This is a genomic window from Halovibrio sp. HP20-59 (assembly GCF_033052795.2).
GTDB lineage: Bacteria > Pseudomonadota > Gammaproteobacteria > Pseudomonadales > Halomonadaceae > Vreelandella.
Genome location: NZ_JAWJUW020000016.1, coordinates 1 through 85211, shown reverse-complemented (window position 1 = coordinate 85211; position 85211 = coordinate 1). Strand labels below are relative to the sequence as shown.

The window sequence follows — 85211 nt, the reverse complement described above, 5'->3', positions numbered from 1 at the left end:
GTCTCCCCATGCGAGAGTAGGTCATCGTCAGGCACTTATTAAGAAAAACCCCGAGCATTCTGTGCGCGGGGTTTTTTTGTTGCGCGGAAGAAAATAAAAAGTGCTGGATAAGTGCTATGATGCGGCCCAATTAATGAGGCAGCTGTCACCGTTTATGATAGCTGGAGGAACTGAGGTGAAGTGGTGAGTGAAATAGTACCCACATCGTGGCTGGTTTATTGCCGTCCAGGGTTTGAAAATGATGCGCTGGCAGAGATGCAGTACCATGCAGCACTCCATGACGTCAGTTGTGAGGCGTCTTCCGGCGAAGGGTGGGTAAGCTTAACGCGTGTCGATGGCGAAGCGGTGAATGATTTACACCGACAGGCAGCATTTGAAAAGCTGATTTTCGCGCGCCAAAGCCTAGCTGCCTTGCCTGCACTTAGCCTCTCCCGTGACGATCGCCTTACTGCGATTTTGCAGCAGGTCAAAGCCAGCCATTGGAATTTTGAAGAAATTTGGCATGAAACGCCGGATACCAATGACGGCAAAGCCCTGGCAGGTCTGATTAAAGCGCTTACTAAACCGCTTGAAAGTATGCTCAAAAAGCGGGGAGCGCTAAGGCGTAAGGCGGGAGCGCGGCGCTTACATATTTTTTGGACAGACGGCGATCAAGTGCGGCTGGCGATGAGCTTTCCAGGCAATCGTAGCGATTTGATAAACGGTATTCGTCGGCTGCGTTTTCCCTCCCGTGCACCTAGCCGCTCAACGCTGAAGTTGGAAGAGGCGTGGCATGAGTTTATTCCTCGGGATGAATGGGGTGTGAGGCTAGCACCGCATATGCAAGCAGCTGACTTAGGTGCTGCCCCAGGTGGCTGGACATGGCAATTAGTTCAGCGAGGCATGTACGTGTATGCCATCGACAACGGCCCGATGGAATCGCAATTGATGAAGACCGGGCAAATAGATCATTTGAAAGAGGATGGTTTTACTTGGGAGCCACCGCAGCGATTAGACTGGCTAGTTTGCGATATTGTTGATAAACCGATGCGGGTATTAGCGATGGTTGAGCGGTGGCTGATCCGAAAATGGTGTCGAGAAGCTATTTTTAACCTCAAATTGCCCATGAAAAAACGCTGGGATGAAGTGACGCGTTGCCTAGCGACATTGGAAGAGTCGCTAGAAAAAGCCAGTGTCCAGGCTAACGTAACGTGCCGTCACCTCTACCATGACCGTGAAGAGGTAACGGTACATGTACGACTTAAAAATTGAAGTTTCGACAGTGAAAGAGTAGCCACTGTAGGATTAATAGCCGGGTTCGTAGATCCGGATGGTTTCGTCTTCGGTTAATAGCGGTAAAATACGTTGCATGACCATCGCGCGGGCTTCGCTGGAATGCCATTCTTTCCAAGCGCGCATGTCGCGCCATTTGGTGATCATCAGTCGGCGATCGGTATGGCCAAGTTCCACGAGGGTTTCGCCACTGATGAAGCCCCTTACACCGAGGGAGGCTTGCATTGCTCCCCGCGCTGCTTGCTCAAATTCATCTTCAAGACCGGGCATGATTCGCCGTTCGATGATAACTTTAATCATACGTTCTGCTTCCTACATCGAGGATATTAATGGCTGATAATACGGGTACGTTACCCAGCTTTGATGCGGTATTAGACACGACAGGGCTATATTGCCCAGAGCCGATTATGCTGATGCATAACAAAGTGCGTGATATGTCTTCAGGCCAAGTGCTAAAAGTGATCGCAACCGACCCCGCCACCACCCGTGACGTGCCCAAGTTTTGTCAGTTTTTAGGGCACGAACTGCTTGAGCAGGACACCGCCTCTGAGAGTAACTACCTCTACTTTATTCGTTTAGCATAACCTTTTGGGATAGCCTAAAAACCATAGCCCAAAAACAATGCGAGGCTCAAATCAGCTCGTTGCTGTTGGCCTCGCTCGCAAAGCGACATTAAGACACTCGGTTAGTCACTTGCCACGACCATCATGGCTAACGCATCAAGCGTGGCTGGGTCTTCTTCCAATATGCGATTGGCAATATGGCGTTGGAAAAAATACGCGGTTTTATGACGAGTGCGAGCGCCATAGAGGCATTTATCACCTAACAATATAGGCGTCATTGTCGCCTTCTGTTCATCGGCTAACAATGCGTCAACGCTACCATCGCTGTAAAGGCGCCACCCATAGATTGGCTTCATGTGCCATGGTGCGTTTGGGTGAGTCATGCACAACGCGTGAGTGCCAAGCGTATCGGGAATTTGCTGGATGAGGGTGACTTCGCCGGATGCCTCGTAATCAAAGTACTCAGCGGCTGCGACTAGTTCATGGTATTTGTGGTCAGGCGGCGTGTCGAAAATTTCGTCAGTCTCTGGGTCTCGATAACCCACGAAATGACCGTTTTCTTGACTGTTTAGATCGCCACAGGCTGCCAGTGTTTCCATCCACGGTACTAAACCAATCACATTGCCGTCTTCTCTTAACCCCCAGGCTAAAATGGGCATGCCGTAGTAAGCATCGGGACTTTCAGCAAGCTGATATACCATTTCTAGGCCATCTAGCTCGGGGGCTAAACGGACTAGGCACTTTTGCGCCTGCTGACGCTGACGCACAGTTTCCAGATCAATGACCTGGGCAGAGCGGGGTGACAGGGATGCGCCCATTGTGTCCCTCCTTGTGCTGCGTGGTCATGACATTGGCGAAGCAGACTTTTGGCTTGCCGCATTATTTACCGCTACGTTTCACCAATAGCACAAGTTGCTCATAAGGTTAAGGGGTGTGCGATTTTTTATTGCTTCAACAAGTATCAAAGTGCGCTCTTAGTGACTCATGTTGGGATTTTGCTTGTTGAAATTGAGCCCACGGGGCTTGTGGGTTGTGGAGTGATAGCCACCGCGTTTGATAGCGTTGGACCGCGCTAGGTTTCTCTACCGGCTGCGTATCAATTAAGCGGTTAATGGCCATTAGCCATTGATTAGCGGCCTCTGCTAAGCGCTCAAGCGATGCTGCATCCCACTGCCGTAAGCAGTGCGAAGGCTCGTCGCTTTGTTGGCGAAGCAGGTTATTTGCTTCGCGTAAGCGTTGGTTGGCGAGCAGCAGCATGCGCAAAACCTCGGCGGTTAATGGCCGCTCCTGCAGAGTTTTTAAATGGCTTTCAAGCGTTGAAGAATCTTGCTGCCACTCGGGGTCGAATTGGTGCTCGGTCATCTGCTGTAAGTAATCAATCGCTTCAAGGTGTTGAGGGACATCCATTAAGTCTGCCTGAGTTAATGGCTGACTAGCGCGAGAAAAGCTTTGCTCCCACTCGCTTGAGTCAAAGATAGCGTTCCAGCTTACTGCCGGTAACTGTGCTGTTTTGGTGGCCGTCAAATGCTCTAAGCGGTCTCTATTTTCGTCGCTTAGTTGTTCGGGAATATTGCTATTCCAGCAACTATTTAAGCGTTGCCATAGCTTGCGTTCATACAGCCACTGCTGGCTGGGAGGGGCTACGCGGCCGAGCTGGTTATTGCGTGCTGCGACCAACGAGGTGATTTGGCATTCGCGCAAGGCGTACACATTGAGAATACTATCACGCGTTTCGGGGACCTCAATGAGCCTGGCTTTGCGTTCAGGGAAAGCGCCGATATTCTCGGGTTCCGCTTGTTCAATATTGCCCACCGACAGATCGTTAGCTAGCTGTTGATGGTAGGCTACCCAAGGCTGGTCCGCGAGGTCGTTACCACCGCAACCACCGAGCAGGATGATACTCAACAAGAAGGCAGCCTTTCGTCTTTTCCATCGCACCATATAATTACTCCTGAGCACTAATACGCTTTAAACGCCAAGCGAGCAACAGAGCGGCGGTAGTCAGGCCGGCAATCAAGCCTATCCAATAGCCATGCACCCCCAGCGGGCTAACTAAGTCACCCACGCCTCTTGATCCCAGCCAATGGCCGCCACCCAAACCTACAATCCAGTAGGAGAGCACTGTGATCACCATCACGATGCGAGTGTCCTTATAGCCGCGTAACGCGCCCGCCAAATTAACTTGCAACGCGTCAGACAATTGAAATAAGACGGCCAAGGCAATGATAGAAAGCGCCAGCGCCTGCACTTCAGCATTTGAGGTGTAAAGCGAAATCACCGGTACAGCCGTTTCCCACAGAAGAATACTGTTAATGGCGGCGACGATCACGCTAATCACAATGCCATTCCAAGCGACTTTACGGGCGAGTGCCAGGCGCTGCTGACCCAAGGTATTACCCACTCGTACGGTCAGGGCCATGCTCAGTGACATGGGCAGCATAAACAGAATAGTGGTGAAACTTAGCGCTATTTGGTGGGCGCCCACGGTGACTTCACCATAACTGGCGATAAACAGCGCAATCAGGGTAAATAAGGTGACTTCGACAAAAATAGCCACCCCAATAGGGACGCCCACTACGATTAGCTCACGAATGCCAATCCATTGAGGAGGGGTGAGATGTTGCCAAATAGCGACGCTCTTATAAGTACGCCCCCGGCTTGTGTAGTAGGCCATTGCCAAGGCCATCGTCCACATAGAAAGCGCCGTTGCAATACCACAGCCAAATGCCCCTAAGGCCGGTAATTGCTGCAGGCTGCTAGGGATCCATGAACCGAAGAGTTCAACTAAGCCATCGCCGCCGTAGATCAATACATAGTTGGCCGGAATATTGACGGTCAAGCCCACCAAGCTGATCCATAGCGCTGGGCGGGTATGGTTCATGCCATCTGAGAAGGCCCTCAGTGCCTGAAAAAGCGCAATTCCCGGCATGCCAAAAGCAGCGGCAGAAAGGTAGGCAGCGGACTCTTTTGCGACCGCTTGAGGCACGTCCATTAATTCAAATACAGGTATAACGGCTAACCACAGCAGCAATGCTGCCATAACGCCAAGCGCTAAAGCGACCCAAAGTGCTTGGTGTACAGCTGGGCGTATGGCCGCGTGACGCTGGCCCCCTAACAAATGCGCAACAATGGGGGTAAGCCCCATTAAAGTACCGGTCATAAACAGCATCAGTGGCATCCATAAGCTAGAGCCTACCGAAACCGCCGCGAGCGAGGTGGCGTTATAGCGGCCCGTCATCATCACATCAACAACGCTCATCCCTGCCTGAGCCAGCTGTGCCCCACAAATTGGCAGCGCCAAGTACACTAACGTCCGTGTCTCTGGCCAGTAAACTGATTTAACCTGTTGAATAAAAACGCCCAATTGATGGCTCCTAATGGGTAACATGATGTCCAAAATGGCTATGTTAGCAGCTGCAGTAACGCCTTTGTGTGTCGTCGTTAGCTAGCCGCGGCGGGGCAGGTATAATGCACCAAAACCCATGAATATTGAGGTTAATGTGAGTCATACGCAGGATCGATGGACGCTTGACGATATTACCGCGCTTTTTGACGGTCTTTTTTCAGAACACTATCAAACCCGGTTAATTCGGGGGGGCGATGAGCCGCTCTATCGGCCGGCGACTAATGAAACAGCCTACCACCAAGTCATTTTCGCACGGGGCTATTACGCCAGTGCATTACACGAAATCAGCCATTGGTGTATTGCCGGGAAAAAACGTCGACAGTTGGAAGATTACGGTTATTGGTATTCGCCGGATGGCCGTGATGCGCAACAACAAGCCGCTTTTGAAAATGCCGAGATAGCGCCGCAAGCGCTGGAGTATATTTTTACGCATGCCTGTGGTCGTAAATTTCATGTCAGTGTCGATAATCTGGCGGGTGATGCGTCAGTCGATCGTGAAGCTTTTCAAAAGAAAGTCATGGCTCGGGTTGAGCGCTATGAATGTGAAGGCTTGCCTTTACGCGCCAAATCATTTCGCCATGCACTAAATGCTTACTATCAACAAGGGCTAGCACGAGAGGTTAGCATTGCCCAAGGTCTTGATATGTTGCTGTAAAGGCGGAAAGACGACTATGTTGAGACTATCGTATCGCTTGAGCTAAGCGTTATTTGAAACGAATAACTCTCACTGGAGGCAATTTCGATGGAAGCGTTTTTCACCTCATGGAACGAAGCGGCCATGACCAGTATTGGTTTCTTCTGGATGGCGCTATGGGCTTTTGTTCTCGGTTACATTGTCAGTAGTCTTATTCAGGTACTAGTAACTAAAGAGCGCATGCAGAGAGTTATGGGGAAAGATGGCCCGCGCAGCGTCGCGTTGGGTACTTTTTTTGGGTTTGTTTCCAGCTCCTGCAGTTTCGCCGCGCTAGCGACCACTCGTAGTATCTTTCAGAAAGGGGCGGGGCTCGCGCCAGCCATGGCGTTTATGTTGGCCTCTACCAACTTGGTGATTGAGTTGGGGATGGTGATTGCCGTTTTCCTCGGCTGGCAGTTCGTTGTCGGGGAGTATGTGGGGGGAATGATACTGATCCTTATTACCTGGGGGCTGATTAGGATTACGCGTCCCCGCCGCCTCGAAGCTCAGGCGCGCAGAAAGCTCGGGGACCCGGATGAAGAGGGTGACCAGGAAAACAAAAACTGGAAGGAGAAAATCACCAGCCTTCAGGGCTGGAAGAATATTGGCCAAACCTACGTCATGGAGTGGCAGATGGTTTGGAAGGATGTGCTGATTGGCTTTACGGTAGCAGGGGTCATTTCCGCCTTTGTACCCGATGTTTTTTTTCAGACGTTGTTTATTGGTTCAGGTGGCGAGAATAGTGCCAATCCCGGTTTCCTGGCGGTACTGGCGCAAACGATTGTCGGCCCTGTAGCCGCCTTTTTCACTTTTATCGGCTCCATGGGCAATATTCCTCTGGCGGCGGTTTTGTTCGGGCAGGGCGTCACTTTTGCTGGTGTGATGGCATTCATCTTTTCCGATCTGGTTGTATTACCTGTTCTACGCATTAACGCAACCTATTACGGTTGGCGTATGGCCCTCTATCTGCTGGGACTAATGCTAATAGGTATAGTGTCGGCCTCCCTGATAATGCATTACACACTGGCCTTTTTGGGGTTATTGCCGGATTTCGCAAGCGTTACCGCGCCGGGGGATCGGGAGTTCTTTAAGGTTAATTATCAGCTTGTCCTTAATATCATTTTCCTGGTCTTGACGGGTGTTATGTTTTGGTTCTGGAAGCTCGCTCAGCAGGAGCACCACGGGCATGAACATCATCACGACCATGGTGGTGCTTCACTGACAGATAAGGTGCTAAAAGTACTGGTGGTAATCGCTGCCTTCTGGCTGCTTGGCGGGCTTGCGGCTCCGTTGCTGTAACAAAGCGCGCCACCTTGTTGCGCCTTCAGCCGACTTTATTCAACTCCTGAGTCACGTCGGCCATGCTTTGATAGCGGTGGTCGCCAAATTGCTTCAGGGTCTGCATTTCCTGCTTACTGGCATTCGGGTAGGCATGATGTATGAGCTGCTCGCGGTTGGCAGGAAAACTTATGCCTTCGAACAGGCTAGCAAAGCGCGCTGCAGACGGCGCTTGCAAGGCATGGTCGCCACCAGCTTTGCTGGGCTGGTTTTTGGGGGCCTTCTCATGAGTGCGCAATTCACCAAAAGCACGCGCGACCTCAGCGGCATCACGATACTCCTGGTCGGATAACCGTTGAATAATGTTGCGAACCTGTTGCTTATCTTCGCTCAACGCATCGACAAGCTCGCTGCGTGTTTTGGGAAACTCGACCCCTTTTAGCGCTTTCTCAATATCAGCGGCAGAGATCGCCTGCTTAGGGTGGGAGGTAAGCATGTGTCGCTCGTAGCGGGACAGTTGCTCAAACTCGGCACCACAGATATCGCAAGTGAACTGTGCCATTAGCGTATCTCCCCAACGGCTTTTTGGATATCTGCCATTGTTTGGTACTTTTGGTCGGGAAAGTCGTTCAATACGTCGACAATTTCATCGGCAGCATGGTTGGCCTTAGCCTGTTTGATCAGCTCTGACTTGCCGCAAGGAAAATCGATCCCCTTAAGCGCTTTAGCAATGCCAGCGGCTGAGGCCGTGTTGGTGGCTGTCTTACCGCCACGCTCTCCTCCCTTGCTACGATCACCTTCGGGCGATTTAGTCTCTGGCTGCATCTCGGGTTCTGTGAGCGTGCCGCCTTTAAGTGCTTCGGCTGGCCAGTCGCGCTTCTTTAGACCCAGTGTGTTAAACAGGGCTGCTTTGCCAGTAATGGAGATTTGCTCTTCGTTGAGGTCGTCATGCGCCCCGATGAGTAGAAACTGGGCGTTCGGATAGTCGAGTAGCTTACTATCGTCGATCTCTAGCCAACGCTTGTCGGCGAACTTATTCGCTAGATGTTTGGGGTATTTCGGTTTGGCGTCAGGAAAGCCGGGGACGTCAATGGATGGATTACGTACTGAGATGATGTAGCTTGCCTCGGCAAGAATCCCCAGCGTTGACTGTGCTTTTCCTGGACTGTCTGGCTTAGAAAGCCGATACGCTAAGCGAGAACTATTGTCACGCAAGAAGAGTGCATAGCGACCCTCCCCGGCGGGAATAGCTTCCCCCTGCTCCTGCTCGCCTTGGGTCTTGGTGTCGTACTCAAGCGGAGCCATTGCCGCGCCAATTTTTTTCGGCTTTGCGGTCATATCGTTTATCATCCACTCACGAGCCGTGGCCGTGGGCTTGCCCTTGTTGATCTCTGGCAGTCGCTTCTTACCTACCAGAAACAGACGAGCGGAATCTATATCGTCTGGAGCTAGTACGACGTATAGGCGCTGAATATCATCAAGGTTTTGAATGCTTTGTGTATCGACCTTGGGTCGGTAAAAGAAATAGATATCGCCTTCCTCAACATAATCCGTCATCTGTCACCTCCTGTGTAAGAGTGGCTATGCCGTCAAGGGGAGTATCCTCAAGGTTGTGCTTAAGCTTAAAAAGACTAGCTTAACTGTTAGTTAGCAGAGTATTTTCTAACGTGCAAATGTACGTTAGCCATTGCTCTCTTCGGTTAGGCGCTGATGCATCGACAGCATAACTTCCAGCTCATGTTCGGGGCGCATCGGCTCCAGGCCTAGCTCGCTAAAGGTTTCGCGCCGTTGGCGGTGCCATTCACCAGCGCTAACAGAAGGATAAAGTTCACAGGCGGGGGCTAGCTCCACGAAAGGGTCGAGTCCATAGGTGTCAAATAGCCGCGCCAGCGCTGCTTCATCATCATTATTGTCGCTGGTGTAAAGCGTGGCAGAGAAGTGATCGTTCTCAAGCTCGCGAATCACTTCGAGGGGACTAACCCCCAGGCTCTCCAGCTCTTCCATACTGTAGGCGCCCATGGCATTGGTATCTTCTTTGATCCAGCTGTCGTCGGGCTGGATCAATGTTTGTTTCACTCTGCCATCGGGCAGCGACCAGGCAATGGCGAGCGGTAGGCCATCATCTTTGCCTGTTTCAATGGCTATAAACCCTGGATAATCGTCCACGCTATGACTCCTCTAAAGATTCCGCTGGAAGGCGGAAAAAACGCTGGGCGGTCTGTGTGGTTGCCGCACCTAGCTCAGTTTCGCTGACGCCATGCCACTGGGCGATCTCGCGGACAATCCATGGCAGCAACGCGGGTTCGTGTCGGCGGCCCTTTAACTTTGCCGGTAAGTTGCGGGGCAATAGATAAGGGCAGTCGGTTTCTACCATTAAACGCTCTAAGGGTATATCGCTTACTAGCGGGCGCAGGTGATGACCGCGCCGCTCGTCACAAATCCAGCCGGTCAGGCCTATATGTAAGTCTAGGTCGAGATAACCAAATAGCGTATCGCGGTCGGCGGTAAAACAGTGGACCACTGCGTGGCTGATATCGTCTCGCCACGCATGCAGTATTTCACGCATCCGTTGGCCCGCATCTCGCTCATGCAAAAAGAGTGGCAAACCGCTCTCCGCCGCCAGGGCCAGCTGGGCTTCAAACGCACGCTCCTGTTCACTGGGCGTCGAGAGGTTGCGATTAAAATCCAGGCCACATTCACCTACGGCCACTACTTCCGGCATGGCATGCAGGGCCGCCATGGCGCGCTGAAGGTCGGCGTTCCAGTGACTGGCGTCATGGGGATGTACCCCGGCGGTCGTGTATAAGCCTGAGTGCTGCTTGGCTAGTTCAACGGCTTGCTCAGCGTGGGCAAGGTCGGTGCCGGTAACGATCATGGTAGTTACCTGCGCCGCCTGGGCACGCTGAATAACCGCCTCAAGGTCGCGCCCGAAACTTTCATGGGTCAGGTTCGCGCCAATATCGACCAACGGAACGTTGGGGCGAAACTGTAACGCCTCGGGTAAGAAATCATCTGCGAAAGGCGTAGCCAAGCGTCACTCTCCATTGAATTATCAAACTCTCATTGTAACGGTAAGCGCTGACATCGACTAATCAGATCGCTCATGCGTTACACTGTGCGCCTTACGACTAAGGAGGACTCCGCGTGACCCTGCTACGACTCGAACAGCTGCAACTCGCCTACGGTAACCATGTACTACTCAATCGCGCCGACCTGACGGTTGAAAAAGGCGAGCGGCTGGCGCTGGTCGGGCGCAACGGCACCGGCAAGTCCACCCTGCTTAAATTGGTGGCGGGGGAGATTCTGCCCGACGATGGCTCGATTTGGCGTGCGCCCGGCCTCAAAATTGGTGTGTTGGCCCAGGAGTTACCTGAGTCATCGGGCCTGACCATCTTTGATATGGTGGCCCAAGGGTTGCCGGAAGCGGGGGCGCTGCTTTCCGAATACGATCATTTAATTAATGATCCTGACCCCGATATGGATCGTATGGCGACGCTGCAAACGCGCTTGGAAGCTATCGATGGCTGGTCGTATCACCAGCGTATCGACACCGTGCTGACCCGCTTAGGCTTACCGCCCGAGGCCGAGATGAGCTCGCTCTCCGGTGGTTGGCGTCGGCGCGTCGCCTTGGCTCGCGCCCTGGTCGCCGAGCCCGATCTACTGCTGCTCGATGAGCCGACCAACCACTTGGATTTAGACACCATTGCCTGGTTGGAAGAGCAACTGCTGGCGTTTAACGGCGCGGTGCTGCTGATTACCCACGATAGGGCGTTCCTTTCCAAGCTGGCGACCAATATTTTAGAGCTAGACCGTGGCCAGCTAGGGCGCTATCCCGGCAAGTACGAAGAGTACCAGGCACGCAAACAGCACGAGCTTGAAGTGGAAGCCCGTGAAAACGCCGAGTTCGATAAAAAGCTCGCCCAAGAAGAAGTCTGGATTCGTCAGGGTGTTAAAGCGCGGCGTACCCGTAACGAAGGCCGAGTTCGGGAGCTTGCAGCGATGCGCAATGAACGCAGCCAGCGCCGTGAGCGTCAAGGTAATGCCAACTTGACGGTGGATCGTGGTGAACGCACCGGCAAGCGCGTTGTTGAGTTGCAAGGCGTGACCCAGCGGTTCGGTGATGAGGTGATACTGCGCGATATTAACCTTGAAGTACTGCGCGGCGATCGAATCGGTTTCTTGGGCCGCAATGGCGCGGGCAAGACAACACTACTGAAGATATTGTTGGGTGAGTTGGAACCCACTGAAGGCAAGGTGCAGATGGGCACTAATTTGAAAGTGGCCTATTTTGATCAGCTGCGCGCCGGGCTTGAGCTGGAAAAAACCGTCTACGACAACGTTGCTCAAGGCAGTGACCGGGTCAGCGTGGGCGGTAAAGATCGTCATGTGATGAGCTACTTGCAGGATTTCCTGTTTACACCCGAGCGGGTACGCCAGCCGGTGAAAGCACTTTCAGGTGGTGAGTCCAACCGCCTGCTGCTGGCCAAGTTGTTCACTCAGCCAGCTAATGTGCTGGTGCTCGATGAGCCGACCAACGACCTCGACATGGAAACCCTTGAACTGCTTGAAGAGCTACTGCTCGATTTCGACGGCACGTTGCTGCTGGTATCCCACGACCGTACCTTTATGGATAACGTGGTGACCAGCATGTTGGCCTTTGAAGGCGATGGCGTTGTGCGCGAATACGTGGGCGGCTATACCGACTGGATTCGTCAGGGTGGCAAACTGCCCCCGGCGCCCTGGGAAGGGGCGGCGCGTCAGCGCACCGAACCCACCTCAGGAGCGCCCAAAAAAGTGGCTGAAGCACCTGTTGCAACGGCCAAGAAAAGCGTCAAACTCTCGTATAATCTGCAGCGTGAATTAGATGCGCTGCCCGCCGAAATCGAACGCCTTGAGGGGCAGGTGGAGGCATTGGAGAGTGAAATCGGTGACCCGGCGTTTTATCAGCAGGATGCCGACGCTGTCACGGCTAAACTGCAATCGCTTGAAAAAGTGCAGAAGGCGCTAGAAGTCGCGATGGAACGCTGGATGGAGCTGGAAGCGATGGCGGCTGGCGAGTAAACTTTAGAACGTTAAAAGGCGCCGCATGGGCGCCTTTTTTTATAAGCAGTAAAGCGCAGGAAATTACTCGACGCTTTTTTCACCGTTTTTACCGACTCGCACCGCGAGGACATCGCACTGGGCGCCGTGTAGCACGCCGGTGGAGGTGGAGCCGAGCAGCAGAGCGAAACCGTGTCGGCCGTGGGACCCAACCACTATTAGGTCTACGCCGTGCTCTTCAGCAAAACGGTGAATTTCAGTGTCGGGCATGCCCACCACAACGTGCTGGTCAGCCTCGGCAATATGCGGGGCGGCAATTTCGGCTAAACGTTTTTTGGCATGTTCATCCAACTGGTCTTGGATGCTGGTCAAATCCATGGGGATATCGCCACCGTAAGCAAACCCAAGCGGTTCCAGGGTATGCATAATGGAGATTTTGGCTTGATCGTTGCGTTCAGCAATCGCAACGGCGCGTTCAAGGATTTTGTGGGAATCTTTGGTTAAGTCAACGGCAACTAAAATGTGGTGATAGCTCATGGCGTATCTCCTTGGCATTGGGTAACAAAGAGGCTCTTTGTACGATGTCCCTTACTTTAGATGGAGTGACTTGTTTTAACAACGGATTAAGCCTTAACAACGACCCAGGTCATGGTTTTATCGGTTAGCTTATTGAGTGCGGCTTATGTTGAGGGAAATGTAGAGATGGACTGGTTAATTATTGTCGTAATTCTGATGTTTGTCATCGCGCCGGTAATGTGGCTGAAACCTAGCCCGCGGCAAAAGCGTCAGCAAACGCTGCGCGCCCATATCGCCGAAAAGGGCGTTAAGATCAAGCTGGAAAAACCGCCGCTTCACTATTTTAGGGGTACGATGCCTGCGTATCGTTGGCACTATCCGCAGGAAAGGCCCGGGCCGGATTTTCTGCTGGTGAGAGATAGCGATGCCAGTGACGCTTTGGCGCCTTATCATGCCGGTTGGCGTTGGCGGGTTGCGCCCTTGCGCCCACTACCTGAGGCGGCGACGGTGCCTTTGAAAATACTCCTGGAACGCTTGCCTCAGGATGCGCTGGTGGTGCAGTCAACCCGTTACACACTGACGTTATGGTGGTGGGAATCGCAAACCGCTGAGCGGTTTGCGTCCTATTTGCCCGAGTTCCAGCAATTGCGAGATGCCCTTGAGGGCCATGCTGATCGGCCTATCAACAAACCGCTTGATGTTGGCGCACTGTCAGGAAGCCAAGCAACAGGTGATCAGGAAACGGGGCCATCTTGATCGCGGGCCTGAATTGCCAGTCCGTTTGATTCAATGATGGCTAGCCAATCGTTGAGTTGTTCCAGATTTTCCTCGCTTAATCCCGCAAACATCTCCTTGCGTGCCTGTTGAGCAACGTTATCGATTTGTTCCAACAACGGCATGGCGGCGGGCGTCAAATAGATCCGCTTGCTGCGGCGGTCATTATCGCAGGCGCGCCGCTCCACCAAGCCCTGTTCTTCTAACTGGCCTAGCGTGCGTACTAGCGAGGGTGCCTCAACGCCGATGGCGCGGGCCAAGTCGCATTGGGGGTGCCCTTCACCTAAACGCCACAGATGATAGAGCGTGACCCAACGCGTCTGCGTTAAGCCTAGGGGCGCCAGTCGTCGATCCAGAATTGAACGCCATAGGTGCGGCAAACGTGCGATGCGAAAACCAATCGTTGAAGCCATAGTTAACGAGCTACCAATAAGTGTGAGTAGGCGAATTGTCATAAGCTGCGCCAATGAATGCAAGGCTCAGAGCCATTCAATCCGCCGTTTGAGCGTCATCGTCAGTGCTGCCTGGCACAAAACGCCCTAAATTCATACCGCTTAGACCGCTAGCATGAATGTCGGCATTGGCCTGGGAAGCCTTCTCGACATCCTCTGATACTTCAAAGCGTATTAAACCTAAGCGCTGGCCGCTGGCGGTCATAATATCGACTCGCCAGTTGCCTGCAGGGTCAGCAGGAAAATTTTGTTTATGACTCCAGGCGCGGTAACCCTGTTCGCGCCCACCGTCAATATTTAGCGCCACTACGTCAAGGGCTTCCCCATTATGATGCCAAGCGTGGGTAATGGTTTCACTTAATCCTCGTGGCGCGCGGATCGCAGTGTAGACATAGAGGCCATTTTCGCTAATCGCCTGCGGGGTCAGTGTCATTGAGCCTTGGGGTAGGCGCTGTTCAACATCAAAGCCGGGGGATAGCGCGCTGTTGGTCATCCACATGCTAGCTGGCGGCACCCAGATGCGTCCGACCCACGCGGCGTAAGCGAGTACCAGCGTGAGCGCAAAGAAAGCACACCAGCGTTGTATGGAACTCTGCTTTAGTAGGTGCCAAAAGCTGGGGAGGGCGACCAGAATAGTAATGCCCAGGGCCAGCAACAAACTCTGCCCGGTGGTGAGATGCAGCATAATCGGCAACGTGACCAGCAATACTAGAAAAACGCACTGGGCGTGAAACACAAAGTAGAGGCTGCGCCAGCGTTCCGCGATTTTGAAATAGAACGGATCAATGATAGAGAGTAGCGCCATGCCCCCAACCAATAGGGCAAACAGCGTTTGTCCGCTGTTCCAGACCGTGGTCACCAAAATAAACGGCAGAGTGAAAAAAAGCGTTTCCTGGTGAATCATCTGGGCAATAAAGGTTGCCACACCACGCGGTGGGGTGGGGTGCCCTCGCTTGGAGAGCCAGCGGCTGATTAAGCTTTCTGAAAGTAGTAATGCCCACGCAAAAAGCAAACCCAGCGCCAAGGCCGCACCTAACCACTGCTGGCGGTCGACTAGGAAGAAGCTACCTAAACCCGCCGCAAAGGCCATAGGCGGCCAAAGCCAAGTCCAGGGTTTAAGTCGCTCGACAATATTTTCGATGCCATTCTGGACGAAGGCAATTCGCGCTGGCGTGAGCAGTGTACTCATACAAGGTAGCCTGCAGAATAAAAGGAAGCGCGATTCTAACAGGCTGCCAGACTTAACGCTGATCTACCTCGCATCCGCTTTATTCATTATGGTCGGTCTAAACCCAGCAGGCTTTGCCAAATGAACGTATGCAGGGAAGAGCGGGTCCGAGTAGATTGGTAAATTAGCCAAAAGTCTGGGCTTGACGTTGGCATTCAACTCAACCAAGCTAACGTAATCAAACGACCGTATGAAAATCGTCTAAATAGTGTGGCGGGCTTTTTTAGAGCCAGCCCGTAACGTGGAGAGAGCACGGATGATCTACCAAGGCAACGCCATCACGGTGACACGTCGTGACACCCCGAGTGGCAATGACATCGCAATGCTCACTTTCGATTTGAAAGATGAGTCTGTCAATAAACTCTCAAGCGCCGTGGTTGCAGAGCTAGGCGAGGCAGTAAAAGCCCTTCAAGCTGAAAATAGTTTAAAGGGCCTGATCATTGCCAGCGGTAAAGACGCGTTTATCGTCGGCGCCGATATTACCGAATTTCACACGCTATTCGATAAAGGCGAAGAGTACCTCGTTGAGATGAACCTCAAGGTACACGCTATTTTTAACGCTATCGAAGACCTACCCTTCCCGACTGTCACGGCGATCAATGGGCTGGCCCTAGGCGGCGGTTGCGAAGTGTTGCTGACCACCGATTTCCGGGTAATGAGTGAAAAAGCCAAGATCGGCTTGCCGGAAACCAAACTTGGCATCCTGCCTGGTTGGGGTGGCTGTGTTCGGTTGCCACGGCTAATCGGTGCGGACAACGCCATTGAGTGGATTGCCGGTGGTACCGAAAACCGTGCCGATGCAGCGTTAAAAATGGGCGCCGTTGATGCGGTGGTAACAGCGGAGCAGCTAGATGCTGCCGCGCTGGATATACTTGACCGTGCCAATGCCGGTGAGCTTGATTACCAAGCGCGCCGTGCTGAAAAGACCAGCCCGCTGAAGCTCAACCCGATTGAGCAGATGATGGCGTTTGAAACTGCCAAAGGCTATGTAGCTGGCAAGGCTGGCCCGCACTACCCGGCACCCATCGAAGCGATCAAAGTGATTCAAAAAGGCGCCGGCGAAGCGCGTGACCGTGCCCAAGCGATTGAAGCCAAAGCCTTTGCCAAATTGGCGCTGAGCAGCGTAGCGTTTAACTTGGTTGGCCTGTTCCTGAATGATCAGTTGGTTAAGAAGAAAGCTGGCCGCTACGAAAAACAGGCCCAGCCGGTGAAACAAACCGCTGTATTGGGCGCGGGTATTATGGGCGGTGGCATCGCCTACCAGAGTGCTTCCAAAGGCACCCCGATCCTGATGAAGGATATTAAGGACGAAGCACTAGAATTAGGCTTGAAAGAAGCGCGTAAGTTATTTGCCAAGCAGGTAGAGCGCAATAAGCTTACCAACGAGCAGATGGCTGAAAAGCTGACCAATATTCGCCCAACGCTCTCCTACGGTGATTTCGGTAACGTCGATCTCGTCGTCGAAGCGGTGGTTGAAAACCCCAAGGTCAAAGACGCAGTGCTATCCGAAGTCGAAGGGTTGGTGGGCGAAAACACCATTTTAACTTCCAATACCTCGACGATTTCGATCAACCGTTTGGCGCAGAACCTCAAGCGTCCCGAGAATTTCTGCGGCATGCACTTCTTTAACCCGGTGCATCGCATGCCGCTGGTGGAAGTCATTCGCGGCGAGAAAACCTCTGACGCCGCCGTTGGCGCTACCGTGGCCTACGCGCGGGCAATGGGCAAAACGCCGATTGTGGTGAATGACTGCCCCGGTTTCTTAGTCAACCGCGTGCTGTTCCCCTACTTTGGTGGCTTTAGTCTCCTGGTTGAGCAAGGCGCTGATTTCCAGCGTGTTGATAAAGTGATGGAAAAATTTGGCTGGCCCATGGGTCCCGCCTACTTACTGGACGTGGTCGGCTTGGATACGGCGGTTCACGCCAACGAGGTCATGGCTGAAGGCTTCCCTGACCGTATGGCACGTGAGGGTAAAACCGCCATTCAGGTTATGTACGACAATGACCGCTTAGGCCAGAAGAACGATAAGGGCTTTTATGCCTACGAAGAAGATAAAAAAGGTAAGCCGAAGAAAGTTACCGATGAAGCGGCTTATGCCTTAGTTAAAGAAGTGGTCAAAGAGCAAAAAGAGTTCTCTGACGAAGATATTATCGCCCGCATGATGGTGCCGCTGTGCCTGGAAACCGTGCGCTGCTTGGAAGATGACATCGTGGCGACGCCTGCCGAAGCCGATATGGCACTGATTTACGGCATTGGCTTCCCGCCGTTCCGCGGCGGTGCGCTACGGTATATTGATGCCATGGGCGTTGCTGAGTTTGTGAAACTAGCGGAAGGGCTTGCTGAAGAATTGGGCCCGCTTTACGCCCCCACCGACAAGCTGCGTCAAATGGCTCAAAACAATGAGCTTTTCTATTCTAATGATCAGTCCGGCGCCGTTTCTGACAACCAGGCCTAACCACCACCCATAGGAGAAATAAGATGAGTTTGAGTCCGAGAGATATTGTGGTGGTTGACGGTGTCCGTACCGCCATGGCGAAAGCCAAGAATGGCGCATTTCGCAACGTTCGCGCTGAAAATCTATCAGCTGCGGTGATGCAGGCGCTATTTGCCCGTAATCCCAACCTAGACCCGTCCGAAGTGGACGATGTAATCTGGGGCTGCGTCAACCAAACGTTAGAGCAGTCCATGAACATTGCCCGTAACGCGGCGATCATGACCGGTATTCCGCGTTCTGTGCCGGCCCAAACGGTCAACCGTTTGTGTGGGTCTTCGATGACCGCGCTGCATATCGCCGCGGCCAATATTAAAGCCGGTATGGGCGACTTCTTTATCATCGGCGGCGTTGAGCACATGGAGCACGTCCCCATGGCTCACGGCGTTGACGTTAACCCGGCGGCCAGCAAGTACGCAGCGAAAGCCGCGATGATGATGGGTTTGACTGCCGAACTGCTGGGTAAAATGCACGGCGTTTCCCGGGAAGAGCAGGATAAGTTTGGCGTGCGCTCTCACCAGCGTGCCCAGGCAGCTATGGAAAAGGGCTACTTTGACAACGAAGTCATCGGTGTTGAAGGCCACGACCAGCGCGGTTTTAGGTTTATGGTTCAGCGCGATGAAGTGATTCGTGAAGACGCCAGCCTGGAATCAATGGCCAATTTGAAGCCAGTGTTCGATCCGCGTAACGGCACGGTGACCGCAGGTACCTCCTCCGCGCTTTCCGTGGGCGCCTCGGCGATGGCGGTAATGAGCTATGAGCGTGCTCAAGCACTGGGCTTAGAGCCTATTGCTCGGGTGCTTTCGACCGGTGTAGCAGGTTGCGATGCCTCAATCATGGGCTATGGCCCGGTGCCCGCGTCAAAGAAAGCACTGAAAATCGCTGGCCTTTCCGCGGCGGATATTCAAACCGTTGAGCTTAACGAAGCCTTCGCCGCTCAGGGGATTCCGGTGCTGAAAGACCTCGGCTTCCTGGAGGCGATGGACGATAAGGTCAACCTGCACGGGGGCGCCATTGCGCTGGGTCACCCACTAGGTTGTTCCGGCTCGCGTATCTGCACCACGCTGTTGAACGTTATGCAGCAGCGCGATACCACCCTGGGCCTAGCCACCATGTGTATTGGCATGGGGCAAGGTGTCGCGACGGTGTTTGAACGGCTGAAATAACCACCTAGCTTTTTACGGTTTAAATCGGCACTACAAAACGGCACCCTGGGTGCCGTTTTTGCATATATTAGGGCCTAAAATATGCCGTTATCTAGCCCCGCTGCCACATAAAGCCCCAGTTCTTCCACCTGATCAATAAAGGCTTCCTGCCATTCACCGCGCAAAATCAGCGGCGGCTGTACCCACCGCCAGCGTAAGCCGGTAACAATGCTTTCCACCGCCCGCTGGGTGCCGGTGCCATCGTGCCCCGCGCGAATATACAGCGCGCAGGGTAATCCCTGTTTCTTTTCAATGACTGAATAGTAGCTGCGATCAAAAAAATCCTTGAGCGCGCCGTTCATGTAGCCCAGGTTTTCCGTGGTACCGAGCAGAATCGCATCGCAGGCGAGAACATCTTCAGGGCCTGCTTCCAGGGGCGCTTTCACCACACAGTTCACTTGGTCGAGATCAGGATGGCAAGCGCCAAGGTAGGCTGCCTCTCGCAAAAGGCGCGTGTTGGTGGAAGGAGCATGGGCAATCACTAATAGCTGTTTCATGCAGATATTCTCAAATAGAGTATGGCTTCGATTCATTGGCTTGCGCTAGGTGTCGAAAATGCCACACTGGTTAGATCATCTTGTTTAGAGAGCCTATATGCCGAGTCAAAGCGCTATCAATGTCTTTTATGATGCAGAGTGTCCGCTGTGTCGCAAAGAGCGGCGCCGCTATGAACGCTGGGCGGGCAAAAACGTTGGTGATATCGCATGGCTTGACGTCACTGAGCATCAACAGATGCTGCGCGACAAAGGGGTTGAGCCAGAGACGGCGTTACGTTCGCTGCATGTCGAAACCGCCAACGGGCAGCTCATTGAAGGTATTGATGCTTACCGTTTATTAATGGCGCGCATACCCTTACTGATGCCGATCGCCTGGATCATTGGTCTACCGGGCATTAAAACAGGGTTGCGCAAGCTTTATGATGTTTGGGTTAAGCGCCGCTTGCAGGCGCAGGGGCGGTGGCCCACTTAAAGCCAGCCAACGACACATCAGATAAACCAAGGAGATAGAGATGGCATTTGCACTTTCATCAATGAAGGTTACCAGTCCGGCGTTTGCTGATCACCAAGCGATTCCTTCCAAACACACTGGGGAAAGTGAAGATGTATCGCCAGCGCTGGCCTGGCAGGATGCCCCCGATGGTACCCAGGGCTTTGCCGTCATCTGCCACGACCCGGATGCGCCGTTGGTTAAAGAGGGAAGCTACGGTTTTGTACACTGGGTGCTCTACAACTTGCCCGGCGATATTCAGGAGTTAACCGAAAAGACGGCGTTGGGTGACGCTGGAATGAACGACAGTGGCAAGGTTGGCTATGCGGGCCCAATGCCGCCAGAAGGGCATGGAAAGCATCTTTACTACTTCTGGGTGCTGGCGCTGGATCATCAAACGTCGCTACCTGAAGGCTTGACGCTGAGTGAGCTGTTGAAAGAAGTAGAGCCTCATCTGCTCGGTATGAATCGCTTGGTGGGGACTTATCAGCGCGGCTGAGGTAACCGTAAGCTGGACATTCTGGCTAACCCGTGTAGGCTCCATCGCTTTCTTAGTCCTTGTATTAGTTCTTTGTGCGAGTCCTTTGTATTAGCCCCGCGATGGAGCCTTCTAATGAGCGATCTACCCAACTGTCCTGCCTGTGCCTCTGAGTTTAGCTACGACGATGGGCTTCAATACGTGTGCCCCGAGTGTGGTCACGAGTGGTCAAAGGTGGCACAGGAAGAGGGTGCTGATGACATGCCAGGCGTGCGGGATGCCAACGGCAATAGGCTGGTCGATGGCGATAGCGTTACGGTGATCAAGGACTTAAAGGTTAAAGGGAGTTCCTTGGTGGTAAAAGTAGGCACTAAAGTGAAAAGCATTCGCCTAGTGGATGGCGATCACGATATTGACTGTAAAGTTGATGGCATCGGCCCGATGAAGCTTAAATCCGAGTTTGTTAAAAAAGCGTAACCTCGAGATTGCTTCGCTTTTAACAAAAAATAGCCCCTGGCCTCGGTCAGTGGGCTATTTGTCTGTTATTTGCCTATACCAAAACCATCACATTGATTAGGCAGTCGTATTAATCTGTGTGCCGACGCTGCCGCTGGTCGCCAGCTGTGGGCCCAGCGCAACACTATCCATTAGCGCGTTGATATGCGCTGCCTGCCCGTCTAACGCCTCTTTAAAAACGCTAATCTGCGCCTCTTGAGCCACTTGAGACTGCTGAAGCGCCACGGTTGCATTGACCACGTTGCTGACCGCTGAATCCATCTTTGTCTCCTTAAATTGAGCATTGCCATACGCAAACAATGGCTTTGACTGCGATATAGACGCTAACAGAGCCCGCCAAGACGTGCAAAGCAAGCGCTTGCCATACGTGCGGTGATAGCTTTTTTAAATGATAATGATTGTCGTTTTTGATGCTAATTGCACCGAACGTGCCGTTATTTTCCACAAATTGATAACCATTTTGCTCAAGGGCTTCACATCAAATTTATACAGGACTAAAATGGTCCTCAATACACGCTGCGGCGAATCAAAATGCCGCGTACCAAAAACGCTCAAGGGGGTCGACATGCTCAAGCTTTCTCGGCTGACAGACTACGCCGCGGTGGTGATGGCGCAAATTGCCCGTCATTCCCAAGCATCGCATGCAGCGGCTGATCTGGCTGATGCCGTGCAGTTGCCGCACCCCACTGTGAGTAAGACGCTCAAAATGCTGGTGCGCGCAGGGCTGCTGGTGTCTCAGCGTGGCGTCCAAGGCGGCTATCGGCTTGCGCGCCCAGCGTCGCAAATTACCGCCGCCGATATTATCGCGGCGATTGAGGGCCCCGTGGCTATGACCGAGTGCAGTCAAGCAGAAGGTGATTGTGAGCTGGTAGCGACCTGCAGCGTGGCCGACAACTGGCAACGGGTTTCATTGGCAATGCGCACCCTGCTTGAAAGCGTGACACTCGCGCACCTGGCGGATAACGCGCCGATTAAACTGCCGGTGCAAATGCCGATTCAAACGATCAGCCTGTCGACAGCGACTGCCTAACAGCACCGTAGAAACAGGCCTTATTAATTATTTAAGGCGATGACCTCGCCACCCAACTGCCCGGAGGGTATCACCATGGCAAGCGAAGAAATGGAACAGTTGGTTCGTCGCGAATACAAAGATGGCTTTGTAACCGATATTGAAAGCGACACCCTGCCACCTGGCCTGGATGAAAACACCATCGCCTTTATCTCTAATAAGAAAGGCGAACCCGAGTGGATGCTTGAGTGGCGTCTTGATGCCTACCGTCAGTGGTTGAAGATGGAGGCTCCTTCTTGGGCGCATCTCGATTATCCACCGATTGATTACCAGTCCATCTCTTACTTTAGTGCACCCAAACGCCCGGAAGACCGCCCGCAGAGCCTGGATGAAGTGGATCCCAAGCTATTGGAAACCTACGAAAAACTAGGTATTCCTCTGCACGAGCGTGCTGCGCTAGCGGGGGTGGCGGTAGATGCCGTGTTCGACTCGGTGTCGGTCGCCACTACCTTTAAAAAGCAGCTTGGTGAAGCAGGGGTGATTTTCTGCTCGATCTCTGAAGCCATCCGCGATTACCCGGAGCTGATCAAACAGTATTTGGGCACCGTCGTCCCGCAAAACGACAACTACTTTGCGGCGCTAAACTCTGCCGTATTTACCGATGGCTCCTTTGTGTTTGTGCCGGAAGGCGTGACCTGCCCGATGGAGCTGTCGACTTACTTCCGTATTAACGCTGCCAATACCGGCCAGTTTGAGCGCACGCTGATCATTTGCGAAAGCCGTGCACAGGTTTCTTACCTGGAAGGTTGCACGGCGCCGATGCGCGATGAAAACCAGCTTCACGCCGCGGTGGTCGAGCTCGTCGCGCTAGACGACGCCTATATCAAATACTCTACCGTTCAGAACTGGTACCCCGGTGATGAAAATGGCGTTGGCGGTATCTACAACTTTGTTACCAAACGCGGTGACTGCCGTGGCGACCGCTCACGGATTAGCTGGACCCAGGTGGAAACCGGTTCGGCCATCACCTGGAAATACCCGTCCTGTGTACTGCGCGGTAAAGACAGCATCGGCGAGTTCTACTCCGTCGCGGTTACCAATGGTCGTCAGCAGGCGGATACCGGCACCAAGATGATTCATATTGGTGAGGGCACCCGCTCGTATATCGTCGCCAAGGGCATCTCAGCGGGCAGAAGCGACCAGTCCTATCGTGGGCTGGTGAAAATCGGCCCACGGGCCAAAGGGGCGCGCAATTTTACCCAATGCGATTCGCTGCTGATCGGCGATAAGAGCGGTGCGCATACCTTCCCTTATCAAGAAATTGGCAACAGCACAGCGACCATTGAGCATGAGGCGACTACCTCCAAAATCGGGGAAGATCAGCTGTTCTACTGCCAGAGCCGCGGTATCTCGGAAGAGGACGCCGTCAGCATGATCGTTAACGGTTTCTGTAAAGACGTTTTCCAAGAGCTGCCGATGGAGTTCGCGGTCGAAGCCGAAGCGCTGCTCAACGTCACGTTGGAAGGCGCGGTAGGTTAACCGTTGGCCCTTTATTTTACTTAATTATACCCGTGTCGCCCTGGCGACACGCAAGAATCAGAAAGGTAATCAATATGTTGCAAGTGAATGATTTACACGTCACCGTCGAAGGTAATGAGATTCTTAAAGGCCTCAACCTGACCATCAACGCCGGTGAAGTACACGCCATCATGGGGCCTAACGGCGCGGGTAAATCGACGCTATCGGCGGTCATCGCTGGTAAAGATGGCTACGAAGTCACACAGGGCACGGTTACCTTTGAAGGCAAAGACGTGCTCGAGATGGAAATTGAAGAGCGCGCCCAGGCCGGTTTGCTGTTGGGCTTTCAATACCCGGTGGAAATCCCAGGGGTTAAAAACATCTACCTGTTGAAATCAGCGCTTAACGCCCAGCGTGTGGCCCGTGGCGAAGGCGAGATGCCCGCACCAGAGTTTATGAAGCTGGTCAAAGAGAAGCTCGGTTACATGAAAATGGACGCCAGTTTCCTGCAACGTGCAGTGAACGAAGGCTTTTCTGGCGGTGAGAAAAAACGCAACGAGATTCTGCAAATGCTGGTACTCCAGCCCAAGCTTGCCATGCTCGATGAAATCGATTCGGGTCTGGATATCGACGCCATGAAGGTCGTTGCCGACGGTGTTAACAGCCTGCGCGCTCAAGACCGCGCCATTCTGCTGGTGACTCACTATCAGCGCCTGCTGGATTACATTGTGCCGGATCAAGTCCACGTGCTGGTTGATGGCCGTATTGTTAAAACCGGTGACGCTGAGCTTGCCAAACAGCTGGAAGCCAACGGGTACGAAGGTATCGAGGAGTCTGTGGCATGAGCGATACGCAAACCTTTTTAGACACGCTGCAAGCACGTAGCCAAGGCTATCAAGCGGAGCCCACCTGGATTGCCGCGCGCCGCCAGGCGGGCGCTGCACGGTTTGAAGCCTTGGGCTTTCCGACGCGTCGCGATGAAGAGTGGAAGTACACCGACGTGCGCTCAATTGCCCGGGGCAATTTTGCCCTGGCCGATGACGCCGAGTTCTCCCCAGCCAGCGCTGCGGCGCTAACGCTGCCCATCGACGCTTATCGTCTGACATTTGTAGACGGCGTTTTCTCGTCAGCGCTTTCAGATGTGGACTCGCTGCCGTCAAGCGTTCAGGTATTACCGCTTTCCAAGGCACTGGCGGAGAATCACGAAGCCGTTGGTGGCCCGCTGGGGCGCTTAACCGGGGTCGATTTCTCACCTTTTGCGGCGCTGAATACAGCCTTTATGGAAGAGGGTGCTGTGGTGCGCATCGCACCGGGAACAGTGGTTGAGAAACCTATCCTACTGCAGTTTCTGTCCCGCGCTGGTCAGCCGGTAATGTGTCACCCGCGCGTGCTAGTGGAAGCAGGTAGCCGCAGCGAAGCCACGCTGATTGAACATTACGCCGGTGAAAGCGAAGCGACAAACTTCACCAACGTGGTGGGCGAGCTGATGCTTGATCGTGGCGCTATATTGGCCCACTACAAGCTGCAAGAAGCGCCGCTGGGCGATATGCACGTTGCGAGTATCCACGTGGAGCAGGGTCGCGATACGCGCTATACCTCTTATAACCTGAGCCTGGGCGGTGCGCTGGTGCGCAACGACCTGATCAGTGATTTAAATGGTCAGGGCGCGGAAACCAACTTTCTGGGTCTGTTCTTTGGTCAGGGTCGCCAGCACGTCGACAACCACACCAAGGTGAATCACAATGCGCCGTTGACGTTCTCCAACGAGAACTATAAGGGTATTCTGGATGACCGCGCCCACGGCGTGTTTAACGGCAAAGTCTACGTCAAACGCGACAGCCAAAAGATCGAAGGTTATCAAAGCAACCAAAACCTGCTGCTTTCGGATCGGGCCCACATCGACGCCAAGCCCGAGCTTGAAATCTATGCCGACGATGTTAAGTGTTCCCACGGCACCACCACCGGCCAGTTGGACGAAGACGCTATCTATGTGCTGCGTACCCGTGGCATTGATGAAGCCACTGCACGTGGACTACTGACGCTGGCCTTTGCCGGTGAGGTGTTGGATAAGGTCAGTCTGGACGCGATTGCCGAGCGCGTTGAACTAGCGGTCGCTGGCAAGCTGCCAGAGCGCTTTAATTTGGCGGGGCTGGTAGAAACCGCGGTTGCTCTCAACGACTAACCAGGAGTGTTCGATGCCACATACCGTTATTGAGTCAGCGCCAACCCGCGCGCAAGCGCCTTTAGATGTCGCGCGGCTGCGCCAGGATTTCCCGATTTTGGCCCGTGAGGTGCACGGCAAGCCGCTGATCTATTTGGATAACGCAGCGACTAGCCAGACGCCTCAGCAGGTGATTGACGTGTTTAGCGACTACTACTCGCGCTATAACGCCAATATTCACCGTGGGCTGCACACGCTCGCCGATGAGGCGACAGCAGCATTTGAAGGCACGCGACATCGGGTTCGGGCGTTTCTCAACGCGGAAGATGCGCGTCAGATCATCTTTACTCGTGGCACCACAGAAGCGATTAACTTGGTGGCGCAAAGTTGGGGGCGGAAAAACCTTTCCCCTGGTGATGAAGTGCTTATTTCGATGCTTGAGCACCACTCCAATATTGTGCCCTGGCAGCTGTTAGCCGCTGAAATTGGCTTCACTATCAAGGTGATTCCCGTCGAGGCCAACGGCGCATTGAATATGGCCGCCTACCGTGAGCTGCTCAGTGAACGCACTAAGCTGGTGGCGGTGAACCATGTCTCTAATGCGTTTGGCACGGTTAATCCAGTCCAGGAGATGGCCGTACTTGCTCATCAGCAGGGCGCGTTGATTTTGGTCGATGGGGCTCAGGCTACGCCTCACCAGCTTGTCGATGTGCAAGCCATTGATGCCGACTTCTATGCTTTCTCGGGCCATAAAGTGTATGGGCCGACAGGTGTTGGCGTGCTTTACGGTAAGCAGGCATTGCTTGAAGCGATGCCTCCTTGGCAGGGCGGCGGTGAGATGATCGACACCGTCTCCTTTGACGTGGGCACGACCTTCGCGGCGATTCCGCATAAGTTTGAAGCGGGTACGCCGGCGGTGGCTGAAGTGATCGCCCTGGGGCGGGCGTTGGAGTGGATGGAGAGCGTCGGTGTGAGTGCGATAGGTGCCTGGGAAGGGCAGCTACTTGAGCATGCGACGCAAGCGGCGAGCCGTATTGACGGCCTGCGAATTTTAGGCACAGCGCCCGATAAAGCTGCCGTTCTTTCCTTTATTGTGGACGGCGCGCATTCCCAGGATATTGGTCTGCTGATTGACCAGCTGGGTGTCGCTATTCGTACCGGGCATCACTGCGCTCAGCCGTTGTTACATCATTTCGGGGTAGACGCGACGTGCCGTGCTTCTTTTGCGGCGTATAATACGCTGGAAGAAGTAGACCGCTTTATCGAAGCACTTCAGCGTGTCATTAATATGGTGCGTTAAGGGCGGTTATTTAAGGCCCGTTCTTTAGAACAGCTATTTAAGGACAGCTATGGATCTTGAGCAAGTCGCTAGCCTCGAACGAGGACAGCAGTTGCCCCTCCAGCGTGATGTGGAGGCTATTGCGATTCCGTTTGGCAGTACGGAAACGTTGGCCGAAGATAGCACGGTGAGCGTCATGCAAGCGAAAGGTAGCTCGGTGAGCGTAGGATTTGAGGGGCGTCTTTTTCTGGTTGAGGGCAGCAATTTAGATGCCTTAGGTCTTGAGCCGTTACCGCGCCCTACGTTGCCCGATACGGCAACGGAAGAGGAGATAGAGCAGTTTGTGTGGGATCAGCTACGCACCTGCTTTGACCCGGAAATTCCCGTCAACATTGTTGATTTAGGGCTGGTCTATGGCTGCCGCATTGAGCGCTTAATCAACGGTGAACGCATGGTGACTATCCGTATGACGCTGACCGCCCCTGGCTGTGGGATGGGCGATGTGATCGCTGCGGATGCGCGCAATAAGATTCTCGGTGCGCCGCAAATCAGCAAAGTGCACACCGAAATCGTCTTCAGTCCGCCCTGGAGCCGTGACATGATGAGTGACGAGGCTAAGCTTGAACTCGGCATGTTTTGAGCCAGATGCATAACGTTTTGCTGATATGGCTAAAGCGTTTGTTAATGTCGCTAGGAGCACTATTGCTGCTGGCGATATTGTTGTTTATAGCGGGTAATTTTTGGGTGGTGGCCACTACGGCTGCCTATATCGAAAAGCAACCCCAGCAATGTCGCCCCGATAAAGTGGGGGTTGTTTTCGGTACGTCTCATTGGACGCGTAGCGGTGTACGCAACCCGCATTTTCATGCTCGCATGCGTACAGCGGCAACATTAATTGATCAAGCGAGTGTCGAGCACCTGCTGCTCTCAGGGGATAACCGTACTCAGGCGTATAACGAGCCAAGGGCGATGTGGCGGGAACTGTATCGGCGCGGTGTCGCGTCTGGGCAGATGACCATGGATTTTGCTGGCTTTAGTACCTACGACACGCTGGCGCGTGCCAAGGATGTTTTTCAGCTCGAGAGGGCGTTATTGATCACGCAGAGCTGGCACCTGCCGCGCGCGGTATATATTGGTCGGGCGTTAGGGATAGATGTCACTGGCTGTGTGGCGGATGACTCAACGGTAAAAGTGGGGTGGCGCTTAAAACTGCGCGAGTGGGCGGCGCGGGTGGCCACCCTAGGCGATCTATATATTTGGAAACGGGAACCCTATTTTCTAGGCACACCAGAACCCATTGAGCTGCCGTCGCAGCCCCCCATTGAGCTTATTCTGCCAGCGTTAAATAAGCGTTTTATCGCCCCTTAAGAACATTTGCCTACTCAGGCTTCGCCACATATCAGCGATGCGTTTTGCGCTTTTGCAGCGTATACAGCTCGCGTATCAGCTTACGACAGCCCCGCATGCACTCTTCTACCACTGGCTCGATCGGGTCGGGCAAGGGGTGAGTAAACAGTGAAGAAAGGGCCTGCATTAATACTCGTTCTTGCTCCAATAGCTCATTGATCAGCACTTGACTGTCGTTGCCGACAAAGCTTTTCAGGCGGCTCCATAGCCAGAGAAAATCATCACGCTCAACGTCGGCATCGCGAGGCAGCATTTTCAAATGCGCACGGGCGAGTTCCTGCAGCTTGCGCATCTGTTTAAGCCGTTCGGTGTAATGAGGCTTTAGAGCATCGCGCAGCGAGGGCCGCAAGCGTTCGATATTGTCTTGGAAATAATCAATGCTATCGGCCAGCGCTTCCAATACGCTGTCCATCGCCACTTGGCGATTATCGAGAAACATGAGCGTCTACCTCCTTCGGTGACGCAGATTGTGAGTGGGGCAGCGTCAATTTGCCACCCCTGTAACAGATATATTTTTTGTCCTAACCTTTAGGCTTAGGCGGAGCCTTGCGTGTGGGCACGGCGTTTTTTTCAATATGTTCAATAATCATGCCTGCAATATCCTTGCCGGTGGCGTTTTCAATGCCAAATAAACCCGGAGAAGAGTTAACCTCCATAATTACCGGCCCGTGATTAGAGCGCAACAAGTCGACACCCGCTACGCGCAGGCCCATGGCTTTTGCCGCTCGAATAGCCGTAGAGCGTTCTTCGGGGGTAATCCGAATCACGCTGGCGGTGCCGCCGCGGTGCAGGTTAGAGCGAAACTCTCCATCTGCCGCCTGGCGCTTCATGGAAGCCACCACCTTATCGCCGATTACTAAGCAGCGGATATCGGCGCCACGCGCTTCTTTAATGTACTCCTGCACCATGATGTTGGCTTTCATGCCCATGAACGCTTGAATCACCGATTCTGCTGCCTGGTTGGTTTCCGCCAGTACGACGCCAATCCCCTGGGTGCCTTCGAGTAGCTTAATGACCAGTGGTGCGCCTTTTACCATGGTAATTAAGTCAGGAATATCGTCGGGAGAGTGGGCAAACCCCGTGATCGGTAAGCCGAGGCCTTTACGCGATAATAGCTGTAGCGAACGCAGCTTGTCTCGCGAGCGAGTGATCGAGACGTTATCGTTGATGACGTAGGTGCCCATCATCTCAAACTGACGCAACACCGCACAGCCATAAAAGGTCACCGATGACCCAATGCGCGGGATCACTGCATCGAAAGGCTCAATCTCTTCGCCTTTATAGTGAATCGAGGGGTGGTGAGAGGTAATACTCATATAGCAGCGTAGCGTGTCCACCACGCGGGCGGTATGCCCGCGCTGCTCTGCAGCTTCCACCAAGCGGCGGGTAGAGTACAAATTGCGATTGCGCGAAAGCAGAGCGATATGCATGTAGAAGACTCCGGGCCTAAATTAAGGCGATTAAATAAGGGGTTAAGGCTCACCGTGCAAAAAAGCGGCGCCGGGTGCAACAAGCAGACGTCGCAATGCGCGGCGTCCTAGTAACATCGGATGGCGCATATTGCTGCGGTCAGTCAGGGTCAGTTCAACGGTAAAATTTAATTCGCCCATTTGCATTGGGGTGCGGATCACATAGCGCCACTCGCTATGGCCATTGGAACTGGTGACCCGGCGTCTATCATGCAAGTGCAGACTATAACGGTGAGCCGGTGTTTCCGGTCCTCCGCTGTGGGTAATAAAACTCACCCACAATTGCCCATGTTCATCTTCATGAGTGTCTATTTCTTCCGCATGCAGGGCAGATGTGCGTGCACCGGTGTCGGCTTTGCAGCAAAGGTGGAGCCCAAGCTCAGGTAACGTCACCATCTCACGACGACCAATAACCGCTTTAGCCTGATAGGGTAATTCCTTCAAAGCTCGCTCCTTGCAAATAAAAGTGACAACATCGAATCAAGCATTGCTGTGTTGCATCATAAAGGCTAATCGGCGTTGGACCGGGGAGCCCTCTGGTGCATCCCGTAGCGCCATCATGACCGGTAAACGTAGCCGTGGTATTAGTGCAAGGTCACGCACCACCGCGGCGAAATCGGTCCGCTTGTCTTCGGCTAAACGCTGCAGAAATAGCGGCAATCGCCGGGCATCTTCAAGGTGGCGCCAACCGCGGCCTGCCATGGCGGCGAGAACATCAGGCCCGCAAGCCGCCGTGTCAGTTAATAACAGGCCATACCACTGTCCAATTGCTGCGCTATCGGTATTGCCCACAGCACGAAGACAGGCACACAGTGTTTCAACGTCGCCTGCTTGGGCGGCAATCTCGCCTCGCCGCTGAAGCGCCGACACTAGCGCCGCAGACAAAGCATGATGTTCTAAACAGTAGCACAATGAGTGAATAACGGCGGTAGGCAGTGAGCCAATTTGCTGAGCCAGCGTTTCATCGTCAGGCGTTTCCAAGCGGGCGACGTAGTCGGCGATCCCTTGTAACCCCAAGGCTTGCCAGTCAATGCTGAGTTGGCCGCTAAAGTAGGCTTCAACGGGCTCTAAATGCTGACTGGCGGGCAAGCCCATGGCCTGTGTAGCGCGGGCATTTAACGTTGCTTGAAAAGTAACGTTAGGCGTGAAAGCGAGCGGATTATCCTTCATTAAATGATCCACGTCCGCTGTTTCTTCGCGACCGACTTGCGAAACGTTGCGGCCGAGCGTTTCTAGCAGCCGATTTAAAAACGCATCGCGCTGGGCAGGCACCAGTAGCCCTTGTTCATCCAGTGGTAAGGCTAAAAACCAAATCGCAGGCTCGGGCATATCGCCGAGGCGAAACACAATGGCTAATCGCGCTTGGCTTTGCCATGGCTCTGGCCATGCTATCTCGCCATGTTCAAACGCGGCGAGGGAGGCCCGAGGGCAGGCGACCACATGGCGGCCCATATGGTAAAGCGAGACTTCTGCGCCGCTGCGGGTAAAAAACTCATCAAGGGTTTGAATCGGTTGCATGACATCCTTCCGCGTTGCAAGCCTGCACTCTACCTTGATGATGCGGCACTGTCAGCCGCAGAAGCTGATAAATATTGTTCAAATGGCAGGCCATTTATGACAGTGCGGTTAAAAATTAAACAACTGAGGGAAAGCCCCATGAGAGCAGGCGCTGCGATACCTTTCCATAGTTTATCCACAGGCTCATGCAGGTTTTCTGTGGGTCTATGGATAACTATTATCAAGCGATCCTGATTGGCAAGCTGCCCGCGCAATAGGGATAATGATAAGAGGATTTATTTATTCACTTTCCAAGGTAGTGACAAACCTATTTATGAGTACTTATCAGCCGCTGCAGACCGCGCTTTTAGAGCTTGAAGCTTCGATGAAAGCCGCCGATTTGTGGCGTATGCCAACACCGGACGCAGACGCATTTGCTAGCCAACAGCCGTTTTGTATCGACACGATGTCGCTTCCCCAGTGGATCCGCTTTGTGTTTATTGCCCGTATAAACGCTTTGATTGATGCGAACGCAGCAATGCCCGCCAAGTGTGAGGTGGCGCCCGCGGTGGCGGCCTATTTGCAGCAGGAAAAAACACCTGCCCACCACCAACTACTCGTTGTACGCGCGGTGGAGAAGGTCGACAAGATTGTGACCGAGAGCTAAACGCAAAATGTGTCAACAAAAAGCCTGCCGAGAGAGGGCAGGCTTTTGTGTTGACGTTGTCGTCCGCGCTTGGCCGATGGCTTACTTAGAAGCGGTAGCTAAGGCCCGCCATTACCACGACAGGATCGATCTCAACGGTGCCAGCGTCTGCGCCACCCACTTTGGCATCGGAATCGATATCGATGTACCACGCCGCAGCGTTTAACGCCCAGTTGTCATCAATTAGCAGGTCCACACCCACCTGACCCGCTGCGCCCCAGGAGTCGTCAAGCTCCAATGACGCGCCGATATCGGTTTTTTCGTCAGAGAAACGGGTGTAATTAATGCCAGCGCCAATATAAGGCTGAACGCGGGCCTCGGTACCCCCTAGCGGGTAGTACTGCAGTGTGAGGGTCGGCGGCAGATGTTTGGTAGAGCCATCGGTCACACCTTCTACCTGCAGGTCGTGCTTGAAGGGTAGCGCGGCCAGCAGTTCGACGCCCATTTTATCGTGGAAGCGATAGCCCAGGGTGAAGGCAAAATTCGACTCCGCATCGACATTCACATCGGCGCCTAGTACTTCGCCGTTATCGCTTTTTGGGTCCACTTTCGCAATACCCACGCGGGTAAAAAAGTCACCTGCGCCATAGGCGAACGCCTGGCTGCTGGTCATCATTGCCGCTGCGGCAATACTGGAAACGAGTAAGGTGGAAAGGGCGGCTTTACGCATGAGTTGACTCCTGGTTGCATTACTAAGCGGCTATTGATGAGCCACTTGATGATGTTTAAGAGTCTAATAAAAAGGTGGAAACTGGTTATTGATCTAGGGCAAGAGTTATTAGACAAGAGCTATTAGAGGTAGGCGGCGCGCCCAAGGGCGAAGCGTTCTAGGGCTAAAATGTACAAGTCCTAAAACGGAAGAGGCCCTCCCATGAAAAGATGCCTGACAGGGCACCTTACACGGGAAGGCCTAATACCAACTTATTGATGACGTCGCGAAATAGGACGCCAGCTTTTTGGTGAACCTATTCGGCGGTTGCCAGCAGGCTGGCGTTACCGCCCGCCGCGGTGGTGTCGATGCACAAATGGCGTTCCACCACGTAGCGATCCGGCGAGATGGTCTGGGTCTCTAGCGGCACGATGGCGCCGTCGCGTTTTGCCAGCGCAATTCGCAGTTCACGTGTCCAGTCGCTGCTGCCCGCAGCGGCGACCGCCGCAATGCCTTTGACCTCGCTTACTGCCTCAGCCGAGACGTTTCCATCAAGCCCGGCCACTGGTGCTCCAGCGTCGACCAGGGACTTCACAGCTTGCTCAGCACCTGGTGCCACTACGACGGCGGCACAGCCCGTGCCTAGGGCCTGTGCTGCCTGAGCAATGGCGATATCCAGCGTCGGCCCGAGACACAGAACAGAGCCCTTCGGATACATTGCCAGGCGGTTGCTTTCACCCGTCGGTCCCGGCAGCGTCTGCGATGTCATATCCAGGGCCGCTGTCTCATTGAGCGCCTTGCGGATGACGCCGCCTTTGCCCGAGAGCGCCTTGCGCAGCACCTCGACCCGATTGGTGCGTGCCGCCCAGTTGCGCGCATCCAGCCCGTCGAAGGCAGCTTGAAGATCGCCCAGTGACACGGCTTTACCCTCTTTCACCTCATGGCGTTCAGCGGCAGCGGTGCGGCGGAAACGATTGACGTAGAGCGGGCCGCCAGCCTTGGGCCCGGTACCTGAAAGGCCCTCGCCGCCGAACGGCTGAGAGCCAACGATGGCGCCGATCTGGTTACGGTTGACGTAGACGTTGCCGACATGGATGCGCTCGACGATCTGCTGCACGCGGTCATCGATGCGGGTATGCAGGCCGAAGGTCAGCCCGTAGCCCTTGCCATTGATGTCATCGACGACCTTATCGATATCCCGCGCCTTGAAGGTGGCCACGTGCAGCACTGGGCCGAAGATTTCTCGTTCGAGATCTTCAATGCCCCCAACTTCAATTACCGCTGGGGTAACAAAGGTGCCGGTGTCCGGCGCAGACAGCTTCTTCAGCAGTTTTCCAGCTTTCTCATTCGACGCCACGTAGTCGTTGATTTCCTGTTGGGCATCGACATCGATCACTGGCGAGACGTCGGTATCGGTATTCCAGGGGTCGCCAATGGTGAGCGCGTCCATGGCACCGTAGAGCATGTTGAGCAACCGCTCGCGGGCCTCTTCCTGGACATACAGCATGCGCAGCGCAGAACAGCGCTGGCCAGCCGACTGGAAGGATGAGATCAGAATATCGCGCACCGCCTGTTCGGTCAGCGCCGTGGAGTCGACGATCATGGAGTTCAGGCCGCCTGTCTCGGCGATCAGCACGGCGTCGGGACCTGCGTTGTCCGCCAGGGCCTTGTGGATGATCTGTGCCACCGGGGTTGAGCCGGTGAAGCAAACACCCGCGATACGTGGATCGCTGGTTAGCGGGCCGCCTACTGTCGGGCCGTCGCCCGGCAGCAACTGCAGTGCCGCTTCCGGTAGGCCAGCCTCACGCATCAGCTCGACGGCGCGGGCGGCGATTAGTGGTGTCTGCTCGGCGGGCTTGGCGATGACCGCATTGCCAGCCACTAACGCTGCAGCGATCTGGCCGGTGGTGATGGCCAGAGGGAAGTTCCAGGGGCTGATACACACGAAGATGCCGCGGGCGTTGCCGGGCTCTTCCGCTTCCAGCCGCTCGCCTTCGTTGGCGTAGTAGCGCAGGAAATCCACCGCCTCACGCACTTCGGCGATGCCATCGAACATCATCTTGCCCGCTTCGCGAGTGGTGATCACTGTCAGCTCGGCGATGTGTTCTTCGTAGAGATCAGCGGTGCGGCGTAGCACTGCAGCGCGTTCGGCCGCCGGACGAGCGGACCATTCGCGGAAGCCTTCCTCCGCGGCGTCGAGGGCAGCCGTTACCTCGGCTGGGGTGGCTTCGTGTACCTTGCCGATCACCCGTGATCCGTCGGCGGGGGAGACGGCATCGCGAGCAGGCCCCTGGGGAGCCGGGTTTCCTACCAGCATGGGGCCTGCTGTCCAGGTGGCATCGGCAAACGCTTCGCGGGCGTTGAGCAACGGCAGAATCGAGGCCGGTTCGTTGATGCGGTAGCCCCTGGAGTTCTTGCGGTCGGGCTCGAACAGCTCGCCGGGCTGGCGAATCAACGGGCTTGAGACGTCGCTGCCGAGCTGCTTAAACCCTTCAATGGGATCTCTTGAGACTTCGCTTGGCGGAATCGAGCTATCCACTACCTGGTTGACGAACGAGGAGTTGGCGCCATTCTCCAGCAGGCGGCGTACCAGGTAGGCGAGTAGGTCGCGGTGCGCGCCAACCGGGGCGTAGATGCGACAGTGAGTACCTTCTGACTCTTTGACGATATGGTGCAGCGATTCGCCCATGCCATGCAGGCGCTGGAACTCGTAACTGTCCTTATCGCTGCCCGCCATCTCTACAACGGCGGCGCAGGTGTGGGCGTTATGGGTTGCGAACTGCGGGTAGATGCGGTCACGCCGGTCGAGCAGCATTTGCGCGCAGGCCATGTAGCTGACATCGGTGTTGACCTTGCGAGTGAAGACCGGGAAGGTCTTGACCCCCATCTCCTGGGAGAGCTTGATCTCGGTATCCCAGTAGGCGCCCTTAACCAGCCGCACCATAATCTTGCGGTCATACCGCTCGGAGAGTTCGTAGAGCGTCTCGATCATCGGCGCGGCACGGCGCCCGTAGGCTTGCACGACGACCCCGAGGCCATCCCACCCGTCCAGGCTGGGGTCGGCCATTAGCGCCTCAATCACATCGAGGGAGAGATCCAACCGATCCTGCTCTTCGGCGTCGATATTGAAACCGATATTGGCTTTGGCGGCCTGCTGTACCAGCTCTTTAGCGCGGGGTAATAGCTCTGCCATCACCGTGTCGCGGTGGGTGTATTCATAGCGAGGGTGCAGCGCCGAGAGTTTCACCGAAATGCCGGGGCTACCGCGGACATCGCCCTTGGCCTGCTCGGCGATGGCGGAGATCGCCTTGGCATAAGCCTGGTGATAGCGGACGGCATCTTCGTCGGTGCGCGCTGCTTCGCCTAGCATGTCGTAGGAGTAGGTGTAGCCCTGCTTCTCGAGTTCGCGGGCATTCTTTATACCTTCATCGATAGTCTGGCCGAGCACGAACTGGCGGCCAAGAATCTTCATCGACTGACCAACTGCCTTACGTACCACCGGCTCGCCCATGCGGCGAACCAGGCCGCGCAGCGCTCGGGTTGGGCCCTTGGGGTCTTCTTCCAGCACCTTACCGGTCAGCAGCAGCGCCCAGGTAGAGGCATTGACCATTGAAGATGAAGACTTGCCCAGGTGGGCGCCCCAGTCGGAGGGCTCGATCTTGTCGTGGATCAGGTCGTCGATGGTTTCCGCATCGGGCACGCGCAGTAGCGCTTCTGCCAGACACATCAGGCCAACGCCCTCGGTGGTCGAGAGCCCGTACTCGGCCAGGAACGCCTCCATCATCGAGGGCGACCTTTCCTTACGCACACGCTCCACGTAGTTGGCGCCAACGGCGGCGACTTTATTGCGGTCGTCTTCCGAAAGCTTGATGCGCTCGATAAGCCTGTGCAGCACATCCGCCTCATTGGCATCATAGTGGGTGCGAATGCGTGAGCGTAGATCGCTCACGTCGCTATGCAGATGTTGATTGGCTTCGTTCATGCTGGGTCTCTCCTTGCTACACGAAAGGGCTCCCGCGGGAGCCCTCCTCGATACTCTGAATGCATCCTACGTGCTAGTTTAGCGCTCGATATGCTGATATTCACCCGAGTCGTCTGTCATGTTGCTCACCACTAGGATGGCAATGAAGGACGCGATGAAGCCAGGAATAATCTCGTAGACACCTGGGCCACCCAGGAATTCACCGTTCCAGCCCAGCGAGATCCAGATCATAACCGTGAGAGCACCCACTACCATACCGGCGATGGCGCCATTACCGTTCGTGCGTGGCCACATCAGCGACAGAATAATCAACGGCCCAAACGCTGCACCGAAGCCTGCCCAAGCGTTACTGACCAGCCCTAGAACCTGAGAGTTTTCGTCAGAGGCAATAACGGCGGCTACAATGCCCACCAGTACCACGCAGACACGGCCTACGGCGACACACTGCGCCTCACTTGCGTTTTTGTGTAGGAATAGACGATAGAAATCTTCAGTCAGTGATGAAGATGCCACTAGAAGCTGGCTGGAAACGGTACTCATCACCGCCGCAAGCAGGGCCGCATAGAGGAAGCCAGTAATCAGCGGATGGAACAGCAGATTCGCCAGGACAATGAAGATCGTTTCCGGATCCTGAATATCCAGGCCATTGCGAATCGCATAGGCACGGCCGAAAATACCCAGTGAAACGGCACCGATCAGAGAGATCAGCATCCAGCCCATGCCAATGTTGCGGGCAATCGGCACATCCTTGAGTGTGCGGATCGCCATGAAGCGTACGATGATGTGCGGCTGTCCGAAATAACCGAGCCCCCAGGTCACCGCAGAGAGCCAGCCGATAAAGGTCAGTCCCGATGTCCAGGAGAGCAGAGTGGGGTCGACTTCGTTCAGCGTCTGCGAGGCTTGAGAGAAGCCGCCGCCGCCTTCACCAAACAGCACCACCACTGGCATGATCACCAGGGCCAGCATCATGATGCAACCTTGTACAAAGTCGGTCATGCTCACTGCCAGAAAGCCACCAACAACGGTGTAAATCAGCACCACGCCCAGCGTAATCATAACGCCCATGCCGTAGTTGCTCATATCACCGAAGTTATAAATGCCGGAAAATGCGCTTTCGAACAGCTTGCCGCCGGCCACTAAGCCGGATGCGGTGTAAACCGCGAAAAAGATCACAATGACGATAGCGGAGACTGTCCGCAGTGACATTGACCGAGTTGGGAAGCGATTTGCCAGGAAAGCCGGAATGGTAATCGCATTGCCATAGTGAACGGTCTGTTCACGCAGTCTCGGAGCCACCAGAATCCAGTTGAATAACGCCCCCACGAGCAAACCAATGCCGATCCACGCCGAGCCCAAGCCAGACACGAACATTGCACCCGGTAAACCTAACAGCAACCAACCGCTCATGTCTGAAGCACCCGCCGAAAGAGCTGCCACTTTCGGGCTGAGGGTACGGCCACCCAGCATGTAATCCTCGGATGAAGAGGTGGATTTGCGCATCGCATAAATACCGATGGCGATCATTAGCGCAAAGTAAGCAATGAGACTGATCCAAACACCTATAGCCATGTAACTTCTCCAGTTCGTCAGGAAGGAACTAGGTCCGACCTATTAGTGCGGTCACCGGGTAGAGCCCGGTAGTAAACCGCGTTATTTTTATTGACCCTGTTGTTTATTCACGTCAGAAGGCTTAACGAGCATCCGCCAATAATCAAGTCAGAGAGCTTGTTGGTACCTTTGTCAGCAGTGATCCCTATATTATTGTCGACCATAAGTTAGTTTCCTGTTCAGGAGTTCAGGTTAATGATGTTGATGAGTGACTCACTCATCGCCCAGCGCCAACAAGGACGCGTTCCCGCCTAACGCAGCGGTGTTATTAGTAATCGTTTTCTCGGTGACAAAGCGCTGCAGATAGTGAGGACCACCTGCTTTGGGGCCCGTGCCAGACAGCCCCTGGCCACCAAACGGCTGAACGCCAACGACCGCGCCAATGATATTACGGTTGATGTACACATTGCCTACGCGCATTTTCTGAGCTATTTCAGCGGCAAACGACTCGTTGCGGCTGTGTACGCCAAACGTCAGGCCATAGTTGCGCCCGTTGATATCGTGAATGACCTTATCCAGCTCTTTGGCTTTGTAGCGCACGATATGTAACACCGGCCCGAACTGCTCGCGGGTAAGCGCATCAATACTGTCGATAGTGAAAGCCACAGGCGCCACGAACGTGCCGTCCTGGGTATATTCAGCGGCCATCGGCGTTTCTGCGACCAGGCGATTTTCGGCTTTGAGTTTTTCTATGTGTTCAAGCAGACCTTTACGGGCGTCTTCATCAATGACTGGCCCGACATCGGTACCCAAATCGCGAGGGTCACCAATGCGTAGCTCGTTCATAGCCCCCTTGAGGATCTCGATTACCCGGTCGGCAACGTCGTCTTGCAGATACAATACCCGCAGCGCCGAGCAGCGCTGCCCGGCACTTTGGAAGGCTGACTGAATCACATCGACCACTACCTGCTCGGGCAGGGCGGTGGAGTCGACAATCATGGCATTCATGCCGCCTGTTTCGGCGATTAACGTGGGCAGCGGGGCGTTTTCGCGTGCCGCCAGGGCGCGGTTGATAATTTGCGCGGTGTCGGTGCCACCCGTAAAGACCACGCCGGTAATCCGCGGGTCGGAGGTCAACACGCGGCCTACCGTCGGGCCATCGCCGGGCAGTAGCTGAACCACATCGCGGGGCATACCGGCTTCGTAGAGCAGCTCGATGACCCGGTGGGCGACAATGGAGGTCTGCTCAGCCGGTTTGGCCAGTACGGTGTTACCCGCCACCGCCGCCGCCACTACCTGACCACAGAAGATCGCCACCGGGAAGTTCCAGGGGCTAATCGCCGCGAATACGCCTTTGCCGCCCATTATCAGGCGGTTGGATTCGCCGGTGGGGCCGGGAAGCACAATCGCTTCGCCGAAGTCTTCTTCTGCACGCATGGCGTAGAAATGGCAGAAATCGACGGCTTCTCTAATTTCGTCTACCCCATCTGTGAGCAGTTTGCCGCCTTCGCGTGAGCATAGCGTCATCAGTTCCGGCATATGCTCTTCCATCAACTCGCCCAGGCGGCGCACAATGGCCGCTCGTTCGGTCACCGGTGTCGCATCCCAGCGGGGAAACGCGGCCCAGGCAGCATCCAGCGCTTTAGTGGCCTGCTCTTTGCTGGTCCACTGCACGCTACCCACGGTTTGACGGCGGTCATAAGGGCTGGTGACGCTATGGGTGTTGGCGGCATCGTCGGGAACATCAAAGGCGAGTAGCGGCTTGGCCGGATACTGCTTATCCATAAACGCGCCCATTTTGTCCATCAGCGGATAGTAATGGCTACGAATGTTGAGATTCACACCACGGGAATTACGGCGTTTTGGGCCGTAAATATCCTTGGGCAGCGGAATATTCACATTGGCTAAATTCTTCTGCTGACGCAGCGTTTCAATCGGGTGCTGACACAGCGACTCGACGGGTACATCGGGGTCAACCAGCTGATGAACAAAAGAAGAGTTGGCACCGTTCTCAAGCAGGCGGCGTACCAAGTAGGGCAGTAGGTCTTTATGCGCGCCGACAGGGGCATAGATACGGCAATACGTGCCTTTAGGCGCGCGCTTCAAGGCGGCATCATAAAGCGCTTCACCCATGCCGTGTAAGCGTTGAAATTCAAACGGACGGCTGTCGTTGTTAGCGAGCTCTAAAATAGTCGTCACGGTGTGCGCATTGTGGGTAGCAAACTGCGGGAAAATCCGCCCACGAGTATCGTTAGACAGCAGGAATTGCGCGCAGGCTAGGTAAGCAACATCGGTGCCCGCTTTACGGGTAAATACCGGGTAACCGTCGACCCCAAGCTGCTGAGACTCTTTAATTTCGGTATCCCAGTAGGCGCCTTTGACCAAGCGCAGCGGAATCTCGTCACCCTGCTGATCGGCCAAGCTGTTGATGTAGTGCAGCACCGGCAGGGCGCGCTTGGAGTAGGCTTGCACGACTAAGCCGAAGTGGCCCCAGCCTTTAGCGGCTTCGCTTTCGTAAACCGCGCGGAAGACTTCCAGGGAAATCTCCAGGCGATCAATCTCCTCGGCATCGATAGTCACCGCCACATTTAATGCGCGGGCTTGGGTGACGAGCTTAATGACCGTATCCACCAGCTCGGAAAGCACCTGCTCGCGACGGCCAAATTCATAGCGGGGATGTAGCGCAGACAGTTTGATGGAAACCGACGGTGCCGGCGTTTTATCGCTTAAGGTTTTACACGTTTTACCGACTTGTTCGATGGCGCGAGAGTAGTCGTCAAAATAACGCTTGGCGTCATCACGGGTGCGCGCAGCTTCACCCAGCATGTCGTAGGAGTAAGTATAACCTTTATTGAACAATGGCTTGGAGCGCTTGAGGGCTTCGTTAATGTCGCGACCCAACACGAACTGCTTGCCCATGATCTTCATCGCCTCGTACATCGCTCGACGAATGACCGGCTCACCCATACGATTGACCATGCGATTGATGAAGTTGGCGGGCTGCCCCTCTTTGGGGTAATCCAGCTTGAGTACGTGGCCGGTCATTAACAGACCCCACGTAGACGCATTCACCATCCATGATTCGCTTTTACCTACATGGGCTTGCCAATCGGCAGGGCCAAGTTTGTCTTCGATTAAGGCATCGGCGGTCGCTTTGTCGGGAATCCGCAGCATGGCTTCCGCCAGGCACATCAACATCAAGCCTTCGTGGGTGTCTAAACTGTATTGCTGCAGCAACTCGTCAATGGTGTCGACAGCGGTATCCATTTTACGCACATCTTCTACCAGTGCTGCCGTGTTGGCTCCAATGCGCTCAAAGTCATCTTGTTCGGTATTAAGGACCTTGATCAGCTCGCTGACGTAGGCGTTTTCGTCCACTAAGTAGTGGTTGCTAACGCGCGCCATGAGAGTGTCGAGGTCGGCTTGCCAGATGGCAGGGTCACGCATTTTATTGGCATTGAGCATTGAAGCCCCCGAGAGTCTGAACAGAACGATTGGGTAATAGGGCGCTATGCCCAAGCTAATAAGCGAATGTAGAGTGCCCTTACCTCAGGTGTATGCCGGTTCCAAGGTAAAACATGTCAATTCCATGGCAAGAACAATCGTTACACGACTTTAGTAGAGTTTTGCTGGCCAGCTACTGGTCCTAAAGCCGCGTTTGATGGGGTAATTGCTACCGGTGGTACATCTGCTTGGCGTAAGTTGCGCGGTGACAACCCGTAACTGCGCCGAAACGCATGGGACAGGGCGCTTTGATTGGCAAAGCCGGTTTGAATAGCGATATCGGTAAGTGGTAGGCGACTTTGCAGAATCAACTGGCGCGCCGCGTGCAGGCGCTGGCGTTTGACATACTGCCAGGGCGATAGCCCGGTTTGGGCGCGAAAGCACTCGGAAAAATGTGCTTCGCTGAGGCAGGCCAGCCGGGCAAGGTCGGCTACCCGGAGGTCATCGGCGAGACGTTGACGGATAAAGTGGTCAATGCGGCTTAGGTCTAAGCGTCGCTGAGAGGGATTATTGGCCGTGCCTAACCGGGCTTTAAGTGAGCCCAGCAGGGTGGCTGCCAGACGATCTTGCTGAAAGGAGTCGCAGGTAGTGCCAAGCCCTTGAGCAAGCTCGCTTTGCATAAAGGTCAAATAGTGGCGCAAGGGGCTATCCAGCCCAAAAAAACGTGGTGCATCAAACAGTGCCACCAGCTCGCGATTTTCACCGGTTAGCGCAGGAGCATCTTCAGGAAGGTCAAAAATCAACTGCCGGTTGTGACCGTAGCCTGAATAGTAGTGTTCGTGGTTGGCGGGCACGATACAGCCCGAAAACGCATTGACTCGACCACCTAAGCCTTCGATTTCAAATTCCGATGAACCGTACAGCGTAATCACTATTTGATGGAAATCGTGCGAGTGATGATGCGTAGCGCTGGCTAGAGGAATTTGCCGGATAGTGCTGGGCATCGTCAGTCTCCTAAACCGCAATAACGCTCCTGAGCCGCAATCACTATTGCTGGCGGAGGTTGGTATGGGCGGACAAATGATCACGAAGGGCCTTCAGCTCTTCTTGCCCCTCTTGCGTAAGCAACGGCTTACCTTGGGCAATTAGCCAGCGACGACCGTGCTGCTCCATTAAGTGCGCAGCGCGGCGCCTAATGCCGTCCAAATATTCATTGTGGCGAATGGGGTAACCAATGATAGCGTTCCATTCGGTTTCGCTCACTTCGCTGTTAAGCGCCTTATCGAACAGGGCGAGTAGATCGTTGGGTTCGGTGCGGTATCGCGGGGTACTTGACGTCATTAATACCAACATAACCGCGCCAATCACCAGCAGACACACACCAAACACTAAAAGATACAGCGCCATTCGCAATGCTCCTAGGCGTCATCTGTTAATAAATGGTTGTTTAATTATACGCTGGAAGCGGCCAATGACGAAAATTTTACCTTTTTGCGAACTTTTCCTTCACAGCGTGTCTGAGTTAGTAGAGGCAACACGGCGATAGCAGTCGCTAAAACTGTTGTCTTAGCTCTATATGTTTTGATCCCTTGCTTCCGCTACTTTCTGAGTAGCGGTTTTTTTTGCCTGTCACCTGACAATTCTCCACGCCTGGGTTGGTAGTCAGAGCTCTACACCGTTAATGACGGCGGATAGTCAGCAGTGCAATGAGAATATCACGTCGAGTAACGATGCCTACCAAACGCTGCTGTTCGACCACCGGGTAGATTTTGGGTTTAGGCCCGAGCATTTCCTGGGCCAGGTCGGTAATGCTTTTATTGGGCGTTACGCTAAGCACCTCATGACGCATCATTTCTTTGACCAGCGGTGCTTCATCGTCATGATAAATACTATCTAATACGCGGCCCATAACATCCTGCTCGGAGATAAAGCCAATGAGCCGATCAGCGGCGTCCACAACCGGCGCCCCAGGTAAACGGTGCAATGCTAACCCTTTGGCTAGGGTGGTAACGGATGCGTCGGGAGAGACGCGGTAGCAGTCACGGGACATGATGTCGCGCACGATGTTAGGGGTTGCTTTATTCATTATGGATACTCCTTGCTCATCGTATTCATCGCTATGGCAGGCAAGCATCGCAAGCAAAGCGATCTGTTCAGTTCAGGATGCTACAGTAGCGACGATCCTTTCAATGTAGGTGATTTAAAACGCAGCGCTCAGCCTGCAAAGCGTCTTTATTCAACGCTGTAAGTACTGAATTTTCCAAGCCGTTAATTTTCTAACCATCAAAATGAAGCGTAAATTAACGCATTGAGGAGCCAACCATGGATGCTCGTGAGTACTTGAACCGCAAAGGAGTGGGCGTTGACCGAGAGCCTGATCGTCCCAATACGCTGGAAGAAAAGGCTTGGGAACGTGCACGGGGCTCCGGCCATCAACGGCCTAAATCAGGCACTCCCCATGACTGGGAAGAATGGGAGCGCTACCACGGTGATCTTGCTGAAGGGGCCGAGACGCTAGACCAAAAAATCGATAAAGAAGCCCATCGGACGCAGGCGCGAGGGGAAAAGGCAGCGCCGCAAGCAGACCCTGTGGAGCACTTCACGCCGCCGCCAACTACGCCGTCGGAAACGCCATCAGCGGGCGTGGAAATCAAGCCGCCTGAGCCGCCAGCAGGGTTGAAAATAGCCTACTTTACGCTGGCGATTTTATTGCCCCCGCTTGCCGTGGCATTGACGGATGGCGGCACCCGACGGGTGATTATCAGCGCTGTATTAACGCTACTGGGTTGGCTGCCCGGCATTGTGTACGCCGTTTGGTGGTTGCAGCGGCGTTAACGGAATAGTTTTTGCCGACGTTTAACTTTTTTACTGCTTGGCAGCCTCACCCAGGTGCGTATAATCCGCGTAAACTAATTTAAATAATGGGGTTTACAATGGGTTATCTGATCGGCGTCACCGCCCTATGGGCCTTCTCCTTTTCGCTGATTGGGGTGTATTTGGCTGGGCAGGTCGATAGTTACTTTGCGGTACTTTTGCGGGTAACACTTGCCACGTTGGTGTTCTTGCCGTTTTTACGCCCCAGCCTTCTGCGCGGTAAGCAGCGCTTAGCGTTGATGGGGTTGGGCGCCGTGCAGCTGGGGGTGATGTACACTTTTTTCTACCAATCCTTTTTGCTGCTATCGGTGCCTGAAGTCCTGCTATTTACCATCTTTACGCCTATCTATATTGCGTTGCTGGACGACCTGCTTTTTGGTCGCTTCACGCCGATCTATTTAATCACTGCGTTGCTCGCTGTAGTCGGTGCCGGGATTATTCGCTACGACGGCGTTGATAGCGGGTTTTGGGCAGGCTTTCTAGTGGTGCAAGGGGCCAACCTTTGTTTCGCTCTCGGCCAAGTGGGCTACCGCCGGTTAGCTTCCGGTTTGTCGCCCTCGCTGGCATGGCATAACGTCTTTGGTTGGTTCTTTATTGGCGCAATGGTTGTCGCCTTGCCGGCGTATTTACTCTTCGGCAACAGCGCAGCGCTGCCCACGACGTCGCTGCAGTGGGGGGTATTGGCATGGTTAGGGTTAGTGGCGTCAGGCGTGGGCTATTTTGCCTGGAACCAGGGGGCGACTAAAGTAGACGCTGGCACCTTGGCCATTATGAACAATGCGCTGGTGCCCGCTGGCTTAATGGTCAATTTGCTGATTTGGAACCGTGATGCAGACATCCCGCGTTTGCTGTTAGGTGCACTGATAATGGCAGCCTCGCTATGGCTAAATCATTGGTGGTGCCAGCGCCGTCAAGTGGCCGTTAGTTAAGTCTATTTGCCCGATACTATCGGTGACGCCATAATGGCGACCTATGCAAGCGAGACTCAGCCCATGAGCAACACGTTAATATCGGCATCTGATGCTGTGTCGCCTACCCATAACGGCGCGGGCAGGCCCTTTAAAACCATTGGGCTGATCGGCCGTCTGGGTAGCGATAAAGTTATCGACTCTCTGCAGCGTCTCGTCACCTATCTGGTCGCCAACGACTACCATGTGCTGATGGAAGACCGCACGGCTACCGCTTTGCCACAGCATGGCCAACCGGAAACCAGCCGTCGCATGTTGGGTGAGCTGTGCGATTTGGTGATTGTGGTAGGCGGCGACGGTAGTTTGCTAGGCGCGGCGCGCACTCTTTGCCGTAGCGGCACGCTGATTTTAGGTGTTAACCGTGGTCGGCTGGGATTTCTCACCGATATTTCCCCAGATGAGCTGGAAACCCGCGTAGGCGAAGTGCTGGCGGGAGAGTTTGAAGTTGAACAGCGTTTCTTGCTCGATGCGGTGCTGTACCGTAATGGGGTTGCGGTAGGCAATGGCGATGCCCTTAACGAAGTAGTGGTGCATCCCGGTAAAGCGGTCCGCATGATTGAGTTTGAGCTGTTTATTGACGGCCAGTTTGTGTATAGCCAGCGTAGCGACGGCTTAATTATTGCCACGCCCACCGGCTCCACGGCCTACGCGTTGTCGGGCGGAGGGCCGATTATGCACCCTAAGCTGGATGTCGTGACGCTGGTCCCGATGTTTCCCCATACGCTGTCGAGTCGGCCGATTGTGATTGATGCCGATAGTGAAATACGCATTCACATTGGCGAAACGAACCAGTCTTATCCGCATATAAGCTGCGACGGTCAAACGCGAGCGGTGGCCAAACCCAACGATGTGCTGGTGATTAAACGTAAACCCGAGCCTATTCAGCTGGTGCACCCAATTGGCCACAATTTTTATGAAGTGCTACGCAGCAAATTAGGCTGGAGCAATCGGTTGGGGGATTAAGCATGCAGCGTCAAACGCAAGGCAAGCCCCCGCTGGAAGGATATGACCTGATTGGTGATATCCATGGCTGTGGTGCTACGCTGGCGCTACTGCTGGAAAAGCTGGGATACCACCAGCGTGCCGGTGTGTATCGCCATCCCCGGCGCAAAGTTATCTTTCTGGGCGATTTAATTGATCGCGGGCCGCGTATCCGCCTAGCGGTGACGATTGCCCGGCGGATGGTCGAGCAAGGCGAAGCGTATATCGTCATGGGGAATCACGAGTATAACGCCCTGGCGTATACCCATCCTGGTCCCCCAGGTAGCCATAAACGCTGGTTGCGCGAGCATACGCCACGGCACAACCGTATTATTCAGGACACCCTAGAGCAGTATCGCGACTATACCAACGAGTGGGACGACACCTTGGCGTGGTTTAAAACCATCCCGCTGTGTTTGGAAATCGATGGTATCCGCGTGGTGCACGCCTGCTGGGATGAGGTGCTGATTGAAGAGCTGAAACAGCGCCACCCTGATTGCTGCATGGACACACAGTTTTTGATTGAGTCCACCGACCCCAAAACCCAGGCGTTTCGAATTTTAGACCGCCTCACCCGAGGTCCGCATGTCTCACTACCCAAAGGTATTGCGATACACTCAGGCGATGGCTTTACGAGGCAAAGTTTCCGCGCCCACTTCTGGGCCCAGGCGCCTCAGCAGTGGGGGGACGTCGTCTTTCAACCGGATAACTTGCCCGGCAATCTTGAAACCCGCGCATTGACCCACGAAGAGCGCCAGAAACTTAGCTACTACGGGCCAGAGCAGCCGCCGCTGTTTATTGGTCATTACTGGTGTGAAGGCATACCAGCACTGCCGACCCAGAATATTGCCTGCCTGGACTATAGTGCTGTCAAATATGGGCGCTTAGTGGCCTATCGATGGAGTGGTGAGGCAGTATTAAATGCCGACCATTTTGTGTGGATTAAGGTACCAAAAGACGAGCGTGCGCTGCCCAAACCCTGGGAAATCGACTTTGATTAACAAATGCTTCTTTTTGTTACACAAAATTACATATTTTTTTCAAAACGGCTGAACTAACCCTGCCGTCGGCTATCAGAGTAAGTGTTCCCTTGAATGATCCCTTGCTTTTATTCTCCGGCGGTTCCCACCGCCGGTTTTTTTTGCTTGTCTTTTGGCAGCCGGGTGGTTCATTCAGTAGTTGTCTACAATAACTGTCTTCAATAGCCACCCGCTGCGGACAGCGTGCCGCAAGCGCTTTGATTAGAGGGATTTCATGCATCCAGTGATGCTTCTGCCCGATCACGCGGATACCAGTGAACTTCGCCAGGCACTCTGGCGCCACCGCATTGGTCACCGCATTACCGATGAAGCGGACGGCCAACTGCTATGGATCGCCGACCCACGCCAGCTTGGCGAACTTAAAGCACTGCTAGAGCGCTGGCAGCGGGGCGAACCCCTGGTGCTTCAGCAGGCTGCTCAGCGCCCGCGCACCATGACCCACTCCTTGGCATCGCTAAAGCAAGTGCCGGTAACGGCGCTGATGATTGTCATTAGTCTGGTGATATTTGCCCTGATTGGTGTTTTTGGTGACCAGTTGATTGTCACTCTCACCATCGTGCCAATAGGTATTTCAGGTGGTGAGCTGGTGTTTGGTAATCTGACGCAAACGCTTACCTCTGGGCAGGTATGGCGCTTGTTATCACCTGCTTTTCTGCACTTTGGCTGGATGCATTTGATATTTAATCTGATGTGGGTGTGGTACTTCGGGCGACAAGTTGAAGCACTACAGGGCAGCCGAATCATGCTACTGCTGCTTATTGTGGCGGGTATAGGCGCGAATGTGGCGCAGTACGCGACCGGCACCGTGCTTTTCGGCGGCATGTCCGGGGTGGTATATGCCTTACTGGCCCACGTTTGGTTGATGTCACGCCGGGTTCCCCAAAGTGGCTTCTTTGTACCGCAAATGCTGGTGGTCTTTATGCTCGGCTGGATGGTGTTCACCATGACCGATATGGCGGGCAGCGTTGGTTTTGGCAATGTCGCTAATGAAGCACATTTGGGCGGTCTACTCGTGGGGCTGGTCACAGGCTGGTATTATTCATCCCGCCGTTTGAAAAACCGTTAAGAGGCCTGCAATGAGCGAAATGACATTCGAAAAAATGATCAACCAGATGACTCCAGCGATTTACGAAAGCCTTAAACAGGCGGTATCGCTGCGCAAATGGCCCGACGGTCGCCGCTTAACGCCGGAACAGACCGAACTCTGCTTGGAAGCCGTCATGCGCTTTGAGGTGGAGAACAACGTGCCGGAAGAGAACCGCGTAGGCTATTTAGAGCAGCGTACCTGCGGTGCAGCGGCTAGCGGCGCTGGCGTATCGCCGGAACTGGCCGGCTTGGCACGGGATGCCACGCGTGATTGAAGCGGCAGTACCGGGCTTTTCAGTAGAGGGCTGTTTAAGCAAAATGGCGGCAGCGCTACCTGGCCGCCAAGACCAGCCGGTGGTTTACCACTTGCGCGCGGGTGAGCACCGTGTTGCGCTTAACGAGCGTATCGGTGAGCCGCTTAGTTTGCGGTGGACGGGAGCCATTGCCTGTACCCACTGCGGGCGAGCAACCAAGAAGAGCTTTGCCCAAGGCCACTGTTACCCCTGCTTCAAGCGGCTAGCCCAGTGCGATACCTGCATTATGAAGCCTGAAACCTGTCACTTTTTCCAAGGCACCTGCCGTGAGCCGGAGTGGGGCGAGCGACACTGTTTCCAGCCCCATATCGTCTATTTGGCTAACTCATCGGGGCTTAAAGTAGGCATCACCCGCAAAACCCAAATGCCTACCCGCTGGTTGGATCAAGGCGCGATTCAGGCGCTGCCGATTCTTGAAGTGGATACGCGTCAGCAGTCCGGTTTTGTCGAAATGCTGTTTAAAGAACAGGTTGCCGACCGCACCAACTGGCGGGCGATGCTCAAAGGCGACGTCGAAACCATGGATTTAAGTGCCGAGCGGGATCGTTTGTTGACCCTGCTAGCCGATGGATTGAACCAACTGCGCGAGACTCATGGTTCGGATGCTATCCGTTTGTTGGAACAGCCTGCGCAACATTTTCACTACCCCGTCAGCGTTTTTCCCAAAAAAGTGGTGTCGCATAACTTTGATAAGCAGCCACTGGTAGAAGGCGTGCTGCAAGGCGTCAAAGGGCAGTATTTGATCCTCGATAGCGGGGTCATTAATCTCCGCAAATTCACCGGTTACGAGATCCAGGTGAGTTAAGCGGCTAGCCATAAGAGGGCGTTTTGACTAAGGTTAGGGGGTGATCTGACCCGCCTTACGCAACGCAAGGAAGCCCCGATGCCTTGGCTTAAACTGCTTCACATTGCCGCGCTAGTGATCTGGTGCGGCTCACTTCTTTATCTGCCCGCCTTGCTTAGCCAGGCGCTGCAGCTTCGCAAAGACGCGGGCTTCGCCCAGGGCACACCGCCCATGCCGCGGTTCTTTTATAACTCCGTCGCTACCCCGGCCGCCTTAGTGGCTATTGCCTCGGGCACGCTGCTGTTTCTCATCCATGGTGTGCTGGGCGGCTGGCTGATCTTAAAACTGGGTGCTGTTGTGGCCATGGTCGCCGCCCACGGCTGCTTTGGCTGGTTAATCTTGCGCCTTGAGATGGGCCACTACCGCTGGGTAAAACCCACCAACTGGACGGCGCTATGCGTTGCGTTGGCGGGCATTATAGGCGTGCTGGGGCTTGTGTTAGCTAAGCCACTGGATTGGAGCTAACGCTATGGCGCTAATCCTTAACCTCGACACCCACCGCGTGTTCATACACCAGTTGACCGCCCAGCCAGCCCGCCAAAGCGATCAACGCTGCGGTGAGCAGCGATACGGCCAGCCCCCAGGGCAAAATCGCACTCGGGTCGTTAAAGCGCAGCAGCCAGTTCAACGACGCCAACGAGAGCATCACCACCGCGACGATAGCGTGGCTCCAGCCGGTTATCAGACGGCGAATGCGCGGTACAGTGACCAGATCGATAATCCCAGCCGTACTGGCAATCCAGCCGCCGAAAGCACCGACGCCTGCCAGCCACAAGCTAGCGCGCAACCAGAACGGATCGCCGCTCAGCAGGAAACCGATATCGCTTGCCACCAGCGCCATCAGGGCCGCGACGGGAAAGTGAATCATCACGGGATGAAGTGGATGGCCGGCGAGAGATGCGCGGCTTTTAATCGAGCGCTGGCGAGGCTTTGCCATAGTCACTTCCTGTGGGCAGAAAAAGGAATTCAAGGGATGAGGTTGATTATTCAACGCTTAACCCAGCAGCGGGTCAACTCACTTGGCACACCGCTAGCGCTGTCAGTCGGCCTGCTATTAGCCGGTTGCGCCGGGGATAAGTCTATTCTAGACCCGGCAGGCCAAGCCGCGCGAGACGTGGTGATGATCTGGTGGGTAATGCTAGGGTTTGGCACTGTGGTATTGGTGCTGGTGACTGCTTTTTGGCTGTATACCTTCAAGCGCAAAGAGGTAATACGAACGCCCGCTGAGGAGCGAACAATAGCGCGTCGCTGGATTATTGGCGGCGGCATTGTGCTGCCCGTGGCCAGCATTACCGCGCTACTGGCTTTTGGTGTGCCCACCGGTCAGCGGCTTTTACCGTTGCCCCTGGCAGAGCCACCGGAGGTAATTGAAGTCATTGGCCACCAGTGGTGGTGGGAAGTGCGCTACCCCGGCGCAGAAGGGGGTGAGGTGGTGACTTCTAATCAGCTCATCATGCCGGCAGGGGAACCGATCGACTTTCACGTTACCGGTGCTGACGTTATTCACGCTTTCTGGGTGCCGCGACTGGGCGGCAAGATCGATATGATCCCAGGGCGAGTGAACAAAATACGCTTGGAAGCAGACGAGCCGGCGGTATTTGGCGCCCAGTGCGCCGAGTTCTGCGGCGCCCAGCATGCCCAAATGCAGCTCTATGTGGAAGCCGTCGAGCGGGACGAGTACGACGCCTGGCTGGCCGCTCGCCAAACGGAGGCATTATCGTCGCTTGCGGCAAACGATCAGCAGCATGAAACTGCCAGGGAGGCATTTATGACCCATTGTGCCAGCTGCCACCGGGTAGCAGGACTCTCCTCTGGGGAAGAGGGGCCGGATCTTTCTGATCTTGGCAGCCGGACGAGCCTCGGGGCGGGAATAATGGCCATGGAGGAGGGCGCAGTCACCCACTGGCTTAAGCATCACCAACGCTTAAAACCGGGCAACAAAATGCCGCCCCATGATGATATCGAGACGGCCACCTTGGAGTCTCTGGGTGCTTGGCTGGAGACGCTAACCCCATGACCACTATTAACCGTGAAGCGACCCCAGAAGGCGATAACATTAAAGGCCCTAACCAACTGCACAATGACTTGCACGATATTTGGGGCAATCCGCGTGGTTTGAAAGCACTCACCATTGTTAACCATACCACTCTCGGCCTACGTTTTATGGTTACCGGGATGGTGTTCTTCTTGATTGGTGGCCTATTGGCCATGCTGGTGCGCACCCAGCTGGCGCTACCCGATCAAGACTTTATGTCGCCGGATATCTATAGCCAAGTCACCACCATGCATGGCACGGTGATGATGTTTCTGTTCGCCATCCCAATGCTGGAAGGGTTGGCGATTTATATGATTCCCAAGATGATCGGTGCCCGTGATCTGGTTTGCCCACGGCTAACATCCCTGGGTTACTGGTGCTATCTGTTTGGCGGCATCATCCTGTCGTTTAGCTTGGTGTTAGAGATGGCACCAGACAGCGGCTGGTTTATGTATACCCCGCTCAGTAGCAGCGAGTACTCACCGGGATTGGGCTCAGATTTTTGGCTGCTGGGGATCACCTTCGTTGAGATCTCCGCGCTCTCTGCCGGGGTCGAATTGGTGGTTTCGATACTGCGTACTCGCACCCAGGGCATGGCGCTGCACAAAATGCCGCTGTTTGCCTGGTATATCCTCGCCATGGCGCTGATGATCGTGGTCGGTTTCCCGCCGCTGATTCTGGGCAGTATTCTACTGGAGCTTGAACGCGCAGTGGGGATGCCCTTTTTTGAAGTGGCCGGTGGCGGTGACCCGATTCTTTGGCAGCACCTCTTTTGGCTATTCGGCCATCCTGAGGTTTACATCATTTTCCTGCCTGCGGCGGGCATTGTCTCCACGCTGATACCAGTGTTTGCTGGTCGTCCGATCGTTGGTTACGGCTGGGTGGTCTTCGCCATTACCGTGACAGGCTTTATCAGTTTCGGGCTCTGGGTTCACCACATGTTTACCGTGGGCATTCCTCAACTGGCCCAAGCCTTCTTCTCCGCCGCCAGTATGTTGGTGGCGGTGCCTACGGCGATTCAGGTGTTTGTGTGGCTGGCCACGCTATGGCTGGGCAAGCCCAAGATGAAGCTGCCGATGTTATGGATCGTGGGCTTCCTGATTATCTTCGTGTGTGGTGGCTTGACCGGGGTAATGCTGGCGCTGGTGCCCTTTAACTGGCAGGTGCACGACACCCACTTTGTGGTGGCGCATATGCACTATGTGCTGGTTGGCGGGATGTTCTTTCCGCTGATTGCCGGGCTCTACTACTGGTTGCCGCTTTTTTCAGGACGGATGCCTTCAGAAACTCTCGGCAAATGGGGCTTTTGGCTCACCTTTTCGGGCTTTAATGGCACCTTTTTGATCATGCACTGGACTGGCCTGCTGGGTATGCCGCGGCGGGTTTACTCCTATGAAACGGGCATGGGCTGGGATATTTTCAACCTGCTGTCATCCATGAGTAGCTTTATTATGTCGGCGGGGATTGCCATGGTGTTGCTCGATTTTGCGCTGCACTTCCGTTTCGGCAAACCCGCTAAGCACAATCCCTGGAACGCGGATACCCTGGAGTGGGCCAACAGTATGCCACCCAGCGCCTATAACTTTGTCAGCCTGCCAAAGATCGAGACGCGCCACCCACTATGGGATGACCCGGATCTGCCGCGCACCATGGCAGAAGGGCAACATAGCCTGGCGGTGGCTACCCATGGCCGACGGGAGATGTGGGGCACTGACCCTTTGACCGGCAAAGTGCGGGAAATCATTCATCTGCCGGGTAACTCCTGGTGGCCGCTGTTTGCTGCCATGGCGCTGGCCGTGGTGTGTGTAAGCCTGCTGACGCGGCTATATCCGCTAGCCGGTATCGCCGTTGTCGTGGCTGGCCTATTTCTACTGCGCTGGTCTTGGGAGAATGGTGCCCATCCAAAAGCAGCGCCGGATGCCGAGGTAGCTCCCGGCGACCCTCCGCTCCACTCGCGCACCATGGATGGTCCAGGCCTATGGGCCATGTCGATCACGCTGCTCGCCAATGGTTCGTTCTTTCTCTCTTACCTATTTGGCTGGTTCTATCTATGGACAGTGTCCCCTGAGTGGCGGATGCCCGAGACCTCACCGCTCTCCTTGGTGGGGCTGATCCTTGCCGGGGTGGCGCTAACCGCTGGCGTGGTAATTCTCGAAAAACTGGTGCGCGGTTTGCGCCAGGGTAAGGATGCGGGACTGGCAGTGGGCATGTATAGCATCAGTGCCCTAGGCTTTGTGCAGGTAGCGGTAACGCTGTGGGTGCTGCTGAGTGCAGACTTGGCGGTTACCGAAACCTCCCATGATGCGATCATTATGGTCGGGCTGGCCTATGCGCTGTTACACGGCGGTTTAGGTGCGGTGCTTACCTTGCTTCAGGGCCTGCGGGTAGGTTATGGCTATGTGGGTGCCCATGCGCCTTTCGAACCCGCCGTGGTTGCCCAGTGGTGGCGCTATAATCTGGTGACGTTTTGGATACTCGTGGGCGCGCTTGCGGTGTTGCCTCGCGTGATAGGGAGCTAAGCTAATGTCCATCACGATGCAGCGTTTAAATCTCACCCATCCCTTACATTTCGTCATTGGCTTAACGCTATGGTGTATCTGGTTCGTGGCCGTTTACGGCGGGCACGCAGTCGCCTGCTCAGTGGCGCCACCTGCTCCCGAGCAGGGCATCTTCACCCTGGTGAACGCTATGCTGCTTGTGGTCAGTATCGCGGCGATTGCGTTACTGGCAGCGTTAACGGTGGGCTGTTGCCGCATGGCCAAACGTCATGAAGGGCGACTGCGCTTTAATGCCACGGTTTCTGCCGGGCTGTATCTTTTCTCTACCTTAGGCGTTGTGTTTGCGGCAATGCCGATTATGGGCATTCCGCCTTGCCTGTAAGCGATGCCTTTAGCAAAGAGGATGAGCAGCTCTATACCCTACACGGTATGTGGTGCACCAGCTGTGCCCTGGCCGTGGAAGGCTCTCTAAAGCGGCTTGAAGGCGTGCGTGAGGTTAGCGTCCACTACCCAAGCGCGACGCTCTGCATCAGTGGCATGCCTTCCTTAATTCAGCTCTCTACTCTTGCCCCCAAGATTAGACGCCTGGGCTATCGGTTGACAGAACTTGAGCCGGTGGCGGATGCCCATGGGCGTTTAGAAGAGGAGAGCCGCTACCTGACGCTGAGGCTGATGGTCGGTTCGCTGTTAGGCATGTGGACGATGCTCGCTTCACTATTGATATATGCGGGTGCATTGCCTTCGGAGCGGGTTGAGTTGGTGGTTGCGTGGGTGTCGGGGGCATTTTCCCTGCCTGTGGTGCTGTTCGCAGGGGTACCGTTTTACCGGGCCGGATGGCGCACGCTGCTCGCCAAGCGCCCCGGTATGGATGTGCTGGTTAGCCTTGGCGTTATTGGTGCTGTGATGGTTTCGGCTTGGCTGTTATGGCGCGGCTCTAGCGAGGTCTATTTCGACACGGCGGTGATGCTTATTGTGCTTTTACTCGTTGGTCGACTGGTGGAAACGCTGTGCCGTCACCGCGGGCTAAAAGCGCTTGATGCTCTGGCGCTGCCAAATGATGACATTACGGTTTGGCAGAACGGGCGCTGGGGATCGGTTCCTGTGGATGAAGTGACGAAGGGTACGCGCGTCAAGCTAGCGCCCGGTAAGTTGATAGCCCTTGATGGGATTCTGGAAATCCCCGGTTGGATCGATACTGCCTCGCTGACCGGCGAAAGCCTGCCGCGCCACTTTTATGCCGGACAGAAGGTCTACGCGGGCTACCGCTACTTGGGGACAACGCCGCTGGTCATGCAGGTGAGTGCAGGCGTAGGCAAGCGGCGACTGGATCAGCTATGTGACGAAATGCGCCGCTATCAGGCCAAAAAAGGTGAATTACAGAAGCTGGCTGACCGTTTTGCCGCTTGGCTAAGCCCGCTAGCCCTAGTGCTAGCGATGATAACGCTGCCCGTTGCGCTGCTATTTGGGCTGGGCTGGGAGGAAGCCTTTGTGCGCGCACTTTCGGTGTTAGTGGTTGCTTGCCCCTGCGCCGTGGGGCTTGCGGTGCCGCTGGCAAGTCTTGCCGGTAGCGGCCAGGCCATGCAGCAGGGTGTTGCGCTACGCGACCCGGCAGCGCTCGAAACCCTGGCACACATTCGCTCGGTAGCGTTGGATAAAACCGGCACCTTAACCACTGGCAGCCATACGGTGCTGCACTGGCAGGCACGGGAAGGCGTTGATGAGTACACCTTGCAGCGCAAGCTCAGGGCCGCTGTTGCTGGCAGCGAACACCCTTTGGCACAAGCGTTAGCGCGTTGGTCGAACCGTCAAGACAATCATCACCCTGAGAAATGCCTGCAGGTTAACGACACCCCAGGGGAAGGCCGCCGCGTGCAACTTAACAGCGGTGAGTGGCTGATAGTCGGTAGCGCTAGTTGGCTAACCAAACAGCAGGTTGTGCTGCCAGACCAAGAGGAAGACACAACGCTGGCCTTTGCTTCTCAAGTGATGGTGGCTGATGGTACAGGCTGGTTAGCCACGCTCTACCTTACTGATCAACCGGTGGAAGACGCTGAAAAAAGTGTGAAACATCTGCTAGATGCAGGGTATGTGGTGGCAATGATCAGCGGTGATCGGCAGGGGGCAGTTAGTTGGTTAGGTGAGCAGATAGGCCTTGCCCGTGAAGCTTGCTATGCTCAGCGCTCGCCTGAATCCAAAGCGCGGCTTTTGCAAGGGTTGCCATCGCCAACGCTCTACGTGGGGGATGGCTTAAACGATACCTTGAGTTTGGCCGCGGCCGATGTGGGCATCGCACCACTGAGTGCCAGCGAAGCTGCCCGGGAGGGTGCTTCCGCACAGCTAATGACGCCGGGGATCGGTGGTGTCGTGAAACTGCTCAGCATTGCTAAACGTGCGCGGCGCATCATGGTTCAGAATCTGCTCTTTTCGGCGCTCTACAACACCCTGGCTCTCGGGCTTGTGGTGCTGATGGCGATCCCCCCGCTAGTGGCGGTGCTCGCCATGGCGGCAAGCTCGCTGACGGTAACCCTTAACGCTGCACGGCTGGCATGGGCAGAACCGGATGAAAATGACTAAATAGTATAGCCGAGCGCCTGTTTAAGCTGCTCGGCGTGTGTAGCCACCCAGCGCGGGTCAATCGCTCCCCAATCTCGTATCTGGTAGCGGCCAATGTTGTGGCGCTCGCCGTCATCTTTCGTAAAGACACACTCAATATCCAGCTCGGCAAGGGAGGCGATCGTATCCTGGGCGGTGCGCCGCGGCATGCCGGTGGCCTCGATGAGTGCGGGCACGCTGGCAACGCCTTGTTCGATCAAATGGGCGACGTATAAACGGCGGTAAAAACTCGATTTGGTTTTGCTTATAGCAGGCATTCGGCTTCCTTTGCAGCTGATTTATGCGCGTGCTGCTTAGCTTAAATGAATAAATCCTGCTGCGCTCGTGGTGGGCGAAAATCCCGGGTGTTCAAACCCTGCTCGGTACGCTCCTGCATGTTCCACTGGCGGCTTGCGCGGGCAAAGCGTTGGGCAATTAAATCGGCAAATACCCCTTCACCGCGAAAGCGCTTACCAAACTTGGCATCGTACGCTTTACCGCCACGGCACTGACGCATTAGGCTCATTACTTTCGCAGCGCGCTCCGGGTAGTGGGCTTCTAACCACGCTTCAAACAGCGGCGCCACTTCATAGGGCAAACGCAGCAGCATCCAGGCGGCGGTTCTCGCCCCTGCACGGCTGGCGGCTTCCAAGAGTTTTTCGATTTCATGATCAGTTAACCCCGGAATAACCGGCGAAATCAGTGCACCCACTGGAATACCCGCGGTATTCAGTTCACGAATCGCCCGCAAGCGCGCCTGAGGCGATGCCGCCCGTGGCTCTAAGGTACGTTTCAAATTGGCATCCAGGCTGGTCAAACTGACAAACACGCGCACCAGCCGGTGTTCGGCCATCTCCGCCAGGAGTTCCAAATCGCGCAGCACTAAGGTGCTTTTAGTCACCAGCGTTACCGGATGGCGACACTCCAGGAGCAGCTCCAGCAAGCGGCGGGTGGTCTGGTAGGTGGCCTCTAGCGGCTGATAGCAGTCGGTGTTGCCGGAAAGGTTGATCGGGCGGCACACGTAATTAGGGTGGCACAGCTCTTCGGTTAACCGCTCTACCAATCCACTGCGGGCAATCAGTTTGGTTTCAAAATCCAGCCCTGGCGATAAGTCCCAGTAGGCATGTGAGGGTCGGGCATAGCAGTAGACGCAGCCATGCTCACAGCCACGATAAGGGTTCAGCGAGCGATCAAAAGGTAAGTCCGGCGAGCGATTCCACGACAAAGCACTTTTGCTTACCTCCTCACGCACTTCGGTGGCGATGGTCGTCTTCGCCTCCTCCCGCCACCAGCCGTCATCTTCCGCCACACTACGGGTAGGCGCAAAACGGTTGTGAGGGTCGTAAGTTGCCCCGCGACCCTTGCGCACGGCTGAAACACTAGACGTTTGATCGGGCGTCGCCATTTGCCACCTCTGACTTGTATAAAAATAAATGGTTATATATACAGTATATGGCGTTTGTTTAAAGGCGCAAGGCAGGCCCGCTTAAGCAAGCCTTTGTGAATATCGTCGTTACCGATTTGCTGGCGCTTATTATGGATGAGGTGGGAGGATGATGATTATTTTGTCTCTTTTAAGATACGGTGCTATTCTGTCTTCAGGGTGTAATTCAAGAGGTGCTCATGCCAGAGATTGATGCTCTGCTAGGGCTTTCATTTTGTATGTATTTTTTTGATAACAAGCAGCACAAGCTTCCCCATGTACACGTGAAATATGGTGGCTATGAATTGATAATCGCTATTGAGTCAAGTAAGTGCTTAGAGGGATATTTGCCCAGTAAGCAACGTAAGCGGGCTGAAAACCACATTGCCGAGCATCGTGAGCAGCTAATGCATATGTGGCAGAAAGCAGTAAATGGTGAAAATCCAGGCAAGTTAGGTGACGTATGTTAAAGATCATTGATGTGGATTTGGTTGGGCCATATAAGCTTGAACTGGTTTTTAGCGATGGTTTTCATGGCGTTGCTGATCTATCAGACTATTTTAGCAAGGCACCCTTTTCAGCAATTAAAGACTTCCAAAAGTTCTCACTAACCGCGGATGGGGCGCTCAACTGGCGTGGCAACGAGCTTTCTGCGAGCACCCTACGTGCAGTGACAAAAGGCGTGCAAAAAACAGCAGCTCTTAGCTTCAACGTGCAGGAAATGGAGGATGTCATTAAGCAAGCTTCTTGGGACTCTATGCAGGAAGGGCGCCCCGACATTCTGCAGGCTGCCATTCGCTCTTATGTGGAGCAGTTTGGGCATAGCCAAGTCATTGCCAAAGCAGGTATCAAAAGCCGTACCAGCGCCTATCGTTCCCTAAAGCCACAAACGACACCCAATTTCGCCACTTTAGTTCAGTTGGGACATGCGGTTATTGAGCTAGCGAAAGAAAGTGCAAATGAGCGTTCTGAAATCCCCTGTAAAGCGGTGATAATTCGATGATCAAGCTAGAAAAACTGAATACTTCGGATACCGCTGAGGTGGGCAATATCACAGTGCGCGATGATCAAGAAAAGTTTGTGGGAACCGCTAAGGGGTTTCTCGCTGATAAAAATGAGGCTACCCATCTATATTTGATTAAACACAATGATCAGCTGATAGGGTGCTTCAAAATCGATATAGCCTACGCTGATGAATATGATTTTTGCACTGAAGGTAGCATAGGCCTACGCACGTTTCTCATTGACGCCAAGCAACAGGGCAGAGGACTCGGGACGTCGGCGGTAAAAGCGCTGTTTCCCTATCTAAAAGAAAACTATGCGAACTACCCTCGACTCTATCTAACCGTGAACTGTAAGAACCCAGCGGCATACACCTGTTACCAGAAGGCGGGCTTTCATGAGACAGGTGAGCACTACTTGGGTGGGGCTGCGGGGCCTCAACATATTATGTATTGGGACATCCAATGATATGACCGTTCATCCCGGCGGTAGTGAATCTGTTCTGGCTATTTGGCAGGCTTTAACAATCGGTTGCACTATGACTATTTTTCCTCCGCTTTGGGGCTCCAACCTGACGGATGAGTCGGGCGTAAGCTATCGAAAAGGACAGTATGAGCGCTGTGAATAAGGCGGATCACCTGAGGATGAGCTATGGAGATTGATGAAGAGAAAATAGACGAGGCCGTACTAGCTTTGCTGTATCTGACTTTGCATGATGGCGGTCGGGCTTGGAAATCCTTTGACTGGGATGCCATGAATAGGCTTCACGAAAAAGGGTTCATTGAGAACCCCGTTGGAAAGGCAAAGTCTATCCTGTTCACTGAGGATGGCCTGAAAGAGTCAGAGCGTCTATTTCAAAAACTATTCAGTAAGGGCGCTTGAAATTATGTGCTGGCCTTTGTTTGCTGAGGCAGCAATAAACAGGCTATGCCTCAGATGAAAAGCAGGCGCTTAGCGAAGCAGCTGCACTGGCAGTGATGTTATGAGTCGTTAATCCGTTTCTACTAATTAAATGCCAATCGACATTCAATGCATTTAAGCCCATTACCCTATAGCCATTGCCTGGGGTATTGTTGCCCAGAAATAAATCGATGATACACGTAGCCGAAACCCACCGTCAGTATGGCCCCGGACGCTACAGGTGTGATTAAGAAGTGCCAGCTCTCACCCGCCAGCATAATCAATAAAGGGTTAGCTCCAGCAGGCGGATGGATGGTATTGGTAAGCATCATAGCTACTATCGATAACCCAACCGCCAGACCTAGCGTCCATTCATGCACACCAAAAAAATGCGCCACAATAAGGCCTAAAGATGCTGTTATTAAGTGACCCGCAACAACATTGCGTGGTTGTGCTAATGGGCTGGTGGGTAATCCAAACAGTATTACCATGGTTGCGCCGAATGGCGCCATTAACCATAAAGCTTCGCTGTGTGAACTTATAAAGCTAAGTGCCGTTATGCAGCCGGTAGCACCTATGCCTGCTAGAAGAGCTGTCTTTTGTTGAACAGGGAAAATCTGCGCAATCTTCATGAAGCAACCTCATGGTAAAAGCTGGAGTAGTGGAGACCGATCTGTCTACCCTGATCATGGTAGACAGATCGGTCTCCAGGCGTCAATATGTTCTAGACAAAATCAATGTGAGGTTTCAGCGTGGAGAGAAGAGAGCAGTTGGTCTCGGTCGCCTTTGGACTATTTTACCGTTATGGGGTGCATGCTATTGGCATCAACCGAGTCATCGCTGACTCAGGCGTGGCAAAGAAAACGCTCTACACTTATTTTTCCAGTAAAGAAGCCTTGGTTGCTGCGACGGTGGATTATCGTGATTCTCAGTTTTTTTCTTGGATCGAAGGACGAACCCAGCGTGCATCTGATGGTCAGGGCGCGATTTATGCTTTGTTCGATGCGCTTGATGATTGGTTTAATGAGAGGGAAAAGCTGATACATGCTTTCCATGGTTGTTATTTCATCAATGTGAGTGCTGAATTCAGCGATTTAAGCCATCCCATTCACCAACAATGCGCTAGCCACAAAAGAGCAATGCTTGGTTTGATAAGACTATATGTTTCGCGGTTATTCTCGGATGACAAAACGGTGACTATGCTGTCGGAAGCCATAGCAGTTTTAAAAGAAGGAGCGACCATCCAGGCCCATGTTATGGGAGATTTGAAAGCAGCTGTAAAAGCTAAGGTCATCGTTACAGAGTTGTTGACAACTAGACTAGGGCATTAGTCCGGACTAGTGATAGATAGTTGACTCACAACGTCTACTCCATTCCATAGCGATATACTTACTGATTTTGCTGAATAAGAAACGCAATCCCATGACAACGGCACAGGATGAACAGAGGAGCATGAAGCCTAACGTCCCCTTAGCTAGGCTTGGCTATGCGGGATGTGCCTGCTTGCTGCCCGAGGTGCAGACCATTTTGGCTGGCATCGCAGTCTGCGGCCAGGAATCTAAAAACGCCTTGGCTTCATAAAGCCAAAGCGTTCCTTTTCTATTGATTTACCAACCTATCCGTTCAACGCTTCTTGCGTGATGGCTTTTTCTCGGCATTGGCCGGCGTGCTTTCCTCTTCGCCGTTGCCACCGTTGGGGAAGTGAGCACGCACCAGCTCCAGCAGGCCTTGAGTGGAGGTGTCGAAGTCAGCGGCGTTGGTGTCGATGCGTTCGCTGATCTCACCGGCGATGCGCTTGCCGAGCTGTACGCCCCACTGGTCAAAGGAGTTGATGTTCCAGATTACCCCTTGCACGAATACCTTGTGCTCGTAGAGCGCAATCAGCGCGCCCAGGTTTTTTGGCGTTAGCTCATCCAGCAGTAGGGTGCTTGAAGGGCGGTTGCCGGGGCAACTGTAGGGGTCGTGCTGGCTTAGCTCTTTGCTATCGCCTTGGCTGCCTTCCATAAAGGCGTTGGCTTGGGCGAGCATATTGGTCAGTAGGGCGAAGTGGTGGTCTTCCACGCCGGGCTCGGGCTTGAGCGAGGCGATAAAGTCGATGGGCACGTAGCGGGTGCCCTGGTGCAGTAGCTGGAAGAAGGCGTGCTGGCCATTGGAGCCGGTTTGCCCCCATACAATCGGGCCGGTTTTGTAGTTCACCGGGTGGCCGAAAATATCCACCGACTTACCGTTTGACTCCATATCCAGCTGCTGCAAAAACGAAGGCAGTTGGTTCAGCGCCTGGTCGTAAGGCACGATGGCTTGGGTCTCAGCGCCAATAAAGTTGATGTACCAAATACCAATCAGTGCCATCAGCACGGGCATGTTTTGCGAGAAGGGCGCGTTGATGAAATGGTTATCCATCTCATGAGCGCCTTCCAGCAGCTCAATAAAGCCTTCGAAGCCAATCGAAAGCGCAATCGGCAGCCCGATGGACGACCACATGGAGTAGCGTCCACCCACCCAGGCCCAGAACTCGAATACGTTCTCTTCACGAATGCCGAACTCCATGGCCGCTTTGCGGTTGGTAGAGGCGGCAATAAAGTGCGCGCCCACATCGGCGTCTTCGCCAGCGTTCTCCAGGAACCAGCGCCGCGCGGTTTTGGCGTTTAGCAGTGTCTCCTGTGTAGAGAAGGTCTTGGTAGAGACGATAAACAGCGTAGTGGCTGGGTCAAGGCGCGAGAGCACCTTCTGAATATGAGTGCCGTCCACGTTGGAGACGAAGTGGAAGTGCAGCTCCGGGTGGCGGTATTTGAGCAGCGCACGCACCGCCATGTTGGGGCCAAGATCCGAGCCGCCAATGCCGATATTGACCACATCTTTAATGCGTTTGCCGCTGTAGCCTTTCCATTCACCGCTGCGCACCGCTTCCGAGAACAGCTTGATCTGCTCGCGGGTGCGGGTGATCTCCGGCATGACATCTTCGCCGTCCACATAGACTGGCTCATCGCCTAAGTGGCGCAGCGCCGTGTGCAGCACCGGGCGGTTTTCCGTCACGTTGATAATATCGCCGGAGAACATCTGTGCCCGGCGCTGTACAAGTGCGGAGTGGTCGGCTAGCTCAATCAGCTTGGTAAGCACTTCATCGGAGACGTGGTGCTTGGAGTAGTCAAGAAACAGACCGCCCACCCGTAAGCTCATTTTCTCAAAGCGCTGCGGGTCATTGGTGAAGTAGTCACGAATGCGGTCGTTGGCGGTTTTGTCGCGCAGGCGGTCAAGCGCCTGCCAAGTAACACTACGCGTGAGCTGAAACATAGGGCGATCCGTTTGTTATAAATGAGTTGGATGATCAAAAAGTAGGCTATGTAAAAATACTACATAAATAATGACAAAGAGTAGAGGGTACCGATGATGTGAAAAGGGATTAATTGCGGAAAGCGACGTATTTAAAAACGATATGTTTAAAAAACGACCCATTTAAAAGGGCAGGCTTGTTCACCTGCCCTAGTTCTTGCGAAAAGTCTTCTTGCGAAAAGCCTTCTTGCGAAAAGCCGTTAAGCAGCAACGGCTACCTGGGCTGCACCACGCTTGATAAACGCATAGCCTAAACCCGTCACCAATGAGCCAGCGACAATAGCGCCAAGGTAGAGTAGCGCCGGAGTAATGGCGTTGGGAATCAGCAGGACAAAGATGCCGCCGTGAGGCGCCATGAGCTGCGCACCGACCAGCATTGATAGGGCACCAGTGAGTGCGCCGCCCACCATACAGACTGGGATCACGCGAAGCGGGTCTTTGGCGGCGAAAGGTATTGCGCCTTCACTGATAAAGCAAAAGCCCAGTACAAAAGAGGCTTTGCCCGCTTCGCGCTCCGGTGCCGAGAACTTGTTGCTGGCGACAAAGCTGGCAATGCCCATACCAATGGCAGGCACCATCCCCGCTGCCATAATCGCCGCCATAGGGCCGTAGGTTTCTGAAGCCAGCAGTCCCACGCCGAAGGTGTAGGCGGCTTTGTTGACCGGGCCACCCAGATCGAAGCACATCATCGCCCCCAGCAGAATGCCTAGCAGCACCGCGTTGGTGGAGCCCATGGATTCCAAAAAGCTGGTCAGCGCATTAAGCAGCGCTGCGACCGGTTCGCCAATCACGTAGATCATGGTCAGGCCGGTAACCAAGCTGGCAACCAGTGGAATGATCAGGATTGGTTTGAGCGACTCAATGCTAGAGGGCAGTTTGACATAGCGGGTCACCGCTAGGGCCACGTAACCGGCTAAGAAGCCCGCCAAAATACCGCCGATAAAGCCGGAGCCGATATTGGCCGCCAGCATGCCGCCAATCATACCCGGTGCGATGCCGGGACGGTCGGCGATGGAATAGGCGATATAGCCTGCCAGCACTGGAATCATCAGCGCAAAGGCGGTGCCGCCACCGATCTGCATTAACGCCGCGGCCAGTGTGCCTTCCTGCTCAAAAGCTTCAATGCCAAACACAAAGGAGAGCGCAATCAGCAGGCCGCCCGCCACGACCATCGGCAGCATAAAGGAAACGCCGGTGAGCAGGTGCTTGTAAACGCCTTTCTCTTTAACGCTCTTATTCGCGGTACCTGCATTGCTACTGCCGCTCTCAATGGCGGCCTCGCTGAGTGCGGCTTCAAGTGTGGGGCGCGGCTTTTTCAGCGCGTTGCCGGTAGAGGTGCGGTAGATGCGTTTGCCTGCAAACCGCGACGGATCAACATCGATATCGCAGGCCAGTACGACGACGTCGGCCTCGGCAATCTCTTCTTCAGTTAGCTGAGACTGGGCACCTACCGAGCCTTGGGTTTCCACGCGAATGGCGTGGCCCATGGCTTTGCCCGCTTCCGCTAGCGCTTCAGCGGCCATAAAAGTGTGGGCCACGCCGGTGGGGCAGGCGGTGACGGCGACAATTTTCTTACCACCCGGCTTGCTGGCGGGGACGTCGGTGGGCGTGGCAGTAGGCGGAGTGTAGATAGGTGCTTCACGCTTGGCCTGAGCCAGAAAGCCGCTTGGATCCGGAAGAGCGCTGGCGATGGGCGCCTGGAAGAGCCGTTTGCCCTCAAAGCGTTCTGGGGCAGGTACGTGATCAGCGGCAACCACAATCAAATCGGCGTTGTCGATCTGCTCGGCAGTCGCGGCTTGCAGCGGCGCTATTTCAGCGTGCATTTCCACATGCACGGACCAGCCTTGGCGCTGGGCGGCTTGCTCTAGCCGCTTAGCCGCGAGGAAGGTTGTCGCCATGCCGCTGGGGCAGGCGGTAATCAGAATAATGTTCATAGCGTGGCTCCCTCGGTGATGGTGTCGTCAAGACGCCGTATCCGGGTGTGTTGTTGGAGTGAGTCGAAATCGGCAGCGTGGGGGTTGCCCACGCCAACGTGGCGCACGGCCTCGGCCGAGAGTGCAGTGGCAAAGCGCAGGGTTTGTTCGGCTTCTTGCTGGCCGTTCTGGTGAGTCAGCAGCCCGTGGAGCATGCCCGCAACAAAGGTATCGCCGGCGCAAACGGTATTCGTCGCGGTAACCTTGGGGGGAGTGGCGTGCCAGGCACCTTGAGCGTTAACCCATAGCACCCCTTCGGCACCGGCTGAAATAAGCGCATGGGCGATGCCGCTTTTATGCAGCCGTTTGGCCGCATTCAAACGCGCATCAGAAGAAGACATCTCCTCGCCCGCCCACTCCGCCAGTTCGTTTTCATTAGGCTTAACACCGGCAGGGTGAGCCGCTATCGCGGCATTGAGCGCTGGGCCGCTGGTATCTACCCAAAGCGGCACGCCGCTAGCGTTTAAATGGCTTAACAGCGCGCTGAAATCAATCAGTGACAACCCAGGGGGCAGGCTGCCCGCCACGACGACCGCTTCGGGTGGCGTCGCGCTGGAAAGCTCGGTATTTAGCGTGTCGATCAGCGCCTGCAAATGCGTGGCGTCAATGGGCATGCCGGGGCCATTAATATCGGTAACGCGGCCGCTCTGTTCCGCAATTTTGGCATTAATACGGGTTTCTCCCGGCACACGCACAAAGGCGTCGGTCAGGGAGTACTGAGTAAATGCCAATTGAAAGGGAGCGTCGTTATCGGCACCTAAAAAGCCGCTGACGGTGACGTCGTGACCAAGGCCTGCCAATACGCGGGCAACGTTAACGCCTTTGCCCGCTGCTTCTAATTGGGCGCTAGTGGGGCGGTTGACGCTGCCCAGCACCAAGGCGTCAAGGTTAAACGCCAAATCCAGTGCCGGGTTCAATGTAATGCATAGCACGCGGGCCATTAGCGCGCCTCCAGTGCATCGCGCACTTCATCGCTAGTCGCCTGATTCAGCGCTAACTGAGCGCTGGCTTGGGCATCAGCGAAGTCAAACTCGCGCAGGCGGGCTTTGACCAGCGGAATCTGCCGAGCGCTGACGGAGAGCTCGTCAACGCCAAGGCCTACCAGCACCGGAATAGCCACGGCGTCTGAGGCTAATTCGCCGCACACGCCGACCCATTTACCTTGGGTGTGGGCAGCCGCCACGGTCATTTGAATCAAACGTAGCACAGCAGGGTGCAAACCATCGGCTTGGGCAGAGAGCTCTGGGTGGCCGCGGTCGATAGCCAGGGTGTACTGAGTCAAGTCGTTAGTGCCTACCGAAAAGAAGTCGACTTCGGCGGCGAGGCTGGGCGCGAGCAGCGCGCTAGAGGGTATTTCAATCATCACCCCCAACTGCACATCAGTGGCGCGCTGGGAAGTAGGGATCTCTAGAAGCAAACGGTCATAAATGACTTTGACAGCGCGGAACTCGGCGATATCTTTGACCATCGGCAGCATAATACGTAGCGGCTGATGGGTACTGGCCATCAGTAGGGCCCGTAGCTGTGTTTCCAGTACCTCGGGCTGGGTCAGCGCTAAGCGAATGCCACGCAAGCCCAAGAAAGGGTTGTCTTCCTGGGGCACTGGCCAGTAGGGCAGCGGTTTGTCGCCGCCTACATCTAGAGTGCGAGCCACCAGCGGGCGTCCATCCAAGGCGTCAATCGCCTGGCGGTACTCGCCAATTTGGGTGGCTAAGTCCGGGGCGCTGGCGTGGGCCATAAACAGAAATTCAGTGCGCAGCAGGCCAACGCCTTCGGCACCGCGTTCCACCGCATCGGCGGCGTGGGCAGTGTTGCCTAAATTCGCCGCGACTTCGACACGATGACCGTCGCGAGTTTGGGCGATCTCAAAGCGTGTTTCCCAGGCGTCGGCTTCACGCTGCTGATGTTCTTGCAGCTGCTTCTCAGCACGCTGTAAGCGTTCCTCTGAGGGCTGCGGAGTCACACGACCTCGCTCGCCGTCCAGAATCATCATGCTGCCGTTATGCAAATTCATTACTGCTTGGCCTGCGCCGACGACGGCAGGGATGCCCAATGCCCGAGCCAAAATGGCGCTGTGCGCAGTGGCGCCACCGCGTACGGTAAGCAAGCCATGCACCCGCGATGTATCCAGGCGAGCGACATCAGAAGGGCCGATATCGTCCATGACCAGAATGTAGGGATGATCCGGCGGTTCGGGTAGCGTCACATCGCAGAGCACACCGAGTACCCGGCGGCCTACATCACGAAGGTCGGCGGCGCGTTGGGCCAGCAGGCGGTCGGCGAGCATCTCCTGGGCGTGAGCTGCGGTTTCAATCGCCTCCCACCAGGCGGCCTGGGCCGATAAGCCATCGCGAATGCCTTCTGCCGTCGCTTGGTAAAGCTCGGGGTCGTCGAGCATTTCCTCGTGCATCGAGAGAATATCGGCAACCTCAGCGCCAGGGGCATCGCGCACTAGGGTCTGCAACTGGGTGCCCGCCACTTTTAATGCCTCGCGCAGGCGGACCAGCTCATGCTCTGGATCGTCGCTGTGCTGAGGATAGTCAAACGTCAAGGGACGAATCACAAACACCGGTGCTATCGCCAAACCAGGGGAAGCAGCTACCCCAGTGTGGGGCGTGTCGCTGGCTAATGGCGTCACGCTGGGTGCTTGCGTATCAACGGCGGCGTTGTCTTCGCGCCCACCGTCAAACGGCGATACTTTTTCCCCCAGGCCGTCTTCAACCGCGGCGGCGACGGCTTCTAAGGCTTCGCTTGCTTGCTCCCCTTCGGCTGACAGCACCAGCCACTGGCCACGTCGTGCGCCCAAACCAATTACTTTGGTTAGGCTAGCCGCGGAAACCGGCGTCGCGCTGCCTTCTTCCAGGCGTACATTAATTGGCATGTGCTGTGAGCGAGCCACCTGCACCAGCTGTTTCGCCGGGCGGGCGTGCAGGCCGTGCGTATTAAGAACTCTAACGCGATGGGTGTGTGTATTGGCAGTCTCTCCTGCCAGGGAGGCTAGCAGTTGCGCGCTGGTTTTGCCCACTAGGCTCTGACTTTCACCGTTTTCTATCACTGCCATCAGTTGCTCTAGCAGCGGGCGGTGGGCATCGCCGTGAGCAGCTAAACAAAACAACGCATGTATTGGATGGTCAGCGCTTTCCAGGTTTTGTTCAGCAGGTGTGGCCACTCCTAGCGCGGGCTGATTAACGCCCTGGGCACTGCTGGCCAGCCACAGCCCTTTGCCCAGCCAGGTCGGCTGCGCTGCGGCGACGGCGGAAATAAAGCTGTTATCGACACAGCCGCTTTGGCGTAAGCGGGCGGCTGCAGCTAGGGCGAGTTCCTGTGGGTCTCGGGCGGGAAAATTGACGCACAGAGTATCGGCATCCAAGCGCGGTTCTAAGGCTGGTTTGGAAAGCAGCCGCGCTACATCTGCCGCGGAGGTGGCATTGGCCAACTGCTCGGAAACGCCCTCGCGATCCAGCACGTGAGTGAGCTGGCGCAGGATATCCAGGTGTTCATCGTTCTGGGCAGCGATGGTGACCAGTACATGCACCTGCTGGCCGTCGTGCCACTCGATCCCCTGGGGAAACTGCAACACCCTCACCCCAGTTTGTTTCACATACTGGCGGCTTTCTGGCGTACCGTGGGGGATTGCAATGGCGTTGCCTAGAAACGTTGAGGATTGCGCCTCACGGGCGTGTAGGCCGTCGCGGTACTCGGCCTCAACCAATCCGGCGTCAACCAGCGCCTCAGCGGCACTGTCCAGCGCGGTTTGCCAGCTGTCAGCGTGGCTGTCTAGCAAGATGTCATCGGAGCCGAGTGTCAACATAGTATTCTCCTGTAAACGCGCACTGCCGATTTTAGTAGGTCAACGTCGAAGCAGAGCCGAGTACATAAAGTGATCGTCGTTACATGATCATGGTAATGGCGTTGATGCCAGTGAGATGAACCGTGCCGTTTCAGTCGGTTTATCCTTGCCATTAAATCTGGGTATGGTGCTATGCTGAATCGATTCACTGAATGACACAAGGCTTGGGCGTTTAGACTTTGGTCTGGTGGGCGCTAACTTGCTGATAAACTGCTTGGTTACATTAAGGGAGACCCGAATGACTCTTGCCGATATTGCCCGGCTAGCCGGCGTCTCGCGCACGACCGCTAGCTATGTGATTAATGGTCAGGCCGAGCAGCGGCGCATAAGCGCAGCGACGATTGAAAAAGTGATGACGGTGGTTCGCCAGCACCGCTATCACATTGACCCCCAGGCGGCTGCGCTGCGCCGGGGTGCAAGTCGGTTGCTGGGGCTTATCGTGCCGGATCTGGAGAACATCAGTTATGCCCGCCTAGCTAAACGCTTGGAGCGTGGCGCACGGGAACAGGGCTATCAGCTGTTGATCGTAAGCTCTGATGACTGCGCCGAGAGTGAACGAACACTGGCGTTGGCGCTGCGTGCCCAGCGCTGTGAGGTGTTGATCACCGCTAGCTGTTTGCCCAGCGACGACACTTTTTATGCCGACCTGGTAGACGAAGGCTGGTGCGTGGTGGGAATGGATCGGGGCCTCAATCCGGCGCGCTTCGCCAGTGTCGTAAGTAACGATCAGGAGGCGGCAAAGACGTTGACCCGCTCGGTGATCGGCGCGGCAACCAAACGTGTTGCCTGGTTGGAAGCGATGCCGGATCTGTCGGTTAGCTGCGAACGGCGGGCGGGGTTTCAGGCAGCCCTTGAAGGCAGCATGATAGCGCCGCTTTATCTAACCGGATCCCACTATGAGCGCAGCGAAGGGGCGCGTTTAGCGATTCAACTGCTGGACGAGCAAGGCGGTGCCGACGCCCTGGTGACGGCGTCCTATACACTGATGGAAGGGGTGTTTGATGTGTTCCTAGAGCGTGGCGGCCTGCCGGGAAATATGCGGTTGGCCACCTTTGGCGACCACCGGCTGCTGGATTTTCTTCCTCAGCCCGTGAACTCGGCGCTACAGGATTATGACCGTATCGCCGAGTTAACGTTGAGCTGCGCCCTAGCCGCCATGAACGGCCAGTATGAGAGCGGGCTGCAGGTAGTGGCGCGCCATCTGCACCGGCGTTAAACCGTGCGCGCCTGGGCCCAAGCGGCTGCATCGGGTATCGACATGTCGTAGCTCTCGCTCAAGTAGGGCGAGGAGAGTAGAAAGTCGGCGCTCGCCGCATTGCAGGCGACCGGTACATTCCACAGTGCCGCTAAACGCAGCAGCGCTTTGACATCCGGGTCGTGGGGCTGGGGCGAGAAGGGATCCCAAAAGAAGATCAACACATCCAGCCGCTGCTCCGCAATCCGTGCGCCAATCTGCTGGTCTCCGCCTAGGGGGCCGCTCATTAAACCCTCGACATCTAATCCTAACGCGGTTTTAAGCCGCTTAGATGTTGTGCCTGTCCCGATCAGTTCGTGCTGGCTCAGCGTATCCTTCCAGCGGGTTGCCCATTCCAGCATTTCGCTCTTCTTGCCATCGTGGGCAATCAGCGCAATACGCTTGCGCGGTTGCAGGGTGCGGATGGCCTGGCGGGGCGGTTGCGCGTCACTCATTTGGTTACTTCCCTCATGGTTCTATTGTCTTTCGGTCTTATGGCCGAATGGCTTTTTTCTTGTTAAAGGTCGCAAAAGCTAAAAGCTCGCTATAGAGGTTAGACCGTTACTCACTATCAAAGGCAAGGATTTTCATCGTATTGGTGCCCCCATGGGCATTCATATGGTCGCCGCGAGTGAGAATGACATGCTCGCCCGGGTGGATAAATCCCTGCGCCTGCAAGCATTTCAAAGCCTCTTGGTTAAGGTTGGCCGGATCCATATCGGTGGTGTCGAAAGGTATTGAAACCACGCCACGATAGAGCGCCATGCGTCGTTGGGTGATAGGGCTGTGAGCCAACCCCACGATAGGCAGACCGGAACGAATGCGCGATGCAATCAGCGGTGTATAGCCGGTGGAGGTCATGCAGGCGATGGCGCTGACGCCGGATAAGTGATTCGCTGCATACATCGCCGATAGCGCAATGGTTTCATCGATGCGCTCGAACCCTTCATGAATGCGGTGGCCTGACTCTTGAGCGAGCCGCTCACGCTCGGCACCCAGACAAACGCGGTTCATCGCTTCGATGGTTTCTACCGGGTAATCACCCGCCGCGGTTTCCGCAGAGAGCATGACTGCATCGGTGGCGTCGAGCACCGCGTTAGCCACGTCGAAGACCTCGGCGCGGGTGGGCAGCGGCGACTCGATCATCGACTCCATCATCTGGGTGGCGGTAATGACGGCACGGTTGAGCGTACGTGCGTGCTTGATAATGCGCTTCTGAGTACCAATCAGCGCGGCGTCGCCAATCTCAACGCCCAGGTCGCCCCTGGCCACCATGACCGCCTCAGAGGCTTCAATGATGCCATCCAGCGTAGCATCGTCAGCAACCGCTTCGGCACGTTCAAGCTTAGCCACTAAGCCTATTTCTTTGCCGGCTTCGCCAAGCAGCTCGCGGGCTTCTTGCATATCCGCGGCGCTGCGCGGGAAGGAGACAGCTAAGTAGTCAACGCCGATCTCAATGGCGGTTTTTAGGTCAGCCTTGTCTTTTTCAGTGAGAGCGGGCGCTGAGAGTCCGCCGCCTTGTTTGTTAATGCCTTTATTGTTGGAGAGCTTGCCGCCCACGTGAACGCGGGTATGGACTTCTTGTCCAACTACTTGTGTGACATCGAGTACCAAGCGGCCATCGTCGAGCAGCAGGCGGTCGCCCTCAACAACATCATCGGCCAGGGTTTGATAGTCGCATCCGACGCGGTCTGCGGTGCCACTGTTGGCGTCCAGTGCCATATCCAAGACAAACGGCTGGCCGACCTCGAGTTTGACGGCGCCCTCGATGAAACGAGCAATACGAATTTTTGGCCCCTGCAGGTCGCCCAGGGCAGCAACGCTGCGGCCAAGGCCCTCGGCGATCTCGCGCACTTCGCTTAAGCGACGGCGGTGATCATCCGCCGAGCCGTGGGAGAAGTTAAGCCGTACCACATCCACACCGGCTTTTAGCATCGCTTCCAGCACGCCGGGGCGATCACTAGCGGGGCCAAGGGTGGCGACGATTTTGGTGCGCCGCAATGGAGTATGAGGGCTGGTCTGCGTGTGGGTAAGATGACTAGTAGACGCCGGAGCTTGTGTATTTGAGGTGGCTTTTGTCACGTGGGCGCTCTCCTTTTTAAGGGTATTGTTGGCGATTTAGTATTGGACTACGATAGCGTTTATATAGTAATTTTACTACATATTGGATTTTTACTAGCCTTTTGGGGCGGTTAAGACGCTATTTATCGGCCTCATGACGCTTAAATACGTATTTTTAGTAATTTTTTTACTAAAGGTACCACTTATTATTATTGGTCAATTGAGGAGCTAACATGACAATAAAAGTTGCAATTAACGGATTTGGTCGTATCGGCCGCAATGTGCTGCGCGCCCTTTATGAAAATAGCTACCGTGACCGTATTCAGGTCGTTGCTATTAACGATCTCGGCGACCCCTCGCTAAATTCCCACCTGCTGCGTCACGACACTGTGCATGGCCATTTTCCTTTTAAGGTAGAACACGACGCCGAAAGCATCACGGTGGATGGTGATCGTATCGCCATCTCTTCGGAGCGCGATCCAGCGCAGCTGCCATGGGCATCGATGAATATCGATCTAGTGATGGAGTGCACCGGGTTGTTTACCAAGCGCGAAGCGGCGGCCAAACATATCGAAGCGGGTGCCAAGCGCGTGCTGATTTCTGCACCCAGCCCGGATGCCGATGCGACGATTGTGTATGGCGTGAATGACCAGGTGTTGACCGCTGAGCACACCGTTGTCTCTAACGCTTCCTGCACCACCAACTGTTTAGCGCCGGTGGCAAAAGCGTTGAACGATGCGGTCGGTATCGAAAACGGTTTGATGACCACGGTGCACGCTTACACCAACGATCAGAATCTGTCGGATGTTTACCATACCGACCCTTACCGTGCGCGCAGTGCCACGCACTCGATGATCCCGACTAAAACCGGCGCTGCTGCTGCGGTGGGCTTGGTGCTACCAGAGCTGGCGGGTAAGTTTGACGGCCTGGCCGTTCGAGTACCGGTAATCAACGTCTCGCTGGTTGATCTGACCTTTACTGCCAGTCGCGATACCACTAAAGAAGAGATTAATGCCATCGTTGAGAAGGCCGCGGCTAACTCGCCGGTATTGGCCGTTAACGCTGAGCCGTTGGTGTCTATTGACTTTAACCACGATGCCAACTCTTCGACCTTCGATGCTAATCACACCCGTGTGAATGGGCGTCTGGTTAAAATTATGGCCTGGTACGACAACGAGTGGGGCTTCTCTAACCGCATGCTGGATACCGCGCTGGCCATGCAGGCGACTGCCAAGTAATGCACTGCTAATTATTGCAATGCTAAGCACTGCAATCTAAGGGCAGGTATCGCCCAGCAGCAGTTCAGTTTGCAGCAGCTGCTGGGCGAGGGGGACGCGGCCAAGAATCATCTGCGCCGCGACCCGCCCTTTACCCACGCTATCCTGGCGCACTGTGGTTAAACGCGGTGCCCGGTACTGCCCTTCTGCAATGCCGTCAAACCCGGTAATGCGTAACTCTTCCGGCACCCGAATACCGCGCTGCTCGGCGAGCGTTAGCGCCGTGAGCGCAATGCGGTCAGACATGCACAGCAGCAGGTCTGGCCGTTTTTCTATGGGCTGGTCGAGAATCTCGGCAATCACCGGCGAGCACACCTCAAAGGTATTCTCCTCGATATTCCAGAGCGGCACTTGCGCCACATCCACACCTTGCTCACCCAGTGCGGTATGAAAGCCCTCAAGGCGGGCGCGGCTGATGGTGCTGGTGTTAGGCAGCAGCGTGTGCTCGGCCGTCACGCGGCCGTTACAGACCTCTTTGGTCAAGCGCAGGTTGATAATTGCCGGGCGTTTGGGCAATTGGCTAAGCGCATGCTGGGCGATTTTATAGCTAGCAGCGGTGTCATCGATATGCACCGTCGGGCAGCCTTCAATATCAAAATCAACGGCCACCAGGGTGCGCTGGGCGGGCAGTTCATCCAGCAGTTTATTGTTGGGCATTAACCCGTAAACGATAAAGCCATCGGCGATATTGGCGGAGCCCGGCGGCTGTGAGGCGTGGCCGCGACCCGGCAATAACAGCAGCGTGTGGCCGTGGGCATCGAGAACCTCGGCGACCCCTGATAAAAACTCGCTGGCCACGGCGTCGTTCAAACTGTAGGTAAGGCTTTCTGCAAGAATCACCGCGATAATCCGCGAGCGGCCGGTGCGCAAGCTGCGCGCTTTGGCGTCAGGGCCGCTGTACCCCAGCCGTTTGGCCTCTTTGAGTATGCGTTCGCGCAGGGCTGGCGAGAGCTGATCCGGCCGGTTAAAGGCGTTGGAAATCGTCGCAGTGGAGACGTTGAGTTCCTGCGCAAGATCCTTGAGTGTCATACGGCGCTGATCAGTCACGGTACTTCCTTTACAGGCTTTTTTAATAATTGAAAATTTAGCTATTCAAAAGGTATGGATAATAAAATCGACCCGCTGAATGTTGCCACTCCCCATGATAAGCGAAAGGGAAGTTAGGCACACACAGAGGGTCGTTAATGCGGGTATCTTGGTTGTCTCTCGTGCTTAAGCCGCTGCTTGTTGAGTGGATAGCATTAGTGCTGCACCGTTCTCATCGAATAAGTGTACTTTTTCCCAATCTGCTGCGAGTGATACCTGCTGGCCTTCCCGCCACTGACTGGGGGCTTCGCTGCGATGGATCAGCAGCGTGTCGCCCTCTTTGGGTTCAAGGTAGACGTAAACCTCGTTACCTAAATACTCGACGTTGACGATATCGAAACAGTTGTCATCGGTGGGCGCCGCTAAGCATAGGTGCTCTGGGCGAATGCCGAGGGTCAACGCTTCGCCGCTTTGCCGCTGCTGGGCGTTCTGGGGCAGGGCGAGTTCGCCAATTCCCGCAGCTCGCACACGGCAGCCGTTAGCGTCACCAACGAGTAATTCAGCAGGCATGAAGTTCATGGTAGGGGAACCGATAAACCCGGCAACGAATTTCGTCGCGGGGCGCTGGTACAGCTCGTGGGGGCTGCCTACCTGCTCAACGTGGCCGCCATTGAGTACTACAATTTTGTCGGCCAGGGTCATGGCTTCGACCTGGTCGTGGGTGACGTAAATCATGGTTGAACCCAGGCGGTTATGCAGCCGGGCGATCTCGTTACGCATTTGTACCCGCAGCGAGGCATCCAGGTTGGAGAGCGGCTCGTCAAATAGCAGAATGCGCGGTTCACGCGCCATGGCTCGGCCCATGGCCACCCGCTGGCGCTGACCGCCAGAGAGCGCCTTGGGTTTGCGGTGGAGCAGCTCTTCTAGCTGCAGAATCCTGGCGGTAGCCATTACCCGCTCATGAACTGTTTCCTTGGTCGCTTTAGCCAGCTTTAAGCCAAACGCCATGTTGTCGTAAACGGTCATATGCGGATAGAGCGCGTAGGACTGAAACACCATGCCGACGCCGCGCTCCCGGGGCGGTAGGTCGTTGACGACCGTCTCGTCTATGCAGAGATCGCCATCGCTGATCGATTCCAAACCGGCGATCAGGCGTAAAAGCGTTGACTTGCCGCAGCCGGAGGGACCGACGAAGACCACAAACTCACCGTCGCCAATGTGTAGGTCAATATCGTTAATAATATGATCGCGGCCAAACACCTTGTTGACCTTATTAAGCGTAACACTTGCCATGGGTGACTCCTTGCCGACCTCAACGCTTGAGTCGCGTCAGGTCGGCTTGTTGTTGTGGGTTAAGGCTTTAACATTAAGCGACGCGCATAAAAGCCGCTTGATAGCCTGGTAGCGTCAGCCTGTTACCGTCACGCTGGGTGTTAAAGCCGTGGCCCTGCAAATCGCTTTCAATTGTTAATGGCAGGCTAACCGTCTGCGCCTCGTTGGTGAGATTGAAAACGCACAGCACTGTTTCATCACCTTTTTGTCGGCTAAAACCGAGCAGCGTTTCGCCCACATCGACCAGCGTTAAGTCACCATCGAATAGTGCGGGGTGCTGGCGGCGGAAGGCCAGCATGTTGCGCAGTGCATTCAAAGTGGAGTTGGCATCACCCTGTTGGCGGCTAACCGCCATATCCCGATGACTGGCCTCCATGGGTAGCCAAGGTTCAACGCTGGAAAAACCGCCATGTTCGCTGTCGTTCCAGGGCATGGGCGTGCGGCAACCGTCGCGGCCTTTAAATTCCGGCCACAGCACTTTGCCGTAAGGATCCTGAATGCGTTCAAACGGCACGTCGGCTTCCGGCAGACCGAGCTCTTCGCCTTGATAAAGGCAGACGCTACCGCGCAGCGAGCAGAGCATGGCCAGCATTACCTTGGGATAAGCGCGTGGATCCTCATCGGCTCCCCAGCGGGTGGCACTGCGCACCACATCATGATTGGAGGTTGCCCAGCAGGGCCAGGCGTCGCCCGCCAGGCGCTGAAAGCGCTCCAGTACTTCATGAATATAGCGCGCCGAGTGGGGCGTGTTGAGCAGGTCGAAGGTGTAGGCCATATGCAGCTTGTCGCCACCGGCGGTGTACTCGGCCATGCGCTCAAGCGGGTTATCGTCGCCAATTTCGCCCACGGTCGTGGTACCGGGATACTCGTCCATCAGCGCCCGTAGATCTTTCAAGAAGTCGAGGTTTTCGGGGCGGCTCAGGTCGTAGACGTGGCGCTGCCAAGTGTAGGGATTGCTATCCGGTGCGCCCAGGGTTTTAGCTTCGCCCTTGGGGACCGGCGGATTGTCGCGCAGCTCGGCATCGTGGAAGTAGAAGTTGACGGTATCCAAGCGGAAACCGTCCACGCCCAGCTCCAGCCAGAAACGCATATTGTCCAACTGCGCCTGACGTGCTTCCGGGTTATGAAAGTTAACGTCCGGCTGGCTGGTCAGGAAGTTATGCATATAGTACTGCTGGCGACGGGAATCAAACGTCCACGCCGGGCCGCCGAAAATTGATAGCCAGTTGTTGGGTGGCGTACCGTCGGGCTTGGGGTCGGCCCAGACAAACCAGTTGGCTTTAGGATTGCTGCGGTTTTGGCGACTCTCCTGAAACCAGGCGTGTTGATCCGAGGTGTGGCTTATGACCTGGTCGATCACTACCTTTAAGCCCAGCGAGTGAGCTTTTGCCAGCAGCGCTTTAAAATCTTCCAAGGTGCCGAACATGGGATCGACATCGCAATAATCGCTAATATCGTAGCCAAAATCGAGCATCGGCGAGGTAAAAAACGGCGATAGCCAAATGCCGTCCACATTGAGGGAGGCAACGTAATCGAGTTTTTCGGTAATACCGTTAAGATCGCCAATACCGTCGCCGTGGCTATCCATAAAGCTGCGCGGGTAGATCTGGTAAATAACCCCGCCGCGCCACCAGAGTGTGTTGTCTTGCCCAGTTGTGGCGTCTTGCCCCGTTGTAGCGACTTGCATCGTAGAGTCCATCGTTGACATAAAAAAATTCCTTATCCTTTAACGGCGCCTGCAGTAAGGCCTGACACAATGCGGCGCTGGAAGATAATCACCAATACGACCAGTGGCACCGTGACCACCACAGAAGCGGCCATAATCGGCCCCCAGGGCAGTTCGTAGGCACTGCCGCCTGACAGCAGCGCAATAGCAACGGGGACCGTGCGCTGGTCATCGGTCAGCGTGAAGGTGAGGGCAAACAGAAACTCGTTCCAAGCGGCGATAAATGCCAGCAGGCCGGTGGTCGCCATGGCGGGCCACATCAGCGGCAAAAATACTTTCGTGATGGTTATCCAGGGCGTGGCGCCGTCCATGATGGCGGCCTCTTCCAGCTCCATGGGCAGCTGCTTCATAAAGGTGGTCAATACCCATACGGTGAAGGGCAGGGTGAAGATGGTGTAGCTTAAAATCAGCCCGGCGGGATTGTTATAGAGATTGAGCGCACGGATCACCTCAAAAAGCCCCGAAAGCACCGCCACCTGGGGAAACATTGACACCCCAAGAATTACCAGTAGTACCGTGGAGCGGCCCCGAAAGCGCACCCGGCCCAGGGCGTAAGAGGCGGTAATGCCGAGTAGCAGGGCGATAAACACCACGCTAAACGCCACCACAATGGAGTTGAAAATAGCGCGCAGAAAGCTGGTCTGGCTAAAAATGCTGATGTAGTTATCGAAGTTCCAGTTCGACGGCCAAAGCTCGACGCGGAACAGGTCGCTCGACGGTTTTAACGAGGTAACCACCGCGTAGTAGAAGGGGAAAACGGCGTACACCATGATCAGCACAATCAGCGCCCAAAAACCGATGCGCTTGGCTATTTTGGCCAACTGACGCGTATTCATTAGTCGCCTCCCAATTGGATTTGTTTACGCCCCACGTAGAGGTAAGCCACGGTAGCCAGGGCAATGATTAAGAACAGCAGGGTAGAGGCGGCGCTGCCGTAACCGACATCCTGAAACTCGACCAGCTGTTGGCGGGCATAGACCGACATCGACATGGTGCTGGTAGAGTTGGAGGTGAGTACGTAAATAACATCGAAGACGCGCAGTGCATCCAGCAGGCGGAAGATCACCGCAACCATTAACGCCGGGGTAATCAACGGTAGGGTCACCTTGAAGAACACCCGTACCGGGTGAATGCCGTCTACCTCGGCGGCCTCGTAGCAATCCTTGGGCAGCATCTGCAGAGCCGCAAGCACCAGCAGCGCCACGAAGGGAATGGTTTTCCACACATCGACCATAATCACCGCCCACATGGAGTAGGCGGCGTTCGCCGTCCACGCGATGGGGGCATCGATAATGCCCACGTTCATCAGCAGGTGATTGATGATGCCGAATTGGTCGTTGAGCATCCACGCCCACATTTGCGCAGAAACGATGGTGGGGATTGCCCAGGGAATCAGCACCGCAGCGCGCACAATTACCCGCCCCTTAAACTCGGCGTTCAAAATCAGCGCCACAATCACCCCGAAAACCACTTCCAGCGATACCGACACCACCGAGAAGTAGACGGTGTTCCATACCGACTGCCACCATACCGAATCGGCCAGTACCCCATACCAGCGGCCATTGTCATAGACGAGGTAATTCTCAAAGCCAATCAGATTGGCAGCGCCTAAATCTGACAGTGATGCATCGGTGAAGCTGAGAAAAAAGGTGCGCACCAGTGGCCAACCGGCGACCAGGGTTAGCACAATCAGCATGGGGGCTAAAAAGAGCCAGGCGGCTTTAACCCGCTGGCGGCGAACCTTGGTGCCCCGGCGCGGTTTGGTAGTGAAAGAACGCACCCCGGCGGGCGCGTCATCGTGCTTGATGGAGGTCGACATGGAAGGGCTCCAGGGTTACCAGTTGCGACGCTTCAGGCGAGCCAATTCGTCTTCAAGGTCGGCGACCGCTTGAGTGCCATCTTTAGTGCCGGAAAGCACCTCATGGGAAGTGCTGAAGAAGGCGTTACTCACCCGCCCATAGGCATCGCCGGTGGGGGCAGAGGGGCGAGCGACCGCATTGACGAAGGTGTCGTAAAGGGTGCCAAAGAAGGGCACCGCCTCAAGCACTTCGTCATCTTTATAGAGGGCGTCGATAGTGGGGTTGTAAGAGGCCTGTATGGCGCGACGCTTCTGCTCCTCTTCACCGGTCAGGAAGGCGACCAGCTCGGCGGCCAGCTCGGGGTGTTCGCTGTAGCGCGATACGGCCAGATTCCAACCGCCTAGGCCAGCGGCACTTTGGCCGTTTTCGCCACCTGCGGGCAGTTGGGTAACGCCCACATTGCCGCGAACGTCACTGTCTTCGCTTTGGGCCAGCGCCCAGGCGTAGGGCCAGTTGCGCATAAACACCGCATTGCCGCCCTGGAAGACACCGCGTGCTTCCTCTTCGGTGTAATTGAGCACGCCGTTAGGCGAGATATCGCCAATCCAAGAAGCGGCTAAGTCGAGCGCTTCGGCGGCGTGTTCGTTGTTAATGCTTATCTCGCCATCGGCTTCCACAACGGTTCCGCCGCCAAAGCTGGCGACCCACTCAAGGGCGTTAACGGTCAAGCCCTCATAAGCACGGCCTTGAAACACATACCCCTGCATGCGGTCGTTGCCCTCGGCGCGTTCGGCTTCTTTAATTTCGCGGGCAATCTCGGTGAGTTCCTGCCAGGTGGTCGGGGCTTCATGCCCATATTTTTCTAACAAATCTTCGCGGTAGTAGAGCACGCCCGCATCGGTGAACCACGGCATGGCGACTAAGCGGTCATCGATGGTGTTGTTGGTAACGATGGTGTCAAAGTGCCCGGCCGCAGCGTCATCGCCAAGCACTTCGTTGAGATCGAGTAGGTGATTGGCGAGCAGGCCGGGCCACACCACGTCAATTTGCATCACATCGATATCGCTGGAGTTAGCCGAAAGTATCTGTTGGTAGAGCGAAAGGCGCTCAGTGGAGGAGTTGGGCGTTGAAACTACATCAACGCTATGGCCGGTTTTCTCCTCCCAGGCGGCGACGCCTTCCTGGCACAGGGTCAGCTCTGCGCCTACCGCACCACAGGAAATGGTGAGTTCTTCAGCCTGAGCCTGGCTTGTTGCGCTCAGCGTGCTAGCTACTGCGATGGCGGTAGTGATTAAAGTCTTTTTCATAACGGCGTACCTCGATGATTATTGTTGTGGATGGTGTGGCATCTAAATTAGCGTTAATTCACGAACTCAACGTTGGCTCAATCGCTCTCTTAATCTTTATCTTAATCGATTAAGATTGTGCTGCTCAGTTAGCCGCTTTGATCGAGGAAGTTCAATAGCGACTTTTGTCTAACGGAGTTATTCAGTTTTCACTAAATAAAATCGTTCCTTAGACATTAGTCGTTAATTAGCAACTAGCCGTTGGTAAAAAGAGACTTAATCGATTAAGTTTTGTCTGTCTTTCCTAAGGCATTGAGGTGTTTCATGACAGTCGCTCTCCCCTGGGCGAACCGTGCAAGGGAAGTATTATCGATTTGATCTTAATCGATTTAGATAAAAGCGCTTATAAATAGCGGCTTACCAATAACAAAAGGGTACTCAAAACAATGCATAAAATGACATTTAAAACGCCGTTAGCCATTGCTATTGCCGCCGCCAGCTTAGGGATGAGTGGTGTTGCTTCGGCACAAATGACCATGGAACAACGCTTTGCCGAGCTTGAAGCCCGCATTGAAGCCGCCGAACAGCGCGCTGATGCCGCCGAGCGCCGTGCTGAGATTGCCGAGCAATCACAGTCGACTGCCGTGGCGACAGAGAGCGATGCGGAGATCGAAGAGCGTCTGGCCCGGGTGGAACGTTACGCCGATGGCGAAGAGGGCTTATCATTTAACGTTTATGCGCGTTCAGGCTTGTTGATTGGTGAAGATGGTAAAAGCGAGAATGCGGGCCCTTACCTGACACCTGCGGGTGGAGAGGGCGGCGCCGTTGGCCGTTTAGGCAATGAGCCGGATACTTACGCCGAAGCGATTTTCAACTACCGCATGCAGTTCGATAACGGCGCCAAAGCGCTTTACCGCACCATGATTGCTGACGGCACGACCTCCAGCAATGACTGGACCGGTGGTGAGTCTAATCTTAATGTGCGCCAAGTTTTTGCTGAATTCAGCGATCTTCCCAGCTTTACCGGCGCCTTTGAAAACGCCTCTATTTGGGCTGGTAAGCGCTTTGACCGCGATAACTTCGATATCCATTGGCTAGACAGTGATGTAATTTTCCTGGCCGGTACCGGTGGCGGTATCTACGATATGCAGTTGGCAGAGAACTGGAAGTCTAACCTGTCGATTTATGGCCGTAGCTTTGCTGACTATCCGATTGTTGACCGCGAGAATCCCGGTCTTGAAGGCGATACCGACAACCTGATCCTGACCTCCAACAACTACTTCGGTAACTGGCAGTGGATGGTCAACGGTATGTCCGCGGCGGACAACGACGAGCGCGACATTGATGTCGGCCAAACCGCAGCCGATACCGGTTTCCATACCATGATTGCCTATCACGGCGACAGCTTCTTCGGCATGGGCGAGGGTAATTTCAAAGCGGCGGTGCTGCATGGACAAGGGCTGGGTGCCGAAACCAAAAGCCTAGGTTCACGAGGTGATCTCACCGATGACGCTACCTCTACGCGCTTAGCGCTCTACGGCACTACTTATATTGCCCCACAGTGGCGCGTTGCCCCCTCAATTCTGGCTGAAACCAGCGAAGACCGTTATGTCCAAGGTGATAAGTACAACTGGGCGGGCCTTAACGTGCGCCTAGCCAACGAGTTAACGCAAAACTTTGAGATGCAGTACGAAGCGGGCTATCAGTGGATGGATCTAGATCCCCAGGGTTACAGCGGTCGCAACGCGGTCGATGGTGGCTTCAGCAAGTTCACCATTGCGCCCACCTTCAAGCCTGAAGTCGGCGGTTTCTGGCAGCGTCCTGAGATTCGCCTGTTCACCACCTTCAGCGATTGGGATGACGACCTCAACAATTATGGTGCTAGCGCACTGGGCAACGAAGGCTTTACCGGTGGACAGTGGACCTTCGGTGTACAAAGCGAAGTGTGGTTCTAAACGATACGAATTAGTTCGCTTTTAACTGTTTCTTCCGACTGTTTCTTCTCCAATGCACTTTGCCCGCGCCATGTCGCGGGCTTTTTGTTTGCTCGGCGAAGCCAGCAAACCCGGACACCTGAAAGAAGGTGTCGTCACCCCGACTGAGGGGAAGACAATCCGACTGGCAAGGGCGTCACTGGCCAACGGTGGGGTCTCCGGGGCGCCGGCCGGAAGTAAGCCATAGGAGGTTAACGGTACACAACGCAAGTGAACCTGCTTCGGCAGTACAGGTGGGTAAGCGTGCAAAATAGCGCGACGCCCGAGACTCAGTCAGACCTGTACTGTGTTTGAGGGTGGCATCGTTGACAGGGAGCCGGTGCAGTAACCGGGGAAGCCTGGCACCGAGTCCGGCAAAGCCGGAGGTTGTGGTTCAAGGTGAAAGCCAAGGCGACAACAGGTGTGAGGTGGCAGCGGTCCGACGCATCGAATCGTCCGCTACGCGGACGACATCCTGATCCTTTGCGGTTCACAGGCTGGAGCGGAGAATGCGTTGAGGGTGGCCCAACATTATCTGGAGGTTGAGCTGAAGCTGACAGTCAACGCCACCAAGACCCACATCGTGCACAGCGACGAGGGGGTCAAGTTCCTGGGCGTGGTGATCCACACCAAGTACACCCGTATCCAGGAAAAGAAGGTGGTGACACTTAAGCAGAAGGTGAAAGCGTTGACGAAGCGCAATCGAGGTGCGGGACTTGCGGTGATCATCCGCGAGTTGAACCTTGTGCTGCGAGGCTTTGCCAACTACTTCCGGGTAGCGAACTGTGCACGGGTGCTAAAACAGGTGATGAGCTGGATCAGGCGACGACTTCGCTGTCTCCAGCTCAAACAGTGGAAGAAGCCGAGTCGGTTGCATCGAAGGCTTAAACAGCTGGGCTACCGCCCGCCGTTTAAGTTTATCAAGATGCAAAGCTGGCGAAACGCGTCGTCGCCGCTGGCTCATCTGGCGATACCCAATGCCTACCTGCATGACGATCTGAGGTTGCTGGACTTAACCCAGGTCAAAACGGGCATCACTGCCCCCGAGTTCGGGGGTAAGTTAATGGCATGAGCCGTATACGTGGTCCGTATGTACGGTTCTGTGAGTGGGATGAGGCGGTAACGCCTCACCCTACTCGATATTGCGGGCCAATTGAGTATATTAGCCGTGCGGTAGAGATTTAGCCTCTCAAAGCGTCTATCAAAAGAACGTCAAGCCGACTTGGAACAGGCGCTCCACATCGCGGATGCGGCGCTTGTCGATCACGAATAGAATCACGTGGTCGCCGCTCTCCACCATCACATCGCCGTGGGCGATGATGACCTCTTTGCCGCGCACAATCGCACCGATGGTCGTGCCGTCGGGTAGGCCGATATCGCGGATGGTACGGCCCACCACTTTTGATGACTGCTTATCGCCGTGGGCGATGGCTTCAATGGCCTCGGCGGCGCCCCGGCGCAGCGAGTGGACGTTGACGATATCGCCCCGGCGCACGTGGGTCAGCAGGCTGCCAATGGTCGCCTGTTGGGGAGAAATAGCGATATCGATCTCGCCCCCCTGCACCAAGTCCACATAGGCGGCGTTGTTGATCAGCGTCAGCACCTTCTTCGCCCCTAAGCGTTTAGCCAGCAGCGACGACATGATATTGACCTCGTCGTCGTTGGTCAGCGCGCAGAAGATATCGCACTCTTCGATATTCTCCTCTTCCAGCAAGCGCTTGCTGGTGGCGCTACCGTGGAGCACCACGGTGCGATCCAAACGCTCAGACAGCGTGGTGCAGCGCTCCAGGCTATGCTCAATGATCTTGACCTGGTGGCTATGCTCCAGGTGCTCCGCCAGCCGCTCGCCGATGTTGCCACCCCCGGCGATCACCACGCGACGGAAATCCCGCTCGACCCGGCGCAGCTCGCTCATCACCGCGCGAATATCCCGGCGAGCAGCAAGGAAGAACACCTCGTCGTCGGCTTCGATGACCGTATCACCACGGGGGATAATCGGTCGGTTACGGCGGTAAATCGCCGCCACCCGGGTATCCACGTTGGGCATATGGCGGCGCAAAAAGGCCAAGTCCTGACCTACCAGCGGGCCGCCGTAGAAGGCTTTCACCGCCACCAGCTGTACCAAGCCGCCGGCAAACTCCAATACCTGTAGGGCACCAGGATGCTCAATCAGGCGGCGTACGTGGTCGGTGACCACCTGCTCGGGGCTGATCAGTACATCAATAGGGATCGCTTCGTG

The 85211-nt window shown here is 55.1% G+C and carries 81 protein-coding genes; 40 read left to right on the top strand and 41 right to left on the bottom strand.

Annotated features, from left to right (window positions below; all coding sequences use genetic code 11):
* Positions 1 to 180: 180 nt before the first annotated feature.
* Positions 181 to 1251 (top strand): 23S rRNA (cytidine(2498)-2'-O)-methyltransferase RlmM, encoded by a 1071-nt coding sequence (rlmM, locus tag RZA33_RS15970; RefSeq protein ID WP_317508698.1) that lies wholly within the window; start codon positions 181 to 183, stop codon positions 1249 to 1251.
* 33 nt (positions 1252 to 1284) lie between these two features.
* On the opposite strand, the gene RZA33_RS15965 is transcribed toward rlmM, so the two are convergent.
* Positions 1285 to 1572: an antibiotic biosynthesis monooxygenase family protein gene (locus tag RZA33_RS15965; RefSeq protein ID WP_317508697.1), complete on the bottom strand. Its 288-nt coding sequence runs from the start codon at positions 1570 to 1572 to the stop codon at positions 1285 to 1287.
* Positions 1573 to 1601: 29 nt separating this feature from the next.
* Between RZA33_RS15965 and tusA the strand changes: the two genes are divergently transcribed.
* Entirely contained in the window at positions 1602 to 1856 is a 255-nt protein-coding gene (gene tusA, locus RZA33_RS15960; RefSeq protein WP_317508696.1) for a sulfurtransferase TusA, read from the top strand.
* A gap of 101 nt (positions 1857 to 1957) precedes the next feature.
* Here tusA and RZA33_RS15955 read toward each other — a convergent pair whose 3' ends face one another.
* The 3 genes from RZA33_RS15955 to RZA33_RS15945 form a co-directional block, all read right to left on the bottom strand.
* On the bottom strand, positions 1958 to 2653 hold the full coding sequence (locus tag RZA33_RS15955) for a hypothetical protein (RefSeq protein WP_317508695.1): 696 nt from the start codon (positions 2651 to 2653) through the stop codon (positions 1958 to 1960).
* Between the two features lie 133 nt (positions 2654 to 2786).
* On the bottom strand, positions 2787 to 3776 hold the full coding sequence (locus RZA33_RS15950; RefSeq protein ID WP_317508694.1) for a DUF3080 family protein: 990 nt from the start codon (positions 3774 to 3776) through the stop codon (positions 2787 to 2789).
* A 4-nt stretch (positions 3777 to 3780) separates the two neighbouring features.
* On the bottom strand, positions 3781 to 5199 hold the full coding sequence (locus tag RZA33_RS15945; protein WP_317508693.1) for an MATE family efflux transporter: 1419 nt from the start codon (positions 5197 to 5199) through the stop codon (positions 3781 to 3783).
* A gap of 118 nt (positions 5200 to 5317) precedes the next feature.
* Here RZA33_RS15945 and RZA33_RS15940 point away from each other — a divergent pair, with 118 nt between their 5' ends.
* Positions 5318 to 5896 carry an elongation factor P hydroxylase gene (locus tag RZA33_RS15940; protein ID WP_317508692.1) on the top strand — a complete coding sequence of 193 codons (579 nt, stop codon included), beginning with the start codon at positions 5318 to 5320 and terminating at the stop codon, positions 5894 to 5896.
* A gap of 87 nt (positions 5897 to 5983) precedes the next feature.
* Positions 5984 to 7213, top strand: a complete 1230-nt coding sequence (locus RZA33_RS15935; RefSeq protein WP_317508691.1) for a permease — start codon at positions 5984 to 5986, stop codon at positions 7211 to 7213.
* Between the two features lie 25 nt (positions 7214 to 7238).
* Here the strand turns inward: RZA33_RS15935 and RZA33_RS15930 are convergent, their stop codons facing one another.
* The 4 genes from RZA33_RS15930 to RZA33_RS15915 form a co-directional block, all read right to left on the bottom strand.
* Positions 7239 to 7754, bottom strand: coding sequence for a DUF2795 domain-containing protein (locus RZA33_RS15930; protein ID WP_317508690.1), 516 nt, complete (start codon positions 7752 to 7754; stop codon positions 7239 to 7241).
* Entirely contained in the window at positions 7754 to 8749 is a 996-nt protein-coding gene (locus RZA33_RS15925; RefSeq protein ID WP_317508689.1) for a DUF2795 domain-containing protein, read from the bottom strand. The genes RZA33_RS15930 and RZA33_RS15925 overlap by 1 nt, the downstream gene beginning before the upstream one ends.
* A 123-nt stretch (positions 8750 to 8872) precedes the next feature.
* On the bottom strand, positions 8873 to 9358 hold the full coding sequence (locus RZA33_RS15920) for a hypothetical protein (RefSeq protein ID WP_317508688.1): 486 nt from the start codon (positions 9356 to 9358) through the stop codon (positions 8873 to 8875).
* 1 nt (position 9359) lies between these two features.
* On the bottom strand, positions 9360 to 10223 hold the full coding sequence (locus RZA33_RS15915; protein WP_317508687.1) for a TatD family hydrolase: 864 nt from the start codon (positions 10221 to 10223) through the stop codon (positions 9360 to 9362).
* Between the two features lie 113 nt (positions 10224 to 10336).
* Between RZA33_RS15915 and RZA33_RS15910 the strand changes: the two genes are divergently transcribed.
* Positions 10337 to 12253 carry an ATP-binding cassette domain-containing protein gene (locus RZA33_RS15910; RefSeq protein ID WP_317508686.1) on the top strand — a complete coding sequence of 639 codons (1917 nt, stop codon included), beginning with the start codon at positions 10337 to 10339 and terminating at the stop codon, positions 12251 to 12253.
* A 63-nt stretch (positions 12254 to 12316) separates the two neighbouring features.
* Here RZA33_RS15910 and RZA33_RS15905 read toward each other — a convergent pair whose 3' ends face one another.
* Positions 12317 to 12769: a universal stress protein gene (locus RZA33_RS15905; RefSeq protein WP_317508685.1), complete on the bottom strand. Its 453-nt coding sequence runs from the start codon at positions 12767 to 12769 to the stop codon at positions 12317 to 12319.
* A 165-nt stretch (positions 12770 to 12934) separates the two neighbouring features.
* On the opposite strand from RZA33_RS15905, the gene RZA33_RS15900 reads away from it, so the two are divergent.
* The gene (locus tag RZA33_RS15900; protein WP_317508684.1) at positions 12935 to 13504 is read left to right on the top strand and encodes a preprotein translocase subunit YajC; all 570 of its coding nucleotides are present in this window, start codon (positions 12935 to 12937) and stop codon (positions 13502 to 13504) included.
* Here RZA33_RS15900 and slyA read toward each other — a convergent pair.
* Together slyA and RZA33_RS15890 are read right to left on the bottom strand one after the other, a co-directional pair.
* The gene (gene slyA, locus RZA33_RS15895; protein ID WP_317508702.1) at positions 13483 to 13935 is read right to left on the bottom strand and encodes a transcriptional regulator SlyA; all 453 of its coding nucleotides are present in this window, start codon (positions 13933 to 13935) and stop codon (positions 13483 to 13485) included. The genes RZA33_RS15900 and slyA overlap by 22 nt on opposite strands.
* Before the next feature lie 76 nt (positions 13936 to 14011).
* Positions 14012 to 15163 carry a DUF5924 family protein gene (locus RZA33_RS15890; protein ID WP_317508682.1) on the bottom strand — a complete coding sequence of 384 codons (1152 nt, stop codon included), beginning with the start codon at positions 15161 to 15163 and terminating at the stop codon, positions 14012 to 14014.
* 295 nt (positions 15164 to 15458) lie between these two features.
* Here RZA33_RS15890 and fadB point away from each other — a divergent pair, with 295 nt between their 5' ends.
* Both fadB and fadA read left to right on the top strand, forming a co-directional pair.
* Positions 15459 to 17657, top strand: a complete 2199-nt coding sequence (fadB, locus tag RZA33_RS15885; protein WP_317508681.1) for a fatty acid oxidation complex subunit alpha FadB — start codon at positions 15459 to 15461, stop codon at positions 17655 to 17657.
* Positions 17658 to 17680: 23 nt separating this feature from the next.
* Positions 17681 to 18859, top strand: a complete 1179-nt coding sequence (gene fadA / locus RZA33_RS15880) for an acetyl-CoA C-acyltransferase FadA (protein WP_317508680.1) — start codon at positions 17681 to 17683, stop codon at positions 18857 to 18859.
* Between the two features lie 74 nt (positions 18860 to 18933).
* On the opposite strand, the gene RZA33_RS15875 is transcribed toward fadA, so the two are convergent.
* Positions 18934 to 19395, bottom strand: a complete 462-nt coding sequence (locus RZA33_RS15875) for a flavodoxin family protein (protein WP_317508679.1) — start codon at positions 19393 to 19395, stop codon at positions 18934 to 18936.
* A gap of 97 nt (positions 19396 to 19492) precedes the next feature.
* Between RZA33_RS15875 and RZA33_RS15870 the strand changes: the two genes are divergently transcribed.
* From RZA33_RS15870 to RZA33_RS15860, 3 genes are all read left to right on the top strand, one after another.
* A complete protein-coding gene (locus RZA33_RS15870; protein ID WP_317508678.1) occupies positions 19493 to 19867 on the top strand; it encodes a DUF393 domain-containing protein in 375 nt (124 codons plus the stop codon).
* A 40-nt stretch (positions 19868 to 19907) separates the two neighbouring features.
* Positions 19908 to 20384 carry a YbhB/YbcL family Raf kinase inhibitor-like protein gene (locus RZA33_RS15865; RefSeq protein WP_317508677.1) on the top strand — a complete coding sequence of 159 codons (477 nt, stop codon included), beginning with the start codon at positions 19908 to 19910 and terminating at the stop codon, positions 20382 to 20384.
* A gap of 114 nt (positions 20385 to 20498) precedes the next feature.
* Complete coding sequence (locus RZA33_RS15860) at positions 20499 to 20840, top strand: zinc ribbon domain-containing protein YjdM (protein ID WP_317508676.1); 342 nt, start codon at positions 20499 to 20501, stop codon at positions 20838 to 20840.
* Positions 20841 to 20936: 96 nt separating this feature from the next.
* On the opposite strand, the gene RZA33_RS15855 is transcribed toward RZA33_RS15860, so the two are convergent.
* Positions 20937 to 21140, bottom strand: coding sequence for a putative motility protein (locus tag RZA33_RS15855; protein WP_317508675.1), 204 nt, complete (start codon positions 21138 to 21140; stop codon positions 20937 to 20939).
* Positions 21141 to 21444: 304 nt separating this feature from the next.
* Between RZA33_RS15855 and RZA33_RS15850 the strand changes: the two genes are divergently transcribed.
* The 7 genes from RZA33_RS15850 to RZA33_RS15820 all read left to right on the top strand — a co-directional run bounded on the left by RZA33_RS15850 (position 21445) and on the right by RZA33_RS15820 (position 28214).
* Positions 21445 to 21909 (top strand): SUF system Fe-S cluster assembly regulator, encoded by a 465-nt coding sequence (locus tag RZA33_RS15850; protein ID WP_317508674.1) that lies wholly within the window; start codon positions 21445 to 21447, stop codon positions 21907 to 21909.
* Positions 21910 to 21984: 75 nt separating this feature from the next.
* Entirely contained in the window at positions 21985 to 23427 is a 1443-nt protein-coding gene (sufB, locus tag RZA33_RS15845) for a Fe-S cluster assembly protein SufB (protein WP_317508673.1), read from the top strand.
* A gap of 74 nt (positions 23428 to 23501) precedes the next feature.
* Positions 23502 to 24251, top strand: coding sequence for a Fe-S cluster assembly ATPase SufC (sufC, locus tag RZA33_RS15840; RefSeq protein ID WP_317508672.1), 750 nt, complete (start codon positions 23502 to 23504; stop codon positions 24249 to 24251).
* Entirely contained in the window at positions 24248 to 25588 is a 1341-nt protein-coding gene (gene sufD, locus RZA33_RS15835) for a Fe-S cluster assembly protein SufD (RefSeq protein ID WP_317508671.1), read from the top strand. Before sufC ends, sufD begins: the two co-directional genes overlap by 4 nt.
* 13 nt (positions 25589 to 25601) lie before the next feature.
* Positions 25602 to 26867 carry a cysteine desulfurase gene (locus RZA33_RS15830; RefSeq protein WP_317508670.1) on the top strand — a complete coding sequence of 422 codons (1266 nt, stop codon included), beginning with the start codon at positions 25602 to 25604 and terminating at the stop codon, positions 26865 to 26867.
* A 49-nt stretch (positions 26868 to 26916) separates the two neighbouring features.
* The gene (gene sufT, locus RZA33_RS15825) at positions 26917 to 27486 is read left to right on the top strand and encodes a putative Fe-S cluster assembly protein SufT (protein ID WP_317508669.1); all 570 of its coding nucleotides are present in this window, start codon (positions 26917 to 26919) and stop codon (positions 27484 to 27486) included.
* A 5-nt stretch (positions 27487 to 27491) separates the two neighbouring features.
* Positions 27492 to 28214, top strand: a complete 723-nt coding sequence (locus tag RZA33_RS15820) for a SanA/YdcF family protein (protein WP_317508668.1) — start codon at positions 27492 to 27494, stop codon at positions 28212 to 28214.
* 31 nt (positions 28215 to 28245) lie between these two features.
* On the opposite strand, the gene RZA33_RS15815 is transcribed toward RZA33_RS15820, so the two are convergent.
* The 4 genes from RZA33_RS15815 to RZA33_RS15800 all read right to left on the bottom strand — a co-directional run bounded on the left by RZA33_RS15815 (position 28246) and on the right by RZA33_RS15800 (position 31240).
* On the bottom strand, positions 28246 to 28692 hold the full coding sequence (locus RZA33_RS15815; RefSeq protein ID WP_317508667.1) for a hypothetical protein: 447 nt from the start codon (positions 28690 to 28692) through the stop codon (positions 28246 to 28248).
* Positions 28693 to 28774: 82 nt separating this feature from the next.
* Entirely contained in the window at positions 28775 to 29683 is a 909-nt protein-coding gene (gene rimK / locus RZA33_RS15810; protein ID WP_317508666.1) for a 30S ribosomal protein S6--L-glutamate ligase, read from the bottom strand.
* A 42-nt stretch (positions 29684 to 29725) separates the two neighbouring features.
* Entirely contained in the window at positions 29726 to 30166 is a 441-nt protein-coding gene (locus RZA33_RS15805) for an ATP-dependent zinc protease (RefSeq protein ID WP_317508665.1), read from the bottom strand.
* A 36-nt stretch (positions 30167 to 30202) separates the two neighbouring features.
* Entirely contained in the window at positions 30203 to 31240 is a 1038-nt protein-coding gene (locus tag RZA33_RS15800; protein ID WP_317508664.1) for a DUF3549 family protein, read from the bottom strand.
* A 313-nt stretch (positions 31241 to 31553) separates the two neighbouring features.
* Here RZA33_RS15800 and RZA33_RS15795 point away from each other — a divergent pair, with 313 nt between their 5' ends.
* Positions 31554 to 31886 carry a YqcC family protein gene (locus tag RZA33_RS15795; RefSeq protein ID WP_317508663.1) on the top strand — a complete coding sequence of 111 codons (333 nt, stop codon included), beginning with the start codon at positions 31554 to 31556 and terminating at the stop codon, positions 31884 to 31886.
* Between the two features lie 85 nt (positions 31887 to 31971).
* Here the strand turns inward: RZA33_RS15795 and RZA33_RS15790 are convergent, their stop codons facing one another.
* From RZA33_RS15790 to RZA33_RS15760, 7 genes are all read right to left on the bottom strand, one after another.
* On the bottom strand, positions 31972 to 32595 hold the full coding sequence (locus RZA33_RS15790) for an OmpW/AlkL family protein (protein ID WP_317508662.1): 624 nt from the start codon (positions 32593 to 32595) through the stop codon (positions 31972 to 31974).
* Positions 32596 to 32890: 295 nt separating this feature from the next.
* Positions 32891 to 36556: a bifunctional proline dehydrogenase/L-glutamate gamma-semialdehyde dehydrogenase PutA gene (gene putA / locus RZA33_RS15785; protein ID WP_317508661.1), complete on the bottom strand. Its 3666-nt coding sequence runs from the start codon at positions 36554 to 36556 to the stop codon at positions 32891 to 32893.
* A 78-nt stretch (positions 36557 to 36634) separates the two neighbouring features.
* Positions 36635 to 38125, bottom strand: a complete 1491-nt coding sequence (gene putP / locus RZA33_RS15780; protein WP_317508660.1) for a sodium/proline symporter PutP — start codon at positions 38123 to 38125, stop codon at positions 36635 to 36637.
* 252 nt (positions 38126 to 38377) lie between these two features.
* Positions 38378 to 41569, bottom strand: a complete 3192-nt coding sequence (gene putA, locus RZA33_RS15775; protein ID WP_317508659.1) for a bifunctional proline dehydrogenase/L-glutamate gamma-semialdehyde dehydrogenase PutA — start codon at positions 41567 to 41569, stop codon at positions 38378 to 38380.
* Positions 41570 to 41709: 140 nt separating this feature from the next.
* A complete protein-coding gene (locus RZA33_RS15770) occupies positions 41710 to 42552 on the bottom strand; it encodes an AraC family transcriptional regulator (protein WP_317508658.1) in 843 nt (280 codons plus the stop codon).
* 43 nt (positions 42553 to 42595) lie between these two features.
* Entirely contained in the window at positions 42596 to 42955 is a 360-nt protein-coding gene (locus RZA33_RS15765; RefSeq protein ID WP_317508657.1) for a hypothetical protein, read from the bottom strand.
* Between the two features lie 271 nt (positions 42956 to 43226).
* On the bottom strand, positions 43227 to 43634 hold the full coding sequence (locus tag RZA33_RS15760) for a CBS domain-containing protein (protein ID WP_317508656.1): 408 nt from the start codon (positions 43632 to 43634) through the stop codon (positions 43227 to 43229).
* Positions 43635 to 43870: 236 nt separating this feature from the next.
* Between RZA33_RS15760 and RZA33_RS15755 the strand changes: the two genes are divergently transcribed.
* From RZA33_RS15755 to RZA33_RS15720, 8 genes are all read left to right on the top strand, one after another.
* The gene (locus RZA33_RS15755) at positions 43871 to 44383 is read left to right on the top strand and encodes a YqaE/Pmp3 family membrane protein (protein WP_317508655.1); all 513 of its coding nucleotides are present in this window, start codon (positions 43871 to 43873) and stop codon (positions 44381 to 44383) included.
* Between the two features lie 98 nt (positions 44384 to 44481).
* Positions 44482 to 45351 carry a carboxylate/amino acid/amine transporter gene (locus RZA33_RS15750; RefSeq protein ID WP_317508654.1) on the top strand — a complete coding sequence of 290 codons (870 nt, stop codon included), beginning with the start codon at positions 44482 to 44484 and terminating at the stop codon, positions 45349 to 45351.
* A 63-nt stretch (positions 45352 to 45414) separates the two neighbouring features.
* Positions 45415 to 46353 (top strand): NAD(+) kinase, encoded by a 939-nt coding sequence (locus RZA33_RS15745; protein WP_317508653.1) that lies wholly within the window; start codon positions 45415 to 45417, stop codon positions 46351 to 46353.
* Between the two features lie 2 nt (positions 46354 to 46355).
* Positions 46356 to 47372: a metallophosphoesterase gene (locus RZA33_RS15740; protein ID WP_317508652.1), complete on the top strand. Its 1017-nt coding sequence runs from the start codon at positions 46356 to 46358 to the stop codon at positions 47370 to 47372.
* 253 nt (positions 47373 to 47625) lie between these two features.
* Positions 47626 to 48477 (top strand): rhomboid family intramembrane serine protease, encoded by an 852-nt coding sequence (locus RZA33_RS15735; protein WP_133732660.1) that lies wholly within the window; start codon positions 47626 to 47628, stop codon positions 48475 to 48477.
* Between the two features lie 10 nt (positions 48478 to 48487).
* Positions 48488 to 48772, top strand: a complete 285-nt coding sequence (locus RZA33_RS15730) for a YeaC family protein (RefSeq protein ID WP_133732659.1) — start codon at positions 48488 to 48490, stop codon at positions 48770 to 48772.
* A complete protein-coding gene (locus tag RZA33_RS15725) occupies positions 48756 to 49616 on the top strand; it encodes a DUF2797 domain-containing protein (RefSeq protein ID WP_133732658.1) in 861 nt (286 codons plus the stop codon). The genes RZA33_RS15730 and RZA33_RS15725 overlap by 17 nt, the downstream gene beginning before the upstream one ends.
* Before the next feature lie 78 nt (positions 49617 to 49694).
* Positions 49695 to 50120, top strand: a complete 426-nt coding sequence (locus tag RZA33_RS15720) for a CopD family protein (protein ID WP_133732657.1) — start codon at positions 49695 to 49697, stop codon at positions 50118 to 50120.
* Positions 50121 to 50130: 10 nt separating this feature from the next.
* On the opposite strand, the gene RZA33_RS15715 is transcribed toward RZA33_RS15720, so the two are convergent.
* On the bottom strand, positions 50131 to 50592 hold the full coding sequence (locus RZA33_RS15715; RefSeq protein ID WP_133732656.1) for a DUF2231 domain-containing protein: 462 nt from the start codon (positions 50590 to 50592) through the stop codon (positions 50131 to 50133).
* Positions 50593 to 50628: 36 nt separating this feature from the next.
* Here RZA33_RS15715 and coxB point away from each other — a divergent pair, with 36 nt between their 5' ends.
* Genes coxB through RZA33_RS15695 form a run of 4 tightly spaced genes read left to right on the top strand, consistent with a single transcriptional unit; the run spans position 50629 to position 56762 of the window.
* Positions 50629 to 51672 (top strand): cytochrome c oxidase subunit II, encoded by a 1044-nt coding sequence (gene coxB / locus RZA33_RS15710; RefSeq protein WP_317508651.1) that lies wholly within the window; start codon positions 50629 to 50631, stop codon positions 51670 to 51672.
* Entirely contained in the window at positions 51669 to 54209 is a 2541-nt protein-coding gene (gene ctaD / locus RZA33_RS15705; protein WP_317508650.1) for a cytochrome c oxidase subunit I, read from the top strand. The genes coxB and ctaD overlap by 4 nt, the downstream gene beginning before the upstream one ends.
* A 4-nt stretch (positions 54210 to 54213) precedes the next feature.
* Positions 54214 to 54570, top strand: coding sequence for a hypothetical protein (locus RZA33_RS15700; protein WP_317508649.1), 357 nt, complete (start codon positions 54214 to 54216; stop codon positions 54568 to 54570).
* 47 nt (positions 54571 to 54617) lie between these two features.
* Positions 54618 to 56762: a cation-translocating P-type ATPase gene (locus RZA33_RS15695; protein WP_317508701.1), complete on the top strand. Its 2145-nt coding sequence runs from the start codon at positions 54618 to 54620 to the stop codon at positions 56760 to 56762.
* On the opposite strand, the gene RZA33_RS15690 is transcribed toward RZA33_RS15695, so the two are convergent.
* Together RZA33_RS15690 and RZA33_RS15685 are read right to left on the bottom strand one after the other, a co-directional pair.
* Positions 56759 to 57058: a winged helix-turn-helix domain-containing protein gene (locus RZA33_RS15690; protein ID WP_317508648.1), complete on the bottom strand. Its 300-nt coding sequence runs from the start codon at positions 57056 to 57058 to the stop codon at positions 56759 to 56761. The genes RZA33_RS15695 and RZA33_RS15690 overlap by 4 nt on opposite strands.
* A 41-nt stretch (positions 57059 to 57099) precedes the next feature.
* Positions 57100 to 58185: a PA0069 family radical SAM protein gene (locus RZA33_RS15685; protein WP_317508647.1), complete on the bottom strand. Its 1086-nt coding sequence runs from the start codon at positions 58183 to 58185 to the stop codon at positions 57100 to 57102.
* Positions 58186 to 58403: 218 nt separating this feature from the next.
* Here RZA33_RS15685 and RZA33_RS15680 point away from each other — a divergent pair, with 218 nt between their 5' ends.
* The 4 genes from RZA33_RS15680 to RZA33_RS15665 all read left to right on the top strand — a co-directional run bounded on the left by RZA33_RS15680 (position 58404) and on the right by RZA33_RS15665 (position 60087).
* Positions 58404 to 58673, top strand: coding sequence for a DUF4160 domain-containing protein (locus RZA33_RS15680; protein ID WP_416337877.1), 270 nt, complete (start codon positions 58404 to 58406; stop codon positions 58671 to 58673).
* Positions 58667 to 59206, top strand: a complete 540-nt coding sequence (locus tag RZA33_RS15675; RefSeq protein ID WP_317508644.1) for a DUF2442 domain-containing protein — start codon at positions 58667 to 58669, stop codon at positions 59204 to 59206. Before RZA33_RS15680 ends, RZA33_RS15675 begins: the two co-directional genes overlap by 7 nt.
* A complete protein-coding gene (locus RZA33_RS15670; protein WP_317508643.1) occupies positions 59203 to 59673 on the top strand; it encodes a GNAT family protein in 471 nt (156 codons plus the stop codon). Before RZA33_RS15675 ends, RZA33_RS15670 begins: the two co-directional genes overlap by 4 nt.
* Positions 59674 to 59856: 183 nt before the next feature.
* A complete protein-coding gene (locus RZA33_RS15665; protein WP_317508642.1) occupies positions 59857 to 60087 on the top strand; it encodes a DUF6429 family protein in 231 nt (76 codons plus the stop codon).
* A gap of 167 nt (positions 60088 to 60254) precedes the next feature.
* Here RZA33_RS15665 and RZA33_RS15660 read toward each other — a convergent pair whose 3' ends face one another.
* Positions 60255 to 60737 (bottom strand): HPP family protein, encoded by a 483-nt coding sequence (locus tag RZA33_RS15660; protein ID WP_317508641.1) that lies wholly within the window; start codon positions 60735 to 60737, stop codon positions 60255 to 60257.
* Positions 60738 to 60857: 120 nt separating this feature from the next.
* Here RZA33_RS15660 and RZA33_RS15655 point away from each other — a divergent pair, with 120 nt between their 5' ends.
* Complete coding sequence (locus RZA33_RS15655) at positions 60858 to 61436, top strand: TetR/AcrR family transcriptional regulator (RefSeq protein WP_317508640.1); 579 nt, start codon at positions 60858 to 60860, stop codon at positions 61434 to 61436.
* Positions 61437 to 61728: 292 nt separating this feature from the next.
* On the opposite strand, the gene pgi is transcribed toward RZA33_RS15655, so the two are convergent.
* From pgi to ptsP, 4 genes are all read right to left on the bottom strand, one after another.
* Complete coding sequence (pgi, locus tag RZA33_RS15650; RefSeq protein WP_317508639.1) at positions 61729 to 63396, bottom strand: glucose-6-phosphate isomerase; 1668 nt, start codon at positions 63394 to 63396, stop codon at positions 61729 to 61731.
* A gap of 239 nt (positions 63397 to 63635) precedes the next feature.
* A complete protein-coding gene (locus RZA33_RS15645; RefSeq protein WP_317508638.1) occupies positions 63636 to 65369 on the bottom strand; it encodes a PTS fructose-like transporter subunit IIB in 1734 nt (577 codons plus the stop codon).
* Entirely contained in the window at positions 65366 to 66349 is a 984-nt protein-coding gene (gene pfkB / locus RZA33_RS15640) for a 1-phosphofructokinase (protein ID WP_317508637.1), read from the bottom strand. The genes RZA33_RS15645 and pfkB overlap by 4 nt, the downstream gene beginning before the upstream one ends.
* Complete coding sequence (ptsP, locus tag RZA33_RS15635; protein ID WP_317508636.1) at positions 66349 to 69219, bottom strand: phosphoenolpyruvate--protein phosphotransferase; 2871 nt, start codon at positions 69217 to 69219, stop codon at positions 66349 to 66351. Before ptsP ends, pfkB begins: the two co-directional genes overlap by 1 nt.
* A gap of 277 nt (positions 69220 to 69496) precedes the next feature.
* Here ptsP and cra point away from each other — a divergent pair, with 277 nt between their 5' ends.
* The gene (gene cra / locus RZA33_RS15630) at positions 69497 to 70474 is read left to right on the top strand and encodes a catabolite repressor/activator (protein ID WP_317508635.1); all 978 of its coding nucleotides are present in this window, start codon (positions 69497 to 69499) and stop codon (positions 70472 to 70474) included.
* Here the strand turns inward: cra and RZA33_RS15625 are convergent.
* Both RZA33_RS15625 and pyk read right to left on the bottom strand, forming a co-directional pair.
* A complete protein-coding gene (locus tag RZA33_RS15625; protein WP_317508634.1) occupies positions 70471 to 70947 on the bottom strand; it encodes a methylglyoxal synthase in 477 nt (158 codons plus the stop codon). The two genes, cra and RZA33_RS15625, sit on opposite strands and share 4 nt — an antisense overlap.
* Positions 70948 to 71053: 106 nt before the next feature.
* Positions 71054 to 72574, bottom strand: a complete 1521-nt coding sequence (gene pyk / locus RZA33_RS15620) for a pyruvate kinase (RefSeq protein ID WP_317508633.1) — start codon at positions 72572 to 72574, stop codon at positions 71054 to 71056.
* Positions 72575 to 72786: 212 nt separating this feature from the next.
* On the opposite strand from pyk, the gene gap reads away from it, so the two are divergent.
* Positions 72787 to 73791, top strand: coding sequence for a type I glyceraldehyde-3-phosphate dehydrogenase (gene gap, locus RZA33_RS15615; RefSeq protein ID WP_317508632.1), 1005 nt, complete (start codon positions 72787 to 72789; stop codon positions 73789 to 73791).
* A gap of 36 nt (positions 73792 to 73827) precedes the next feature.
* Here the strand turns inward: gap and RZA33_RS15610 are convergent, their stop codons facing one another.
* The 6 genes from RZA33_RS15610 to RZA33_RS15585 all read right to left on the bottom strand — a co-directional run bounded on the left by RZA33_RS15610 (position 73828) and on the right by RZA33_RS15585 (position 81020).
* Positions 73828 to 74877: a LacI family DNA-binding transcriptional regulator gene (locus tag RZA33_RS15610; RefSeq protein WP_317508631.1), complete on the bottom strand. Its 1050-nt coding sequence runs from the start codon at positions 74875 to 74877 to the stop codon at positions 73828 to 73830.
* A gap of 165 nt (positions 74878 to 75042) precedes the next feature.
* Complete coding sequence (locus tag RZA33_RS15605) at positions 75043 to 76149, bottom strand: sn-glycerol-3-phosphate ABC transporter ATP-binding protein UgpC (RefSeq protein WP_317508630.1); 1107 nt, start codon at positions 76147 to 76149, stop codon at positions 75043 to 75045.
* Positions 76150 to 76222: 73 nt separating this feature from the next.
* Entirely contained in the window at positions 76223 to 77896 is a 1674-nt protein-coding gene (locus RZA33_RS15600) for an alpha-glucosidase family protein (protein ID WP_416337876.1), read from the bottom strand.
* 11 nt (positions 77897 to 77907) lie between these two features.
* Positions 77908 to 78750 carry a carbohydrate ABC transporter permease gene (locus tag RZA33_RS15595; protein ID WP_317508629.1) on the bottom strand — a complete coding sequence of 281 codons (843 nt, stop codon included), beginning with the start codon at positions 78748 to 78750 and terminating at the stop codon, positions 77908 to 77910.
* Positions 78750 to 79733 carry a sugar ABC transporter permease gene (locus tag RZA33_RS15590; RefSeq protein ID WP_317508628.1) on the bottom strand — a complete coding sequence of 328 codons (984 nt, stop codon included), beginning with the start codon at positions 79731 to 79733 and terminating at the stop codon, positions 78750 to 78752. Before RZA33_RS15590 ends, RZA33_RS15595 begins: the two co-directional genes overlap by 1 nt.
* Before the next feature lie 15 nt (positions 79734 to 79748).
* Positions 79749 to 81020 (bottom strand): ABC transporter substrate-binding protein, encoded by a 1272-nt coding sequence (locus RZA33_RS15585; RefSeq protein ID WP_317508627.1) that lies wholly within the window; start codon positions 81018 to 81020, stop codon positions 79749 to 79751.
* Between the two features lie 425 nt (positions 81021 to 81445).
* On the opposite strand from RZA33_RS15585, the gene RZA33_RS15580 reads away from it, so the two are divergent.
* Together RZA33_RS15580 and RZA33_RS15575 are read left to right on the top strand one after the other, a co-directional pair.
* Positions 81446 to 82954 carry a carbohydrate porin gene (locus tag RZA33_RS15580; protein ID WP_317508626.1) on the top strand — a complete coding sequence of 503 codons (1509 nt, stop codon included), beginning with the start codon at positions 81446 to 81448 and terminating at the stop codon, positions 82952 to 82954.
* 469 nt (positions 82955 to 83423) lie between these two features.
* Positions 83424 to 84044: a group II intron maturase-specific domain-containing protein gene (locus RZA33_RS15575; protein WP_317508699.1), complete on the top strand. Its 621-nt coding sequence runs from the start codon at positions 83424 to 83426 to the stop codon at positions 84042 to 84044.
* 129 nt (positions 84045 to 84173) lie between these two features.
* Here the strand turns inward: RZA33_RS15575 and trkA are convergent.
* Positions 84174 to 85211, bottom strand: a 1038-nt coding sequence (gene trkA / locus RZA33_RS15570) for a Trk system potassium transporter TrkA (RefSeq protein WP_317508625.1), incomplete at its 5' end; no start/stop codon positions are given.

Coding starts and splice junctions, on each gene's coding strand:
- sufD (WP_317508671.1), top strand. CDS start 24,248: ATGAGCGATACGCAAACCTTTTTAGACACGCTGCAAGCACGTAGCCAA.
- putA (WP_317508659.1), bottom strand. CDS start 41,569: ATGCTCAATGCCAATAAAATGCGTGACCCTGCCATCTGGCAAGCCGAC.
- RZA33_RS15925 (WP_317508689.1), bottom strand. CDS start 8,749: ATGACGGATTATGTTGAGGAAGGCGATATCTATTTCTTTTACCGACCC.
- RZA33_RS15750 (WP_317508654.1), top strand. CDS start 44,482: ATGGGTTATCTGATCGGCGTCACCGCCCTATGGGCCTTCTCCTTTTCG.
- RZA33_RS15935 (WP_317508691.1), top strand. CDS start 5,984: ATGGAAGCGTTTTTCACCTCATGGAACGAAGCGGCCATGACCAGTATT.
- RZA33_RS15595 (WP_317508629.1), bottom strand. CDS start 78,750: ATGAATACGCGTCAGTTGGCCAAAATAGCCAAGCGCATCGGTTTTTGG.
- RZA33_RS15675 (WP_317508644.1), top strand. CDS start 58,667: ATGTTAAAGATCATTGATGTGGATTTGGTTGGGCCATATAAGCTTGAA.
- RZA33_RS15965 (WP_317508697.1), bottom strand. CDS start 1,572: ATGATTAAAGTTATCATCGAACGGCGAATCATGCCCGGTCTTGAAGAT.
- RZA33_RS15695 (WP_317508701.1), top strand. CDS start 54,618: ATGTGGTGCACCAGCTGTGCCCTGGCCGTGGAAGGCTCTCTAAAGCGG.
- pfkB (WP_317508637.1), bottom strand. CDS start 66,349: ATGGCCCGCGTGCTATGCATTACATTGAACCCGGCACTGGATTTGGCG.
- putA (WP_317508661.1), bottom strand. CDS start 36,556: ATGAACGAAGCCAATCAACATCTGCATAGCGACGTGAGCGATCTACGC.
- RZA33_RS15760 (WP_317508656.1), bottom strand. CDS start 43,634: ATGAATAAAGCAACCCCTAACATCGTGCGCGACATCATGTCCCGTGAC.
- cra (WP_317508635.1), top strand. CDS start 69,497: ATGACTCTTGCCGATATTGCCCGGCTAGCCGGCGTCTCGCGCACGACC.
- RZA33_RS15735 (WP_133732660.1), top strand. CDS start 47,626: ATGCATCCAGTGATGCTTCTGCCCGATCACGCGGATACCAGTGAACTT.
- ptsP (WP_317508636.1), bottom strand. CDS start 69,219: ATGTTGACACTCGGCTCCGATGACATCTTGCTAGACAGCCACGCTGAC.
- RZA33_RS15940 (WP_317508692.1), top strand. CDS start 5,318: ATGAATATTGAGGTTAATGTGAGTCATACGCAGGATCGATGGACGCTT.
- RZA33_RS15955 (WP_317508695.1), bottom strand. CDS start 2,653: ATGGGCGCATCCCTGTCACCCCGCTCTGCCCAGGTCATTGATCTGGAA.
- RZA33_RS15685 (WP_317508647.1), bottom strand. CDS start 58,185: ATGGCGACGCCCGATCAAACGTCTAGTGTTTCAGCCGTGCGCAAGGGT.
- RZA33_RS15600 (WP_416337876.1), bottom strand. CDS start 77,896: ATGTCAACGATGGACTCTACGATGCAAGTCGCTACAACGGGGCAAGAC.
- RZA33_RS15790 (WP_317508662.1), bottom strand. CDS start 32,595: ATGCGTAAAGCCGCCCTTTCCACCTTACTCGTTTCCAGTATTGCCGCA.
- pgi (WP_317508639.1), bottom strand. CDS start 63,396: ATGTTTCAGCTCACGCGTAGTGTTACTTGGCAGGCGCTTGACCGCCTG.
- RZA33_RS15580 (WP_317508626.1), top strand. CDS start 81,446: ATGCATAAAATGACATTTAAAACGCCGTTAGCCATTGCTATTGCCGCC.
- sufT (WP_317508669.1), top strand. CDS start 26,917: ATGGATCTTGAGCAAGTCGCTAGCCTCGAACGAGGACAGCAGTTGCCC.
- RZA33_RS15875 (WP_317508679.1), bottom strand. CDS start 19,395: ATGAAACAGCTATTAGTGATTGCCCATGCTCCTTCCACCAACACGCGC.
- RZA33_RS15605 (WP_317508630.1), bottom strand. CDS start 76,149: ATGGCAAGTGTTACGCTTAATAAGGTCAACAAGGTGTTTGGCCGCGAT.
- RZA33_RS15625 (WP_317508634.1), bottom strand. CDS start 70,947: ATGAGTGACGCGCAACCGCCCCGCCAGGCCATCCGCACCCTGCAACCG.
- RZA33_RS15725 (WP_133732658.1), top strand. CDS start 48,756: ATGCCACGCGTGATTGAAGCGGCAGTACCGGGCTTTTCAGTAGAGGGC.
- RZA33_RS15870 (WP_317508678.1), top strand. CDS start 19,493: ATGCCGAGTCAAAGCGCTATCAATGTCTTTTATGATGCAGAGTGTCCG.
- RZA33_RS15765 (WP_317508657.1), bottom strand. CDS start 42,955: ATGGCGCTGTATCTTTTAGTGTTTGGTGTGTGTCTGCTGGTGATTGGC.
- RZA33_RS15905 (WP_317508685.1), bottom strand. CDS start 12,769: ATGAGCTATCACCACATTTTAGTTGCCGTTGACTTAACCAAAGATTCC.
- RZA33_RS15930 (WP_317508690.1), bottom strand. CDS start 7,754: ATGGCACAGTTCACTTGCGATATCTGTGGTGCCGAGTTTGAGCAACTG.
- RZA33_RS15745 (WP_317508653.1), top strand. CDS start 45,415: ATGAGCAACACGTTAATATCGGCATCTGATGCTGTGTCGCCTACCCAT.
- fadA (WP_317508680.1), top strand. CDS start 17,681: ATGAGTTTGAGTCCGAGAGATATTGTGGTGGTTGACGGTGTCCGTACC.
- RZA33_RS15865 (WP_317508677.1), top strand. CDS start 19,908: ATGGCATTTGCACTTTCATCAATGAAGGTTACCAGTCCGGCGTTTGCT.
- RZA33_RS15730 (WP_133732659.1), top strand. CDS start 48,488: ATGAGCGAAATGACATTCGAAAAAATGATCAACCAGATGACTCCAGCG.
- RZA33_RS15855 (WP_317508675.1), bottom strand. CDS start 21,140: ATGGATTCAGCGGTCAGCAACGTGGTCAATGCAACCGTGGCGCTTCAG.
- RZA33_RS15590 (WP_317508628.1), bottom strand. CDS start 79,733: ATGTCGACCTCCATCAAGCACGATGACGCGCCCGCCGGGGTGCGTTCT.
- sufB (WP_317508673.1), top strand. CDS start 21,985: ATGGCAAGCGAAGAAATGGAACAGTTGGTTCGTCGCGAATACAAAGAT.
- RZA33_RS15740 (WP_317508652.1), top strand. CDS start 46,356: ATGCAGCGTCAAACGCAAGGCAAGCCCCCGCTGGAAGGATATGACCTG.
- RZA33_RS15645 (WP_317508638.1), bottom strand. CDS start 65,369: ATGAACATTATTCTGATTACCGCCTGCCCCAGCGGCATGGCGACAACC.
- RZA33_RS15950 (WP_317508694.1), bottom strand. CDS start 3,776: ATGGTGCGATGGAAAAGACGAAAGGCTGCCTTCTTGTTGAGTATCATC.
- slyA (WP_317508702.1), bottom strand. CDS start 13,935: ATGGCTTCAACGATTGGTTTTCGCATCGCACGTTTGCCGCACCTATGG.
- RZA33_RS15680 (WP_416337877.1), top strand. CDS start 58,404: ATGCCAGAGATTGATGCTCTGCTAGGGCTTTCATTTTGTATGTATTTT.
- rimK (WP_317508666.1), bottom strand. CDS start 29,683: ATGCATATCGCTCTGCTTTCGCGCAATCGCAATTTGTACTCTACCCGC.
- RZA33_RS15720 (WP_133732657.1), top strand. CDS start 49,695: ATGCCTTGGCTTAAACTGCTTCACATTGCCGCGCTAGTGATCTGGTGC.
- RZA33_RS15830 (WP_317508670.1), top strand. CDS start 25,602: ATGCCACATACCGTTATTGAGTCAGCGCCAACCCGCGCGCAAGCGCCT.
- RZA33_RS15660 (WP_317508641.1), bottom strand. CDS start 60,737: ATGAAGATTGCGCAGATTTTCCCTGTTCAACAAAAGACAGCTCTTCTA.
- RZA33_RS15800 (WP_317508664.1), bottom strand. CDS start 31,240: ATGCAACCGATTCAAACCCTTGATGAGTTTTTTACCCGCAGCGGCGCA.
- RZA33_RS15860 (WP_317508676.1), top strand. CDS start 20,499: ATGAGCGATCTACCCAACTGTCCTGCCTGTGCCTCTGAGTTTAGCTAC.
- RZA33_RS15815 (WP_317508667.1), bottom strand. CDS start 28,692: ATGTTTCTCGATAATCGCCAAGTGGCGATGGACAGCGTATTGGAAGCG.
- RZA33_RS15820 (WP_317508668.1), top strand. CDS start 27,492: ATGCATAACGTTTTGCTGATATGGCTAAAGCGTTTGTTAATGTCGCTA.
- RZA33_RS15770 (WP_317508658.1), bottom strand. CDS start 42,552: ATGCCCAGCACTATCCGGCAAATTCCTCTAGCCAGCGCTACGCATCAT.
- RZA33_RS15795 (WP_317508663.1), top strand. CDS start 31,554: ATGAGTACTTATCAGCCGCTGCAGACCGCGCTTTTAGAGCTTGAAGCT.
- fadB (WP_317508681.1), top strand. CDS start 15,459: ATGATCTACCAAGGCAACGCCATCACGGTGACACGTCGTGACACCCCG.
- RZA33_RS15900 (WP_317508684.1), top strand. CDS start 12,935: ATGGACTGGTTAATTATTGTCGTAATTCTGATGTTTGTCATCGCGCCG.
- RZA33_RS15715 (WP_133732656.1), bottom strand. CDS start 50,592: ATGGCAAAGCCTCGCCAGCGCTCGATTAAAAGCCGCGCATCTCTCGCC.
- sufC (WP_317508672.1), top strand. CDS start 23,502: ATGTTGCAAGTGAATGATTTACACGTCACCGTCGAAGGTAATGAGATT.
- ctaD (WP_317508650.1), top strand. CDS start 51,669: ATGACCACTATTAACCGTGAAGCGACCCCAGAAGGCGATAACATTAAA.
- RZA33_RS15850 (WP_317508674.1), top strand. CDS start 21,445: ATGCTCAAGCTTTCTCGGCTGACAGACTACGCCGCGGTGGTGATGGCG.
- tusA (WP_317508696.1), top strand. CDS start 1,602: ATGGCTGATAATACGGGTACGTTACCCAGCTTTGATGCGGTATTAGAC.
- RZA33_RS15665 (WP_317508642.1), top strand. CDS start 59,857: ATGGAGATTGATGAAGAGAAAATAGACGAGGCCGTACTAGCTTTGCTG.
- coxB (WP_317508651.1), top strand. CDS start 50,629: ATGAGGTTGATTATTCAACGCTTAACCCAGCAGCGGGTCAACTCACTT.
- RZA33_RS15890 (WP_317508682.1), bottom strand. CDS start 15,163: ATGAGTACACTGCTCACGCCAGCGCGAATTGCCTTCGTCCAGAATGGC.
- putP (WP_317508660.1), bottom strand. CDS start 38,125: ATGGCTATAGGTGTTTGGATCAGTCTCATTGCTTACTTTGCGCTAATG.
- RZA33_RS15700 (WP_317508649.1), top strand. CDS start 54,214: ATGTCCATCACGATGCAGCGTTTAAATCTCACCCATCCCTTACATTTC.
- RZA33_RS15690 (WP_317508648.1), bottom strand. CDS start 57,058: ATGCCTGCTATAAGCAAAACCAAATCGAGTTTTTACCGCCGTTTATAC.
- RZA33_RS15670 (WP_317508643.1), top strand. CDS start 59,203: ATGATCAAGCTAGAAAAACTGAATACTTCGGATACCGCTGAGGTGGGC.
- RZA33_RS15755 (WP_317508655.1), top strand. CDS start 43,871: ATGGATGCTCGTGAGTACTTGAACCGCAAAGGAGTGGGCGTTGACCGA.
- gap (WP_317508632.1), top strand. CDS start 72,787: ATGACAATAAAAGTTGCAATTAACGGATTTGGTCGTATCGGCCGCAAT.
- RZA33_RS15585 (WP_317508627.1), bottom strand. CDS start 81,020: ATGAAAAAGACTTTAATCACTACCGCCATCGCAGTAGCTAGCACGCTG.